This is a genomic window from Synechococcus sp. BS56D (assembly GCF_004332405.1).
In the GTDB taxonomy this organism is placed as follows: domain Bacteria; phylum Cyanobacteriota; class Cyanobacteriia; order PCC-6307; family Cyanobiaceae; genus Synechococcus_C.
The window spans coordinates 335,997-432,756 of record NZ_PHQU01000002.1; the positions used below are offsets into that span (position 1 = coordinate 335,997).

General features: G+C 63.1%; 92 protein-coding genes and 2 tRNA genes (1 of these 94 running past the window's edge). 48 read left to right on the plus strand and 46 right to left on the minus strand.

The features are described 5' to 3' along the window. The 5 genes from nusB to CWE17_RS04340 all read left to right on the plus strand — a co-directional run. Nucleotides 1-576: the 3' portion of a transcription antitermination factor NusB gene (nusB, locus tag CWE17_RS04320; RefSeq protein ID WP_131455115.1), read on the plus strand. It extends 78 nt beyond the left edge of the window; 576 of the gene's 654 nt are visible here — the last part of the coding sequence; its start codon lies beyond the left edge, outside the window; its stop codon occupies nucleotides 574-576. A gap of 26 nt (nucleotides 577-602) precedes the next feature. Then, nucleotides 603-2,126 (plus strand): signal recognition particle-docking protein FtsY, encoded by a 1,524-nt coding sequence (gene ftsY / locus CWE17_RS04325; protein ID WP_131455116.1) that lies wholly within the window; start codon nucleotides 603-605, stop codon nucleotides 2,124-2,126. A 36-nt stretch (nucleotides 2,127-2,162) separates the two neighbouring features. Next, nucleotides 2,163-3,572, plus strand: coding sequence for a PP2C family protein-serine/threonine phosphatase (locus tag CWE17_RS04330; protein ID WP_131455242.1), 1,410 nt, complete (start codon nucleotides 2,163-2,165; stop codon nucleotides 3,570-3,572). Nucleotides 3,573-3,604: 32 nt separating this feature from the next. Beyond that, entirely contained in the window at nucleotides 3,605-5,011 is a 1,407-nt protein-coding gene (gene argH / locus CWE17_RS04335) for an argininosuccinate lyase (RefSeq protein ID WP_131455117.1), read from the plus strand. A gap of 110 nt (nucleotides 5,012-5,121) precedes the next feature. After that, nucleotides 5,122-5,694, plus strand: a complete 573-nt coding sequence (locus CWE17_RS04340) for an RNA-binding protein (RefSeq protein ID WP_131455118.1) — start codon at nucleotides 5,122-5,124, stop codon at nucleotides 5,692-5,694. A 36-nt stretch (nucleotides 5,695-5,730) separates the two neighbouring features. Here CWE17_RS04340 and dusA read toward each other — a convergent pair whose 3' ends face one another. After that, nucleotides 5,731-6,738: a tRNA dihydrouridine(20/20a) synthase DusA gene (gene dusA, locus CWE17_RS04345; RefSeq protein ID WP_131455119.1), complete on the minus strand. Its 1,008-nt coding sequence runs from the start codon at nucleotides 6,736-6,738 to the stop codon at nucleotides 5,731-5,733. A 62-nt stretch (nucleotides 6,739-6,800) separates the two neighbouring features. Here dusA and msrB point away from each other — a divergent pair, with 62 nt between their 5' ends. Both msrB and CWE17_RS04355 read left to right on the plus strand, forming a co-directional pair. Then, the gene (gene msrB, locus CWE17_RS04350) at nucleotides 6,801-7,313 is read left to right on the plus strand and encodes a peptide-methionine (R)-S-oxide reductase MsrB (protein WP_131455120.1); all 513 of its coding nucleotides are present in this window, start codon (nucleotides 6,801-6,803) and stop codon (nucleotides 7,311-7,313) included. Then, on the plus strand, nucleotides 7,240-8,550 hold the full coding sequence (locus CWE17_RS04355; RefSeq protein ID WP_131455121.1) for an NAD(P)/FAD-dependent oxidoreductase: 1,311 nt from the start codon (nucleotides 7,240-7,242) through the stop codon (nucleotides 8,548-8,550). Before msrB ends, CWE17_RS04355 begins: the two co-directional genes overlap by 74 nt. Before the next feature lie 7 nt (nucleotides 8,551-8,557). Here CWE17_RS04355 and CWE17_RS04360 read toward each other — a convergent pair whose 3' ends face one another. The 3 genes from CWE17_RS04360 to CWE17_RS04370 are packed head-to-tail and all read right to left on the minus strand — an operon-like array spanning nucleotide 8,558 to nucleotide 12,659. Further along, nucleotides 8,558-9,808, minus strand: coding sequence for a type II secretion system F family protein (locus CWE17_RS04360; RefSeq protein WP_131455122.1), 1,251 nt, complete (start codon nucleotides 9,806-9,808; stop codon nucleotides 8,558-8,560). Nucleotides 9,809-9,823: 15 nt separating this feature from the next. After that, nucleotides 9,824-10,897: a type IV pilus twitching motility protein PilT gene (locus CWE17_RS04365; protein WP_131455123.1), complete on the minus strand. Its 1,074-nt coding sequence runs from the start codon at nucleotides 10,895-10,897 to the stop codon at nucleotides 9,824-9,826. 10 nt (nucleotides 10,898-10,907) lie between these two features. Next, complete coding sequence (locus CWE17_RS04370) at nucleotides 10,908-12,659, minus strand: GspE/PulE family protein (RefSeq protein WP_131455124.1); 1,752 nt, start codon at nucleotides 12,657-12,659, stop codon at nucleotides 10,908-10,910. 114 nt (nucleotides 12,660-12,773) lie between these two features. On the opposite strand from CWE17_RS04370, the gene grpE reads away from it, so the two are divergent. The 4 genes from grpE to rsgA are packed head-to-tail and all read left to right on the plus strand — an operon-like array spanning nucleotide 12,774 to nucleotide 15,849. Further along, nucleotides 12,774-13,535 carry a nucleotide exchange factor GrpE gene (gene grpE, locus CWE17_RS04375; RefSeq protein WP_131455243.1) on the plus strand — a complete coding sequence of 254 codons (762 nt, stop codon included), beginning with the start codon at nucleotides 12,774-12,776 and terminating at the stop codon, nucleotides 13,533-13,535. Between the two features lie 45 nt (nucleotides 13,536-13,580). After that, nucleotides 13,581-14,708: a molecular chaperone DnaJ gene (dnaJ, locus tag CWE17_RS04380; protein ID WP_131455125.1), complete on the plus strand. Its 1,128-nt coding sequence runs from the start codon at nucleotides 13,581-13,583 to the stop codon at nucleotides 14,706-14,708. Between the two features lie 3 nt (nucleotides 14,709-14,711). Beyond that, a complete protein-coding gene (locus CWE17_RS04385; protein ID WP_131455126.1) occupies nucleotides 14,712-14,954 on the plus strand; it encodes a sulfurtransferase TusA family protein in 243 nt (80 codons plus the stop codon). A gap of 19 nt (nucleotides 14,955-14,973) precedes the next feature. Continuing rightward, a complete protein-coding gene (gene rsgA / locus CWE17_RS04390; RefSeq protein WP_131455244.1) occupies nucleotides 14,974-15,849 on the plus strand; it encodes a ribosome small subunit-dependent GTPase A in 876 nt (291 codons plus the stop codon). Here rsgA and CWE17_RS04395 read toward each other — a convergent pair. Genes CWE17_RS04395 through murC form a run of 3 tightly spaced genes read right to left on the minus strand, consistent with a single transcriptional unit; the run spans nucleotide 15,824 to nucleotide 18,563 of the window. After that, nucleotides 15,824-16,165 carry a YbaB/EbfC family nucleoid-associated protein gene (locus tag CWE17_RS04395; RefSeq protein ID WP_131455127.1) on the minus strand — a complete coding sequence of 114 codons (342 nt, stop codon included), beginning with the start codon at nucleotides 16,163-16,165 and terminating at the stop codon, nucleotides 15,824-15,826. The genes rsgA and CWE17_RS04395 overlap by 26 nt on opposite strands. A gap of 32 nt (nucleotides 16,166-16,197) precedes the next feature. After that, nucleotides 16,198-17,112 (minus strand): UDP-N-acetylmuramate dehydrogenase, encoded by a 915-nt coding sequence (murB, locus tag CWE17_RS04400; RefSeq protein ID WP_240789246.1) that lies wholly within the window; start codon nucleotides 17,110-17,112, stop codon nucleotides 16,198-16,200. Beyond that, nucleotides 17,112-18,563 (minus strand): UDP-N-acetylmuramate--L-alanine ligase, encoded by a 1,452-nt coding sequence (murC, locus tag CWE17_RS04405; protein WP_131455129.1) that lies wholly within the window; start codon nucleotides 18,561-18,563, stop codon nucleotides 17,112-17,114. The genes murB and murC overlap by 1 nt, the downstream gene beginning before the upstream one ends. Nucleotides 18,564-18,766: 203 nt before the next feature. Between murC and gap the strand changes: the two genes are divergently transcribed. Continuing rightward, entirely contained in the window at nucleotides 18,767-19,789 is a 1,023-nt protein-coding gene (gene gap / locus CWE17_RS04410; protein ID WP_131455130.1) for a type I glyceraldehyde-3-phosphate dehydrogenase, read from the plus strand. A 98-nt stretch (nucleotides 19,790-19,887) separates the two neighbouring features. Here gap and thiL read toward each other — a convergent pair whose 3' ends face one another. Together thiL and CWE17_RS04420 are read right to left on the minus strand one after the other, a co-directional pair. Then, nucleotides 19,888-20,874, minus strand: a complete 987-nt coding sequence (gene thiL / locus CWE17_RS04415; protein ID WP_131455131.1) for a thiamine-phosphate kinase — start codon at nucleotides 20,872-20,874, stop codon at nucleotides 19,888-19,890. Nucleotides 20,875-20,900: 26 nt separating this feature from the next. Beyond that, nucleotides 20,901-21,974 carry a peptidylprolyl isomerase gene (locus CWE17_RS04420; protein WP_131455132.1) on the minus strand — a complete coding sequence of 358 codons (1,074 nt, stop codon included), beginning with the start codon at nucleotides 21,972-21,974 and terminating at the stop codon, nucleotides 20,901-20,903. A 64-nt stretch (nucleotides 21,975-22,038) separates the two neighbouring features. Between CWE17_RS04420 and efp the strand changes: the two genes are divergently transcribed. Continuing rightward, entirely contained in the window at nucleotides 22,039-22,602 is a 564-nt protein-coding gene (gene efp, locus CWE17_RS04425; protein WP_131455133.1) for an elongation factor P, read from the plus strand. Further along, nucleotides 22,599-23,087 (plus strand): acetyl-CoA carboxylase biotin carboxyl carrier protein, encoded by a 489-nt coding sequence (accB, locus tag CWE17_RS04430; protein WP_206338351.1) that lies wholly within the window; start codon nucleotides 22,599-22,601, stop codon nucleotides 23,085-23,087. The genes efp and accB overlap by 4 nt, the downstream gene beginning before the upstream one ends. On the opposite strand, the gene pdxA is transcribed toward accB, so the two are convergent. Beyond that, nucleotides 23,074-24,105, minus strand: coding sequence for a 4-hydroxythreonine-4-phosphate dehydrogenase PdxA (pdxA, locus tag CWE17_RS04435; protein ID WP_131455134.1), 1,032 nt, complete (start codon nucleotides 24,103-24,105; stop codon nucleotides 23,074-23,076). The two genes, accB and pdxA, sit on opposite strands and share 14 nt — an antisense overlap. 116 nt (nucleotides 24,106-24,221) lie before the next feature. Then, nucleotides 24,222-25,214, minus strand: coding sequence for an SDR family oxidoreductase (locus CWE17_RS04445; RefSeq protein ID WP_131455135.1), 993 nt, complete (start codon nucleotides 25,212-25,214; stop codon nucleotides 24,222-24,224). A 31-nt stretch (nucleotides 25,215-25,245) separates the two neighbouring features. On the opposite strand from CWE17_RS04445, the gene CWE17_RS12365 reads away from it, so the two are divergent. After that, complete coding sequence (locus tag CWE17_RS12365; protein WP_236629503.1) at nucleotides 25,246-25,455, plus strand: serine protease inhibitor; 210 nt, start codon at nucleotides 25,246-25,248, stop codon at nucleotides 25,453-25,455. A gap of 13 nt (nucleotides 25,456-25,468) precedes the next feature. Here the strand turns inward: CWE17_RS12365 and CWE17_RS04455 are convergent, their stop codons facing one another. Beyond that, nucleotides 25,469-25,903 carry an HNH endonuclease gene (locus tag CWE17_RS04455; protein ID WP_131455136.1) on the minus strand — a complete coding sequence of 145 codons (435 nt, stop codon included), beginning with the start codon at nucleotides 25,901-25,903 and terminating at the stop codon, nucleotides 25,469-25,471. Nucleotides 25,904-26,129: 226 nt separating this feature from the next. Here CWE17_RS04455 and CWE17_RS04460 point away from each other — a divergent pair, with 226 nt between their 5' ends. Next, entirely contained in the window at nucleotides 26,130-27,671 is a 1,542-nt protein-coding gene (locus CWE17_RS04460) for a DEAD/DEAH box helicase (protein WP_206338356.1), read from the plus strand. Here the strand turns inward: CWE17_RS04460 and CWE17_RS04465 are convergent. From CWE17_RS04465 to CWE17_RS04475, 3 genes are all read right to left on the minus strand, one after another. After that, a complete protein-coding gene (locus CWE17_RS04465; RefSeq protein ID WP_240789241.1) occupies nucleotides 27,626-28,039 on the minus strand; it encodes a hypothetical protein in 414 nt (137 codons plus the stop codon). The genes CWE17_RS04460 and CWE17_RS04465 overlap by 46 nt on opposite strands. After that, a complete protein-coding gene (locus CWE17_RS04470; protein ID WP_131455137.1) occupies nucleotides 28,017-28,436 on the minus strand; it encodes a DUF6554 family protein in 420 nt (139 codons plus the stop codon). Before CWE17_RS04470 ends, CWE17_RS04465 begins: the two co-directional genes overlap by 23 nt. A gap of 63 nt (nucleotides 28,437-28,499) precedes the next feature. After that, nucleotides 28,500-29,015 (minus strand): AbrB family transcriptional regulator, encoded by a 516-nt coding sequence (locus CWE17_RS04475; protein WP_131455138.1) that lies wholly within the window; start codon nucleotides 29,013-29,015, stop codon nucleotides 28,500-28,502. A gap of 83 nt (nucleotides 29,016-29,098) precedes the next feature. On the opposite strand from CWE17_RS04475, the gene CWE17_RS04480 reads away from it, so the two are divergent. The 3 genes from CWE17_RS04480 to CWE17_RS04490 all read left to right on the plus strand — a co-directional run bounded on the left by CWE17_RS04480 (nucleotide 29,099) and on the right by CWE17_RS04490 (nucleotide 30,120). Continuing rightward, complete coding sequence (locus CWE17_RS04480) at nucleotides 29,099-29,413, plus strand: chemotaxis protein (protein ID WP_131455139.1); 315 nt, start codon at nucleotides 29,099-29,101, stop codon at nucleotides 29,411-29,413. A gap of 107 nt (nucleotides 29,414-29,520) precedes the next feature. Then, nucleotides 29,521-29,748 (plus strand): hypothetical protein, encoded by a 228-nt coding sequence (locus CWE17_RS04485; RefSeq protein WP_236629505.1) that lies wholly within the window; start codon nucleotides 29,521-29,523, stop codon nucleotides 29,746-29,748. A gap of 171 nt (nucleotides 29,749-29,919) precedes the next feature. Then, complete coding sequence (locus CWE17_RS04490; RefSeq protein WP_131455140.1) at nucleotides 29,920-30,120, plus strand: hypothetical protein; 201 nt, start codon at nucleotides 29,920-29,922, stop codon at nucleotides 30,118-30,120. Nucleotides 30,121-30,144: 24 nt separating this feature from the next. On the opposite strand, the gene CWE17_RS04495 is transcribed toward CWE17_RS04490, so the two are convergent. Continuing rightward, nucleotides 30,145-30,216, minus strand: a tRNA-Gly gene (locus CWE17_RS04495). Nucleotides 30,217-30,260: 44 nt separating this feature from the next. Continuing rightward, nucleotides 30,261-31,412, minus strand: coding sequence for an alanine--glyoxylate aminotransferase family protein (locus CWE17_RS04500; RefSeq protein WP_131455250.1), 1,152 nt, complete (start codon nucleotides 31,410-31,412; stop codon nucleotides 30,261-30,263). 86 nt (nucleotides 31,413-31,498) lie between these two features. Here CWE17_RS04500 and cbiD point away from each other — a divergent pair, with 86 nt between their 5' ends. The 5 genes from cbiD (at nucleotide 31,499) to mrdA (ending at nucleotide 37,200) form a co-directional block, all read left to right on the plus strand. Next, on the plus strand, nucleotides 31,499-32,650 hold the full coding sequence (gene cbiD, locus CWE17_RS04505; protein WP_131455141.1) for a cobalt-precorrin-5B (C(1))-methyltransferase CbiD: 1,152 nt from the start codon (nucleotides 31,499-31,501) through the stop codon (nucleotides 32,648-32,650). Nucleotides 32,651-32,705: 55 nt separating this feature from the next. Continuing rightward, nucleotides 32,706-34,292 (plus strand): glutamine-hydrolyzing GMP synthase, encoded by a 1,587-nt coding sequence (gene guaA / locus CWE17_RS04510; protein ID WP_131455142.1) that lies wholly within the window; start codon nucleotides 32,706-32,708, stop codon nucleotides 34,290-34,292. A 61-nt stretch (nucleotides 34,293-34,353) separates the two neighbouring features. After that, nucleotides 34,354-34,965: a hypothetical protein gene (locus CWE17_RS04515; RefSeq protein WP_131455143.1), complete on the plus strand. Its 612-nt coding sequence runs from the start codon at nucleotides 34,354-34,356 to the stop codon at nucleotides 34,963-34,965. Nucleotides 34,966-34,979: 14 nt separating this feature from the next. Next, nucleotides 34,980-35,339: a hypothetical protein gene (locus tag CWE17_RS04520; RefSeq protein WP_131455144.1), complete on the plus strand. Its 360-nt coding sequence runs from the start codon at nucleotides 34,980-34,982 to the stop codon at nucleotides 35,337-35,339. 22 nt (nucleotides 35,340-35,361) lie between these two features. Then, nucleotides 35,362-37,200 (plus strand): penicillin-binding protein 2, encoded by a 1,839-nt coding sequence (gene mrdA / locus CWE17_RS04525; protein WP_164498740.1) that lies wholly within the window; start codon nucleotides 35,362-35,364, stop codon nucleotides 37,198-37,200. A 16-nt stretch (nucleotides 37,201-37,216) separates the two neighbouring features. Here the strand turns inward: mrdA and CWE17_RS04530 are convergent, their stop codons facing one another. The 4 genes from CWE17_RS04530 to CWE17_RS04545 form a co-directional block, all read right to left on the minus strand. Further along, nucleotides 37,217-38,362, minus strand: a complete 1,146-nt coding sequence (locus tag CWE17_RS04530; RefSeq protein WP_131455145.1) for a glycosyltransferase family 1 protein — start codon at nucleotides 38,360-38,362, stop codon at nucleotides 37,217-37,219. Nucleotides 38,363-38,390: 28 nt separating this feature from the next. Continuing rightward, nucleotides 38,391-39,587 carry an NAD-dependent epimerase/dehydratase family protein gene (locus CWE17_RS04535; protein ID WP_131455146.1) on the minus strand — a complete coding sequence of 399 codons (1,197 nt, stop codon included), beginning with the start codon at nucleotides 39,585-39,587 and terminating at the stop codon, nucleotides 38,391-38,393. A gap of 58 nt (nucleotides 39,588-39,645) precedes the next feature. Then, nucleotides 39,646-39,813, minus strand: a complete 168-nt coding sequence (gene psb34, locus CWE17_RS04540; protein WP_131455147.1) for a photosystem II assembly protein Psb34 — start codon at nucleotides 39,811-39,813, stop codon at nucleotides 39,646-39,648. Between the two features lie 90 nt (nucleotides 39,814-39,903). Next, nucleotides 39,904-40,731, minus strand: a complete 828-nt coding sequence (locus tag CWE17_RS04545) for a thiazole synthase (RefSeq protein ID WP_131455148.1) — start codon at nucleotides 40,729-40,731, stop codon at nucleotides 39,904-39,906. Between the two features lie 92 nt (nucleotides 40,732-40,823). On the opposite strand from CWE17_RS04545, the gene CWE17_RS04550 reads away from it, so the two are divergent. Next, a complete protein-coding gene (locus CWE17_RS04550) occupies nucleotides 40,824-41,345 on the plus strand; it encodes a hypothetical protein (RefSeq protein WP_131455149.1) in 522 nt (173 codons plus the stop codon). Here CWE17_RS04550 and CWE17_RS04555 read toward each other — a convergent pair. Genes CWE17_RS04555 through rpmI form a run of 3 tightly spaced genes read right to left on the minus strand, consistent with a single transcriptional unit; the run spans nucleotide 41,313 to nucleotide 42,502 of the window. Beyond that, nucleotides 41,313-41,885, minus strand: coding sequence for a tetratricopeptide repeat protein (locus CWE17_RS04555; RefSeq protein ID WP_131455150.1), 573 nt, complete (start codon nucleotides 41,883-41,885; stop codon nucleotides 41,313-41,315). The genes CWE17_RS04550 and CWE17_RS04555 overlap by 33 nt on opposite strands. 29 nt (nucleotides 41,886-41,914) lie before the next feature. Continuing rightward, nucleotides 41,915-42,262, minus strand: a complete 348-nt coding sequence (gene rplT, locus CWE17_RS04560; RefSeq protein WP_131455151.1) for a 50S ribosomal protein L20 — start codon at nucleotides 42,260-42,262, stop codon at nucleotides 41,915-41,917. A 42-nt stretch (nucleotides 42,263-42,304) separates the two neighbouring features. After that, nucleotides 42,305-42,502, minus strand: a complete 198-nt coding sequence (rpmI, locus tag CWE17_RS04565) for a 50S ribosomal protein L35 (RefSeq protein WP_131455152.1) — start codon at nucleotides 42,500-42,502, stop codon at nucleotides 42,305-42,307. Nucleotides 42,503-42,559: 57 nt separating this feature from the next. Here rpmI and CWE17_RS04570 point away from each other — a divergent pair, with 57 nt between their 5' ends. Next, complete coding sequence (locus CWE17_RS04570; protein ID WP_131455153.1) at nucleotides 42,560-44,143, plus strand: SpoIID/LytB domain-containing protein; 1,584 nt, start codon at nucleotides 42,560-42,562, stop codon at nucleotides 44,141-44,143. Between the two features lie 24 nt (nucleotides 44,144-44,167). Further along, nucleotides 44,168-45,493, plus strand: coding sequence for a glycosyltransferase family 2 protein (locus CWE17_RS04575; protein WP_131455154.1), 1,326 nt, complete (start codon nucleotides 44,168-44,170; stop codon nucleotides 45,491-45,493). Between the two features lie 3 nt (nucleotides 45,494-45,496). Here the strand turns inward: CWE17_RS04575 and CWE17_RS04580 are convergent, their stop codons facing one another. The 5 genes from CWE17_RS04580 to tig form a co-directional block, all read right to left on the minus strand. Further along, on the minus strand, nucleotides 45,497-47,395 hold the full coding sequence (locus CWE17_RS04580; RefSeq protein WP_131455155.1) for a DNA polymerase III subunit gamma/tau: 1,899 nt from the start codon (nucleotides 47,393-47,395) through the stop codon (nucleotides 45,497-45,499). Nucleotides 47,396-47,418: 23 nt separating this feature from the next. After that, on the minus strand, nucleotides 47,419-48,114 hold the full coding sequence (locus tag CWE17_RS04585) for a lecithin retinol acyltransferase family protein (RefSeq protein WP_131455156.1): 696 nt from the start codon (nucleotides 48,112-48,114) through the stop codon (nucleotides 47,419-47,421). 20 nt (nucleotides 48,115-48,134) lie between these two features. Next, entirely contained in the window at nucleotides 48,135-49,490 is a 1,356-nt protein-coding gene (gene clpX / locus CWE17_RS04590) for an ATP-dependent protease ATP-binding subunit ClpX (RefSeq protein WP_131455157.1), read from the minus strand. Between the two features lie 87 nt (nucleotides 49,491-49,577). After that, nucleotides 49,578-50,267 (minus strand): ATP-dependent Clp endopeptidase proteolytic subunit ClpP, encoded by a 690-nt coding sequence (gene clpP, locus CWE17_RS04595; protein ID WP_131455158.1) that lies wholly within the window; start codon nucleotides 50,265-50,267, stop codon nucleotides 49,578-49,580. Between the two features lie 46 nt (nucleotides 50,268-50,313). Next, nucleotides 50,314-51,777, minus strand: a complete 1,464-nt coding sequence (gene tig / locus CWE17_RS04600) for a trigger factor (RefSeq protein ID WP_131455159.1) — start codon at nucleotides 51,775-51,777, stop codon at nucleotides 50,314-50,316. Nucleotides 51,778-52,000: 223 nt separating this feature from the next. Between tig and CWE17_RS04605 the strand changes: the two genes are divergently transcribed. Genes CWE17_RS04605 through CWE17_RS04615 form a run of 3 tightly spaced genes read left to right on the plus strand, consistent with a single transcriptional unit; the run spans nucleotide 52,001 to nucleotide 56,015 of the window. Then, nucleotides 52,001-52,984, plus strand: coding sequence for an aspartate-semialdehyde dehydrogenase (locus CWE17_RS04605; protein ID WP_131455252.1), 984 nt, complete (start codon nucleotides 52,001-52,003; stop codon nucleotides 52,982-52,984). After that, a complete protein-coding gene (gene dapA, locus CWE17_RS04610) occupies nucleotides 52,981-53,889 on the plus strand; it encodes a 4-hydroxy-tetrahydrodipicolinate synthase (protein ID WP_131455160.1) in 909 nt (302 codons plus the stop codon). Before CWE17_RS04605 ends, dapA begins: the two co-directional genes overlap by 4 nt. A gap of 53 nt (nucleotides 53,890-53,942) precedes the next feature. After that, nucleotides 53,943-56,015, plus strand: coding sequence for a ribonuclease J (locus CWE17_RS04615; protein WP_131455161.1), 2,073 nt, complete (start codon nucleotides 53,943-53,945; stop codon nucleotides 56,013-56,015). A 2-nt stretch (nucleotides 56,016-56,017) separates the two neighbouring features. On the opposite strand, the gene CWE17_RS04620 is transcribed toward CWE17_RS04615, so the two are convergent. Together CWE17_RS04620 and tilS are read right to left on the minus strand one after the other, a co-directional pair. Beyond that, on the minus strand, nucleotides 56,018-56,650 hold the full coding sequence (locus tag CWE17_RS04620; protein ID WP_131455162.1) for a hypothetical protein: 633 nt from the start codon (nucleotides 56,648-56,650) through the stop codon (nucleotides 56,018-56,020). Nucleotides 56,651-56,656: 6 nt separating this feature from the next. After that, nucleotides 56,657-57,661 (minus strand): tRNA lysidine(34) synthetase TilS, encoded by a 1,005-nt coding sequence (tilS, locus tag CWE17_RS04625; RefSeq protein ID WP_131455163.1) that lies wholly within the window; start codon nucleotides 57,659-57,661, stop codon nucleotides 56,657-56,659. 50 nt (nucleotides 57,662-57,711) lie between these two features. On the opposite strand from tilS, the gene CWE17_RS04630 reads away from it, so the two are divergent. Both CWE17_RS04630 and CWE17_RS04635 read left to right on the plus strand, forming a co-directional pair. Further along, nucleotides 57,712-58,485 carry a DUF561 domain-containing protein gene (locus CWE17_RS04630; protein ID WP_131455164.1) on the plus strand — a complete coding sequence of 258 codons (774 nt, stop codon included), beginning with the start codon at nucleotides 57,712-57,714 and terminating at the stop codon, nucleotides 58,483-58,485. A gap of 62 nt (nucleotides 58,486-58,547) precedes the next feature. After that, nucleotides 58,548-58,967, plus strand: a complete 420-nt coding sequence (locus CWE17_RS04635) for a phage holin family protein (RefSeq protein WP_131455165.1) — start codon at nucleotides 58,548-58,550, stop codon at nucleotides 58,965-58,967. Nucleotides 58,968-58,983: 16 nt separating this feature from the next. Here the strand turns inward: CWE17_RS04635 and mutS are convergent, their stop codons facing one another. Then, nucleotides 58,984-61,722 carry a DNA mismatch repair protein MutS gene (gene mutS / locus CWE17_RS04640; RefSeq protein WP_131455166.1) on the minus strand — a complete coding sequence of 913 codons (2,739 nt, stop codon included), beginning with the start codon at nucleotides 61,720-61,722 and terminating at the stop codon, nucleotides 58,984-58,986. 120 nt (nucleotides 61,723-61,842) lie between these two features. Here mutS and uvrB point away from each other — a divergent pair, with 120 nt between their 5' ends. Next, nucleotides 61,843-63,879: an excinuclease ABC subunit UvrB gene (gene uvrB / locus CWE17_RS04645; protein WP_131455253.1), complete on the plus strand. Its 2,037-nt coding sequence runs from the start codon at nucleotides 61,843-61,845 to the stop codon at nucleotides 63,877-63,879. A gap of 15 nt (nucleotides 63,880-63,894) precedes the next feature. On the opposite strand, the gene CWE17_RS04650 is transcribed toward uvrB, so the two are convergent. Together CWE17_RS04650 and holA are read right to left on the minus strand one after the other, a co-directional pair. Beyond that, complete coding sequence (locus tag CWE17_RS04650; RefSeq protein ID WP_131455167.1) at nucleotides 63,895-65,697, minus strand: aspartate kinase; 1,803 nt, start codon at nucleotides 65,695-65,697, stop codon at nucleotides 63,895-63,897. Nucleotides 65,698-65,770: 73 nt separating this feature from the next. After that, the gene (holA, locus tag CWE17_RS04655) at nucleotides 65,771-66,751 is read right to left on the minus strand and encodes a DNA polymerase III subunit delta (RefSeq protein WP_131455168.1); all 981 of its coding nucleotides are present in this window, start codon (nucleotides 66,749-66,751) and stop codon (nucleotides 65,771-65,773) included. Between the two features lie 32 nt (nucleotides 66,752-66,783). On the opposite strand from holA, the gene CWE17_RS04660 reads away from it, so the two are divergent. The 4 genes from CWE17_RS04660 (at nucleotide 66,784) to CWE17_RS04675 (ending at nucleotide 68,474) form a co-directional block, all read left to right on the plus strand. Continuing rightward, nucleotides 66,784-67,449, plus strand: coding sequence for a precorrin-8X methylmutase (locus CWE17_RS04660; RefSeq protein WP_131455169.1), 666 nt, complete (start codon nucleotides 66,784-66,786; stop codon nucleotides 67,447-67,449). Nucleotides 67,450-67,570: 121 nt separating this feature from the next. Next, nucleotides 67,571-67,759 carry a photosystem II reaction center protein PsbZ gene (psbZ, locus tag CWE17_RS04665; protein ID WP_131455170.1) on the plus strand — a complete coding sequence of 63 codons (189 nt, stop codon included), beginning with the start codon at nucleotides 67,571-67,573 and terminating at the stop codon, nucleotides 67,757-67,759. A gap of 85 nt (nucleotides 67,760-67,844) precedes the next feature. Further along, nucleotides 67,845-68,327 carry a 6,7-dimethyl-8-ribityllumazine synthase gene (gene ribH / locus CWE17_RS04670; RefSeq protein ID WP_131455171.1) on the plus strand — a complete coding sequence of 161 codons (483 nt, stop codon included), beginning with the start codon at nucleotides 67,845-67,847 and terminating at the stop codon, nucleotides 68,325-68,327. A 75-nt stretch (nucleotides 68,328-68,402) separates the two neighbouring features. Next, nucleotides 68,403-68,474: transfer RNA gene (locus CWE17_RS04675), tRNA-Gly, on the plus strand. Between the two features lie 9 nt (nucleotides 68,475-68,483). Here CWE17_RS04675 and CWE17_RS04680 read toward each other — a convergent pair. Continuing rightward, nucleotides 68,484-68,939: a GNAT family N-acetyltransferase gene (locus CWE17_RS04680; RefSeq protein WP_131455172.1), complete on the minus strand. Its 456-nt coding sequence runs from the start codon at nucleotides 68,937-68,939 to the stop codon at nucleotides 68,484-68,486. Nucleotides 68,940-69,029: 90 nt separating this feature from the next. Here CWE17_RS04680 and secA point away from each other — a divergent pair, with 90 nt between their 5' ends. Next, a complete protein-coding gene (gene secA / locus CWE17_RS04685; protein ID WP_131455173.1) occupies nucleotides 69,030-71,891 on the plus strand; it encodes a preprotein translocase subunit SecA in 2,862 nt (953 codons plus the stop codon). Here the strand turns inward: secA and epsC are convergent, their stop codons facing one another. Beyond that, entirely contained in the window at nucleotides 71,892-72,632 is a 741-nt protein-coding gene (epsC, locus tag CWE17_RS04690) for a serine O-acetyltransferase EpsC (protein ID WP_131455174.1), read from the minus strand. It lies immediately after the preceding gene. A gap of 3 nt (nucleotides 72,633-72,635) precedes the next feature. Continuing rightward, entirely contained in the window at nucleotides 72,636-73,625 is a 990-nt protein-coding gene (locus tag CWE17_RS04695) for a GntR family transcriptional regulator (RefSeq protein ID WP_131455175.1), read from the minus strand. A gap of 79 nt (nucleotides 73,626-73,704) precedes the next feature. Here CWE17_RS04695 and CWE17_RS04700 point away from each other — a divergent pair, with 79 nt between their 5' ends. Then, on the plus strand, nucleotides 73,705-74,496 hold the full coding sequence (locus CWE17_RS04700) for a dienelactone hydrolase family protein (RefSeq protein ID WP_131455176.1): 792 nt from the start codon (nucleotides 73,705-73,707) through the stop codon (nucleotides 74,494-74,496). Between the two features lie 23 nt (nucleotides 74,497-74,519). Here CWE17_RS04700 and infC read toward each other — a convergent pair whose 3' ends face one another. Together infC and miaA are read right to left on the minus strand one after the other, a co-directional pair. Next, complete coding sequence (gene infC / locus CWE17_RS04705; RefSeq protein ID WP_131455177.1) at nucleotides 74,520-75,182, minus strand: translation initiation factor IF-3; 663 nt, start codon at nucleotides 75,180-75,182, stop codon at nucleotides 74,520-74,522. Between the two features lie 66 nt (nucleotides 75,183-75,248). Beyond that, nucleotides 75,249-76,166 carry a tRNA (adenosine(37)-N6)-dimethylallyltransferase MiaA gene (miaA, locus tag CWE17_RS04710; protein WP_131455254.1) on the minus strand — a complete coding sequence of 306 codons (918 nt, stop codon included), beginning with the start codon at nucleotides 76,164-76,166 and terminating at the stop codon, nucleotides 75,249-75,251. A gap of 146 nt (nucleotides 76,167-76,312) precedes the next feature. Between miaA and gyrB the strand changes: the two genes are divergently transcribed. Genes gyrB through CWE17_RS04730 form a run of 4 tightly spaced genes read left to right on the plus strand, consistent with a single transcriptional unit; the run spans nucleotide 76,313 to nucleotide 79,425 of the window. Then, complete coding sequence (gyrB, locus tag CWE17_RS04715) at nucleotides 76,313-78,280, plus strand: DNA topoisomerase (ATP-hydrolyzing) subunit B (protein ID WP_131455178.1); 1,968 nt, start codon at nucleotides 76,313-76,315, stop codon at nucleotides 78,278-78,280. Next, on the plus strand, nucleotides 78,280-78,615 hold the full coding sequence (locus tag CWE17_RS04720) for an SH3 domain-containing protein (protein WP_131455179.1): 336 nt from the start codon (nucleotides 78,280-78,282) through the stop codon (nucleotides 78,613-78,615). Before gyrB ends, CWE17_RS04720 begins: the two co-directional genes overlap by 1 nt. Further along, nucleotides 78,608-79,021, plus strand: coding sequence for a CrcB family protein (locus tag CWE17_RS04725; protein ID WP_131455180.1), 414 nt, complete (start codon nucleotides 78,608-78,610; stop codon nucleotides 79,019-79,021). The genes CWE17_RS04720 and CWE17_RS04725 overlap by 8 nt, the downstream gene beginning before the upstream one ends. Further along, on the plus strand, nucleotides 79,021-79,425 hold the full coding sequence (locus tag CWE17_RS04730) for a CrcB family protein (protein ID WP_131455181.1): 405 nt from the start codon (nucleotides 79,021-79,023) through the stop codon (nucleotides 79,423-79,425). Before CWE17_RS04725 ends, CWE17_RS04730 begins: the two co-directional genes overlap by 1 nt. A 10-nt stretch (nucleotides 79,426-79,435) precedes the next feature. Here the strand turns inward: CWE17_RS04730 and CWE17_RS04735 are convergent, their stop codons facing one another. Continuing rightward, on the minus strand, nucleotides 79,436-79,915 hold the full coding sequence (locus CWE17_RS04735) for a glutathione peroxidase (protein WP_131455182.1): 480 nt from the start codon (nucleotides 79,913-79,915) through the stop codon (nucleotides 79,436-79,438). Nucleotides 79,916-79,968: 53 nt separating this feature from the next. Here CWE17_RS04735 and mgtE point away from each other — a divergent pair, with 53 nt between their 5' ends. After that, nucleotides 79,969-81,366 carry a magnesium transporter gene (mgtE, locus tag CWE17_RS04740; protein ID WP_161971413.1) on the plus strand — a complete coding sequence of 466 codons (1,398 nt, stop codon included), beginning with the start codon at nucleotides 79,969-79,971 and terminating at the stop codon, nucleotides 81,364-81,366. A 124-nt stretch (nucleotides 81,367-81,490) separates the two neighbouring features. After that, complete coding sequence (locus CWE17_RS04745; protein ID WP_131455184.1) at nucleotides 81,491-82,492, plus strand: RpoD/SigA family RNA polymerase sigma factor; 1,002 nt, start codon at nucleotides 81,491-81,493, stop codon at nucleotides 82,490-82,492. Nucleotides 82,493-82,503: 11 nt separating this feature from the next. Here CWE17_RS04745 and CWE17_RS04750 read toward each other — a convergent pair whose 3' ends face one another. The 5 genes from CWE17_RS04750 to CWE17_RS04770 form a co-directional block, all read right to left on the minus strand. Continuing rightward, on the minus strand, nucleotides 82,504-83,481 hold the full coding sequence (locus CWE17_RS04750; RefSeq protein WP_131455185.1) for an alpha/beta fold hydrolase: 978 nt from the start codon (nucleotides 83,479-83,481) through the stop codon (nucleotides 82,504-82,506). Further along, complete coding sequence (locus tag CWE17_RS04755) at nucleotides 83,471-86,761, minus strand: efflux RND transporter permease subunit (RefSeq protein WP_131455186.1); 3,291 nt, start codon at nucleotides 86,759-86,761, stop codon at nucleotides 83,471-83,473. The genes CWE17_RS04750 and CWE17_RS04755 overlap by 11 nt, the downstream gene beginning before the upstream one ends. A gap of 5 nt (nucleotides 86,762-86,766) precedes the next feature. Further along, nucleotides 86,767-87,912, minus strand: a complete 1,146-nt coding sequence (locus tag CWE17_RS04760) for an efflux RND transporter periplasmic adaptor subunit (RefSeq protein ID WP_131455187.1) — start codon at nucleotides 87,910-87,912, stop codon at nucleotides 86,767-86,769. 63 nt (nucleotides 87,913-87,975) lie between these two features. Beyond that, nucleotides 87,976-89,277: an adenosylmethionine--8-amino-7-oxononanoate transaminase gene (gene bioA, locus CWE17_RS04765; RefSeq protein ID WP_131455188.1), complete on the minus strand. Its 1,302-nt coding sequence runs from the start codon at nucleotides 89,275-89,277 to the stop codon at nucleotides 87,976-87,978. A 10-nt stretch (nucleotides 89,278-89,287) separates the two neighbouring features. Continuing rightward, the gene (locus tag CWE17_RS04770) at nucleotides 89,288-90,427 is read right to left on the minus strand and encodes a glycosyltransferase family 1 protein (protein WP_240789242.1); all 1,140 of its coding nucleotides are present in this window, start codon (nucleotides 90,425-90,427) and stop codon (nucleotides 89,288-89,290) included. 102 nt (nucleotides 90,428-90,529) lie between these two features. Here CWE17_RS04770 and CWE17_RS04775 point away from each other — a divergent pair, with 102 nt between their 5' ends. Continuing rightward, entirely contained in the window at nucleotides 90,530-90,718 is a 189-nt protein-coding gene (locus tag CWE17_RS04775) for a hypothetical protein (protein ID WP_240789243.1), read from the plus strand. 34 nt (nucleotides 90,719-90,752) lie between these two features. Then, the gene (locus tag CWE17_RS04780) at nucleotides 90,753-92,612 is read left to right on the plus strand and encodes a recombinase family protein (RefSeq protein WP_006853923.1); all 1,860 of its coding nucleotides are present in this window, start codon (nucleotides 90,753-90,755) and stop codon (nucleotides 92,610-92,612) included. 155 nt (nucleotides 92,613-92,767) lie between these two features. Here CWE17_RS04780 and CWE17_RS04785 read toward each other — a convergent pair whose 3' ends face one another. Then, the gene (locus tag CWE17_RS04785) at nucleotides 92,768-95,479 is read right to left on the minus strand and encodes a DUF3854 domain-containing protein (RefSeq protein WP_006853922.1); all 2,712 of its coding nucleotides are present in this window, start codon (nucleotides 95,477-95,479) and stop codon (nucleotides 92,768-92,770) included. A gap of 539 nt (nucleotides 95,480-96,018) precedes the next feature. Between CWE17_RS04785 and CWE17_RS04790 the strand changes: the two genes are divergently transcribed. Continuing rightward, nucleotides 96,019-96,504, plus strand: a complete 486-nt coding sequence (locus CWE17_RS04790; RefSeq protein WP_006853920.1) for a hypothetical protein — start codon at nucleotides 96,019-96,021, stop codon at nucleotides 96,502-96,504. Nucleotides 96,505-96,760: the final 256 nt, after the last annotated feature.

The following is a 96,760-nucleotide window of genomic DNA, read 5'->3' on the forward strand; positions in this document are numbered from 1 at the left end:
CAGGAGTCGGCTAAGGCTGACTTCTCTGTGGAGAGCCTGCTCCAGAAAGCGCTTGACACGCTTCTTCAGCATTGGCGCGAGACCCTTGATGGCTGTGCTGCCGATCTGGAGAAGGCCCAGCAGCATTTGCTGGACAGCGAACTGAAGGATGGCGATCGCAGTGACAATGCCGTGGTGCGCGACCAGCTCAAGGCGTCCCTGGCGTCAGCTGAGCAGGTGCTGAACGGTTTGTCTGGATCTTTAGAGCTGCCACGACTGCTGGCCCTCGCCGATCAGGATCGTGTGCGGGAGGACGCCAGGCAGCGGATCGCGTTGGTGCTGGAGCAGCGCACCAGCATTGATGCCCGTTTGGATGGAGTGATGGAGGGCTGGAGGCTGACCCGTCTGCCTCGCATTGACCGGGATATTTTGCGTTTGGCTGTTGTGGATCTCACCGCTCTGAAGACCCCCGCAGCGGTTGCTTGTAATGAGGCTGTCGAGTTGGCCAATCGTTACAGCGATGATCAGGGGCGGCGCATGATCAATGGAGTGCTTCGCCGTCTCCAGGCGGCGGCATCCACCTCTTCCCTGTTCTGACCTCCGGTCACCCCAGCCCCGCATCGATGGTTTACGACTGGTTCAATCGCACCTCCGTTCCGCCCGGACAGGAGCCCGCCGATGGAGAGGTGACCGCTGCTGAACCCGCAGAGGCGGCTGAACCTGCGGCTGATCCATCACAGGCCAATGGGGCAGTTGCCGATGAGGATCCCCTGGAGTGGGCCCGGCAGGCCTACGCACGCCTGAAGGCGCAAAAGGCCCAGGAAGCATTGGCTGTTCAGGCAGAACAGGTTGCTCCTGCTAAGGAGTCCATCGCGTCCTCTGAGTCAGCGCCTCTCTCTGACTCTCAAGAGCGCGAATCCACACCCGAAGCGTCATCCGCGGTATCGCCTGATCCGGCTCCGACAGCGGGTTTGTCCCTGCTGGAGCAGGCAGCGGCCCAGCGTCAGGAACGCCGCGAAGATCTCGAACGCCGGAGCCTTCCAGTCGATCCCGTGGAGCCGGCCCAACCGGCTCAGTCCTTTGATATCAGCGGATCTCCTGCTCTGGTCAGCGATGGTGATGATCCACAGCTCGGAGCATTCGATGACACCTTCACCTGGTCTGCCGAGGTGCTCGCAGCCCAGGGGCGCCGCGCTGAGCAGGTATCGCTTGAAGAGATTGATTGGCTCGGTCGCCTGCGGCGCGGCCTTGAAAAGACCCGCCAGGGTTTTGTTACGAGCCTGCTGGAGAATCTGGGCGACGACCCCCTCACTCCAGAGGTGGTGGATGAACTGGAGGCTCTGCTGCTGCGGGCAGATGCCGGCGTGCAGGCCACCGATCAGGTGATGGAGGCCTTGCGCCGACGCCTGAATGAAGACGTGGTGGATCCTCGCGAAGGGATCCGGTTCTTGAAAGAGCAGCTGCGCAATCTGCTGGAGAAGCCCATTCAGGACAGCGGTGTCGAGCTTCTCGCTCCGGAGCGGGGTCGTCTCAATATTTGGCTGATGGTGGGAGTGAACGGTGTGGGCAAGACCACCACCCTCGGCAAACTCGCCAATCTCGCCGTCCGCAGTGGCTACAGCGCTCTTGTGGCCGCGGCCGACACCTTTCGTGCGGCGGCGGTGCAGCAGGTGGCGGTCTGGGCTGATCGCAGTGATGTGCCGGTGGTCTCTAATCCCTCGGCCAATGCCGATCCCGCGGCGGTGGTGTTCGATGCGATCGGTGCCGCCCGTTCCCGCAACGCCGATCTGCTCTTGGTGGATACGGCTGGTCGTCTGCAGACCAAGCACAACCTCATGGAGGAACTGCAGAAGATCCGTCGGATCGTTGATCGGCTTGCTCCGGAGGCCAAGGTCGAGTCTCTACTGGTGCTCGATGCGAGCCAGGGGCAGAACGGTCTGAAACAGGCGATGGCCTTTGCCAAGGCTGCTGATCTCACGGGTGTGGTGATCACCAAGCTTGATGGCACCGCCCGCGGTGGGGTCGCTCTGGCGGTCGCATCGGAGGCAGGTTTGCCGATCCGTTTCATCGGAGCAGGGGAGGGGATCCGAGATCTACGGCCTTTCAACAGCTTTGAGTTTGTCGAGGCATTGCTGGCCGGCCGCTGAACCCTTGCTACCTTGCGGGTCCTGCCATGGTTGGCCGTGAGCAGTAAGCCACCACGGCGCCACTCCACTCCGCGTCAACGCAGTGCCCCCCAGGCATTGACGGCTACAGCATCGTTTCGGCAGCTTCTCGACAGCCTTTCCAACGAACAGCGCACCAACCAGGACCTGTTGGTGTCTCTCGGTTTCGCTCTGCGCAGCTTCACCAACCTTGATCGTTTCCTGGAGCTGGTGCCCGTGGTGGCATCGCGGCTCGTTGGAGTGGAAGGAGCCCTCTTGGTGCCGTTTCAGGCGGATGGGCGCCTCTGGCGTGAGCAGCTCCAGGTTTTGCCGTCCGATCGATCGGAGGAGCTGCTGCGACAGGTCGCTGCCTACGAGCCTGGGCTGGTTGTGGGTTTCGCCTCAGAGGAGAGTCAGCTTCAGGGTCTCGATCATCTGGTTCAGCGTCAGCTCGGTCGAGCGGAGCTGTTTGCCACCAGCCTCGTGGCCCGTGGTCGTCCTCGGGGTCGTCTTTATGTGTTCAGCCATGGGCCGTCCATGGCCTGGAGCGAGGTGCATCGCCGCCACGTGCAACTGGTGGCCGATCTGGCCGCGGTGGCGATTGAAAACGACCTGATGCTGCAGCAGGCCCGTCGCCATGAACGGGTGGATCGCCAGCTCAGCATTGGTGCGGAGATCCAGGCGCAGCTGCTGCCCGATCGCTGCCCGGTGATTGAAGGGGTGGAGTTGTCGGCCCGTTGCCGCCCGGCGTTTCAGGTGGGCGGTGACTACTACGACTTCATCCCGACGCGACCGGAATTGATCGGGCGGCGACGTGAACGGGGTCGTTGGGCTCTCGTGATGGGGGATGTGATGGGCAAGGGGGTGCCGGCCGGTTTGCTGATGACCATGCTCCGGGGGATGCTCCGCGCCGAGGTGTTGAGCGGACTGCCTCCGGATCGCATCCTCCATGACCTCAATCAGCTGGCCCAGGAAGATCTGGCCCAGTCGCACCGGTTCGTCACCCTTTTTTATTCCGATTTCGATCCACGCACCCGCCGGCTTCGTTTTGCGAATGCGGCCCATAACCCGCCGCTGATTTGGCGTGCCCAACAGCGGACGATCAGTCGCCTCGATGCACCGGGTCTGTTGATCGGTCTTCAGCCGGAGGCCGACTACGGCTGCGGCGATGTGGTGCTCGAACCCGGTGACGTGATTCTGTATTACACCGATGGGGTCACGGAGGCCCCTGGCATCACGGGTGATCGCTTTGATGAAGCTCGCCTGATGCGAACCCTTGAGGCGGCCTGTCGTTCTGGGATGGGCTCCCAGGGCATCCTCGATCAGCTGTTTACCCGTCTGGATCGTTTTATCGGTGCGGATCGGCAGTTGGAGGATGACGCCTCGATGGTGGTGCTCAAGGTGCGTGAGGAGGTGATGCTTCCGTCTGTTCCCCGTTCTGCCCTCTGACAAGCTGAAGGCTGGTGGCGTGAACGGCAGGTATGGCAGCGGGAGTGACGGGCGGCGGCTCGGGCACCTGGAGTGATCGGTTTGAAGAGGGCTTGCACCCGGCGATCGAGCGCTTCAACGCCTCCATCGGGTTTGACATCACCCTGTTGCAGGAGGACCTGGATGGCTCGATCGCCCATGCACGCATGCTTGCTGAATGCGGAGTGATCAGCGATGAAGAGGCTGGTCAGCTCTGCGCCGGTTTGGAGCAGATTCGCAGCGAAGCGGCATCCGGCAACTTCCAGCCTGGCCTGGCCGATGAGGATGTGCATTTTGCGGTTGAGCGGCGTCTGATTGCCTTGCTGGGTCCGGTCGGTAAGAAGCTTCACACCGGCCGCAGCCGCAATGATCAGGTGGGAACGGATCTGCGTCTCTGGTTGCGCAGGAGGATCGACGCGCTGGAGCAGGCGGTTGTGCGTTGTCAGCGTGCCCTGCTCACGCAGGCCGATCGCCATCGTCAGACCTTGATTCCGGGCTACACCCATCTGCAGCGGGCCCAACCGCTTTGTCTGGCCCACCATCTGCTGGCCTACGTGGAAATGCTCGAGCGCGATCGTGAGCGACTCAGGGATGTGCGCGTTCGGGTGAACATCTCTCCGTTGGGGGCTGCGGCATTGGCTGGTACACCTGTGCCAATCAATCGACGCAGCACGGCAACGGCCCTGGGTTTTGAGCGGGTCTATGCCAACAGTCTTGATGCGGTGAGCGATCGGGATTTCGCGGTGGAGTTCTCCGCCGCGGCTGCTTTGGTGATGGCCCACCTCAGCCGCTTGGCGGAGGAGGTGATCTTCTGGGCGAGTGAGGAATGCGGTTTCGTGCGTCTGACCGACCGCTGCGCTACCGGTAGCAGCCTGATGCCTCAGAAGAAGAATCCAGATGTGCCGGAACTGGTGCGTGGAAAGTGTGGCCGGGTTTTCGGCCATTTGCAGGGCCTATTGACGATGATCAAGGGGTTGCCGCTTGCTTACAACAAGGATTTTCAGGAAGACAAGGAAGCCCTGTTTGATGTTGTTCGCACGACCTCTGATTGTCTCGAGGCCATGGCGATTCTTCTCGAGGAGGGGGTGGAGTTCCGACCGGAGCGTCTCGAGCAGGCTGTCGCCTCTGATTTTTCCAATGCCACCGATGTGGCTGATTATCTGGTGACCCGTGGTGTGCCCTTCCGTGAGGCTTATCAGTTGGTGGGTGCGGTGGTGAAGCGTTGCCTTCAGGACGGTGTGCTTTTGCGTGATCTCAGTCTTGAGCAGTGGCAGCAGTTTCATCCGGTGATTGAGGCGGATCTGCTGGAGGCGCTTGTGCCTCGCCGCGTGGTGGCGGCCCGTCTCAGTGAGGGGGGAACGGCTTTTGTTCGCGTTGAGGAGCAGCTGGCTCTCTGGTCTGAACGTTTGTCAACGAAGTGACTCACTGGGTCTACGCTAAACAAGCCAGAGGCCATTGATCCCTTTTCGGACCATGAACCGATGGCAGGTCAGGTCCCATCGGTCCCTCTTATCAACGGTCCATTAGGAAAGTGAGCATTTTCGTCGGCAATTTGCCCTTCCGCGCTGAGCAGGAAGACATCATTGAATTGTTCGCCGCCCATGGCGAAGTCACCAACTGTGCCCTTCCTCTGGAGCGCGACACCGGCCGCAAGCGTGGTTTCGCCTTCGTCGAAATGGCGGATGAGGCAGCAGAAGCTGCTGCGATTGAAGCCCTTCAGGGTGTTGAACTGATGGGCCGCCCCCTGCGCATCAACAAAGCCGAACCCCGCGGCAGTGCTCCCCGTCGAGGCGGTGGTGGCGGCTATGGCGGTGGTGGCTATGGCGGCGGCGGTGGTGGTGGCTACGGCGGTGGCGGTGGCGGCGGCGGTTATGGGGGCGGCGGTGGTCGCTCTGATGACGGCGGTGGCGGTGGTTATGGCGGTGGTTCCGGCGCCCGTGGCTGGGAAGATCGCAGCTACGGCGGTGGTGGCGGTTATGGGGGCGGCGGTGGAGCTCCCCAGGGCGGTGATTACGACGATGGCCGCAGTCGTCGTCGCCGTGGCGGTGGAGCTACTGCTCCCCAAGGCGACGATTACGGCGATTACGGCGGCGCAGAGGGCTGATCCCTTTCGCTGTTCCAGGCGATCAGCAGCACAGGTTCAGAGCCCGGCATCCTCAAGCTGCCGGGCGGCTGACTCGAGAACGGTCAGATCGGCTCCTTTGCGTTGGGCGTTCTGACCAAGATCCCTGCGCCAGTGGCGTGCTCCAGGCACTCCTTCCACCAGTTGCACGAGATGACGGCCCATGTCCCAGAGTCGTCCCCCCCGTTGGAGATGTCGTTCCGCATGGGGCATCAGTCCTCTCACCACCCCTGAGGCACTAACCGGTGGTCGTGCTGAATCGCCGTAGATCAGTTGGTCCACCTCGGCCCAGCGCAGGGGATGGGCGTAAGCCGCACGACCCACCATGGCTCCATCGCAGTGGCGCAGGGCATTGAGGCAGTCGCTTGGGGTGTCCAGCCCGCCATTCAGCTCGATGGTGAGCTCGGGTCGGCGCTCCTTCAGGGCAATCACTCTGTCGTGCTGCAGAGGCGGAATTGTGCGGTTCTGTTTGGGATCCAGTCCCTCCAGCCAGGCCTTGCGGGCATGCACGCTGAATCGTGATGCGCCAGCGGCGGCCACTGCATCCACGAAGGCGGTCAGTAGAGCATCGCTGTCGAGCGCATCGATACCGACCCGATGCTTGACAGTCACCGGCAGATCCGAGGCGGCTTTCATTGCTGCGACGCATCGGGCCACCGTCTCTGGTTCGGCCATCAGGCAGGCACCGAAATTCCCTGCTTGCACTCTGGGGCTCGGGCAGCCCACGTTGAGGTTGATCTCGTCATAGCCCCAGTCGGCGGCCATTCGGGTTGCTTCCGCCAGCAGCAGGGGATCGTCTCCACCCACTTGCAAGGCAAGGGGGTGCTCTTCTGGATCAAATCCCAGCAGTCGCTCCCGCCGATCGCTGTGGTGCAACGCTTGGGCCACCACCATCTCGCTGTAGAGCAAGGCTCTCCTGCTGATCTGCCGCATCAGCAGGCGGAAGTGACGATCGGTGCAGTCGAGCATTGGCGCCACACTGAAGCGCCAGGGCGGTTCCCGGTCGGAGCTGGTGGGGGAATCCATCCCCCCATGCTGCCTCGCGCCAGGCCTCGCTTAGAACATCAGCATTGCTTTTGCTCTCTGCCATGACCCTTTCCATTCGGCAGCGGCTACTGAGCCGTCGCTCTCTGCTCGGCCGCGTCATGGTGGTTGCGTTCGGTTGGATGGCAGCTCCCAGGCCTGTCCTGGCGGCGTCAAAGGCAGCAGACCCCGCCTGGACTCTCTCGGATGCTGAATGGAAGCGTCGGCTCACACCAGAGGCCTATCAAGTGTTGCGACGAGAAGGGACCGAGCGCCCCTTCACCAGTCCCCTGAATGGTGAGAAGCGCAAGGGCACTTATCACTGCGCTGGCTGTGACCTGCCTCTGTTTTCCTCTGCCGCCAAGTTCGACAGCGGCACGGGTTGGCCCAGCTTCTGGGAGCCGTTGGCCGGTGCGGTTGCCACGAAAGTAGATTTCAAATTGATCATTCCGCGCACCGAGTACCACTGCCGACGCTGCGGGGGCCATCAGGGTCATGTGTTCGATGACGGTCCAAGGCCTACCGGCAAGCGCTACTGCAACAACGGCGTCGCCCTCCGGTTCCAGCGCTCTGCATGATCTGATCGTGATCGGGGGTGGTGCCGCCGGCTTCATGGCAGCGATCACGGCTGCCGAGCAGGGGCTCAGGGATGTACTGGTCCTCGAGGCCACCCCTGATCCCCTCAGCAAGGTGCGCATCAGCGGCGGCGGTCGTTGCAATGTCACCCATGCCTGCTGGGATCCGATCGAACTGGTGGGCCATTACCCCCGCGGCAGTCGCCCCTTGCGCGGTCCCTTCAGTCGTTTCGCCTGCGGGGATGCTGTGGGCTGGTTTGCCGATCGAGGTCTGGAGCTTGTCGAGGAGCCGGATGGTCGGATGTTTCCTGTCGCCAACCGATCAGAGGCGGTGATCCACTGTTTGCGCCGTGCAGCTCGGAGTGCCGGTGTTGAGCTTCAGCTGCGTGCTCCGGTGCGCAGCCTGCGACAGCAGGACGACGGGTTTCTGCTCGAGGGCCATGGCCGCCAAGGCGAGACAGCTCCGTTTTGGACGGCCCGTCGGGTGCTCGTGGCCACCGGTGGTCATCCCAGTGGACGGCGACTGGCTGCTGCTCTCGGGCACCAGATCGTCGATCCCCTTCCCTCGCTGTTCACCCTGGCACTTCAGGCCCCTGGGCTTACAGCCTGTTCTGGGGTGGCGCTCGATGGCGTGGAACTGGAGCTCAGCCTGTCCGGCGGTCGCTGGCGACAGCTGGGCAGGGTGTTGATCACCCACTGGGGGCTCAGCGGTCCGGCGACTCTCCGACTGACGGCCTTCGCTGCTCGTGGTTTGCATGCGGAGCGGTATCGAGGCGAGCTGACCGTCCGCTGGTTGGCCGGGTTGGCCAATGCTGAGGTCTCCGCAACCCTGCAGACCCTGCGCCATCAGGAATCACGCCGCAGCCTCGCCGCAGCCCGACCCTATCCCCAGCGGCTGCCACGGCGGCTCTGGCTCACCCTGCTCGCTCAGGTGGGAGCTGATCCTCAGCGTCGCTGGGCGGACTGCCCAGCTGCCTGGGAGCGAGCCCTGGTGCAGGCGTTGACCGGCAGTCGCTATCCGATCCGGGGTCGAGGTCCTTTTGGAGAGGAGTTTGTGACGGCCGGTGGTGTCGCGCTTGGCGAGGTCAATCTGGCAACGATGGAGAGCCGACTGGTGAACGGTCTTCACTTCGCAGGGGAGCTGCTGGATGTGGATGGGGTCACCGGCGGCTTCAACTTCCAGCACTGCTGGAGCAGCGGTTGGCTGGCGGGTCAGGCGATCGCTGCCTCCCTCCTCTGAGCACTGTTCACTGGATCTGGTCGAACACCGTGAACATCGGCAAATACATGGCCAGCAGGATTGAGCCGACGATGCCACCAACCACGACGATCATGGCCGGTTCCAGCATCGAGGTGAGCGCTTTGACCGCCGCCGACACCTCGTCTTCGTAGAAGTCCGCCACTTTGCTGAGCATCTGGTCCATCTCGCCGGTTTCTTCACCGATCGCGAGCATGCTGAGGGCCATCTCCGGCAGCACCTTCTGGCGGTTCAGGGCTGTGCTCAGAAGCACCCCCTCCTGGACGAGCGTTCTTGAAGCCAGGATCGCGTCCGAGATGATCGAATTACCGGCCGTCTCGCTGGAGATTTCCAGGGACATGAGGATCGGCACGCCGGCGCGGGTGAGGGAACTGAAGATCCGGCAGAACTGAGCGGTGGCCGTTTTCATGATCAGGTCGCCGAACAGGGGTAGGCGCAGCATCAGCCGATCCACCACACGACGGCCTTTGTGGGTGTTGTAATAGCGAGCGAATAGCCAGACCCCCACCAGCAGCCCCCCCGCGAAGATCAAGGAGGCGGAGGATCGCAGCAGTTTGCTGAGGTCCACCATCAGCTGGGTGAACAGGGGCAGTTCCGCCCCCAGGTCTTCGAAGATTCCGGCAAAGGTGGGAATCAGAAAGATCGTCATGCCCAGGAACACGAGGATGGCGATCACCAGCACCGCAACCGGATAGCCCAGCGCGCCTTTGATCTGGTTCTGCAGGCGGGCGTTGTCTTCGAGCAGTTTGGCCAGGCGTTTCAGGGATTCATCGAGCACCCCCCCCGCCTCGCCCGCCTCCACCATGGCCACGGTGAGCTGATCAAAGACTTTCGGCCATTGCCGCATGGCTGCACCCATCGCCGTTCCCTGGTTCACCTCCAGTTGAACGGCGACGAGAGCCTTCTTGAACATCGGCAGTTTTTGCTGGCTGGCCATCAGATCGAGGCTGCGCACGATCGGTACGCCGGCATCCACCAGCGCGGCCAGCTTGCTGGCCCAGACGGCCTTCTCCTTCACGCCCGGAGGTTTCTGGAACGCCTCCCCCAGGTCGAGGGAGCGCAGTCCGGCCTTGGCTTGGCTGCCTGCGGCTGTCTGATCCTTGGTTTTGGCGCGTAGATCCGTGGCCTTGATGCCGCGTCTCCTGAGCTGGCGTCTGGCGTCGGCGGGATCACTGGCACGGATCGTCACCGATCGCGCCTGTCCTGAGGCGGAGGTGTAGCTGGCGGTGAAGGTGGCCATCGATCAGCGCCTGGGTCAGCCGTTCAGCAACCGTTCCAGTTCGGACGGTTTGCTCGCTTTGGTTCTCGCCTCATCCAGGCTGATCTCGCCGCGGTTGACCAAATCCGCTAAGGCCTTCTCCAGGGTCTGCATCCCCTGCTCTCCCCCGGTCTGGATCTGCGAGTAGAGCTGAGCGGTCTTGCCCTCGCGGATCAGATTCGCGACGGCTGGAGTGTTGATCAGGATTTCCTGCGCCATCACCCTGCCGAACTGGCCTGGTTGAGGATTCTCTTTCCGGCAGAGGGTCTGGGAGAACACCGCCACCAGGCTTCCAGACAGCTGCACGCGGATCTGGGTCTGCTGTCCGGGTGGGAATACATCCACCATGCGGTCGACGGTTTGAGCGGCTGAGCTGGTGTGCAAGGTGCCAAACACCAGGTGACCTGTTTCCGCCGCGGTGATCGCCAGCTGGATTGTTTCGAGATCGCGCATCTCCCCCACAAGGATCACGTCCGGGTCCTCCCGTAGGGCTGCTCGCAGGGCATTGGCGAAGCTTCGGGTGTCTTCGTTGAGCTGCCGTTGGTGCACCAGGCTGCGATCACTTCGATACACGAACTCGATCGGATCTTCGATCGTGAGGATGTGCTCTGCTCGGGTGTGATTGATGTGGTCGAGGAGGGCCGCGAGCGTCGTGGTCTTGCCGGAGCCCGTCGGGCCGGTCACCAGCACCAGCCCTCGCGGTCGCTTGCTCGTTTCCACCACCACCGAAGGCAGCTGCAGGGCCTCAATGCTGGGGATGCTGCTGCCGAGGGCCCGCAGGCAGGCGGCGTAACTGCCTTTCTGGCGATAGACGTTCACGCGGAATCGCGCCACCCCCTTCAGGCCGTAGGCGCAGTCCAACTCCCACGTCTGTTCGAGGGTCTTGCGCTGACTGTTGTTCAGCATCGAGAAGATCAGCCGGTTGCAGGTCTCCTCCGTCAGGGGGGTCTCCGTGAGGGGGCGGAGCTGCCCGCTGAAGCGTCCGTAGGGAGGTTGCCCGCTGGCGAGGTGCAGGTCGCTTCCGCTGCCCTGCACCAGCTGTTCCATCAGGTCTTCAATCATCAGGTCCATGGCAGGCAGCTCATTGACGCGGGCGCAGGCAGTACGGACATTCCAGCCAGGCTTCCTGCAGTCCGCCACCACAACCGGCGCAGGTCAGGGTGCTCAGGGCCCGGGCGCGGCGTTCCGATTCGAGTCCGGCATCGGTGAGGATCATGCGTCCCACCTCCTCCAGGGTGGTGAGTCCTTGGCGCACCAGCTCCAGGCTGTAACCCAGCAGCGTTTTCATGCCGCTCTCCAGGGCGAGGCGCCGGATCACGTCCGTGGTTGCTCCCTTCGCCACGGCGGTGGCCAGGGTTTCATTCATGCGCAACACCTCATACACACCAACCCGGCCGCGGTAGCCACTGCCCTGGCAATGACCACAGGCGTTGCCGCTTCCGTCGTGGTGACGGGCGCGCACGAAGCGCACATCCGTTTCTCTGTGGGTGATCAGTCCGAAGCGCCCCAGTTCGTCGGTATCGGGCTGGTAAGGCTCGCAGCAGTGGCTGCAGACCCGGCGCAACAGGCGTTGGGACACGATGCCGATCAGGGAAGCGCTGACCATGAACGGTTCGACGCCCATTTCGCTGAGACGGGCGATCGCACTCGGGGCGTCATTGCAGTGCAGGGTGGTCAGCACGAGGTGTCCGGTGAGGGCGGCTTCGATGGCTGTTTTGGCGGTTTCCAGATCGCGCGTCTCCCCCACCAGCAGCACATCCGGGTCCTGACGCATAAAGGCGCGCAGGGCGGTGCTGAAGTCGAATCCCTTGTCACGGTTGACCTGGCACTGGGTGATCCCAGGCAAGGTGTATTCAATGGGATCCTCCACCGTGGAGATGTTGATCCCAGGGTCGTTCCGTTCCGCCAGTAGCGAATAGAGCGTCGTGGATTTACCCGATCCAGTTGGGCCAGTGACCAGGATCATCCCGAAGGGTTTGGAGCCGAGGCTGCGCACCAGTTGCAGGGCGTCAGCATCGGTGATCAGCTTGTCCAGCCCCAGCTGGGTGGCGCCGCTGTCGAGCAGCCGCAGGACGATCTTTTCCCCGAAGCAGCTCGGAAGGCTGTTGACCCGGAAATCAACGGTGCGCTTCTGGAAGCGTCGCCGAATGCGCCCATCCTGGGCCTGTCGGCGTTCGGCGATATCTAAATCGGCCATGATTTTGAATCTTGAGGTCACTGCCGGCACAAGGCGACTCGGCAACGGTTCGCTGTAGCTCTGAAGCACGCCGTCCTGACGGAAGCGCACCTGAAGTCCGGCTTGCTGGGGTTCCACATGGATGTCACTGGCTTCCAGTTGCAGGGCCTGCAGCAGGATTCGGTTCACCAGATTCACGACCGGTGAGGCGTTGGTGTCTTGCAGGGTCTGCTCGAGGTCCTCGTGCAGGGCCGCCAGCCTCGCGGTTTCCTCGGGGTCTTCTTCCAAGACCCCCTCGGGATTGAAATTTTCAAGCAGGGATGGGCTGGCGACTGGGTTGGACGCCGGTTCTGCGCTGAAGGCTGTTTCTTGGGTGGCTGTTTCTCGGGAGAGCGCGCCCGTGGTCACTGTCTCGGGGGTGTTGGCTTCAACAGTGCTCTGCGGTTCTTGGAGTGCCAGCCCTTGGAGCTCCAGCCCTTGGAGCAGCCTTGCCAGCTTTGGCTGGTTGAGGTCTAGTCCCTTGCGTTCGATCGCGTCCCGCAGGCGGGAGGCGCTGAGGGGTGTGGGCTGTTCCGGCAGCGGGATCTGCAGGAGCAACTCCAGTTCCAACCGTTGCCGAGTCGGTTCGGAATCGGAGGTTGATGCCTGCTCGTTCATGCTCGACTCCGCAGACGATGCACGGTGATGGGTCGGAGGTGCGGGCTTCCGCCGCTTGTGGGAGGCACGCCTCACCCTTCAACATGTCTAGACGTGAATTCGGTCCCGGTCAGCATGAGTGGCGATCTCTCCTCCTCTGCGCATGAGTCCACCGCTGGTGGCGGTTCTGAGGTTCCGTCGTCATCTGTGAGTCCTGAGTCCGCCGCGCAGCAGCCCTCAGATTCCTCGACCGATGGCTCCGCTGGTTCGATGGACAGCCCAACAGCCAGTGAAACGGTCGATGTGTCGACCGAGTCTGCTGCTGACAACAGTGCCCGGCTCGAGCAGCTGGAGCGCGAGCACAGCAGCCTTCGGGAAGAACATGAGACCCTGCGCAGTCAATACATGCGCATCGCTGCCGATTTCGACAACTTCCGCAAGCGCCAGAGCCGGGATCAGGACGACCTCAAGCTGCAGCTCACCTGCAGCACCCTCAGCGAGATCCTGCCGGTGGTCGACAATTTTGAGCGGGCCCGCCAGCAGCTCAACCCTGAAAGCGAGGAGGCGCAGTCGCTGCATCGCAGTTATCAGGGCCTCTACAAGCAGTTGGTGGATGTGCTCAAACAGCTGGGAGTGGCCCCGATGCGAGTCGTGGGTCAGGACTTTGATCCGACCTTGCATGAGGCAGTGCTGCGGGAACCCAGCGACGAGCACCATGAGGATGTGGTGATCGAGGAGCTTCAGCGCGGTTATCACCTCAATGGCAGGGTGCTTCGCCACGCCATGGTCAAGGTCTCCATGGGGCCTGGTCCCCAGGGTGGGGCTGCAGCTCGTCCCGATGCCGATGCCGACAGCAGCTCCGCGGAGACTGGAGACTCCAGTGATGCGTCCGCTTGATCGCCTGGAGCTGGCCCTTAGGGTGATGAACGGGATGACGAGCTGATGGCCGATTACTACGAGCTGCTCGGGGTCGGAAGGGATGCCGATGCCGACAATCTGAAGCGGGCCTATCGGCGATTGGCTCGCCAATACCACCCGGATGTCAACAAGGATCCTGGTGCTGAGGATCGTTTCAAGGAGATCGGCCGCGCCTATGAGGTCCTCAGCGACCCTCAGACCCGTGCCCGTTACGACCAGTTCGGTGAGGCCGGTCTCGGTGGTGCTGCCGGCATGCCCGACATGGGCGACATGGGTGGCTTCGCCGATCTGTTCGAAACCTTCTTCAGCGGCTTCGGTGGAGCGGCAGGTGGGCGGCAGCAGCGGCGCCGCGGGCCCCAGCAGGGCGATGACCTCCGCTACGACCTCACGATCGATTTCGAGCAGGCGGTGTTCGGTCAGGAGCAGGAGATCCGTATCCCCCACCTGGAAACCTGCACCACCTGCAACGGCAGTGGCGCCAAAACCGGCAGTGGACCCACCACCTGCACCACCTGCGGTGGTGTTGGTCAGGTGCGACGTGCAACCCGAACTCCCTTCGGCAGCTTCACGCAGGTGGCGGAGTGTCCCAGTTGTGATGGCAGTGGTCAGGTGATCGCTGATCCCTGCTCCGCCTGCGGTGGCCAGGGGGTGCAGCAGGTTCGAAAGAAGTTGCGGATCAACATCCCTGCTGGTGTCGACACAGGCACCCGACTGCGGGTTGCCGGAGAGGGCAATGCCGGCCAGCGCGGCGGTCCCTCAGGGGATCTCTATGTCTTCCTCACCGTTCGTCCCCATCCCAGCTTGCGACGGGATGGCCTCACCGTGCTTTCCGAAGTGAAGGTGAGCTATCTCCAGGCCATTCTTGGCGACACGATCGAGGTGGAGACCGTCGATGGTCCTTCCAGCCTCGAGATTCCTGCCGGCACCCAGCCCAATGCCGTGCTCACCCTCGAGAACAAAGGCATCCCCAAGCTCGGCAACCCCGTGGCCCGAGGTCACCAGCGCATCACGGTCACCGTTCAGTTGCCCACCCGCCTCAATGCGGAAGAGAGGACCCTGCTGGAGGATCTGGCTGGCCACCATTCCGCCCGGGGTGAACAGCATCACCACCACAAGAGCGGATTGTTTGCCCGCCTGTTCGGACAACGCTGAACGGTGCCCTTTCCCGAGGCCGATTCGTCACTTGATCTTCGGGGCACCCCCTGCCCGGTGAATTTCATCAGGGCACGACTGGCCCTGGAGGGCCTGGAACCAGGGGCAGTGTTGGAGCTGGTGTTGGATCGGGGCGAACCTGAAGCCATGGTGTTGCCCGGTCTGGAGCGGGAGGGTCATGCCGTGTCGGTGCAGGAGACCACGGACGACTGGCTGAGACTTCACGTGACCTGCGCTGGTGGTTGATTCCGACCGCCGGTACGGGATGGTGGTGGCCCTTCAGGCCAACTATTTGGAGGTGGAGCTGGATGATCCGGAGGCGGGCCTTCGCCTGCTCTGCACCCGTCGCACGCGACTCGCCCATCGCGGTGCCGCGGTGCATGTCGGTGATCGGGTCTGGGTGGAGGCCATCGATCGGGAGCACAACCGCGCCGTGGTGGCGGAGGTGGACCCGCGCAGCAGCTGGTTGACGCGTCCACCCGTGGCCAATGTCACCGCGGTGGTGGTGGCTCTGGCCGTGGAGCAGCCTGCCTTTGATCCTGATCAGGCCAGTCGCTTTCTGCTGACGGCGGAGCAGACCGGTCTGCAGGTACATGTGCTGCTCAGCAAGTGCGATTTGATCCCGGCAGAGCAGCAGCAGGCGTTGGTTGAGCGTTTGCGTGGCTGGGGCTATGACCCCCTGGCGGTGTCCAGCCGTACGGGCATGGGACTGGAAACGCTTCGTTCCAGGCTGGCGCAGGGGTCGCTCTCAGTGCTCTGTGGTCCATCTGGAGTGGGTAAGAGCTCCCTGCTCAACGGTTTGATCCCCGGGTTGGAGCTCAGGGTTGCGGCAGTGTCCGGTCGTCTGCAGCGCGGCCGCCACACCACCCGTCATGTGGAGCTACATACCCTCCCTTCAGGCGCGAGGGTGGCCGACACTCCTGGTTTCAACCGGCCTGAGCTGCCAGGTGATGTGCAGAACCTGGAAGTGCTTTTCCCAGAGCTGCGTCGGCGACTAGAGGATCAACCCTGCCGATTCCGTGATTGTTTGCACCGGGGAGAACCTGGCTGTGGGATCGATCAGGACTGGGATCGCTATCCCCTTTACCGGCGTGCCGTCGAGGAGATGCTTGCCCTCAGCCGCCCATCCCGGGGAGGTTGAGGTTGAGGCCGCCTGTGAGTTCCTCCATGCGTTCTTTCATGGTGCCGGTGGAGCGTTCATAGGCCGACTTGAGTGCTGCGAGCACGGCCGCTTCACAGGCTTCTGTGCCTTCTGACAGGAGAGCTGGATCCAAGCGCACCCGCAGGGGTTGCTGATTGCCAGACAGCCACACACTCGCCCGGCCATCGTCTGATGTGCCTTCCAGTTCCATGGCGTCGAGCTCCTCCTGGAGCTTCTGGGCGTCCTGCTGGATCTGCTGGGCCTTCCGGAACGCTTCCGTGAGCTGACCGAAATTGGGGAGTCCGAACCCTGCCATGACGCCTTTGGAGGAACCGGCAGGTTAGGCGGTCAGGGCGAGGGAGTTTCGCTGAAGCCGAGGCGCTTCACTTCGGTGTGCAGTCGGATTCCTCGGTCCCGTTCGACCTCGGTTTGCACTAGCTCGATCAGATTGCCGATGTCGGCAGCGGTAGCTCCTCCGAGATTCACGATGAAATTGGCGTGGATGTTGGAGACCTCGGCGGCACCAACCCGACGGCCCTTCAGGCCCAGTGACTCGATCAGTTGACCGGCCTTGAGTGGTTCGGGATTGCGGAACACGCTGCCGCAGCTCGGCCATTGATACGGCTGTGTGGTGGTGCGATGGGACAGGTTGTCGCTGGTGCGACGGCTGAGCTCGGCTGGATCATGACCGGGTTCCAGCAGGAATTGCGCGGCGATCACCAGGTGCTCGGCACTTTGCAGGCGACTGTGCCGATAGGAAAAGTCGAGGACTTCGCTGGTGAGGGTGATTGGCTCGCTGCTGGTGCCCTGGAGATCGAGAACGTCGACTGAGACCAGCCGTTCTGCGGTGCAGCCCCCTTGGGCTCCAGCGTTCATCACGGCGGCGCCTCCCACGGTGCCTGGAATGCCCACGGCCCATTCCAGGCCGTGGAGACCGGCCTTGGCAGCCCGGCGCGCCAGGGTGGGAATCGGCTCTCCGGCCCAGGCGCTGACCTCACCGCTGTCGCCACAGACCTGGCTGCCCTGCAACTTCCGCAGGCAAAGGGTGAGCCCCGGCAGCCCGCGATCGCTGATCAGCAGATTGGAGCCTGCGCCGATCACCCGGATCGGTAGGGATTCGATCTGAGCCCACTGCAGCAGCTCCTGCAGCTGGTGGATGTCTGCTGGTTCCGCCAGCCATTCGGCCGGACCACCCACGCGCCAGGTGGTGTAGTCGGCGAGAGCGACCTGCCGACGCAGCACGCCCGACTGCTCAAGCTGCATCAGGCCGCCAGTGGTGAGCGACATGAGGCTTTCGAGGAAGACGTGTCGTCGGCAAGACGGCTCCAGAGGCTGTTGACATCACCGGCGCCCATGGCGAGCACGAGATCCTCGGGCCGGCTGTGCTCCTGCACCAGCACGGTGAGCTCCTCCAGGCTGTCGGCCACTAGAACGGGACGCTCCGGTGCCAATCGATGCAGGGACGAGGCCAGTGCGTGGCTGTTCACGTCGGCGATCGGTGCTTCACCGGCGCTGTAGACAGGGGCGAGCAGAACGCAATCGGCCAGGGTCAGGGCCGCAGCGAACTCCTCGAGGAATTCCTGGGTACGGCTGAAACGGTGGGGCTGGAAGACCACCATCAACCGTTGGGGCGCCCGGGGCAGGGGACTGCGACCGCTGTTGAGCATCAGGCGCGCCATGCTCAGTGTGGCGCGGACCTCACTGGGGTGATGGGCGTAGTCGTCCACGATCTGGCGTCCTTGCCAGTCGCCGCGGAAATCAAAGCGCCGACCCGGGGCCTGCAGCTGTTCAAGTCCCTGCTTCAGCTGATCGAAGCTCACGCCCGCTAAGCGACAGGCAGCCAGCGCTGCGGTCACGTTGCTGAGGTTGTGCAGCCCAGGCAGGGGGAGGGTGATTTGCCCGATCTGCTCCCCAGCTTCGTAGAAGTCGGCGATGGTGCGGTCGCCGTCTAGTGCCACCGGTAGCGCTGCGAAATCGACTCCCTCGCTCCGTTGAACAGACCACCAGGCGGCCGCTTGAAAATGCTCGCGCAGAATCGGGTCGTCGTGGTTGGCCAGCAGACGACCGCAACCCTGGGCGAAACGCCCCATGGTGGCGATCAGGTCCTCAAGGTTCTTGTAGTGATCGGTATGGTCCAGTTCCAGATTGGTGATCACACCGAGTTCGGCCTCGAACTTCACCAGGGAGCCATCCGATTCATCTGCCTCCGCGACCAGGAAGCGGCCGGTGCCGGCATGGCCATTGCTGCCGAAGCAAGGAACAACGCCACCGATGACGGCGGTGGGGTCTTCACCAGCCGCCGCCAGCAGGGTGGTGATCACTGTGCTGGTGGTGGTTTTTCCATGGCTGCCTGCCACCGCGATCGACGGTTGATCGGCGATCAGAGCAGCGAGTACGTCGGAGCGATGCCAGATGCTGAGACCATGCGCGCGGGCGGCAGCGAATTCAGGATTGTTAGCCGGAATCGCGGTGCTGACCACGACCAGCGGGGCTAGCTCCGACGCCGCGATCAGCCCATCGATGGTGCTGGCCACCTGGGAATCCAGCACCTGGATGCCCTGATCGATCAGACGCTGAACGATCGGCGTGCGCTTGGGTTCCGAACCACTCACCCGAAAGCCGCGTTCCGCCAGGATCAGCGCCAGCGCGGACATGCCAATGCCGCCGATGCCGATGAAATGAACGGGCTGCTGCCGGCTGAGCGAACTGGCCAATGGGCTGGATCGTGAGCCCGAAAGATAAGGCAGTCCTTGGCCGAAAGCTTGTCTTCGACACGCATGTCAGCACTCCACCCCATGTCAGGTTCGGCGCCCACCTGGGGTCTTCAGGGATCGCGGCAGGGGCTTGGACAGGGGAATCCTATTGATTTCTGTATGATCGGCGGCCAAACCACCCACTGCGGTCCGCCGCTTTTGCCATGACCCTGCGCGTTGCGATCAATGGATTCGGCCGAATCGGTCGCAACTTCATGCGCTGCTGGATCAGCCGTGGGGCCAACACCGACATCGAGGTGGTGGGTCTGAATGACACCTCCGACCCCAAGACCAATTCCCACCTGCTCACCTACGACACCATGTTGGGTCGTATTCAGGGTGCAGAGATCGGTTACACCGACGACACCCTGATCGTGAATGGCAAGACGATCAAGTGCTACTCCGACCGCAATCCCCTCAACCTCCCCTGGAAGGAGTGGGACATCGATCTGGTCATCGAGTCCACAGGTGTGTTCAACACCGATGAGAAAGCCAGCATGCACCTGCAGGCCGGTGCCAAGAAGGTGATCCTCACCGCTCCTGGCAAGGGCCCTGGTGTGGGCACCTTCGTGGTGGGCGTGAACGCTGATCAATACCGCCACGAGGACTTCAACATCCTGTCCAATGCCAGCTGCACCACCAACTGCATGGCGCCGATCGTCAAGGTGATCGACCAGGAATTCGGCATCGTCAAAGGCTCGATGACCACGGTGCACAGCTACACCGGTGACCAGCGCATCCTCGATGCCAGCCACCGCGACCTGCGCCGCGCCCGTGCCGCTGCGATGAACATTGTTCCCACCACGACGGGAGCTGCTCAGGCTGTGGCTCTGGTCTACCCCGAAGTGAAGGGCAAGCTCGACGGTCTCGCTCTGCGCGTTCCCACCCCGAACGTGTCCCTGGTGGACATGGTCTTCAACGTGAGCAAGAACACCACCAGGGAGGAGGTGAACGCTTCACTGAAGGCTGCGTCCGAAGGTTCAGCCAAGGGCATCATCAAGTACTGCGAACTGCCCCTGGTCTCCACTGACCACGCAGGTACCGATGAGTCCACCATCGTGGATGCCGAGCTCACCAAGGTGATGGGCGGTGACCAGGTCAAGATCCTGTCCTGGTACGACAACGAGTGGGGCTACAGCCAGCGTGTGGTTGATCTCGCCGAAATCGTCGCCAAGAACTGGAAGTGAAGACACAAGCACTCTCCTGAGTGCTGTTCGTGACTGTTTCAACCCCTCCTGGATGGAGGGGTTTTTTGTTGCGGACTTACCTGGCCGCTGGCCTTTCCCTAAGCGCTGAAATGGGTGTATCCGGCTGCCGCAGAGACCACGCCGCTGCCGTCGCTCCAGCAGATTTGACCGTTGGCGTCACTGATCTCGCCGATCCTCTGGCTGCCTGGTTGTCGGGCCAGCCAGTCTCGTGCCCAGTCGGGGGGCAGGCTCAGCACAAGTTCAAAGTCTTCCCCGCCATTCAGGCACCAGCTCTGCCATGGCTCTGTCTGGGGCCAACCTTGGGCTAGGGGAAGAGCCCTGGGATCGAGCAGTGCTCCGCAGTGGCTGCTGCGGCAGAGATCTCTTACCGCTGTGAGCAGCCCATCGCTGCTGTCGGTGCCTCCTGCTCGCCACTCCAGACCATCGGGTTTGCAGCCCAGCAAGCTGTGCAGCGCATCGAAACGGGGTTGGGGGCGTTGATGCTGGCGAATCGCCTGCTTGCAGAGTGCGGGGTCGATGCCTTCGAGTGCCGGATCGAGGCTGTTTTGGAGCAGCGCCAGCCCCAGCCTGCTGAGGCCATGGGGACCACTCACCACCAACCAGTCACCTGGCCTGGCCTGATTGCGATGCAGACGGAGTCGACTGCACCGACCCAGGGCGGTGATCGCCAGCATGCGCTGTTGACCGCTGGTGCAGTCTCCGCCCAGCAACACCCCGCCGTGGCAGTGCAGGGCAGCCTGAAGACCTTGATAAACCCCCTCCACCCAGCGCCAGGGGGTGTCTGCAGGGGCGACCAGTCCGACCGTGATTCCTAAGACGTGATCAGCGCCGCTGGCGGCGAGGTCGGAGAGATTGACAGCGGCAGCCCGCCAGCCCACATCCTCTGCCTCCGTGGTGGCATCACTGAAATGAACGCCATCCACCAGCAGATCCGTGTTCACCAGCAGCTTGCTGCCATCGGATTCGATCAGGGCCGTGTCGTCCTCGAACTGACCAGGAGGGGCGTAAGCGGCCAGGCGACGGATCAGCTCCGCTTCCCCCAGGTCGCGCAGACGTTCAGCCACGGAATCGTTCAGCCAAGGGATCGTGCTCAGGCGTGGGGCTGCAGCCGATCAGCCCCATCGATCACTTTGATGCTGACCACGCTGTCGTCAACACCGAGTTCCTCGAGCACATCAAAGCCATCCACGACGTAGCCGAAGGCCGCATTGCGTCCATCCACCAGGTTGAGACCGGCGGGGGTGAGCTCGGCCTCGTAGAGGAACATGAAGAACTGGGACGATCCATCGTCCAGTGCCTGGTCGGAATGGGCCCAGCCCAGGGTGCCGAGGGTGGCGAAGGGGAGTGTCGGAGTGGCCTTGTAGAGCCCCACATCTTCGAAGGTCTGGTTGTAGAAGGTCTCCGCTTCACCGGGAACGCGGATCTCCAGGGGCACGTGGCGTTCTTTTTTGGTGCTCGGATCGACGTAGCCGATTTCGGGCCCCTTGGGATCACCGGTCTGAAGGATGTAGAAGTCTTCAGCGCGGATGAAGGGCAAGCCGTCGTAGAAGCCCTTGAGGCTCAGATCGATGAAGGCTCCTGCGGTGAGCGGAGCGTTGTAGCCATCCACCACCGCAGTGAGATCGCCTTGGCTGGTGCTGATGGTCACGGTGGCGCGACCCTGAAGGCGGGGCAGGGCGTCGAACTCCGCAGGGATTGCTGGGATCGTGTCGTCCGTCAGCAGTGCTTCGAGATCACCGACCAGGCTGAGGGTGGATCGACGTCTGTCGATGAAGGCGGACTTGTCTTGCCGCTCGACTTCGTCTTGGAGTTGGTGGATGCCTTCGGAGACAGCATCGAGCAGCTGATCGGCTGTTGCTTGGTCCGCCTCGGGCATGGCGGTGAGGATCGTGTTGCGTCGCGTCGCCAATAGCGCTTGGCTGCGGCTGAGGGAGCGGGCCAGGGCACTCCAGCGTTTCGCCCGCAGGTCATCGCTGGTGCCTTCGAGTCGGTGCTGGAGCTCGCGCAGGTCTGCCTGATCGAAGGGGAGTGCGTCACGGAGGATCGCTGCGGGATCCTTGACGGCATTGCCCTGGGGCAGGCCGGCATAGGCCGGTGCTGCCAGCCAGAGGCCAGTGGCGGTGATCAGGGCGATCAGCAGGGAGCAGAGTCGCTGATGTGCCATGGGGAACCCAGGTGCTGCCTGGACTTTGGCACAGCCGTATGATCCCCTGAACCGTTCCGCGGGAATGATCTCCAGCAACGACTTTCGCACCGGCACCACAATTGAGCTCGACGGTGCCGTCTGGCGCGTCGTCGAGTTCCTGCACGTGAAGCCCGGCAAGGGTTCTGCCTTCGTTCGCACCAAGCTCAAGGCTGTGCAGAGCGGCAGCGTGGTTGAAAAGACCTTCCGTGCCGGCGAAATGCTTCCGCAGGCCATGCTCGAGAAGGCCACTCTCCAGCACACCTACATGGAGGGTGACGATTACGTCTTCATGGACATGGGTTCCTACGAGGAGACCCGTCTCACCGCCCAACAGATTGGCGACAGCCGCAAATACCTCAAGGAAGGCATGGAGGTCAGCGTCGTGTCTTGGAATGGCAAGCCCCTTGAGGTGGAACTGCCCAATTCCGTTGTCCTTGAGATCACGCAGACCGACCCTGGCGTGAAGGGTGATACCGCCACTGGCGGCACGAAGCCCGCCATTCTCGAGACTGGAGCCCAGGTGATGGTTCCCCTGTTCCTCTCGATTGGCGAGAAGATCAAGGTCGACACCCGCAACGACTCTTATCTGGGCCGCGAGAACGGATGACCATGCAGCTTGATCACGACCAGCTCCATCGCCTCCTGGAGGCGCTCTCGGAGAGCGACATTCAGGAATTCCGACTGGAGGGGGATGACTTCCGCCTGGAAGTTCGTCGCAATCTCCCCACCATCGCTGTGGCTGCTGCAGCTCCCGCTCCAGCAACCGCCTCTGCGGCACCGATCGAGGTGCTACAGGAAAGCACTGCTGGCCCTGCCACCCCACCCCCTGTGGTGCCGGCATCCCGCTCTGACCTGGTGGACGTCACAGCGCCAATGGTTGGCACCTTCTATCGCGCTCCGGCTCCGGGTGAGGACCCCTTCGTTGAGGTGGGAACCCGGGTGAACTCCGGTCAAACCGTCTGCATCCTCGAGGCGATGAAGCTGATGAATGAGCTGGAGGTCGAGCTGGCCGGTGAGGTGATTGAGATCCTTGTCGACAACGGCACACCAGTGGAGTTCGGTCAGGTTTTGATGCGGGTCAAGCCCGGCTAGTCGAGCTGAGCTCCCAGGCCGCTTGCAGGGCGGCCACCATGCTGTCTGCCCGGGCGACTCCACGCCCGGCGATGTCGAAGCCCGTGCCGTGATCTGGTGAAGTGCGCAGAAAGGGCAAGCCCAGGGTGGTGTTCACGGCTTGGTCGAAAGCCAGCAGCTTCACGGGAATCAAACCCTGGTCGTGATACAGCGCCAGGATTCCATCCGGACTGTCTGTGTAGGCCCCCTGTTGCCAGGATCGGGCGGCACTGAGCCAGCAGGTGTCCGGTGGTAACGGTCCACTCAGGGACACTTCGGGATGGTCCTGGGACCACTCCTGAAGCAGAGGTGCCAGCCAGCGTTGCTCTTCATCCCCCAGCTGCCCCTCTTCGCCGGCATGGGGGTTGAGCCCTGCCACCAGCAGCCTTGGGCTGGGGTTGAAGCGCTGGCAGAACGCGGCGAGTGTATTGAGTTTGTGCAGGATGCGGGCTGGTGTGAGCTGTTCGGGAACGGCGGCAAGTGGGATGTGGGTGGTGGCCAGCAGGGTGTTGAGGCGCCAGCCAGTCAAGGGTGAGACCGCCGTGAACAGCATTGAGGCTTGATCGGTTCCGCATAGTTCCGCCAGCCGTTCGGTCTGGCCTGGATAGTGATGGCCTGCGGCATGCCAGGCATGTTTGGCGATTGGTGCGGTCACCAGGGCCCGCCCTTGCCCCTGGAGCACCGCTTTGGTGGCGGTGGTCAACCACTGAAAGCTGCTGTCTCCACTGATGGCGCTTGGGTCTCCAGCCTCGATCTTGTGGCTGAGGGGTTGGTCGAGCATCGGTAGCCCGTCTGGATCTGCCAGCGGGCCTGCAGCATTGGCCCGCAGCTGCTGATACGTGGCTTCTAGAGCGCGACGACAGCCCACAAGCAGGGGGTTCAGGTCGGATGGCAGAGCCGGTGAGGCGAGAGCTTTCAGGGTCACCTCCATGCCGATGCCCGCCGGATCACCCAGGGCGATCAGCAGCGTCTGATTAGCGTCGGAGGACTCGATCGTCATGGCGATGCTGCGCTGGTTGCTTCTAGGGCTTCTGCTGTATGGCCTGGGGACGGCCCTGCGTCAGGGCTGGCTGGAGGTGCAGTGGCATCGTCTGCTCCATGACGCCGGTCTCACATTCATTGATCCGGAGAAGCCGATCCAGTGGAATGAGCTGATTCTGGGCGCTCCGGAGTCGGAGGGGGCTGATCAGCGGAAGGCACCGCAGCCCTGAATCCTTCCACCTTGAGGCAGTCCAGCAGGCCGCTGCGAAAATCCGGGTGCAGCAGCGTGTAGCCAAGCTCCTGGCAGAGCAGATGATTGCTCACCCGGCGGTTCTCTGCCCAGAAGGAGCGGGCCATCGCGCTCATGGCGACGCTGGCTTCGCTGTAGGGCTTCGGTTCGGGGATGGCCACGCCCAGCAGGGAGGCTGCATGGCGTTGCACCGTGGCCGATGGGGCCGGTTCGTTGTCGCTGATGTTCACGATCTCAGGCCGCTGCCCCTGCGCCGCACGTTCGATCAGGTGCAGACAGGCGCCTGCAATGTCATCGACATGGATGCGGCAAAACACTTGGTTGGGTTTGTCGATCGGTTGTAGTTCACCGCGGCTAATTGTCCGAAGCGGCGAGCGGTCGGGGCCGTAGATCCCTGGCAGGCGAAGAATCTGCACGGGAAGACCAGATTCCAGCCAGGCCTGCTCACAGGCAAGTCGTCGCTGGCTGCGTTCCTGGGTGGGCTTGGCTGGATCCGATTCCTGCACCCAGCCTCCCTGGCGGTCTCCGTAAACGCCGGTGGTGGACAGATAGCCCACCCACTGCAGGGGGAGCTGTTGCAGTTGCTCCCCAAGACAGCGCAGCACCGGATCCTGTCCATTGCGTTCAGGAGGAATGGTGCTGAGCACGTGGGTTACATCGTTCAACTGCTCCGGATCGGGATGTTTGGCCAGTTGGCTGTCAAAGCGCAGCACCGACCCAAGGTCTGATTCATCGGGAAGGCGCCGCGTGGTGAGAACCCTGGCCCCTTGGCGTCGAGCGAGGGCGGCCAGATGGCTGCCACTGAATCCGGCTCCCAGCACGAGGAGGGTGGCGTCCGGCGGCAGAGGCGGGCAGTGGTTGACAAGATCGTCGAGCATCAGTACAAGTGTATTAGTTCACCGTTGGCTCATGACCGGCTCCTGCCTGACCCTGGTACCCACGTCATCCATCATCGCGCCGCGGCGCCGGGCGCTGCGCCTCTCCTTGTCCACCACTAGTGCCGCCTTGGTGGCTGCTGCCTGCATCTCAGGAGCGTTTCTGTTGGCGCCAGAGCAGCCTGAGCAGCAGGCCTCGATTTGCCAGCGCCACAACTCCGCTGTCGCCTGCCGCGTTTGGTGAGCGGAGCTCAGGTTCAGGCGGGTTGCAGCAGCCAATCGCCGTTCTGGGCGTCATCGCCGGGGGCGTCACCGTGCTCCAAGTCATCGCCAGCGTTGCTTTCCAGCTCCGGTTGGGCCCACTGAAGAAGTCTGAGGGCGAGGCGCAGATCGCCATCCATCCAGGCGCGGATCGCCATGGCCCGCCGGGGATCGTAGAAGCGTTGCCTCCGGTACCAGTCGAAAGCATCGGCATCCGACTTGTGTCCATTGCAGGACAGGCAGGCCGGCACGCAGTTTTCAGTCACACTCAAGCCGCCACGACTACGTGGCAGAACATGATCAATCGACTCTGATGGTTTGCCGCAATAAATGCAACTTTTGCCCGTGAACTTATGCAGGGATTGACGCCATCGTCGGACACGCAATTTGGGACATAGATCTTCAAGGAAAACCGCATCCCTGCTGTGCATCCGAGTGCCTCGGTTGTGCGCAGTGTGCCGTCTCTTCCCGGTGCGTCAATGTGTCGAAGACTGCATTTCAGAAGGTTCATCTCGCTCTGGGATCACAGCATTTCCTGCCTGCTTGTGCCTTGCCTGAGAAGCCTTAAGATGGTTTTTGCTGACTGATTCAGCCACGGCTTCAACAACGGCATCGCAGTGTTATCTCGGGCTCTCTCCTGCAGGTCTTGTGCAGGTGATGCATCCCTTTGATGCCGTCACCCAGGCTCAGATCCGACGGATCCGACCCCGGGGGGTGTGGCGCGGTGCCAAGCGAGGTTGGGAATTCCCCTTGGCCGCGGCCAAGGAGCTTCAGGCCCAGCTGGGCCCGCGGTTTCCGGTGCGCGACGATCTGGCCCGCTGGATGGCCTGGCATCAGCATCCGATGCCTCCTTTGCCTTCCCATCGCCAGTTGGTCGCATTGGCCGATCTGGATCAGGCGCTGCCTGACGGACGTCAGCCGCTGCCCCATCAGCGCAGTGGTGCCCGATGGTTGCTGGCTCGCAGAGGCGCGGTCCTCGCCGATGAGATGGGTCTTGGCAAGACCCTCACCGCCCTGTTGGCGGCTCGTGCCATGCAACGTGCCCTCCCGCTGGAGCTGGTGGTGGTGGCCCCGGTTGGACTCCATGACCACTGGCGGCGGGAGGCTGATGCCCTGGGGCTCAGCCCTACGTTGCTCAGTTGGGCTCGACTCCCTGACGACCTGCCCGAGGCGGGAACGCTGCTGGTGGTGGATGAGGCCCATTTCGGCCAGTCGATGCAGGCCCAGCGCACCCAGTCTCTGCTGCGCCTCGCCCGTCACCCCCGGTTGCGGGCGATCTGGCTGCTCACGGGCACGCCGATGAAGAATGGCCGGCCCGATCAGCTCTATCCATTACTGGCTGCGATTGATCATCCGATCGCCCGAGATCAACGCCAGTTTGAGGAGCGGTACTGCCAGGGTCATTGGCGCGAGCAGGCTGGTCAGCGGCGCTGGCAGGCCGGCGGCGCCAGTCAGTTGGAGGAGTTGCGACGGTTCACCCGCCCGCTGGTGCTCCATCGGCGCAAGCAGCGCCTTTTGGGGCTGCCGCCGAAGGAGCGGCGCTTTGAGCCTCTCCAGCTAGAGGATGCTGAGGCCCGCGGGATGGATCACCGTCTTGCTCAGGTGATTGAGGAGTACCGCCGAAGAGTGCGGGCTGGATCGGTGCGCTCCGATGCGGAATCCTTTGCTGTGCTGACGGCCCTGCGCCGAATTGCTGCGGAGTTCAAATTGCCAGCGGCGGCCAGCCTGGTGGAAACACTGCGTCGCCAGGGACAGGCGGTTGTGCTCTTCAGCAGCTTTGTGGAGCCCCTGCATCTTTTGCAGCAGCGCCTGGGGGGTGCCGTGCTGAGCGGGCGATTACGACCTGAGGATCGTCAGGGGGTGGTGGATCGCTTTCAGGCGGGTGAGACCGATTTGCTGCTCAGCACCTATGGCACCGGCGGTCTTGGTTTCACCTTGCATCGGGCCCGCAGGGTGGTGTTGCTGGAACGGCCCTGGACCCCTGGAGCTGTTGATCAGGCCGAGGACCGCTGCCATCGGCTTGGGATGGATGGGGGGTTGATCAGCTACTGGTTGCAGTTGGGGCTAGCCGATCAGCTGGTAGATGCGCTCGTGGCCAGTAAGGCGCGCCAGATTGAAATTTTGCTGGGCCCCAGAAGCCTGACCCTGGAGCGTCAGCCCTTGCCCGCGCTGCTGCTGCGCTGTTTGCAAGATGCCTGACGCACCTTCAGCTCATGGCTGATCATCGGATCGGCGGCTCTCCCCTGCTTGTTCACCAGCTGCATGGCTTGGTTGACATCGCTGCAAGCCTGGTCGAGGCGGCCGAGCAGCGTGTAGAGCAGAGAGCGATCCGTGAGCGGACCAGGGTCGCTTCGATGGAGGTCGACCACAGCATTGCAGCGGCGGAGCGCCCGTTCGAGTCGATTGAGATCAAGGTTTTCCAGGCAGGCCTGGGCGGGTAATTCAGGATCGCTGTCCTTGCGGGTCGCGGCTGAGCGGCTACTGCAGCCCAGGCCTGAGACCAACAGGCCGGCCAGAAGTAGGCCGACCACAAGGTGTCTGGGTTCAGTAGCTGTATCGCTGATCACCGTAGGTATTGGAGTAGGAACCGGAGCTGGAGGACTTGGCCTTGGGTTGATCTTGGGGAAGCTTGGCGGAGCGGTCGGATCCCCCGAACAGGTCACCGAGATAGCGACCGCAGTCGGGATAACTGCCGGGATCTTTGACCACAGCCTCGGTGATCATCACAGCAGCATGTTCAGGGGAGGTTTTGAAGACGCTATTGCCCTGACGCTTTATCAGTGCATAAGAAGCTTCCCAGCTGACGCTGTGGTCGTTCCCGTTGCTGCGCATGAAGCAGTAGATCTGGGCGCCTTTGTTGGGTTCAGGCTTATCAGCCGCTTTGACGCCGCTCGCCACCAGGTTGAGCCCGGCGAGTCCGGCCAGGGTAAGGACGGTTGCAAGACGGATCTGGATCCTGGCCATAACTGGACGTTGTAGACGAACTGCGCCAACGTATCGAGTCCGCGGTCGCTGTCCAGAGTCCATTCAGGACTCGCCCATGCCTAGAGGGACTAGCAGTTTCACCACAAGCGGAAGAACGAGAAGCACCGTGATCAGGCGCACGGCATGGAGCGCGGCCACGGCGGCTCCAACGCCAAAGTCGGCACCCACCAGACTCATGCCGCTGATGCCGCCGGGAGCGGCTCCCAGCAGAGCAACCACAGGATCGATCCCGAGGAGCCGGCTGGTCCAGAGCCCCACCACCAGGCCGGTCATCACCAGGGTGACGGTGATCAGGATTGCCGGGCGCCAAAGCTGCTGAAGCTGGTCCAGTGATTCCCTCGTGAGGCCAGTGCCGATCACGGTGCCGATGCCGATCTCGAGGGCGGTGCGGGTGCCAGGGGGCCACTCCGCCTGGGGCAGCCGACCGCTCATGCTTACCAATCCGGCACCAATGAGAGCGCCAGCGAGTGGTGCCGCCGGGATGCCGGTGCGCAGAGCCAGAAGACCGAGGCTTGTTCCTGCCAAGAGATAGACCAGAAGCGTTGCCGGAGCGGGCATGGGGGGATTCCGATCAGGGAAGACTTCCAGTCTGATCTGCGATGTGTTGTCATCGGCTCATTCCCTCCGGTCTTCCCCCGGTCATGACCCAATCCGTGTCCTTCCGAATCACCCGCACGGCTGAGGATGTCGCCCAGACCCTCAACGCGCTCTCTCAGCGTCTGGTGAAACTGGAGCAGCGGTTGGAGAGCGTGGATCTGCAACTGCGTCAGCAGCAGGATGCCCAGGCCATGCCGGTGGCGGAGATCGAGCGCCTCGATGGAGTCGATCAGATTCTTCAGGACTGCCGTGAACTGCTCCTTCAGTCGGAACCAGCTCAGCTCCATGGAGAGGAGGAGCACCAGCACGACGATCAGCATGGCGAGCATGAGCACCACGATGAGGCCATGGCTGCTTGATTAACGGCTGCTTGATTAAGGGGCTGCTTGATCAACGAGCTGCTTGAGGAACAGGTCGGTATCGCAGCGGGCTGGCCAGGGGTGTCAAAATAAAAAGAAAGCCAACCATGGCACTCTCTAACTCCAGCTCCTGTGCTCCAGCAGGTTCGGTTCGCTTGGGTCGCACGGCGTCCCTCAGCTGCAACCGTAAGGGTTTCATTGAGGGAGGACATCAGCTTGAAAAGCTGGAATTCGCCCTGGCCGTCGCGATGACCCGAGGTGACGAGGGTCGTTCAGCACTGCTTCGAGCCCAGATTGATGCTCTGGGTGGCAACGTTGAAGAGCCTGGCACCTAAAAGTGCAGCGTTGAGGCTGCTGCGATGCGGCGCATGGGCCTCAATCGTTTTCATGCCCTGAATTAATAGATCTGGATGGGTTGTTGCTCAGAACAGCGATAGGATTATGCATAGATCAAAGCAACAGAATTGACATCCACATTGATCAGATCGACATCGATCAGATCTGCGATGGCCCCGCCAGCGGCTCGCCCTGATCAGCGTCAGTCCCATTTGAATGAGGCTCAACGTCTGTTTGAGCAGGCGCGCCACGAAGCAGATGCTGGCAATATCAGCGCATCAGGAATTCTGATCCTGAAAGGCCTTGAACAGGAACGACGGGCTGGCGGCGTTGGCCCTCAGGTGATGCAACTCATCAAGCCCAGGCAGTAAGCCGAGAGAGCCTTGCATTCGACAAGCGGGTGACCGGACTCGAACCGGCGACGTTCAGCTTGGGAAGCTGACATTCTACCACTGAATTACACCCGCATAACGGCAGTTTAAGTCACTGCCGCCGATCGTTTTTGCCTGGATCAGGAGTGAAGGGCGGCAGCGGCAGCGGCCACGCCGGCGCCCACGCTCGTCTTATGGAGCCCCATGGTTTGCAACGTGGCCTCAATGGCGGCCACGGCTGTGAGTACATCGCGATCACAGACAAAGCCGAGATGGCCGATGCGGAACACCTGTCCCTTGAGGTGATCCTGACCGCCGGCGAGAAGGATGTCGAAGTGTTCTTTGACGCTCTTGCGCAGCACTTCGGCATCGATGCCCTCTGGAGCCACTGCGGTGATCGCCGGGCTGCCGTGTCCTTCAGCGGCATAAAGGGGCAGGCCGATCGCCTTCATGGCCGCCTGAGCAGCATCTCGATGGCGGGCATGACGCGCAAAGATCGCATCGAGGCCTTCCGCCTGCATCATTTCCAGGGCAGCCTCCAGAGCGAAGTAGAGGTTCACCGCCGGAGTGAACGGGTTGCTGTTTTTCGCTGCTGTTTTCCGGTAGGGCCCGAGATCCAGATAGAACTTCGGCAGGTCGGAGCGCTCGTAGGCCTGCCAAGCGCGCTCGCTCATGGCGACAAAGCTCAGACCTGGCGGCATCATGTACCCCTTCTGAGAGCCGGAGGCGACCACGTCGAGCCCCCAGGCATCCATGGGCACATTGCTGGCTCCCAGACTGGTGACGCAGTCGGCGATGGTCAGTGCTGTGCCATGGGCTTTGACATGACGGCTGATCGTCTCAAGGTCGTTGATCACCCCTGTGGAGGTTTCCGAGTGGGTGAGGATGACTGCACGGATACGCTTCTCGGTGTCGGCCTCCAAGGCGCTGCGGAAAGCTTCGGGATTCAGCGGTTGTCCCCACTCCGCTTTGATCACCTCCACGTCCAGGCCGTAGGCGCGCGCCACTTTCACCCAGCGCTCGCCGAATTTGCCGTTGTCACCGCAGAGAACCCGGTCACCGCGGCTCAGGGTGTTGATGATTCCCGCTTCCATCGCCGCCGTGCCGCTCCCGGTGATGACCAGCACGTCCCCTGTGGTCTGGTGCAGCCAGCGGAGCTGTTCGGTGGTGCGCTTGACCACGGCTTGGAATTCGCCGCTGCGGTGGCCGATGGGATGTCGCCCCAGTGCTTTGAGAACCGTTTCAGGCACCGGCGTGGGGCCCGGGATCATCAGGGTGAGCTTGTCCTGCACGGTCTCGGATCGGGAATCGGCCATTGTAAAAAACGATCTTCACAGGGCTTGTCACATTCCTCACTGGACGGCTGGTTGTGACTGCCATGGCTGAGACCTTTCCTCGGGATCAGTCGGGACTGACCCTGCCCGTCTGGGTGGCGGCGGCGGCCCGTGCTGCGGTGCAGATTCTGTGTGGTGAGCCTTTCCAGGCCCGGCAGACCCTTGAGGTTCCTGACCGTTCGGATCCCTTGGTTGTGGCCGTCCAGTCCGGCGCTCCTCTACGACCCGGCCATGACGCGTTGGCCATAAGTCGTTGTGATCCCGGTCCAGGGTTGGATCTGACCCGAGATCTCGAAATCTGGGTACGGGCTTCCTGGCGTGGACAGTCGCAAGGCGCTGACTGGTTGGAGCTGATTCCAGGGGAGGGTGTCGGGCGCCTCGAGGGTGATCAGCAGCTTTGCATTTCCGATTTCGCCCGTCGCCTGCTGCAGCTGAATCTCCGGCCGTTGCTCCCGGAGGGTCGTGGTCTGCGCCTGGATCTGATCCTGCCGGTCGGTCGCTCTCTAGCGGAGCGCACCAGCAATGCCGCTTTCGGGGTGGTGGATGGATTGGCTCTGATCGGGACCCAGGCCGAGGTGCAGGCCAGCGCCTCACCGGAGCAGCTCGCTCACACCCTGGACCAGCTCCGCGCCCTGACTCAGTCAGCGGGATTCAAGGGCGACCTGGTGCTTGTGATCGGTGAGAACGGCAGGGACCTGGCTCGTCGCAGCGGACTGGTGGATCAGGCTCCCGTGCTTAAGGCGGGCAATTGGATCGGTCCATTGCTAGTGGCGGCAGCGGAAGTCGGTGTGCAGAACCTGCTGTTGCTTGGCTACCACGGCAAATTGATCAAGCTGGCCGGTGGCATCTTTCACACCCATCACCATCTGGCGGATGGCCGGCTCGAGGTGCTCATGGCCCTCGCGATTGAGCAGGGCTGGCCCGCCGAGCGGGTGCGGCCTCTGATGGAGCTCGCTTCCGTGGAGGCGGCTCTGCAGGAGTTGGACGCTTGGAATCGGGAACGCACAAGGGCGCTCTGGCAAGCGATCGCGGGCGCTGTCGAAGCCCGCAGCCAGAGCTACCTCGCCCGTTACGGCTCCTGGCCTCTAGAGATCGGCGCGGTGCTCTTTGACCGCTCCCGCCGGCTTCGTTGGGCCGGCCCACGGGGCCTGGCTTTCTTGGAGTGCTGGGGTGTGGAGCTCGAAGACCCCCACTGACCCTTCATTACGCTGAAGGGCACGACGGTCGATCCGTTCCGACCAACCTGCCGAGATGTCCCAGATCCAGCCCGATGGTCAGCGCAAGCCGGCCATCGTCATCCTTGATTTCGGTTCCCAGTATTCCGAGCTGATCGCCCGGCGCGTGCGCGAAACCGAGGTGTTCTCGGTGGTGATCGGCTACAGCACCACGGCTGAGGAGCTACGCCAACTGGCGCCGCAGGGGATCATCCTGAGCGGTGGCCCCAGCTCGGTGTATGCCGACGGGGCACCTCTCTGCGATCCAGCGATCTGGGATCTGGGTATTCCGGTGCTCGGGGTCTGCTACGGCATGCAGCTGATGGTGCAGCAGCTGGGTGGTCGGGTGGTCGCGGCCACCGGCAAGGCCGAATACGGCAAGGCTCCTCTGGTGGTGGACGATCCCACAGATCTGCTCACCAATGTCGACAACGGTTCGACCATGTGGATGAGCCATGGGGATTCCGTGGAGGCATTGCCGCCGGGTTTCGTGCGTTTGGCCCACACAGCCAACACCCCAGAAGCTGCGGTGGCGAACCACAACCGCAGGCTCTACGGCGTGCAGTTTCACCCCGAGGTGGTGCATTCCACCTGCGGCATGGCTTTGATCCGCAATTTCGTCTATCACGTCTGCGGTTGTGAGCCTGACTGGACAACCGCTGCGTTCATCGATGAGGCCGTCGCCCTGGTGCGGGAGCAGGTGGGTGACAAGCGAGTGCTTTTGGCTCTTTCCGGTGGTGTCGATTCCTCCACGCTCGCCTTTTTGCTCAAGAAGGCGATCGGAGATCAGCTCACCTGCATGTTCATCGATCAGGGCTTCATGCGGAAGGGTGAGCCGGAGTTCCTGATGGACTTCTTCGATCGCAAGTTCAACATTCACGTCGAGTACATCAACGCCCGTAAGCGATTTCTCGACAAGCTTCATGGCATCACCGATCCAGAAGAGAAGCGCAAGATCATTGGCACGGAATTCATCCGGGTGTTTGAAGAGGAGAGCAGGCGGCTTGGACCCTTTGATTACCTCGCCCAGGGCACCCTCTATCCCGATGTGATCGAGAGCGCCGGCACCAACGTCGACCCCAAGACCGGGGAGCGGGTGGCGGTGAAGATCAAGAGCCATCACAACGTGGGCGGACTGCCCAAGGACCTTCAGTTCAAACTGGTGGAACCCCTCCGCAAGTTGTTCAAGGACGAGGTGCGCAAGGTCGGCCGCAGTCTCGGGCTGCCGGAGGAGATTGTCCGTCGCCATCCATTCCCGGGCCCTGGTCTTGCGATTCGCATCCTTGGGGAGGTCACCAACGAGAAGCTCGATTGCCTGCGGGATGCCGATCTGATCGTGCGTGAGGAGATCAAGGAGGCTGGGCTGTATCACGAGATCTGGCAGGCCTTCGCTGTGCTGCTGCCGGTCCGTTCTGTGGGGGTGATGGGTGATAAGCGCACCTATGCCTGGCCGATCGTGCTCCGATGTGTCTCCAGCGAGGACGGCATGACCGCCGACTGGTCGCGACTACCGGCCGAGTTGCTGGAACGGATCTCCAACCGAATCGTCAATGAAGTGAAAGGGGTGAACCGGGTGGTGCTCGACATCACCAGCAAGCCGCCCGGAACGATTGAGTGGGAATGAGTGGTGGGGGCTGGTGATCGGCCCTGGCTGCCGATACCCTTAGCCCCCGGCCTGAAATGGTGTGACCGCTGCCCAACAGCAGGACCTGCAACTGCAGCGCCGATTGCAGCAGGACAGCATTCAGCTGGCAGGTAAGACCATCTACATCAATCCTTTCCTGTACTGGCGGCGTTTCGACAGCAACACCGATCGCTGGTTGCGGGAGCCCGGTCAGCTCAGTGAGGAGCAGATTCGGCAGAACCGCAGTCGCTTCTACCCCGAGCTGGCCTGGGATCTTCTCGATGAGGAGTCGCTGCAGATCAAGGATGGTGCTGTGGAGATGTTCCTCAAGAGCCTGGAACTGATCAGCACCTTTCACCCTGAACTCACCTCCGGCCAGCTGCTGGAGGTCGAGCGCAAGATGGCGATCACCAAAAAGCGGTCCTTTGAGCGTTGGGTGGAGAAGTCCTATCGCCGTCGCTTCAAGCAGGAGGAGCGTGACCGTCGTCGTTTCGCCCGGGACCGCTTCCTGCGGGGCTGGCGGGAATGGTTGGTGCAGGAAACCACCCGACAGGCGATGGTGCCGATGCTGGCTGTGATCGTGCTTGCCGCGGTTGGTGGCTGGACCTTTGGGGCTTCTCAGTCAAGTTGCCCCACGCTGGTGCTTCCTGCAGAGCAGACTGGAGGACGCTGAACGCGCCCTGGCCCATGGCCGACCCACGCCCACTGGATGCTGTCCGGCTGACGTTGATGCAGGACGTGTTGCCGATGGGTTTGGCCCTGGTGGAACGGGTCCGCCGTGGGGGCGCTGCTGGCTTAGTGGAAACGTTCACCACATCGGCGGATCCTTTTCAGGATCTGCGCACCGAGGGAGAACCAGGAGCTCGTGATCTTCGTGATCGACTGGATCAGGTGAGCCCGGGGCTTGGTAATCCGGTGATGCAGGTGTCGGTGGAGGTGGATCCTGTGGCACCGGAACCGGCCGCTGATGATCGGGCTGAATTACAGCGGGTGTTGATTCGCATTGATGATCAGCTGGCGCAACTGCGCCAGCTGATGGCCTCCTGAGGGGGCGCGGACGGCAGATCTCATGGCACGATCCGGCCTCGGCAATCGCAACAGCTCGCGCAGCAGCCAAGCGCGGAGCAGCCAATCGCGCAACAGCGGCCTCAACCAGCAGCCCCTAGTGCTTCTGGGTGTGGTGCTGGTGTTCTGCGGAGCAATGCTGGCTCGCCTCACCTGGCTGCAGGTGTTCGAGGGGGCCCACTACAGGGAACTGGCGGATGAAAACCGAATCCGCCTGGTCCCCCGTTCGCCCATCCGCGGACGTCTGCTCGATCGCGAGGGACGGGTTCTGGCGTCTAGCAAGCTCACCTATTCGCTTTACCTGGAGCCCCGATTGGTGAGTGACCGCCAGTGGCCGGATCTGCGCGATCGCCTGGCGACATTGCTCAACCTTTCGGCTGCTGAGCTCGATCAGAGGCGTGCTCAGGGGGTAGATCGGGATGGCTACCGGATCACCCTGGGCACGGATCTGACTTCGGAGCAGGTGCTGCGTTTCCGCGAGCAGGCGCTTGGGTTGAAGGGGGCCCAGGTGGATGTGGACATCCTGCGCTCCTATCCCTACGGCACTCTGGCGGCCCATGCTCTCGGTTACACCCAGCCGATCACTGAGCAGGAATACAAACAGCTGGCCGACAAGGGCTACAAGATCCGTGATCGCATCGGACGCACCGGCGTCGAGGCCGCCTACGAACGTCAGCTACGGGGCAAGTGGGGTGGTCAGATGCTCGAGGTCAATGCGATGGGCGAGGTGCAGCGCAGCCTCGGCGATCGCCCGTCTGTGGCCGGCAAGGATCTCACGCTCACGCTGGATCTAGATCTTCAGAAGGTGGCGGAGCAGGCTTTGGCGGACAAACCAGGCGGAGCGATTGTGGCCATGGATCCCCGCACTGGAGCTGTGCTGGCTCTAGCCAGCAAACCCAATTTCGATCCCAATTTCTTTTCCAAGCTGGTCACCACCCAGAAGGAGTACGACGCCCTCTTCTCCAATCCGGCTAAACCGCTCCTGAGCAGGGCGATGAATCCGTATGACCCTGGCAGCACCTGGAAAGCGGTGACGGCCATGGCCGGGATGGAGTCCGGCAAGTTCCCCCCTGAAACGAAGTTGCAGACCGCTGCCTGCATCACCTACGGCGGCCACTGCTTTCCCGATCACAACGGAGCCGGGTTCGGCCTGATCGGTTACGCCGATGCCCTGCGCTTCTCGAGCAATACCTTCTTCTATCAGGTGGGTGTTGGGGCTGGTTCCAAGGCCCTGAAGAAGGCCGCCACCGCCCTTGGCTTTGGTGGCAAAAGTGGCATTGAGATCGGCTGGGAGGAGAGCGTTGGTCTTGTGGGTGATCAGGATTGGGCCGCGGCTGGCCGTGGCTGGGCGAAGCCAGGCACCACCCCCTGGATCCCGGAGGACATGGCCAGTGCGTCGATTGGGCAGTCGGTGGTGCAGATCACTCCTCTGCAGTTGGCGCGGGCCTATTCCGTGTTTGCCAATGGCGGTTGGCTGGTCACGCCTCATCTGGCTGATCAGGGTCTCGACTGGACCAGTCCCTCCCGTCGCACCAAGGTGGCGATGAAACCCGCCACCCTCGCCAAGATTCGCGAAGGCCTGCGCAAGGTGGTCTCTGATGGCACGGGTGCCGGTTTGAACGGGCCTGGAATTCCTCCCGCTGGTGGCAAGACGGGTACAGCGGAAGACAGCACCGGCGGTCCGGACCACGCCTGGTTCGCCACCTATGCGCCCTATCCGGAAGGCCAGATCGTGATTGTGGCCTTCGCCCAGAACACCCCGGGTGGTGGCTCCGTCCATGCCCTTCCGATGGCCAAGAAGGTCATGGAGGTCTGGAACCGCAAGCGTGGGGCTAGGCCCTGATCCGGAGGGGTGTTGATCAGGCGGCGCTGATCTGATCGGTTTTGAGCACGCCCCGGTAATAGGTGCGAAGTTGCTCGGTGGCACCGGCCCACCCCCAGCGCTCGGCTTCGCTGCGCGCGGAACGGCGCAGGGCTTGCCGTTCGAGATCGTTGCCGAGTAAGCGTTGGGTGGCGTTGATCAGGCTTGCGGCTCCACCGTCAGCGCCATCGGGCTCGTAGAGGCAGCCGTTGATGCCATCGCTGATGATGTCAGGGATGCCGCCACGGTTGGCGCCCACCACCGGGCAACCGGCGGCCATCGCTTCCAGCAGCACCAGTCCGAGGGTTTCGGTGCTGGAGGGGAACAGGAAGGCGTCGCCGCTGGCGTAGGCGCTGGCCAGCTCTTCATCTGCCAGGTAGCCCACGAAGGTGGTGGCGGTTCCCTCGAAATGGCGTTCAAGCTGCTGGCGGTGGGGGCCATCGCCCACCAGGGCCAGGCGTGCATCCGGCAGGGCTTCAAGCACGGGCTTGATGCGCTCGATTTGCTTTTCTGCGGAAAGGCGACCCACGTAGAGCAACAGGGCGCCACGGTCATCGTGTTCGCCGAGCAGGCGGCGACGCATGTCGGCCTGACGCAGCTCCGGACGGAACAGATCCGTGTCGACCCCGCGCTGCCAGAGGGCGGTGTGTTGGATGCCCTTCTCACTCAGCTCTTTCACCATGGCGGTGGACGTGCAGAGGTTGAGTTCTGCTTGGTTGTGGGCGGCTTTGAGCAGTTCCCAGAGCAGGGGCTCGAGCATGCCCATGCCGTAGTGCTCGAGGTATTTGGGTAAGTGGGTGTGGTAGCTCGCGATCAAAGGGATCGACTTGTTTTTTGCCAGCCAGATGCCTCCAAGCCCGAGCACAGCCGGATTCACCACGTGCACCAGATCCGGTTGGAAGGCGTCGATGGCTTCCGACACGGCAGGCCTGGGCAAGGCAAGCTTCAGCTCGGGGTACAGGGGCAGAGGCATGGCCGGCACTCCCATGACCCGAGCACCCATGTAGTGGCTGGGCGCTCCCTCCGGACAGAACACCAGGACTTCATCGCCGGCATCCACCAGGTGTTTCACCGTTTTGGTCAGACGGGTGACGATCCCATCCACCTTCGGCAGAAACGTTTCGGTGAAAAAGGCGATCTTCACGGGTTAAACGGGCGTGCAGGGGGAGCGTTCAGGCCTTGACCCCGATCGCTTCTGCCTGTTTGTTGGTCCAGGCTGACACGCAGGGGATGCGCTTGCGGTCGCAGCGGTCGGAGTAGCGGGTGGCGATCTCCACCACTTCCTTGAGCAGGCCGTCATCAAGGGTGGTGGGGTTCAGACCCAGCTCGATGAAGCAGCGGTTGTCAACGATCAGGTCGTTTTCCACGGCCTCGTTGCGAGGGTTAGGCAGGTGGTTGATCTCAGCGCCGGTCAGCGCGGCCACCTTCTTGGCCAGTTCACCCACTTGATGACTTTCGGTCATTTGGTTGAAGATCTTCACCCGTTCTCCCTTCGATGGAGGATTTTCGAGCGCCAGCTGCACACAGCGCACAGAGTCGCGGATGTGGATGAAGGCGCGGGTTTGGCCGCCGGTTCCGTGGACGGTGAGTGGGTAGCCGATGGCTGCCTGCATCAGGAAGCGGTTGAGCACCGTGCCGTAATCGCCGTCGTAATCGAAGCGGTTGGTCAGACGTGGATCGCGGTCCGTTGCATCGGTGTTGGTGCCCCACACGATCCCCTGGTGGAGATCGGTGATTCGTACCAGATCGTTTTTGTTGTAGTAAAGGAAGAGCAGCTGATCGAGCGTCTTGGTCATGTGATAGACGCTGCCCGGGCTGGCGGGATGGAGGATTTCTTCCTCGAAGCGGCTGCCATCGGGTTGGGGCACCTCAACCTTGAGATATCCCTCGGGGATCGTGGCGCCCCGATGGGAGCCATAGCCGTAGACGCCCATGGTGCCGAGGTGCACCACATGGATATCCAGACCGCTTTCCACGATGGCGGCCAGCAGGTTGTGGGTTCCATTGACATTGTTGTCAACGGTGTAGCGCTTGGTGGCGCTGCTCTTCATGGAATAAGGAGCGGCCCGTTGCTCAGCGAAGTGCACCACGGAGTCGGGCTTTTCTTCGATCAGCAGATCGAGCAGCCGCTGATACTCATGGGCGATGTCCATGTGCACGAAGCGCATGGGCCTGCCGCCGGTCTCCTGCCAGGCCTGAAGGCGTACGCCGATGCTGGTGATTGGTGTGAGCGACTCGACTTCGAGATCGATGTCGATCTTGCGGCGGCTGAGGTTGTCGATGATCACGACCTCATGGCCCTGATCCGCCAGGTTCACAGCACACGGCCAGCCACAGAAGCCGTCACCGCCGAGAACGAGAACTTTCACCCCAAACTCCTGCTGAAGCGTGCGAGCCGCTGATCTGAGGCAAGCTACTACAGGCTTTTCAGCTGATGGCCACGGAGACCGCCATCAGGGCCACCACAAGCACGGCGCCGGCCATGATCAGCAGGCGGGAGGCGTTGCTGCGGCTGGATGATTCAGCTATCACTTCCATTCGCGGTTCTTTTGCGAAGGCATTCAGGCGGCCGCCGTCTTCTTGGGTGACCTGCATGGCCAGGCATTGCATCTGAGCAGGAACCTATGGGCGCAGGCCTGTTCTGGTGCGCTTCTGCCACGCAGCTTCACGGCCAGTGATCGTTCGTTACCTGACCTGGCCGGTGGTGGGTGAGCTCGCTGAGGCGTCCTGGCGCTGAGGCAGGCGTCCGGCTATGCGGGCCCATCGGCCTGCCTGCACGGCAGCAGCCATCGCTTCGGCCATGGTGGCGGGATCCCCCGCCAGGGCAATGGCGCTGTTCACGAGCACGGCATCGGCACCCATCTCAAGGGCCTGGGCCGCTTCGCTGGGTACACCGATCCCTGCATCCACCACGACAGGCACGCCAGCGTTTTCGATGATCAGGGCAATGTTGGCCGCATTGCGCAGCCCTTGGCCTGAGCCGATCGGTGAGCCAAGGGGCATCACCGTCGCGCATCCCACCGCCTCGAGTCGTCGGGCCAGCAATGGATCGGCATTGATGTAGGGGAGCACGGTGAAGCCCTCCTTCACCAGCTGCTCTGCCGCCTCGAGGGTTCCGAAGGGATCGGGCAGGAGGTGGCGGCTGTCGGGGATCACCTCCAGCTTCACGAAGTTGTTGTCTTCCTGGCCGGCAAGCTTGGCCAGCTCCCGGCCGAGGCGGGCAACCCGGACCGCTTCCTCGGCTGTGGTGCAGCCGGCGGTGTTCGGCAGCATCCAGATTCGAGACCAGTCGATCGCCTCCATCAGGCCGGCATGGCCTTCGGCTACGGCCTGCACCCGACGCACCGCGACGGTGACCATGTCACAACTTGAGCGCTCGAGACTGGCCTGCATCGTGGCCAGATCCGGGTATTTGCCCGTCCCGGTGAACAGACGGCTCCTGAAGGTGCGGCCTCCAATTAAGAGCGGGTCGTCATTCAGCAGTGGCTTGACGGGCTGTGGAGTCGGATCCATGGGCTTGCGGCGGATTGGTGTGAGAACCGGATCAGGGAGCGTTCCCGTCGGATCGGATGGCTCTACCGTGCGCCCATCATCCATTTCTATGCATGCCGATTCCAGTCGCCGTGGATCTGCCGGTAGAGACTCCGGTGGTCTTTGAGAACCAGCTGCCCCTGGATGCCTCCCAGCTGGCTGTGCCAATGGTGCTTGAGGGGTCTGTCGAGAATTTCGATCCGATCGCCCGTGCAGCCTCCCTGGCAGCCGCGATGCCCCGCCAGTGGTGCGGCTCTTACCGCTCCTTTGAGGGCGGCGGAAAGCTGCCGGTGCAGGTGACGCTGGCCAGCGTGCAGCCCTTTGGTCAGATGGTCGCGGTGCGTGGCGACATGCGGATCGGTGAGGTGACCACGGCGGTGCAGGGCAACCTCAACGCCAAATCCGACCAGCTGGATCTGCTGCCCCTGTCTGATCAGCTCACCGCCGGCCTCGAGCCAGGCGGTGCCTTTCTGGGATTGCAGGGGGCAACCCTCGCCGGTTGGATGGCTCCGCGGATGACTAGCCCCGGTGGTCGCTTGAACCTTGCGGCCAGTTGCCCGGCTTCAGAATCCCTTCCCGTTCGCGGCCTCTGGTGAATTGCCGCTTTCAGGCTTACGGCTCAAGCGCTGTTCAATCCGCTTGAGCCGTTTTTTGGCTGTTCCATTGTTGGGTTCGAGGCTCAAGCAACGCCGATACAGCTCAGCAGCCTCTTCCGGTTGCAGGAGACGCTCTTGGGCGAAGGCCAGATTGTTGAGGGCGACGGGATAGTCGGCCTTGGCCTGCAGGGCGGATTTGTAGTGCTTCACAGCTGCCTGAAAGTCCTTCTGGGCTGCGAGCGAGAAGCCCAGGGCGTTCTCCACAAGGGCCCGAGCTTCATCCGGTTCTCCGGAGAGTCGTTTCAGGGCTTGCCTCAGATTGGCGGTGGCCTGGGGATAGAGGCGTTTGCGCAGCTGAACGGAGGCGAGCTCATAGAGCTGACCTGCATTACGCGATGACGCAGCTCCGTCCTGTTCAAGGCGGATGAGGGAAAGCTCATCACGGCGCACACGCAAGAGCTGGCGACCGACCACAACAGCCACGATCGCCAGCAGTGCAATCAGACCCAGCAGGTAGGTCTGCGGAACGAGGATGTCCATCACGAAGGGCTCCTCGGATCAGTTTGAGCTCAAGCCTTGGCGGCCGTCACCACAGTGGTGAAGGTGCCGGGATCGGCCACGGCGAGTTGGGCAAGCATCTTGCGATTGATGCGCACATCGGCCTTCTTGAGACCACCGATCAGACGGCTGTAGCTCAGACCGTTCAGGCGGGCCGCAGCGTTGATGCGGGCAATCCAGAGGCGGCGGAAATCGCGCTTGCGACGACGGCGATCACGGTAGGCATTGCAGAGAGCCTTCATGACCCGCTGATTGGCGGTACGGAACAGGGTTCCGTTGCTGCCGCGGAATCCACGGGCTAGGCGGAGGATCTTGTTGCGACGCTTGCGGGCGACGTTGCCTCTCTTGACGCGGGCCATTCGGGTAAGAAATCAGAATCGAACGTTGAGATGCCTTGGAATTCAGGCGTAGGGCATCATCAGGGCCACACGATCTTCATCGGTGCGGTCCACAACAGCCTTCGTGCCCAGGTGGCGCTTCAGCTTCGGGCTCTTGTGATCGAGCAGGTGGTTGCGGAAGGCCCGGCGACGCATGAATTTGCCAGTTGCCGTCGCCTTGAACCGCTTTGCGGCAGCTTTGCGGGTCTTGAGCTTGGGCATGTCTCTGGCTGCGCGTGGCACAAACGACAACAATACGCCCTCAACCTCCCCCCATCCATGCCACGCCCTTCTGCAGCTCTGAGGCAGGGATCGATCCTGCAGGCACTCCTGCTCATCGCAGCGGTTGCAGGTGGTTGCCGGGCCCAGGAGCTGCAGGCACCGCCCCCGAAGGAGTCCCCGGTCGAGCGGCCTACCCACCGCGTGGTGGCGCAGCCGCCCTCAGCACGGAAGGATCGGCTCTGGGTGGCCCTCGAGGACCATCTCGGTCGTGGTGCTGGCCAGGGGGCGCCGGTGCCCCTGTTGACCCTGCAAAGCGCGGGAGTAGCTCCGCTGGTGTTGCGGTCTCCAGGAATCAAGGAGCCGTTGCAAACCGCTGCCCGTCTCCGCTTCAGCTGGCGTTCGGGCCCCCGCCAAGCGCCATTGGAGCTCGCGCGTCAGGTGGCTGGACCCTTTGCCAGCTTTGAATCCGCCGAGCGGGTGGCCACCCGCTGGCGCGGTCAGGGAGTGCAGGCCTTGGTGGCCCATCCCAATGAATGGGAGGTTTGGGCCCCTGAAGCAGCGCTGCCGCTCCCGGATGTTCCTGTCCGTCGCGTGAGGGAAACGTTGACGATGTCCATTCAGCCTGTGCTGGAGGGGGCCAAAGGTGGCCGAACGCTTCAGGGACCTCTGCTAATTGAGGCCCCCGACGGTCTGCGCTGGAAGGGGGGCGTGATGCGCGGACCCTTCAGGCTCCAAGCGGATGCCTATGGCAGCTGGACATTGCTCGAGCAGGTGCCCTTGGAGCGTTATTTGGAAGGGGTGGTGCCCCATGAGATCGGTGCCGGCTCGCCAGCGGCGGCACTTGAGGCCCAGGCGGTGCTGGCCCGCACCTGGGCGCTTGCCAACAGCCATCGTTTCGCCATCGATGGCTATCACCTCTGCAGCGACACCCAGTGCCAGGTGTACAGCGATCCTCGGCAGGCCGGGGCATCGGTGCGTCAGGCCATTAAGGCCACGGCTGGTCAGGTGCTCCAGTGGCAGGGTTCGCCGATCAGTGCCGTGTATCACGCATCCAACGGTGGGGTGATGGCGGGAGTGAATGAGGCCTGGGCGATGCCATCTGTGCCTTATCTGCGCAGCCAGGCTGATGGTGGCAAGTCCTGGACCGGGTCCGTGCTCGTCCCCGTTCCGAATCAGGCAGCGGTCGAGGCCTTGCTGAAGAGGACAACTGGCGCCTATGGCTCCGGACATCCCCGCTTCCGCTGGACCCGCACTTACAGCGCGGCTCAACTGCAGGGTGCCTTGGCTGCTCAGGCGCCCCGCCTTGGGGTGGTGCAAGCGGTCAGCGTGCTGGAGCGGGGTCCGAGTGGTCGGGTTTTGGCCTTACAAGTGGTTGGAGATGGTCCTGGCTCACCCGTGGTGCTGCGACTGGATGGGATCCGCCGCAGCTTGCGACGTCTTCCCAGCACGTTGATGGTGGTGGAGCCTGCTGGTGCAGGGGTCTGGCGTTTCCGGGGCGGTGGTTTCGGCCACGGGGCCGGTCTCTCTCAGGCTGGAGCGATTGATCTGGCCCGTCAGGGCTGGTCGGTGGAGCGCATCCTGCAGCACTACTACCCCGGCACAACGCTTGTTCCTCTGTCGGCTCTCAGGAAGGCCCCTTAGAGTCCCGGCATTCCGGGATGCTTAATGGCCGTGGCCGCAGTGACTGGCGATCACCGACGCGGCAAGACGGCCCTGTTCCTAGCCGCCTGTGGCTGTGCTGGAGCTGCGCCCCATTGGTTGGATCCCGCCCGCAGTCTCCTGCCGGCGATCACCCTCGCCGTGGTGCTGGGTGGCTATGGCTTGCGAACCGTGCTGCGAGGACGCGGTGCGGCATCTGTTGACCCTGGCAGTGCAACCACGCCGCTGGATACCGGCACCTGGCCTGCGGTGGATGTGGTTGTGGGTGCCCGTGATGAGGAGGCTGTGATCGCTCGGCTGGTGGAACGGCTAGCGGCTCTGCGGTATCCCGCTGACAGGCTCAGCTTCTGGGTGGTGGATGACGGCAGTCAGGACCGCACTGGGGCGATTCTCGACGGGTTGCAGCAGCAGCATCCCCAACTGCGGGTCCTGCATCGTCCGCGCGGAGCCGGTGGCGGCAAGTCGGGTGCGTTAAACGCCGTGCTCAAGCAGCTTCGGGGCGACTGGTTGTTGGTGCTGGATGCCGATGCTCAACTCCAGGAGGACGTGCTCGAGCGCTTGTTGCCTTATGCGGTGGGTGGCGGCTGGTCGGCCGTGCAGTTGCGCAAGGCGGTGGTCAATGCGGGTCAGAGTCTGCTCACGCGCGTTCAGGCCATGGAAATGGCCCTCGATGCCTTGATTCAGCAGGGGCGTTTGCTGGGTGGCGGCGTGATGGAGCTGCGCGGGAACGGCCAGCTGCTTAGCCGTCGCAGCCTTGAGGCCTGCGGAGGTTTCAACGAAGACACAGTCACCGACGATCTCGACCTCAGCTTTCGCCTCCTGACCGAGGGATCTCGGATCGGCCTGCTCTGGGATCCACCTGTTCAGGAGGAGGCTGTTGAGTCGGTGCCGGCGCTCTGGAAGCAGCGGCAACGCTGGGCTGAAGGAGGTCTTCAGCGTTTCTTCGATTACTGGCCCCAGCTGTTGTCGAGTCGGTTGAGCCCGAGTCAGCGTCGTGATCTCGCCTGTTTCTTTCTGCTCCAGTACGCCCTGCCGGTGGTCTCGTTCGCCGATGCACTCACCAGTGCGGTGACTCGCACGATGCCGGCCTACTGGCCCCTGTCGATCGTTGCGTTCAGCGTGTCGGGTCTGGCCTATTGGCGTGGGTGCCGTCGGCACAGCGAAGGCCCGGAGCTGCCGAGCCCCGAGCCCCTGTCACTGCTGCTGGCGATTGCCTATCTAGGCCATTGGTTTGTGGTGATTCCTTGGGTGAGTGCCCGGATGGCCTTGTTCCCGAAGCGGTTGGTTTGGGCGAAGACCAGCCACCGGGGCGAGGCGACGGTCGAGGCCTAAACCTCAGCTCTGGCCGTCGAGATCCACGTCAACCACATCGCCATTGAAGAAATCGGCGAAGCGCTTCACTTTGTCGTCCATCGGTGAACTCAGGGGTCGCTGCTCCAGTGGTTGGTTGACGGGCATTTGGGCCACCGGAAGCTGTGGTTCGCCCGTGACGGTGGGTTTCGCATCGGGGGTGGTGGCAGTCGCTAGGGGGGCCGATGTCCGTGGGGTGGATGGGCCTGTGACGGGTTCGGCAGCCGAGGTCGGCTGACTGGTGTGGGGTTCCGGTGCGGCTGTGGGTTTGATTTCGCTGTTGACAGGCGCGGCAGGCGCTGTGATCTTCATGCGCTCACTCAGCGGGGTGACTGACGGACTGACCGGTGCGGCTGGGGTCAAGGTCCCGCTCTGGTTTTCCAGCACCAGCTGACGGTTGCCGCCCAGGGCGCGGCTGATCGCCTGCTCCAACAGGCTGGCGCGGCTCTGCACCATGCCCATCCAGTTGCCGGCCACCTGCACTACGGCGCGGTGGGCATCAATCCGTACCAGCTGGGCTTGCTGGGAGAGCAGCATGCGGGTGGAGGGCAGTTCCAGGCTCCCGAGGATCTGCTGCCAGAGCTCGCCAAGGTTGGTGGGGTCGGGTGGAGCAGCTGGCTCTGTGGCTGTCTCCGTCACGGGCTCAGCGACTGCCTCATCTGGCGTTGGGGCCTGTGTCTGGGTTGGAGGCAGGCTCACCGCCGCCTTCGCTGGGGCTGCAGGAGGAGCCACCGCTGGTGTGGCCGCAGGGGCTGAGTGAATACCTTGTGTTGGTTGGGCCTGAGACTCAGGTTCCGCCAGCAGACCGAGCAGCAGCACCTCCAGCCATAGACGCGGCTGCACACTGAGGCGGAGCTGTTGCTCACTGCCACGCAGGCGTGCTTGCCACTGGAGCAACCGCTGCCGGCCGATGCGTTGGGCCAGCGGCGGCAGTTGATCCCGGAACTGGGGTGAAACGCTGGTGAGTTCAGGCCTATCGGGAGCGGCGGCCATCAGCACTAGATCCCGCAAGATTCCCGCCAAGCCCTGCAGCACTGCTCCGGGATCGCGGCCGCGATCGAGCAGGCGCCTGCTGCTCTCCAGGAGAGGCAGTGGCTCACCAGCGGCCAGGGCTTCGCTGAGATGGATCAGTTCCTGTTCGGGTACGGCCCCCAGCAGTTCCCACACCGCATCGGCTTCGATCGGAGGTGGCAGCAGGCTGAGCTGATCCAGAAGGCTTTCGGCATCGCGCAGACCGCCCTGGGCCCTTTGCGCCACTACATGAAGGGCTTCCGGTTGAATCCCGATCGCTTCCTGTTCGGCAATCCAGCGCAGGTGGGCCTCGAGAGCCTCTAGGGGGATGCGCCGGAAATCAAAACGCTGGCAGCGGCTCAGGATCGTGGGCAGCACCCGCTGGGGATCGGTCGTCGCCAACACAAACACCACGCGCGGTGGTGGCTCCTCCAGGGTTTTCAGCAGGGCGTTGAAGGCGGCGGTGGAGAGCATGTGGCATTCGTCCACCACGTACACCTTCCAGCGGGCCTGCACCGGGGCAAAGCGGGAGCGCTCGATCAGGTCACGGATGTTGTCAACACCCGTATTCGAGGCAGCATCGATCTCGATCACATCGAGGGCGCTGCCGGCGGCGATCGTGGTGCACAGCTCACAGGTCCCGCAGGGCTCAGGTGTGGGTCCGTCGCTGCTCAGGCAGTTGAGCGAGCGGGCGAGGATCCTGGCGCTGGAGGTTTTACCTGTGCCCCGTGGGCCACTGAACAGATAGGCCGGAGCGATGCGATCGCTGCGTAGGGCGTGGCTGAGGGTGGCGGCAATCGCGTCCTGCCCCACCAGCTGATCAAACCGCTGAGGTCTGTACTTGTGATGCAGCGGCTGGTAGGCCTGACTCATGCGCTGCCGGCGGGACCCAGAGGTTACTCAGGTCTGCCCTGTTCCGATGTGGTCTCAGCGGCTTCCAGAAGCGCAACGATCTGTTGTTCCAGTTCCTCCACGGCGGCCAGTTCATCCGCCAGGGTCTGGCCGGCTTGGAGCAGGCGTCGGCTCTGGCGGTTGCCGCGATTCGAAGCGCCGCTATCGGGGCCGCCCCGGATCCAGCCCTCCGCTTGCTCCAGGGTTGTTTCCAGTTTTGCCAGCAGCCGTTGACGCAGTTGCTCGAGTTGGCTCAGGCCTCGGCGAGCCCGATCGCGGGAGGTCTGATCCACCAGGCCTTTGCCCAGCAGCAGGCGCAGGCCCGTGAGCAGGGCAGCGGGCATCAGTTGACCGAGGGCCAGGGCGCCCAAGCTGCCGGTGTGCAGCCAGTCCTCCACCTGGCCGCTGCGGTGGCGACCGGTCTTGCACCAGGTGGCGAAGTGTTCGCAATTGTTGAACAGCAGGTTGTAGTTCTGCTCGCCGATGCGGCTCATGGCGCGTCGGAGGGTGATGCCCGCTGGTGAGGCCTGTGGGTGGTCGACCACGCTGACCTCCTGGCCGCGGCTGAACTCTTGGAGAGAGCTGCGCAGGATTTCCCGACCCTCCAGGTAGTGGGCCACGCTGCCATCGCCCAGATCGATGCCGTGATGCAGAAACAGGCCGTGCTGCCGGGGAACCGTGAGATGGTCGGCGGCGGCCATGAAGGGTCAATCCACAGGGTTCAGGCTGATTCCTGCTGACGTTCGCTCCCCGGCAGTGGCAGTACCTTTCCGCCGGTGTGTTCCTCCACCATGGCGCGTGTCACGGTGAAGGACTTCACGTTTTTGCGTGAAGGCAAGTCGTACATCAGGTCGAGCATCAACTCTTCCACGATTCCGCGCAGGGCCCGGGCGCCGGTTTTGCGCCGGTGCGCTTCGCGAGCAATCGCCACGACCGCGTCGCTTTCGAAATCCAATTGCACATTGTCCATGCTCAACAGGGTGCGGAACTGCTTGACCAGCGCATCGCGGGGCTCGGTGAGGATCGATTCCAGCGCTTGTTCATCCAGGGGTTCCAGCACAGCGCTCACCGGCATGCGACCAATGAATTCCGGGATCAAGCCGTACTTCACGAGGTCGTCCGGCTCCAGATGGCGCAGCACCTGGGCTGCCTGCAGGTCGCGATTGGCCTTGTTGCGACCGCGCCCATCACTGCTGGGCACGAAGCCGATCGCATTGCGTCCGAGCCGCTTCTGCACCACGTCATCGAGGCCCACGAAGGCGCCGCCGCAGATGAAGAGGATCTGGCTGGTGTCGATCTGGATGCAGTCCTGATAAGGATGCTTGCGACCGCCCTGGGGAGGCACGTTGGCCACGGTGCCTTCCAACATCTTCAGGAGTGCTTGTTGCACCCCTTCGCCAGACACATCACGGGTGATCGATGGGTTCTCGCTCTTGCGGGCGATCTTGTCGATTTCATCGATGTAGATGATGCCGCGCTGGGCTTGTTCCACATCCATGTCGGCCTTCTGCAGAAGCCGCAGCAGGATGTTCTCGACGTCTTCCCCCACATAGCCGGCTTCGGTGAGGGTGGTGGCGTCGGCCACGGCGAAGGGCACATCCAGGAGTTCTGCCAGGGTCTGGGCCAGCAGGGTCTTGCCGCAGCCGGTGGGACCGATCAGCAGGATGTTGCTCTTGTGAAGTCGGGTGGCGGTCTGTTCGGTTTCGCCTTTGCCATCGCCTTGCCAGGCCAGGCGTTTGTAGTGGTTGTAAACCGCTACGGAAAGCACCTTCTTGGCCGATTCCTGACCGACCACCTGATGGTCGAGAAAGCTCTTGATCTCCTGTGGTTTGGGGATCGAGGCAAGGGTGGGGGCTGGCTTTGTGCTCTTGCGGGTGCCCTGGGCTGCCTTGCGGGAGGTTTCGGCTCCCTGGCGGGGGTTGCCCTGGGCATCGATCAGTTCTTCATCGAGGATCTCGTTGCAGAGATCGATGCATTCATCGCAGATGTACACGCCGGGACCGGCGATCAGCTTGCGTACTTGCTCCTGGGACTTGCCGCAGAAGGAGCACTTCAGATGGGCGTCGAATTTGGCCATCGGGCGCTGGTCGCTTCAAACGGGATAAGTCGGATCGACGGATGGTCGCGGTCCGGATTCCCAGGATCGCCGTGGAGCTGAGTGATGTCAGCCCTCCGTAACGATTCCTCCGTCCGCGAGACTGTCCACCACCCGGTCGATCAATCCGTATTCAACCGCCTCTGCTGGAGAAAGGAAGTAATCGCGGTCTGTATCTTCAGCGATTTTTTCGAGGGGTTGGCCCGTGTGCTCGGCCATCAGACCGTTGAGGGTGTCTTTCAGGAACAGGATCTCCTGGGCCTGGATCTCGATGTCGACAGCCTGGCCTTGGGCGCCACCGAGGGGCTGGTGGATCATGATCCGAGCATTCGGCAGGGCGAGACGCTTGCCCTTGCAGCCTCCGGAGAGCAGGAAGGCGCCCATGGAGGCGGCCAATCCGTAGCAGATGGTCACCACATCAGGGGCGACCTGCTGCATGGTGTCGTAGATCGCCAGGCCGGCCGTGACCGAACCACCAGGGGAATTGATGTAGATCTGAATGTCTTTTTCAGGATCCTCAGCTTCCAGGAACAAGAGCTGAGCCACTAGGGCATCCGCAACTTGGTCATCGATTCCGGTTCCCAGAAAGATGATCCGCTCCCGGAGAAGTCGCGAATAGATATCGAAAGCCCGTTCGCCTCGACCCGACTGTTCCACCACGGTGGGCAGCACACCAGGGGAGGCCGATGGCATGGCTGAGACGGGGCTGATGCCCCGCCATCGGTTCTGGATCGGATGGTGGTGACGGGCGTCGATCACGCGGCAGCTGGCGGGTTCCTGTATCGGCTCAATCTATGGGTGCTGATCAGCCGTCGGCGTCCCCATCGGCCTTGGCTTTGCTGGTTTTGGCTTTGGCGGTGCCGGTGGCCTTGGTGGAAGCCTTGCTTGTGCTGGTTTTCGCTTTCGCCGCTGGTTTTTTCTTCTCCTTGGTGGTTTCAGCCTCGGAGCTCTCAGGGGCCTTCTCGACCACGGTGTTGTTCTCTTCCAGCCAGCCGAGCAATTTGTCGCGCAGCAGGTCGTCGATCACGGCCTGGCGCAGTCGTGCCGGATCGATGTCGCGTTCACCGGAGAGCTGGCGCTTCACCTCCTTGAGCTTGGCTTCGATTTCAGTGTCCTCCACCTTGAGGTCTTCCGCTTCGGCCAGAGCACTGAGGGCGAGGCTGCGACGGAGGCGCTCTTCGGCTTCGGGTCTGGAGGAGTCCATCAAGGAGCGCACCAGCTCCGGGGTGAACAGGGATTTCACATCCATGCCCTGCTGGGCGAACTGGCCAGCGGTCTCCTCCACCAGGTTGCGCACTTCCTGCTGCACCAGGCTTTCGGGTAGCTCCACGTCCAGCTGTTCCACAAGGGCGGCCAGCAGGGCGTCGTGGCGGTTGCTCTTCTGGCGTCGCTCGGCGTCGTCCTTGAGGCGCTTCTCCAGTTCTTCTCGCAGCTCTGCCATCGTCTCCTTATCGCTGGCCTGCTTGGCGAAGGCGTCGTCGAGCTCGGGCAGTTCGCGGGTCTTGAGGTCCTTGAGGCTGATCACGAAGCTGGCCTTGCGACCGCGGGCATCCTCTTTGGGGTAATCCTCTGGGAACTGACAGTCGACGGTTTTCTCATCGCCGATGGCCATGCCGACGATCCCTTCCACGAAGCCCGGGATCATCCGCCCGTCCTCCAGTTCCACATCCATCGAGTCGGCGCTGCCACCCTCGATCTCACTGCCGTCATCGGCGTAGGTGCCTTTGAACCCCACAACGGCCACATCACCATTGGCGGCGGCCCGGTTGTCCACCGGCACCAGCGTGGCCATCTGCTTGCGGGACTGATCCAGCATGTCGTCCACCTGAGCAGGATCAAAGCTGACGGCTTCTGCTTCGGCCTTCAGCCCCTTGGTGGTTTTGAGTTTTGGCACTGGAGCCACGTCGGTTTCGAGCGTGAGCGTGAGGGCTTTGCCGGGGTCAAAAGCTTCCAGCAGGCTCTCAAATCCGCCGGTCAGATCGGGTTGCCCCAGGGCCTCGATCTGTTCTTGTTCGATGGCCTCCCGCCAGACTCCGTCGACGATGGCTTCCAGGGCGGTGGCTCGGATCCGCAGCGGGCCGATCTGTTGCAACAGCACCGCCCGGGGCACCTTGCCTTTACGGAAACCAGGCAGATTGATGCTGCGGCTGAGGCGGGTCACCGCTGCTTCGTAGCTCTCCTTGCAACGCTCCGCAGGAACTGCCACTTCCACCGCTAGGCGGCTGCCCGGACGGGCGGTGGTCTTGACCTTCAGGGACGCGGCGCTCATGCAGGAGTAGTTCGGGCAGCCCAATACTTTATGGAAGCGTCAGTCCGTGGATCGCCACGTATTGTGAGGGCAACGTTTATCGGATCCTCCAGCCTGGCGCTGCTGCTGGAATCCGATCGTGGCCAGGGGCCAGCGTCGTCATTGCAGTTCTAGAACCCACCGCTTGTCTCCCTCACCGTCGAACTTCAGGCCTTCGCTTCCCAATCGCCCTCTGACCGTCGCCGTGCTCGGTGCCAGTGGTGCAGTCGGACAGGAGCTCCTGCAGCTGCTCGATGAGCGTGCGTTTCCAGTTGGTGAGCTGCGCCTGCTTGCTTCAGCCCGCTCCGCTGGAACGACCCAGAGCTGGAAGGGGCAACAGCATTCGGTTCAGGAAGTGACGGCTGCCTCCTTTGAAGGGGTGGATCTGGTGCTCGCCTCTGCTGGTGGTTCGGTGTCGCGTCAATGGCGCCAGGCGATTACTCAGGCCGGTGCCCTGATGGTGGACAACTCCAGCGCCTTTCGCATGGAGGACGGTGTGCCGCTGGTGGTGCCTGAGGTGAATCCGAAGGCGGCCCTCCAGCATCAGGGCGTCATCGCCAATCCCAACTGCACCACGATCCTGCTCACCCTCGCGCTCGCTCCCCTGGCAGCGAAACGCCCCATGCGGCGTGTTGTGGTGAGTACCTATCAGTCGGCCAGCGGTGCCGGTGCCCGGGCCATGGAAGAACTGCAGACCCTCAGTCGTGTGGTGTTGGACGGAGGTGAAGCCAAGAGTGAGGTGCTGCCCCATTCCCTCGCCTTCAACCTGTTTCTCCACAACTCGCCGCTGCAAGCCAACAGCTACTGCGAAGAGGAGATGAAGATGGTCAATGAGACCCGCAAGATCATGGATCTCCCTGAGTTGCGTTTCACGGCCACCTGCGTTCGCGTGCCCGTGCTGCGTGCCCACTCAGAGGCGGTGAATGTGGAGTTTGAGCAGCCGTTCCCGGTGGAGGAGGCCCGTGCTCTCCTGGCGGCAGCGCCTGGGGTCGAGCTGATTGAGCAGCCCGAGTGCAACCGTTTCCCGATGCCCACGGATGTGACCGGCCGCGATCCCGTGGCGGTAGGTCGGATCCGTCAGGACATTAGTGATCCCAACGCCCTGGAGTTCTGGCTCTGCGGTGACCAGATCCGCAAGGGCGCAGCCCTCAACGCGATCCAGATTGCCGAACTGCTGATCAACGCATGAGCCTCTCCGCCGCCCTCTCCCCCACCCCCTTCGGCCGTCTGCTTACGGCGATGGTCACCCCTTTCGATGCCGACGGCCGGGTTGACCTGGCCTTGGCCGGTCGTCTCGCCCGCCATCTCGTCGACGAGGGATCTGATGGTCTTGTGGTGTGCGGCACCACGGGTGAATCCCCCACCTTGAGCTGGCAAGAGCAGGTGCAGCTGTTGGAGGCCGTGCGTCAGGCGGTGGGTTCTGGAGTGAAGGTGTTGGCGGGCACCGGCAGCAACAGCACCGCCGAGGCAGTGGAGGCCACCCGGGAGGCGGCGGCTGCCGGAGCCGATGGGGCCTTGGTGGTGGTGCCTTATTACAACAAGCCTCCTCAGGATGGGCTGGAGGCCCATTTCCGGGCCGTGGCCGAGGCTGCCCCCGAGTTGCCGTTGATGCTTTACAACATCCCCGGTCGCACCGGCTGTTCGATGGCGCCGTCCACGGTGGCTCGACTGATGGATTGCGCCAATGTCGTGAGTTTCAAGGCCGCCAGTGGCAGCACCGATGAGGTGAGCCAGTTGCGCCTGAGTTGCGGTGCCCGGCTTGCCGTCTACAGCGGGGATGACGCCTTGACGTTGCCGATGCTGGCCGTCGGTGCCGTCGGCGTGGTCAGCGTGGCGAGTCACCTGGTGGGCCGGCGCATGCGCGCCATGATCGAAGCCCAGCTCAGTGGCCGCAATGCCGAGGCCCTTGGCCTGCATGAACAGTTGCTCCCCTTGTTCCGGGCTCTGTTCGCCACCACGAATCCAATTCCGGTGAAAGCTGCCCTTGAGGCCAGTGGTTGGCCCGTTGGAGCCCCCCGTCTTCCCCTTGTTCCCCTTGAGGCCGCCATGCGCGATGACCTGATCCAAACCCTGTCTGCCCTGCGTCAGACCTGACGCCACGGCTGGCCGGCGATCACGCCTTTTGTTCTTCGATTCATCTGACATTCATGACTGCTTCGATCTCTACGTCCCGCAATGGCGCTACTGCCGCCCAGGAGCCCTGTCTGCGCGTGATTCCCCTCGGGGGACTGCACGAGATCGGCAAGAACACGTGCGTGTTCGAGTACGGCGATGACCTCATGTTGGTGGATGCCGGCCTGGCCTTTCCGAGCGATGGCATGCACGGCGTGAATGTGGTGCTGCCCGACACCAGTTTCCTGCGCCAGAACCAGAAACGGATCCGGGGCATGATCGTGACCCACGGCCATGAAGACCACATCGGTGGTATTGCCCACCACCTCAAGCACTTCAACATCCCGGTGATCTACGGGCCCCGGCTGGCCCTGTCGATGCTCACCGGAAAGATGGATGAGGCAGGGGTGAGCGATCGCACCACCCTGCAGACCGTCGGTCCCCGTGATGTGGTGCGGGTCGGTCAGCATTTCTCGGTGGAGTTCATCCGCAACACCCACTCGATGGCCGACAGCTTCTCGCTGGCGATCACGACTCCTGTGGGCACGATCATCTTCACGGGTGACTTCAAGTTCGATCACACCCCTGTGGATGGGGAGCATTTCGACCTGGCCCGTCTCGCTCATCACGGCGACAACGGCGTGCTGTGCCTGTTCAGCGATTCCACCAATGCCGAGGTGCCTGGCTTCTGCCCGCCGGAGCGTTCGGTCTTCCCCAACCTGGATCGTCACATGGCCCAGGCGGAAGGTCGGGTCATCGTCACCACCTTCGCCAGTTCGATTCACCGGGTGTCGATGATCCTGGAGCTGGCCCTCAAGAACGGCCGCAAGGTCGGTCTGCTTGGCCGATCCATGCTGAACGTGATTGCGAAGGCGCGGGAGCTCGGCTACATGCGCGCTCCGGATGATCTGTTTGTGCCGATCAAGCAGATCAATGATGTGCCTGATCGCGAAACCCTGCTGCTGATGACCGGAAGCCAGGGGGAACCGTTGGCTGCCCTGAGTCGGATTTCCCGTGGTGAGCACCCTCAGGTGAAGGTGAAGACCACCGACACGATCATCTTTTCGGCCAGCCCGATTCCCGGAAACACGATCTCCGTGGTCAACACGATCGACCGCCTGATGATGCTTGGGGCGAAGGTGGTCTACGGCAAGGGCGAGGGCATTCACGTGTCGGGCCATGGCTTCCAGGAAGACCAGAAGTTGATGCTGGCGCTCACCAGGCCCAAGTTCTTCGTGCCGGTGCACGGTGAGCACCGCATGCTCGTCTGCCACGCCAAGACCGGCCACTCCATGGGTGTGCCGGAAGACAACACCTTGATCATTGAGAACGGTGATGTGGTCGAGCTCACGGCTGAGTCGATCCGCAAGGGTGATCCGGTCAAGGCCGGTATTGAGCTGCTCGATCAGTCGCGCAACGGCATTGTTGATGCTCGTGTGCTGAAGGAGCGACAGCAGCTCGCCGAAGACGGCATTGTGACGATCCTGGCGGCGATCAGCACCGATGGGGCCATGGTCGCTCCCCCTCGAGTGAATCTGCGTGGTGTGGTGACTACGGCGGATGCCCGCAAGATGTCGCTGTGGACCGAACGGGAAATCAGCTGGGTTCTGGAGAACCGCTGGAAGCAGCTCACCCGCAACACCGGCGGCAAGGCCCCTGAAGTGGATTGGATGGGTGTGCAGCGCGAGGTTGAGGTGGGCCTTGGTCGGCGTATGCGCCGCGAGTTGCAGGTGGAGCCTTTGATTCTCTGCCTGGTGCAGCCCGCTCCCGGTGGCACACCGGTGTACAAGGGCCGCGCCGATGCCGAGCCTGATGATCGTCCGGCACCTCGGGGCCGCGGCGGTCGTGGCGGTGGTGGCCATCACGGCCATGGTCGTCGCGACCGCGACCGCGCTCCTGCCCCCGTCAAGGCAGTACCGGCTCCTGAGGCTGCTCGCCAGTCAGTTCCAGCGGCATCTGCTCCGGCACCCACTGTCGAGAAGGCTGTCGCTACCCAGGCTGTTGCCACCAAGGCTGCTGTTGCCACCAAGGCGGTGGCGACCAAGCCAGAGCCAGATCAGGACATGCCGGCTGGTCGTACCCGCCGCCGCCGTTCGGCGGCGGCCTGAGCTCAGCTGCTCAGGTTCACCCGCAGCAGGGCCCCCTCCAAGATCGAACAATCAATTAAAGGGGGCTCATCTGACTGTTTCGGCTCGCTCTTTGGAGGGGCTGGCTCAGGCTGAACAACCTCTTGCTCTGTTGGATCCAACCCTGGTTCAGGCGCCGCTGCTGGCTCGATGTTGATGCTTGTGCCGTCGAGCCAGGGGGTCGCCGAGGGGGCTGGAGCTTCCACTGCCGCTTGGTTCAGGCTTGGGCTGGTTTCAAGAAATGGATCGCGGACCAGATCGTTCCCATGGCTTTCGCTGGCCACGAGCGGCACGGTTGCCTCGCTGGTGAGCACCAGGCAGCGCTCGAGGCCTTGCTCAGCTAGCTCTCGAAGGGTTTCGGGTGGCTGGCAGCTCAGCACCCGCTGGTAGTGAGCCTCAGCCGCCGTTGGATCTTGGAAGCCATGGAACTCGATGTGGCCCAGCAGCAGTGCGAGCACAGCTCGCCAAGCCGTCAGGGCCTCGTCGGAACGACCCTCCGCTTCCGCTGTATTGAGATCGTCCAGAAGGGTGGTGCTTAGATCCTTCGCCTGGGGATAGTTCCCTTCTCCATAGGCCTGTTCGGCGCTCAGATAGCGCTGCTGAAAGTCGGCATCCAAGGCGGTTCAGGGGCGCTGTTCCAGTTGTAGGGCGTCTGCACGCCAGTGGATCCTCCAGCCAGCGCTCAGATCACGGCCAGCTGCGGGGCTGCCGGTCGCTGTCGCCTGGGCCAGATCCTCCAGTTGGGAGGCGGTGAGCGAAGGCACCCCCCTGACCCGCAGCCAGTGGGCCAGCAGGGTGCGGCGGGTTTCGAGCGGGAGGCTTCCGAAACGGCGGCGGTCGAGAGATCCCTCTGTCACGCTCAGGTTCTCGAGGGCTAAAGCGTTCAGGTTCGCTTGAGTGTCCTGCAGTTGGGACATCCGCTCCGCCAGCTCCGCCAGTCGACCGCTGCAGCCCGGATGCAATTGCTCCAGCACCGGCAGCACCTCGGCGCGAATGCGATTGCGGGCATAGGCCGGATCCCGGTTGCTGGGGTCGTCCCAGATCGGCAGGGCCAGCTCGCTGCAGATCCTGGCGGTGTCGGCGCGGCTGAAGTCCCTAAGGGGACGAATCAGCTGTAGATCGCTTCCTTTGAAAAGTCTTCGGCTGTGGCGTTGGCTGCCCAGCCCGGCCAGATCACTGCCGCGGGCCAGTTGCAGCAGCAGGGTTTCGGCTCGGTCACTGGCGGTGTGCGCGCTGATCACGATCCGGCAGGGGTTGTGGGGGTAGAGGCCGCTGAGCCGTTCGGCTTCGGCGGCGAGCGCGCCATAACGCCAAGCGCGTGCACCGGCTTCGCTGCGCTCAGGGCTCTCCAACGCGGCACGCCCCACAGCCAGATGCAGACCCTCAGCACAGCACCAGATCTGCAGTTCCTGCGCGATCCGGCTGGATCCCTCGTGCCAGCCGTGGTCGCCATGCCAGAGATGCAGCTGCCAGTGATGAAGTGGGTGCAGGCCCCGCAGGAGAGCCAGCAGGGCCATCGAGTCTTGGCCACCGGAGAGGGCCAGCAGCAGACGGCTGCCCCGGGGGAGCATCGCCGGCTGTGCCAGGAGCCGGCGATGCAGGCGGTCGTGCCAGGGAGTCCAGCCCATCGGGTGCGGCCTTCGTGCGGTGGGAGAATCAAGGCATTCGATTCCAAATCATGACCCGCCTCAGCTCCCTGCCTGCTGCCCTGCGTGCGCGCCTTGCGCAGCGTTCGGCCCTGAAGGTGATCGCCGGTCTGATCAACTTTGATGCCGATTCCGTTGCCCGGGTGGCTCGCGCTGCCGGCTTGGGTGGTGCTGATCTGATCGATGTGGCCTGCGATCCCGAGCTGGTGGCCCTGGCGATCCGCGAATCCGGTGGCGTGCCCGTGTGTGTGTCCTCGGTGGAGCCCGAGCTGTTTGCGGCAGCGGTGGCGGCCGGTGCGCAGATGGTAGAGATCGGCAACTTCGATGCCTTCTATCCCCAGGGCCGCATCTTTGGTGCGGTTGAGGTGCTGGAACTCACCCGCCAGACCAGGGCTCTGTTGCCGGAGGTGGTGCTGAGCGTGACCGTGCCCCACGTGCTGCCGATGGATCAGCAGGAGCAGCTCGCCGTGGATTTGGTGGAAGCCGGTGCCGACCTGATCCAGACCGAAGGTGGCACGAGCGCCAAGCCCTTCAGCGCCGGCAGCCTCGGCTTGATCGAGAAGGCTGCCCCCACGCTGGCGGCCGCCCACAGCATCAGCTCTGCTCTGCAACAGGCCGGTCTCGAGGCCCCTGTGCTCTGCGCTTCCGGTCTCTCGGCCGTGACTGTGCCGATGGCGATCGCCGCCGGTGCCGCGGGTGTGGGTGTGGGTTCGGCTGTGAACCGCCTCAACGATGAGCTGGCGATGGTGGCCGTGGTGCGTGGCTTACGTGAGGCGCTCGGCAACGCCATCACCACTCGGGTGTGATCACTCAACTGGTCAGCTTGATGGGGTGTCTCTAGCGTTCGGTCAGCCTTGCTCTGCCCGCGATGAACACCCTCGGCTGGTTGCTCCAGTGGCCGATCCGTGCGTTGGTGTTGCTGCTCGTGGCGGCGCTGCCCCTGGGGGTGGAAATGGCCAACTTCGGCACCGCCCTCTGGGCGGCGATCCTGATCGGCCTGCTCGGCACCCTGCTGATCGGGCCCCTCAAGTTGCTGTTGGGGCCCGCCTGGGCCATCACCTCCCTGGGAGGGTTGATTGCGCCGGTGTCGTTTCTGTTCAACTGGCTGATCACCGTGATTCTGTTTGGCCTAGCGGCCTGGTTGATCACCGGTTTTCGTCTCAACAACGGCCTGTTCAGCGCGATCCTTGGGGCGGTGGTGTACAGCCTGATCAGCGCCTTCGTGCTGCGGGCCCTGGGGCTGGTGGATGTGGAGGCCACCAGGGCGGCGTTGTTGAGCGGAACTTAAAAACCACAGCTCGCGTTTACGCCGCCAGTTGATCAAGCACCTGGCGGGCCCGTTGCACCACAGGTGTGGGCACCCCAGCGAGACGGGCGGCCTCGATGCCATAGCTGCGGCTGGCGCCACCGGACTGCACGCGATGCAGAAACACCAGGTCATCGCCGGTTTCTTCCACCAGCACCTGGAAGTTGGCCACATTCGCTCGCTCCGCCGCCAGGTTGTTGAGCTCGTGATAGTGGGTGGCGAACACCGTGCGCGCCTGCAGATCCCCGGCCAGGTGTTCGCTCACGGCCCAGGCGATCGAGAGGCCATCGAAGGTGGCGGTGCCCCTGCCGATTTCATCAAGCAGCACCAGGGAGCGATCGCTGGCGTGATGCAGGATGTTGGCGGTTTCGGCCATTTCCACCATGAACGTGGACTGGCCGGCGGCGAGATCGTCGACGGCACCCACGCGGGTGAAGATGCGATCGGCGATGCCGACCACGGCTGCCTGGGCCGGCACCCAGCTGCCGGTCTGGGCCAGCAGCTGGATCAGACCGATCTGTCGCAGGTAGCAGCTTTTGCCGCTGGCATTCGGTCCGGTAAGCACCACAAGATCGGTGCCATCGCCCAGGTGCACATCGTTGGCGGTGAAGTTGCGCTCCACCAGCAGCTGCTCCACCACGGGGTGCCGACCGGATGTGATCTGCAGCTCGCGGCCATCGCTGATCGTTGGCGCGCACCAGCGGCTCGTGGCCGCCACCTCCGCGAGGCCACACACCGCATCGAGGGCCGCCACGGCTCGGGCGGCCTGACGGATCGGAGCGGCCATGGCACCTACCTGCTCGCGTAGCTGGCAGAAGAGTTCGTACTCCCGCTGGCAGGCGCGGGCACGCAGCTGGAAGATCGTGCCTTCCCGCTGCTTGAGTTCGGGAGTGATGAAGCGCTCCTCATTGGCGAGGGTCTGACGCCGGATCCAGTGATCCGGAACGTCAGCGGCTTTGGCTTTGCTCACCGCCAGGAAATAGCCGAAGGTGCGGTGATACTGCAGGCGCAGATTGGCGTTGCCGCTGGATTGGCGCTCGAGCCGCTCCTGTTCCGCCAGCCAAGCGTCTTGATCATCGAGCTGGTTGCGCAGCCCATCGAGCAGGGGATCGACGCCGTCGTGGATCAGGCCGCCTTCGCTGAGCGACAGGGGTGGGGTGTCGATCAGGGCATGGCGTACCGCTTGAGCTAGCTCCGCCAAGGCCGGATCCGGGGTGCAGAGATTCCGCAGCCACTCGGGGTGCCGATCGTCGAGTCCACCGTGGAGCCGCGCGGCCAGCTGGGGCAGTCGCTCGAGCCCATCGGCAATCGCCACCAGATCACGGGCCCCTGCATGGCCGGCACCGGCCCGGCCCGCGAGTCGCTCCAGGTCGCCCATCGGTCGCAGCAAGCGGCGCAGGGCCTGGCGCAGGTTGCGCTGCTCCACCAGCAGTGTCACCACAGCCTGGCGTTGCTGGATGGCGATGAGGTCCATCAACGGCGCTTCGATCCAGCGGCGCAGGCAGCGCCCACCCATGGCCGTGTGGGTGCGATCGACGGCCCAGAGCAGGGAGCCCTGCAGCTGTCCATCCCGTTGGGTGGCGGTGAGCTCCAGGTTGCGTCGGGTCTGGGCGTCGAGCATCAGGGCTTCACCGCTATGCACGATGGCGGGCACCTCGAGGGGCACGCTCAGGTCGTCCTCAAGGGGCTGGGTGTCGCGCAGGTAGCGCAGCAGTCCGCCGACGGCTCGCAAGGCCAGGGGCAGATCCCCCAGGCCAAGGCCGTCCAGGCTGGCCAGGCGGTAGTGATTCAGAAGGGTCTGTTCCGCTTGCGGACGGCTGAAGGGCGTTGTGGCCATCGGCGTCAGCCGCAGGCGCTGGGGGCACCAGGAGGGGTTGGCGTCGTCGTCTGCTGATGGGGCCCAGAGCAGCTCAGCGGCCTCCAGTTGGCTCAGCCGTTGGTGCAGGCCAGCACTACCGGTTTGCTCCATCACCTGCACCTCACCGGTGCTCACATCGGCGTGGGCCAGACCCCAGCGGAACGGTTGCTTGCCCTTGGCTGGCTCCACAACCACGGCCGCTAGCCAGTTGTTGCGGCGGGCCTGGAGCATGCCCTCCTCCAGCACGGTGCCCGGGGTAAGCACACGGGTGATGTCACGTTTGAGTAGAGCGCCTTTGGCGGGGGTGGTTTCCAGCTGGTCGCAGAGGGCTACGGAGTAGCCGCGGCGGATCAGCTCGGAGCAGTAGCGCTCCGCGGCGTGATGGGGAATGCCGGCCATGGGCACGCGGCCGATCGCTTTACCGCCCTCCTTGCCGGTGAGGGTGAGTTCGAGCACCCTTGAGAGCTCAACCGCATCTTCGAAGAAGCACTCAAAGAAATCTCCGAGCCGGTAGAGCAGCACGCGCTCGGGGTGGGCGGCCTTGAGCTCCACGTAGTGGCGCAGCATCGGTGTGAGCTGCAGGGGGTCCACCTGGCTGTGGTGGGCCCAGGCCGGTTCGTCGCTGATTGCGTCTATTGCGTCGTTTTCAGGCTCGCTCGTGGCGCTGACTGCTTCAGGGTCGAGTTCGGCGCTTGGTTCGCGGCGCTGGCGCGGCCGTTGGCTGGCATCAGCGCTCAGGCTGGCATCGCTGAGGTCTGCGGTCGCTGAAGCGTCCTGGCTGGCGCCGGCTCGCTGCTGGGGTTGCTCGGCTGGCTCAGGCGCTCCGAACAGATTGCCTTGCAGGGCCTGTTCCGGAGGTTGGGCGGCGGACCGTGGCATGGAGGCGAGTCCGGCGTAAGCAACGACGGGATCGTACCGATCCCGCCCTGGCTGCTTCCAGGTTTTCACTGTTCTCCCATCCCCCGTAACCTGAACGACCGGCCGTTGGCACCCGACGTCATGCCCGCCTACGAGCTCTCGGCGCCCTATTCACCCAAGGGTGATCAACCGACGGCGATCAAGCAGTTGGTGCAAGGGGTCAACGGTGGTGAGCGCTTTCAGACCCTGCTCGGGGCCACGGGCACGGGTAAGACGTTCACGATGGCGAATGTGATCGCCCAGACCGGCCGGCCGGCGCTGGTGCTCGCCCACAACAAGACGCTGGCGGCCCAGCTGTGCAACGAGCTGAGGGAGTTCTTCCCCCACAACGCCGTCGAATACTTCATCTCCTATTACGACTACTACCAGCCGGAGGCCTACGTCCCGGTCAGCGACACCTACATCGCCAAGACGGCTTCGATCAATGAGGAGATCGACATGCTGCGTCACTCAGCAACCCGTTCGCTGTTCGAGCGTCGCGACGTGATCGTGGTGGCTTCAATCAGCTGTATTTACGGCCTGGGCATCCCGAGCGAATACCTGAAGGCGGCGGTGAAGTTTGAGGTGGGCGACACCTTGAACATCCGCAGCCAGCTGCGGGAACTGGTCAACAACCAATACAGCCGCAACGACACGGAGATCGCCCGCGGGCGCTTCCGGATCAAAGGGGATGTGCTCGAGATCGGCCCCGCCTACGAAGACCGGCTGGTGCGAATCGAGCTGTTCGGTGATGACGTGGAGGCGATCCGCTACGTGGATCCCATCACCGGCGAGATCCTCCAGAGCCTCGAGTCGATCAACATCTACCCGGCCAAGCACTTCGTTACCCCTAAGGACCGACTGGACACAGCGATCAAGGCGATCCGCACGGAGCTGCGTGACCGTTTGGATGTGCTGAACACGGAAGGCAAGTTGCTGGAAGCGCAGCGGCTCGAGCAGCGCACCACCTACGACTTGGAGATGCTCCAGCAGGTGGGCTACTGCAATGGGGTGGAGAACTATGCCCGCCACCTGGCCGGCCGTGAGGAGGGCACCCCGCCGGAGTGCCTGATCGATTACTTCCCTGAAGACTGGCTGTTGATCGTGGATGAGAGCCACGTGACCTGCTCGCAGCTGCAGGCGATGTACAACGGCGACCAGGCGCGTAAGAAGGTGCTGATCGAGCACGGCTTCCGCTTACCCAGCGCGGCGGACAACCGCCCGCTCAAGGGGGAGGAGTTCTGGACTAAAGCGCGTCAGACCGTGTTTGTGAGCGCCACACCGGGGGATTGGGAGCTGAAGGTGAGCGATGGGCAGGTGGCTCAGCAGGTGATCCGGCCCACGGGGGTGCTGGATCCGATCGTGGAGGTGCGGCCGACGACTGGCCAGGTGGATGACTTGCTCGGCGAGATCCGCAGCCGCGCGGCTAAGCAGCAGCGGGTGCTCGTGACCACCCTCACCAAGCGGATGGCGGAGGACCTCACTGATTATTTGGCCGAAAACGAGGTGCGGGTGCGCTATCTGCACTCGGAGATCCATTCGATCGAGCGGATCGAGATCATTCAGGATCTGCGCCTTGGTGAATACGACGTGTTGGTGGGGGTGAACCTGTTGCGGGAGGGCCTGGACCTGCCGGAGGTGTCGCTGGTGGCGATCCTCGATGCCGATAAGGAGGGTTTCCTGCGGGCAGAGCGCTCACTCATCCAGACGATTGGCCGCGCGGCCCGGCATGTGGAAGGGGTGGCGCTGCTCTATGCCGACAACATGACCGACTCGATGGCCAAGGCGATCGAGGAAACCGAGCGCCGCCGCAAGATTCAGCACGCCTATAACGAGAAGCACGGGATCGTGCCGACGGCGGCGGGCAAGAAGGCGAGCAATTCGATCCTCAGCTTCCTGGAGCTGTCCCGCAAACTCAAGACCGATGGTCCCGATGCGGACCTGGTGCAGGTGGCCGGCAAGGCGGTGAAGGCTCTGGAGGATGACACCGATGGCATGGCCCTCGATGCCCTGCCGGAGCTGATTGAGCAGCTCGAAGCGAAGATGAAGGAGGCAGCCAAGAAGCTCGACTTCGAAGAAGCCGCCAACCTGCGCGATCGCATCAAGCAGCTGCGTCAGAAGCTGGTGGGGAGCGGCTGAAACGCCGCCCAGTCGTTAAACCTCCAGCGGTGATTCGGTGCCCTGGGCTTGATGGCGCACGCTGCCGCCAAGGCCGAACCCGGCGTGCACGGCCTGCAGGGCGGCGATGCCATCGGCTTCCGCCACCACGCAGCTGGTGCGGATCTCACTGGTGGCGATCAGTTCGATGTTGAGGCCGGCATCCGCTAGGTAGCGGAACATGCGGCCGGCGGTCCCGGCGGTGGCGGGCATGCCGGCACCCACGGCGCTCACCCGGGCGATGGCTGGTCCGTCTTCCAGTAAGGCTCCAGGCCATTGGGCCAGCAGGGCACTGAGGGCCTGGTCGGCGGCGGTGCGGTCCTCGCGTTTGAGCGTGAAGCTGATGTCACGGCTGCCATCGCTGTGCTGCCGCTCCGATTGCACAATCGCATCGATGCTGATGCCGGCATCGGCGAGGGCCGAGCAGAGGGTTGCGGCCGTGCCGGGCCGGTCGGGAACGTGACGCACGCTGACCTGCGCCTGATCGCGGTCAAGGGCGACACCGCGCACCTCCGGCTCTCCGGCGCCGGTGGCGGGGGGGTTGATCAGTAGCTGCTGTTCGGCCAGTTCGAACGCTTCGCTCACAGCCCGCAGCGCTTTGCCGCCGAGGGAGGCATCGATCACGCAGCTCACCTTCACCTCGCTGGTGGCGATCAGGCGCAGGTTGATGCCTACCCGCGAGAGGGTGTCGAACAGTCCGGCGGCGATGCCGGGGCGACCCATGATCCCGGCGCCGCTGATGCTCAGCTTGCTCATGCCGCCCTCGGCCACCAGCTGGCCGCCCATGGCGTCCACCAGCTCGGTGCAGATGCGACGGGCCTTGTCCAGATCCGCTTCCGCCACGGTGAAGGTGATGTCGTTGCTGTTGCCTTCGTGGGTGGCCTGGATGATCAGGTCCACATTCACGCCGCCGGCCGAGAGGGCCTCGAATAGGCGGGCGGCCACTCCGGGTTGGTCGGGCACATGGGAGAGGGCGAGCACGGCCTGCTGCTCCAGCAGCTCGGCTCCATCCACGGGCCGGCCCAGTTCCAGGCCCTCGCGGCCGATCGGGCGGGCGCTGCGGCTGGTGAGGGTGGTGCCGGGCGCATCGCTCCAGCTGGAGCGCACCACCAGGGTGACGCCGTAGTTGCGGGCGATCTCCACGGCGCGGGGGTGAAGTACGGCGGCGCCGAGGCTGGCGAGCTCGAGCATCTCGTCGCAGCTCACCTGCTCCATCAGCTGGGCATCGGGCACTTTGCGCGGATCAGTCGTGAGGACTCCGGGCACATCGGTGTAGATCTCGCAGGCATCGGCGCCGAGTGCTGCGGCGAGAGCCACGGCGGAGGTGTCGGAGCCACCGCGGCCGAGGGTGGTGATCTCAGCGGCGCCGCCACTGCTCTGGCTGGTGCCCTGGAAACCGGCCACCACCACCACCTGGCCTTCGCCAAGACGACTGCGCAGGCGCTCGGTGCGCACCTCGAGGATGCGGGCGCGGCCATGGGCGGATTCGGTCACGATGCCCACCTGGGCGCCCGTCATCGAGATGGCAGGAATGCCGAGCTCATGGAGGGCCATCGAGAGCAGGGCAATCGACACCTGCTCACCGGTGGCCAGGAGCATGTCCATCTCCCGCTGGGGCGGGTTGCTGCTGATGGCGCGGGCCTTCGCGGTGAGTTCGTCGGTGGTGTGACCCATGGCCGACACCACGATCACCAGGTCATGGCCCTCTTCCTTACAGGCGGCGATGCGCCTGGCTACGGCCTGGATGCGCTCCACGCTGCCGACGGAGGTGCCGCCGAACTTCTGCACCAGCAGGGCCATCCATGCCGCTTCATACCGGAGGCGATTGTCTCACTGGGTCAACCGACAACTTTCTCTAACCCAACAGCTCTGTTCAACCCAACAGCCCATCGCGGAAGGCATCACTGGGCTGGGCACCGCGCTTGAGCGCTGCTTCCACATCCAGGAGCCGGCCCAACAGCTTCAGGCAGCGGGTGGGAGGCCGGCCTTTGAGTTGCTTGCGCATCACATAGATGCGCTTGGGGTTGCCGATGCCGGCGGCCTTGGCGATCACGTTGGCGTCCCGTTCGCCCTGTTGCTCCAGCAGGCTCACCCAGAGCCAGCCGCGGATCTGCCCGGTGAGGGTGGCCACGATGCGCAAGGCCGGTTCGCCGGCTTCGATTAGGCCATCGAGGCGGCTGATCGCATCACCCACGTTGCCCTCCAGCAGCGCATCCCCCACCTGCAGGGCATTGCTGGCCTGGCCCTCGATCAGGCTGCTCACCGCCGCGGCGGTGATTGCTTTGACGCCACTGCTCTCGGCATGGAGGGCGAGTTTCTGCAGCTCCATGCTCAACCGGGCACTGTCGCTGCCGATCGCATCGACCAGGGCGTCCACGGCAGCCGGTTCCAGCTGGAGGTCAAGTTCAGCGGCGGTGCGTTCCACCAGCTGCCGCTGGCCAGCTCCGTCCCACACCGCTGGCAGTTGGAAGCTCCGCTCGCTGGCGCCGCCCGCTTTCACCAGTTTCTGCAGGGCCTTGGTCGTGCGCAGCCGCCCGTCGGGTTTGGAGGGGTTGCAGAGCAGCAGATGGCAGTTCTCTGGAATGAGCTCCAGGCCAGCTTCGAAGCGATCGGCTAGTTCGCTCGGGCAGGCATTGCAAAAGGGAGAGCGCTGCAGCAGCACCAAGCGGCCACCGCTCCCGAAGGGAGGCGTGCGTGCTTCTTCCAAGGCCTGCTGGGCCTGGCCGGCTTCAGCGCCATCAAGGCGGCTCAGGTTGATGCTGCTCCAGCTCGGGTCCACCACCTGGTCGATCAGGCCATTCACTGCCCTCTCGAGGGCGGCGCTGTCATCACCCCAGAGCAGGTGGATCGGCATGGAGGCACCCGCAGGGTTGCTGTGGGTCGATGATGCCGGAAGTGAGCGCGACTGCCCTGGCCAGCGACCATCCGATCTTCACGGAAAGCATCCGCCGCATCCGAGCGCTGTTGGGGGAGACCGGTCTTGACCCGTTGCAACAGCAGGTGCTGGAACGCCTGGTGCACAGCAGCGGTGATCCGGATCTGGCGCCCCTGCTGCGGTTCAGCGTGCGGGCCTGTGAACGGGGGCTGGCGGCGCTTAAGGGCGGAGCTGTGATCCTCACGGACACGGCGATGGCAAGCGCGGCGGTGTCGCCGATGGCCTCGCGCACCCTGGCAAACCCGGTGCGTTGTCTGCTCGATTGGGCTCCAGAGCAGTCGCCACAGGGATCAACCCGTTCAGCGGCGGCGATGCGGAGCGCCTGGCCGGAGCTCACCCAGGCAGCTGCAGCCGCTGCTCAACCCATGCCCATCGTTTTAGTGGGCAGTGCACCCACGGCCTTGGAGCAGCTATTGGATCAAGTCGCGGCGGGTGCACCAACTCCGAGTTTGGTGATCGGCATGCCGGTGGGGTTTGTGGGGGTGGCCGAAAGCAAGCGGCGGTTGGCGGCCCATGATTTGGACCAGATCCGCCTCGAGGGCAGCCGTGGCGGCGCCGGACTAGTAGGGGCGGCGGTGAATGCGCTGCTCAGGGTGGCGAGCTCAGATCTGCCGTAGGGGAATCGGTTGCGCTGCGCCTTTGGCTCCACCACAAGCTGTAACGCTTCGTCCGGCCCCTTGCCCGCCTGCTGCCGGCCCCGTGTGAGAATCGCCTCACCGACCCGGCGTCGACCCTCCCATGCAGATCCTGAACACCCTCACCGTGCTGGCCCTGGTGGTGATGTCCTTCGCGCTGATCGTGGGCGTGCCGGTGCTTTACGCCTCTAGCGAAGACAGTGGCCGCTCCAACCGCCTGATCCTGCTGGGCAGCATCGTGTGGGTGGCGCTGGTGCTGGTGAACTGGGGAATGAGCTTCTTTGTGGTCTGATCTCTGCGATCAGCCTCAAAGCTCTTGGACATGACGACGCTTCTACCCCCTGGGTGGGAGCATGGGAGAAGCGCATTTCGGCTCTATGGCCACCTTCGAAGGACGATTTACGGATTCGCAGGATTTGCGCATTGCCGTGGTAGTTGCTCGATTCAACGACCTGGTCACTGGCAAGCTGCTTAGCGGTTGTCTCGACTGTCTGGCTCGCCATGGAGTCAATACGTCTGACGCCAGCACTCAGCTCGATGTGGCTTGGGTGCCTGGCTCGTTCGAGCTCCCAATCGTGGCCCAGCAACTGGCGCGCAGTGGCCGTTACCAGGTGCTGATCACCCTGGGTGCGGTGATCCGCGGCGACACGCCTCATTTCGATGTGGTGGTGTCTGAAGCGAGCAAGGGCATTGCGGCAGTGGCCCGTGACACTGGCGTGCCTGTGATTTTTGGTGTGCTCACCACCGACACCATGCAGCAGGCGCTCGAGCGTGCCGGCATCAAGAGCAATCTTGGTTGGAGCTATGGCTTGCAGGCCTTGGAGATGGGAAGTCTGATGCGGGCTCTGCCCTCCGGATGAGCACTGGATTGACCAACGGCCCCTCGGTGGTGCATGCTCTTCAAGTCGCGAGGGACACAGCCCCAGCGCCGACCTGCGGATGTAGCTCAGTGGTAGAGCATCTCCTTGCCAAGGAGAGGGTCGAGAGTTCGAATCTCTTCATCCGCTTGCTTTGAGTCATTGTCTTCGAACCAGCAATTGCTGTGGTTCGGCGGACGTAAATCCCAGTTGCAGGTAGAAGCCGGCGCTTTTTGTGGTCATCAGATAAACCCGCTCGGCTTGGCGGATTGCACGGGCACTCAGCAGCGCTTCCACCACCCGCCGTCCAAGGCCTCGTCCCTGCAAGTCGCCGGCCACGACCACATCCCAAAGCACAGCTCGGTGGATGCCGTCGCTTGTTGCGCGCCCAAAGCCCACTAGGCGTTTGCCGCGCCAGAGGCTCACCACCACATCACTTCCCGCCAACATCCGCTGCAGCTCCCGGAAGCTGCGGTCTTGGGCCCAGAAGGCGTGCTTCTGAAACAGGCGCCGCAGCTTCAGCAGGCCTCGCGTGGGTCGTAGATCCGGACCCATCCCGATCAGGCGCATCCCAGGCGCTCCGGGCGCATGTTCCACCAAGCGATAGCGGGTCATGGCTGTGAAAGCGAATGTTCATCATCAGCCACAGCGAGAACACCTCCCTTGGGCTCAGTAGGCTGGCCAGCACTGACTACGGCTGTTTCCATGCTCAAGCTCCTGCTGGGTGACCCCAATGCCCGCAAGCTGAAGCGCTATCAGCCGATCGTCTCCGACATCAGTCTTCTGGAGGAGGAGATCGCTCCCCTCAGCGACGACGACCTGCGTCGCCGCACCTCCGAGTTCCGCCAGCGGCTGGAGAATGCCGGCGCGCTCGAGAAGCAGCGCCCCCTGCTCGATGAGTTGCTGCCGGAAGCGTTTGCCGTGGTGCGTGAAGCCGGCAAGCGCGTGCTCGGCATGCGTCACTTTGATGTGCAGCTGATCGGCGGCATGGTGCTGCACGAGGGCCAGATCGCCGAGATGAAAACCGGCGAGGGCAAGACCCTTGTGGCCACCCTGCCCAGCTTCCTCAATGCGCTCACCGGTCGCGGTGTGCACGTAGTCACGGTGAACGACTATCTCGCCCGCCGCGATGCCGAGTGGATGGGCCAGGTGCATCGCTTCCTGGGCTTGAGCGTGGGTCTGATCCAGCAGGACATGAGCCCTGCGGAGCGGCGGCGCAACTACGGCTGCGACATCACCTACGCCACCAATTCGGAGCTGGGCTTCGATTATCTGCGCGACAACATGGCCACCGACATCAGCGAGGTGGTGCAGCGGGAATTCCAGTACTGCGTGATCGATGAGGTGGATTCGATCCTGATTGATGAGGCCCGCACCCCCTTGATCATTTCCGGTCAGGTGGAGCGACCCCAGGAGAAATATCAGAAGGCGGCCCAGGTGGCGGCCGCGCTGGAGCGAGCCGCGGAGATGGGTAAGGACGGCATTGACCCCGAGGGCGATTACGAGGTGGATGAAAAGCAGCGCAGCTGCACCCTCACCGATGAGGGCTTCGCTAAGGCTGAATCGTTACTGGGCGTCAGCGACCTTTATGACCCCCAGGACCCCTGGGCCCACTACATCACCAATGCCCTCAAGGCCAAGGAGCTGTTCATCCGCGATGTGAATTACATCGTGCGCGAGGGCGAGGCGGTAATCGTGGATGAATTCACCGGTCGGGTGATGCCCGGCCGCCGCTGGAGCGATGGTCAGCACCAGGCGATCGAAGCCAAGGAGAGCCTGGCGGTGCAGCCGGAAACCCAGACCCTCGCCTCGATCACCTATCAGAACTTCTTCCTGCTCTATCCGCGCCTGGCCGGCATGACCGGAACCGCCAAGACCGAGGAGGTGGAATTCGAGAAGACCTACAAGCTCGAAACCACGATCGTGCCCACCAACAGGCCTCGGGCGCGGCAGGACATGGCCGATCAGGTGTACAAGACCGAAACCGCCAAATGGCGGGCGGTGGCCAAGGAGACCGCCCAGATCCACCGCGAGGGCCGGCCCGTGCTCGTGGGCACTACCAGCGTTGAGAAGAGCGAGCTGCTCAGTGCCCTGCTGGCGGAGGAGGCGATCCCCCACAACTTGCTCAACGCCAAGCCTGAAAATGTGGAGCGGGAGGCAGAAATCGTCGCCCAGGCCGGTCGTTCCGGCGCAGTGACGATCGCCACCAACATGGCCGGACGCGGTACCGACATCATCCTCGGCGGCAACAGCGACTACATGGCTCGGCTCAAGCTGCGGGAGGTGCTGCTGCCTCGCTTGGTGCGTCCCGAGGAGGGCCACCGCCCGCCGGTGCCCTTGCAACGCAGCGCTGAAGCCTCAGGCTTCGGTGCCAAGGCTGCTCCCGCCAGCGGTCCCCACGGCCATGCACCCAGTGAGGCGCGAGCGATCGGCAGCCTGTATCCCTGCCAGCTCAGTGAAGACACTGACCAGGCCCTGGCGGATCTCGCTCGTGATCTGGTCAAGGTCTGGGGGGATCGCGTCCTCTCGGTGATTGAGCTCGAAGATCGGATTGCCACCGCTGCTGAGAAAGCCCCCACCGACGATCCCCAGATCGCTGCCCTGCGTGCTGCGATCGCCCGCGTGAAGGCGGAATACGACGTGGTGGTGAAGCAGGAAGATGCGCGGGTGCGCGAGGCCGGTGGCCTTCACGTCATCGGCACCGAACGCCATGAATCCCGCCGGGTGGACAACCAGCTGCGCGGCCGCGCCGGCCGTCAGGGCGACCCCGGCAGTACGCGCTTCTTCCTCTCTCTGGGCGACAACCTGTTGCGCATCTTCGGCGGTGATCGTGTGGCCGGCCTGATGAACGCCTTCCGCGTGGAGGAAGACATGCCGATTGAATCCGGCATGCTCACCCGCTCCTTGGAGGGGGCCCAGAAGAAGGTCGAGACCTACTACTACGACATCCGCAAGCAGGTGTTTGAGTACGACGAGGTGATGAACAATCAGCGCAAGGCGGTGTATTCCGAACGTCGTCGTGTGCTCGAGGGCCGTGAGCTCAAGAAGCAGGTGATCGGTTACGGCGAGCGAACCATGAACGAGATCGTGGAGGCCTATGTGAATCCAGACCTGCCCCCGGAGGAGTGGGATCTCGCCCAGTTGGTGAGCAAGGTGAAGGAGTTTGTTTATCTGCTCGAGGATCTGGAGCCCGAGCAGCTCCAAGGACTCTCGATGGAGGAGCTCAAGGCCTTCCTCCAGGAGCAGCTGCGTAACGCCTACGACCTCAAAGAGGCCCAGATTGAGCAGCAGCGCCCTGGGCTGATGCGGGAGGCGGAGCGCTTCTTCATCCTGCAGCAGATCGACACCCTCTGGCGTGAACACCTGCAGGCGATGGATGCCCTGCGGGAATCAGTGGGCCTGCGTGGCTACGGCCAGAAGGACCCGCTGATCGAATACAAGAACGAGGGCTATGACATGTTCCTGGAGATGATGACGGGCATGCGCCGCAACGTGATCTATTCGATGTTCATGTTCCAGCCGGCGCCTCCTGCCGGCCAGTCGGCGGAGCACACCGTCTCGGCCTGATCACTCCTCCCCCAGAAACTCCAGGATCTCGCGGTCCTTGAGGCTCTGGGATTCGCCGCGGCAGATCTCGCTCAGGGGTTTGCCGGCGGCCACCGCCTTGAGGCAGGCCTGGAGGTTGCCCACCTGGCTTTCGAGCTGGTCGATCCTCTCCATCAGGTTGCGGATCACATTGGCCTCGGCATCGGGAAGGGCCGAGTGGGCGAGGGGGTTGATGCGCACGCCGCTCTGGTGAATCACCCGGCCGGGGATGCCCACCACCGTGCAGTCGTTCTCCACATCGCGCACCACCACCGAACCGGCGCCGATGCGGGTGTTAGTGCCCACCTGGATCGCTCCCAGCACCTTGGCGCCGGCCCCCACCACCACGTTGCTGGCGAGGGTGGGGTGGCGCTTGCCGTGATCCTTGCCCGTGCCTCCCAGGGTGACCCCCTGGTAGAGCAGGCAGCGGTCACCTACTTCAGCGGTTTCGCCAATCACCACGCCCATACCGTGGTCGATGAACACACCCCGCCCGATCGTGGCGCCGGGATGGATCTCCACACCGGTGACGCTGCGGCCCAGCTGGCTGAGCAGCCTGGCGCCCAGCTTCAGGGGTAGGCGCGAGCGCCAGAGCCGATGGCTGAGTCGATGCAGGGTGATCGCCTGGAAGCCCGGATAGCAGAGCAGGATCTCCAGCGGTCCGCGGGCAGCCGGATCCCGCTCGCGGATGATCGCCAGGTCGGCGCGGATCTGATCAAACATGCCTTAGCCCGCCTGCAGGCCGATCTCCTTGCGCAGCAGCTCGATCGTATCGCCGCTGAGGTAGCTCTCGGCGCAGTGCACCTGGGGCATGCGCATCAGCTGGGAGCGGTTCTGGCGCAGGCTCTGCTCAACCAGCGGCAGGCTCGGACGGTCGCAGAGCACATGGCTGGCGGCCCGCAGCAGCGCCAGCAGGCGGCTTCCCACATCAGGGGTGGCGGTCATCAGCAGCAGCTCGTTGCCGCGCATGCTGTGCAGGATCACCTCGGCGGCGCGCAGGATGCCCGGACTGATACTCACCAGGCCCACGCAACTGCCCGGCCGCAGCTCCTTGAGCATGGCTAGCTCTTCGCGGAAGTCGTTGAGGTCCACTGCCACGGCACGCACCCCGTGGCGCTTGGCCAGGTCCTCCACCGGCTGCAGGAAGTAGCGGCTGGTCACCACCGTGCCGTTGCTGGCGCTTTCGAGCACGCTTTCGAGCTCCTCCATCGGCACCACCTCCACGGGCACATCGAGGTTGGGCTCGAGCTCCTCGGCGATCAGCATCGAGGCGCCGATGTCTTCCCTGGGGGTGCTCACGAGGACGCGGGCGCCGCAGCGCAGGCGCCAGTCGATCTCCCGGGTGAGCAGCTCACGCGTCTGCTGCAGGGTGCAGCCGGCGTTCAGCAGGCCGTCCACACACTTGCGCACTTCGCGATCGAGGTCGGTGATGCCCCGGTTGCGGATGTGCACGGGGGTGCGGATCTCGCGTGGTTTCTGCTGATCGCGCACGTAGATGCCGGAGCCGGCCATTGCCTCCACCACGCCATCGGTTTCCAGCTGGCGGTACACCTTGCTGATCGTGTTGCGATGCAGCCCCGTCTGCATAGCGAGCTGGCGGGTGCTGGGCAGGCGGTGGCCAGGGGGGTAGTGGCGCGCCGCGATCGCGAAGCAGATTTGGTTGTACAGCTGGGTCGACGCCGGGATGTCGCTTTCCTGCTGGATGTGGAATCGCACGCCGGTAGGCCGGATCGGAATGCGGCCACCATAAGGAGCGATCGGCTCGGTGACAATTGTTGCGGTGGTCTGTGTCCCTATGCCAATTTCGGGTTCTCCCTCTAATTCCACCGGTTGGTGTTGGGTCGAGGGCGGTCCGGTGCCCCTGCGCTGCTGGTGGTCTCCGGCCTCCCCATGCCCAGAGGATGGCCCTAGATGGAACGAAGGCGTTACGCCAACAGCACGGCCTCGTGCCGTAATTGTGTTGCCGGAGGTGTTCGGCGTCAATGGTTGGGTGCGCAGCGTTGCCGATCGGATTGCCGCCGCCGGTGTGCCCGCCCTCGCGATGCCGCTCTTTGCGCGCACGGCCCCAGAGCTTGAGCTGGGCTATGGGCCTGAGCAGCTGGTGGAGGGTCGCCGCCACAAGGACGCTGCCAGCACCGATCAGATCCTGGCCGATCTGAATGCGGCGATCGCCTGGCTGCAGAACACCCTGCAGGGCAACCTGGACATCACCGTTGTGGGCTTCTGCTTTGGGGGCCATGCCGCTCTGTTGGCCGCCAGCCTGCCCCAGGTGAGCCAGGCCTTTGATTTCTATGGTGCTGGCGTCGCGCAGGGTCGCCCGGGTGGTGGTGCCCCGAGCCTGGAGCTGCTGCCCCAGGTGCAGGGCCAACTCACCTGCCTCTGCGGCAGCGCCGATCCCCTGATCCCTGCTGAAGACCGGGCGGCGATCGCCTCAGCGTTTTTGGCGGCTGATCCCAGCGGAAAGCGGCTGCGCTACTGGGAGTTTGAAGGCGCTGACCACGGTTTTATGTGCGAAGCACGCGACAGTTTCAACCCCGCTGCTGCGGAGCAGGGCTGGCGGTTGCTGCTGGAAGCTCTGCGGGCCTGAAGCACGCCAGGTCTGCGGATTGATCAGGCCTGGGGCGGCTTGCTCGCGACCTTGGCGGCCGTGGGCCGCGGCGGGGACGGGATTGTGCGCACGGCCTTGGTGGCGGCTTGAGGCTCGTCGGCGTCCTTCTTGGCCAGCGGCGTCTTGCGCGGCGTCAGGAACATGATCATGTTCCGGCCTTCCCGCTTGGGCGCCTGCTGAATCTCCGCCTGCTCCTCCAGGTCATTCGCCATCCGGCGCAGCAGCGTTTCAGCCAGGGCGGTGTGCTGAATCTCGCGGCCCCGGAAGATCACGGTGCACTTCACCTTGTCGCCTGCCTTGAGGAAGCGGGTGGCCTGGCCAATGCGCACGTCGTAGTCGTGCTGGTCGATCTTGTAGCGCATCTTGACCTCCTTCACCTCGGTCTGATGCGACTTCTTCTTGGCCTCCTTGGCCTTCTTTTCCTGTTCGAACTTGTATTTGCCGTAATCCATGATCCGGCAGACCGGTGGGTCCGCCTTCTCGCTCACCAGCACGAGATCCAGCTCTCGTTCCTGAGCCACTTCGAGGGCCTTCTCGCGGTCAATCACCCCAAGCTGCGATCCGTCGGCGTCGACCACCCGCAACTGCGGGTAACTGATGCGGTCGTTGATGTTGGGCAGCTCCCGCACGGGAGCACGACGGTCAAAACGGGGACGTGGTGGCATTCAGGACGTTGAGAGGACAGACAAGGTCACGGTGCGATCAGCTCGACCGGGACAACACATCAACCTTCACCCTAGACCTCCCTGGATCAGCGTCATCGCTTCGCTCAGCGCATCCTCACCGCTCAGCCAGCAGGGTTGATGCTGACGGCGGAACCAGGTGCGCTGCCGTTTGGCGAATTGGCGGGTGCGCTGGCTGGTGATCGCGATCGCCTTCTCTCGGCTGAGCCGGCCCTCCAGCAGCTCCAGGGCCTCGCCGTAACCGATGGTTTGCAGCAGGGGTAGGTCGGCCCCGTAACGGTCCCGCAGCTTTGCGGTTTCCTCCACCAGGCCGCCGTCATAGAGCTGACGCGTGCGTTGATCGATCCGCTGGCGCAGGTCGCCTGGGTTCAGGCCCAGCTCCAGCACCCGCCAGGGGGGCGGCACGGCCCCCTGCTGGCTGCTCATCGATTGCCCACTGGCGTAGAGCACCTCGAGTGCCCGCTGGGTGCGGACCGCATCGGCCGGGGCGATTCGTGCCGCCGCCTCCGGGTCGGCCTGCCGCAACAGTGCATGGCACACCCCCTGGCCCAGGGCGCTCAGCTGAGCGCGCAGCTCCGGCTGTGGCGGCACCGCCGGTGGCCGTAGGCCGCCGGTGAGTGCTTTGAGATAGAGGCCACTGCCTCCTGCCAAGAGGGCCATTCCCCGCCGTTGCAGTTGTGCTTCAACGGCGGGCCCGGCGATCGCCTGGAATTCCTGCAGGGTGATCGGCTGGTCGGGAGGGCGTAGATCTAGCAGCTGGTGGGGCACCCGCCGCCGCTGCTCCGGTGTCGGCTTGGCAGTGCCGATGTCCATCTCCTGATAAAGCTGACGCGAATCCACGTTCAGCACTTCCAGTTCGAGGCGTTCGGCCAGCTCCAGGGCCAGGGCCGTCTTACCGCTGGCGGTCGGCCCCAAGAGCACCACCACCAGTGGGGTGTTGGCCCCCGGCTCGGCGGGTTCGCCCATGGCTGCTGGCGGAGGGAGGTCGGACATGGTCACGGCCAAGGGGGTTGCACCCCCTGGGGAAACGGCGTCTCAGAGGCCTCTGCAAGCGCCTCTGGCGCGCCGGTGGTAAATTCAGCCTGACAGGAGGCCCGGCAGACGACGAACGCATGAGCGAAGCCTCAAAGGTTCAGGCCGCCTACGGAGCCGAGCAGATCCAGGTCCTGGAAGGCCTGGAGCCCGTGCGCAAGCGTCCGGGCATGTACATCGGCACCACCGGGCCCCGTGGTCTTCACCACCTCGTGTACGAGGTGGTCGACAACTCGGTGGACGAGGCCCTTGCGGGCCATTGCGACGAGATCCAGGTCGTTCTCGCGGAAGACGGCTCCGCTTCGATCACCGATAACGGCCGCGGCATCCCGACCGATATTCATCCCCGCACTGGTAAGAGCGCCCTGGAAACGGTGCTCACCGTGCTCCACGCCGGCGGAAAGTTCGGCGCCGGCGGTTACAAGGTGTCCGGCGGCCTGCATGGCGTGGGTGTGTCGGTGGTGAACGCCCTCAGCGAATGGGTGCAGGTCACCGTGCGCCGTCAGGGCCAGGTGCACCGGCAGCGCTTTGAGCGCGGCGCCCCGATCGGCAGCCTTGCCTCCGAGTCCCAGCCCGCTGACGAGAACGGCCGCACCGGCACCAGTGTCTGCTTCAAGCCAGACATTCAGATCTTCACCGGCGGCATCGTTTTCGATTACGCCACCCTTGCTGCTCGCCTGCGCGAGCTGGCCTATCTCAACGGCGGCGTGCGCATCGTCTTCCGCGATGAGCGTGAAAGCGCCCGTAATGCCGACGGTGAGGCCCACGAAGAGATCTATTTCTACGAAGGCGGCATCAAGGAATACGTCGCCTACATGAACGCGGAAAAGGATCCGCTGCATCCCGAAATCATCTATGTGAATGCCGAGAAAGACGGCGTTCAGGTGGAAGCCGCCTTGCAGTGGTGCGTCGATGCGTACTCCGACAGCATCCTTGGCTTTGCCAACAACATCCGCACCGTGGATGGCGGCACCCACATCGAGGGTTTGAAAACGGTGCTCACCCGCACCCTCAATACTTTTGCTCGCAAGCGCGGCAAGCGCAAAGAAGCCGACTCCAACCTCGCGGGCGAGAACATTCGTGAGGGCCTCACCGCTGTGCTTTCGGTGAAGGTGCCTGAGCCGGAATTCGAAGGCCAGACCAAAACCAAGCTCGGCAACACCGAGGTTCGCGGCATTGTCGACAGCCTGGTGGGCGAGGCCCTCAGCCAATACCTGGAATTCAACCCCTCGGTGATCGACATGATCCTCGAGAAGGCGATCCAGGCCTTCAATGCCGCTGAGGCCGCCCGCCGTGCCCGCGAGCTGGTGCGCCGTAAGAGCGTGCTGGAGAGCTCAACGCTTCCCGGCAAGCTGGCTGACTGCAGCTCCCGCGATCCCTCCGAGTCGGAGATCTACATCGTGGAGGGTGATTCGGCTGGTGGCTCCGCCAAGCAGGGCCGCGATCGGCGTTTCCAGGCGATCCTGCCCCTGCGCGGCAAGATCCTCAATATTGAGAAGACTGACGACGCCCGCATCTACAAAAACACGGAGATTCAGGCTCTGATTACCGCCCTCGGCCTTGGCATCAAGGGTGAGGAATTCGACTCCAAGAATCTGCGGTATCACCGCGTCGTGATCATGACCGACGCCGACGTGGACGGTGCCCACATCCGCACGCTTCTGCTCACCTTCTTCTATCGCTATCAGAAGGAGCTGGTGGAGGGCGGTTACATCTACATCGCTTGTCCGCCCCTCTACAAGGTGGAGCGCGGTAAGAACCACACCTACTGCTACAACGAGCAGGATCTCCAAAAAACGCTGGCTGGCTTTGGCGAGAAAGCCAACTACAACATCCAGCGCTTCAAGGGTCTTGGTGAAATGATGCCCGCCCAGCTCTGGGAAACCACCATGGATCCCACCACCCGCATGATGAAGCGGGTGGAGATCGAAGATGCCCTCGAAGCTGATCGCATCTTCACGATCCTGATGGGCGACAAAGTGGCCCCCCGGCGCGAGTTCATCGAAACCCACAGCGCCGAACTCGACATGGCCAAGCTCGATATCTGATGCCCGCTGCTGCCGCTGCTTTGCGTTGGAGCTGGTTGCTGGGGGTGGCCTTGATCGCCCCTGCAGCTCTGCCGGCCGGCGGTGCCGAGCGTCGTCAGCCCGAGGTGCGTCGCCGCGATGCCGGTGGCCCTTTCCTTAGTGGCAGTGATGTCCTGCTCCAAGGCAGTCCGCTGGTGGAGGCACCGGCCCTGCGTCATCTCGAGATCGGCACGCCCCTGCAACTCCTACGCCGTTGGCGCTGCGCTGATGGCCACGAGTGGCTTCAGGTGCAGGTGGCCAGTGGCTCTGCCCTGCCCAGCGACCCCCAGCCCCGTCGCGGCTGGATCCATGGCTGAGCCGTTGTTGCTTCCTGGTCAAGCCCTCTTGGTGGGCCTCGGAGCGATTCCCGGTGCCTGGTTGCGGCTGCGCATCGTCAATCACTTTGAACCGATCGTGCCCCGCAAGCATTGGGGCACTTTCACGGTGAACCTGATCGCCGCCTTCGCCCTCGGTCTGGTGCTCGGTTTGCAGACCAGTGGTCGCTGTGCGAGCCCGGCAGGTGGCTCACCACTGATGCTGTTGATCGCCGTTGGCTTTTTTGGCAGCCTCAGCACCTTCTCCACCTTTGCGGTGGAGTTGCTCACCACCTTGCAGCGGCGCCATTGGGGTGAAGCCCTGTTGCTCACCCTCGGTTCGATCCTGGGTGGCCTGCTGGTGGCCGGCCTCGGATACGGGCTGGGTCTGTCGGAGGGGCTGGTCTGATGGCGGATCCCCAGGCACCCAAGGGCCAGCTCACCCTGCGCGCTGAACTGGAGGAGTTGCTGCTGGTGGCGGTCGGCGCCGTGCCCGGAGCCCTGATTCGCTGGCAGGTGGGCGTGCATCTGCACGACAAGGACGTGCTGGTGAACGTGCTGGGCGCCTTGATCCTGGGCTGGCTCGCTGGCCAACCGATTCAGGCGCGACGCCAGCTGCTGGTGGGCATCGGTTTCTGCGGTTCGCTCACCACCTTCAGTAGCTGGATGGTGAACAGCGTCGGCTTCCTTGCCGCCGGGGATTGGGCTTCGGCGCTTGGTCTGATTGGCCTCACCCTGGGGCTGGGGCTGGGTGCCGCAGCCCTGGGGTTCGCGCTCGGCCGGGCCCTGAAGGGCTCAGCGCCGAGCGATTGAGGGCTTTGCGTCAGGCGGCCAGGGCGGCTTCGATTGCAGTCTTGAGTTCGGCGTCTTCGGGGGCCACACCGCTCTTGAAGCGGGCGATCACCATGCCGTCTTTACCCACCAGGAACTTCTCGAAGTTCCAGGCCACATCACCGGCGGGAGCCGTCTGGTTGAGGGTGGTGTAGGGCTCGGTGGTGCTGCCCGTGGCATGCACCTTGTCGAAGAGTTCGAAGCTGGCGCCGTAGGTGGTGGAACAGAAGCTCTTGATCTCATCCAGCGTGCCGGGCTCCTGGGCGCCGAAGTCGTTACAGGGGAAGCCCAGCACCTGCAGACCTTTGGGCCCGTAGGCGTCCTGCAGGGCCTGGAGGCCGGCGTACTGCTTGGTGAATCCGCAGCGGCTGGCCACGTTCACGATCAGCAGCACCTGGCCGTTGTAGTCGCCGAGGCGCTTCTCGCTGCCGTCGGCACTGCGCACGGTCACGGCACTTACGTTCACGCTCATCGTCATCCAGTCGGGCGGGCGGCCATACACTAAGCACGCCCTGACGCATGCCGATGGACGAGGCAAACGGTGGGGGGGCAGCAGCCGACAACATCGCAGCTGTGGTAGCCCAGCAGCTCGAATCCATGCTCGCGAGCGGCAACTACGACGCCGTGAAGATGCTGCTGGAGCCGGTGCAGCCGGTGGATATCGCTGAGGCGATCGGCAGCCTTCCGCGCACCCTTCAGGCCCTTGCCTTTCGGCTGCTCAGTAAAGATGAGGCGATTGAGGTCTACGAGTACCTCGACCCTGCCGTGCAGCAGAGCCTGCTGGAGCGGCTCCGATCCGGCGAGGTGCTGGAGCTGGTGGAGGAGATGTCACCCGATGATCGGGTGCGTCTCTTTGATGAGCTGCCCGCCAAGGTGGTGCGTCGCCTGCTGGCGGAACTGAGCCCAGCCGAGCGCCGCGTGACCGCTCAGTTGCTTGGTTACGAACCCGAGACTGCCGGTCGTCTGATGACGACCGAGTTCATCGACCTCAAGGAATTCCACAGTGCTGCCCAGGCGCTCACGATCGTGCGCCGTCGTGCCCGCGACACCGAGACCATCTACAGCTTGTATGTCACCGACGGCGAGCGTCGCCTTACCGGCATCCTCTCCCTGAGAGATCTGGTGACGGCCGACCCCGAGGACCGCATCGGCGATGTGATGACCCGCGATGTGGTGAGCGTGCGCACCGACACCGATCAGGAGGAGGTGGCCCGGGCGATCCAGCGCTACGACTTCCTGGCGGTGCCAGTGGTCGACCGGGAGCAGCGCCTGGTGGGGATCGTCACCGTGGACGACGTCATCGACGTGATCGAACAGGAGGCCACTCGAGATATCTACGCCGCCGGTGCTGTGCAGGCCGGCGATGAAGACGATTACTTCCAGAGCAATCTCTTCACCGTCGCCCGCCGTCGGGTGGTCTGGTTGGCGGTGCTGGTGGTAGCCAATGGCTTCACCACCGAGGTGATCGCCATGAACGATGGGGTGCTCAAGCAGGTAGTGCTGCTGGCGGCCTTCATCCCGCTGTTGATCGGCACCGGTGGCAATGTGGGTGCCCAGAGCTCCACCGTGGTGATTCGTGGTCTGAGCACCCAGCGCATCCAGGCCCTCGGCCCGCTGAAGGCGATCGGCCGTGAAGCGATCGCCGGGGCGTTGCTGGGTCTGTTGATGCTGGTGGTGGTGGTGCCTTTCGCCTGGTGGCGGGGGGAGGGCCCGCTGGTGGGTGCGGCTGTGGGCATCAGCCTGATGGCGATCACCACCCTGGCGGCCACCGCCGGTGCCGCCTTGCCTCTGCTGTTTAACCGCATGGGCCTCGATCCCGCTTTGATGTCGGCCCCGTTCATCACCACGGCGACTGACGTTGCCGGGGTGTTCATCTATCTGCGCACGGCCGCCTGGTTGCTACAGCGGTTGCAGGTGGGCTGAGTCATAGCGCTCGGAGGCTTCAAAGCGCCTTAGGTATTTGCACTCAAAAGGGCGGGATTGGCCATTTCTGAGAGGGCTTCACACTTCTTCAGGAGTAGGCTTTACATAACGCAAAGGTGCTGTCATGGCCGTCTCCCCCGCCTCCAAGCCCACATCTGCGGCCGCATCGCGCCCCATGGGCGGCGACGTGGATCTGGTGCGTTCGTACCTGCGGGACATCGGTCGTGTGCCGCTGTTGAGCCATCAGCAGGAGATCACGCTGGGTCGTCAGGTGCAGGAGCTGATGGAGCTTGAGGCGCTGGAGTCTGAGCTGAGTGAACAGCGTGGTGGCGAGGTGGTTGCATCCGAGGAGTTAGCGAAGGCAGCTGGCCTGAGCGGTGTGCAGCTGAAGCGGAAACAGCAGGCGGGCCGTCGTGCGAAGGAGCGGATGGTGGCGGCCAATTTGCGTTTGGTGGTGAGCGTCGCGAAGAAATACACGAAGCGGAATATGGAGCTTCTGGATCTGATCCAGGAGGGAACGATCGGCTTGGTGCGTGGTGTGGAGAAGTTCGATCCAACGCGTGGCTACAAGTTCAGTACGTATGCGTACTGGTGGATCCGTCAGGGGATCACGCGTGCGATTGCGGAGAAGAGCCGGACGATCCGTCTTCCGATCCACATCACGGAGATGCTGAACAAGCTGAAGAAAGGTCAGCGTGAGTTGAGCCAGGAGCTGGGTCGAACGCCAACGGTGACGGAGCTGGCGGAGTTTGTGGAACTGCCGGAAGAGGAGGTGAAGGAGCTGATGTGCCGTGCACGTCAGCCAGTGAGCCTGGAGATGAAGGTGGGTGATGGCGATGACACGGAGCTGCTGGAGCTTCTGGCGGGGGATGGAGAGCTACCGAGCGAGCAGGTGGAGGGCGAATGTCTGAAGGGAGATCTGCGAGATCTGCTGGAGCAGCTGCCAGATCTGCAGCGTCGAGTGCTGCGGATGCGTTATGGGATGGACGGGGAGGAGCCGATGAGCCTCACCGGCATCGGCCGAGTGATCGGCATCAGCCGTGATCGGGTGCGAAACCTCGAGCGTGATGGCCTCGCCGGACTGCGTCGCCTCAGTGATCAGGTGGAGGCCTACGTCGCCTGTTAAGAGGTCGCTAGCTAAGGGGTCGCCGGCTGAGTGCCGTCTGCTCTCTCCGCAATCGCGATCAAGAGTGGATTGACCTGATCGGGTGCTTCGTCGTGGGGGCAGTGCCCCACCGCTTCGATCACCTGTAGGGAGCGGATGCAGGCAAAGCGTTTTTTCCACACCTTTGCCTCCGCCACCGGTTCCCAGGGATCGGCCTCGCCCCAGATCAGATGCACGGGCAGATCAAGGTTTTGCAGCAGATCGGGAGCCAGGTGGTCATCGAACAGATTGATAAAGCCGCGAAAGGCCTCCGCCGCGCCTGGGCGCTGACTGGGTTGGAGCAGAAGCTGTACCAGCGCTTCATCCACGTTGTGCCCGCTGGGGTAGGCCTGCTTCAGCACCTGGCGGATCACCGCTGGTCTGGCCGCATTGCGGAAGAGGGCTGTGCTCAGCCAGCGCTGGCTGACCAGGGTCTTGAGTAAGGGCCTGATCCAGGCCATCCAGGCGGGTTGCGTGGCGAGCTGTTTGTCATCCATCAGCCGCTGGGCGCAATCGATCAACACCAGGCCTCGGCAAGGACTCGCGTCCGGATCGGCCTGCAACAGCTGCGCGGCGCGCAGGGCCACCACTCCGCCGATGGAGTTGCCCACCAGCAGCACCGGACGCCCCACGATATCCCGGCAGAACGCCGCCACCTGCTCGCCCCAGAGGTCAAAGCTGTAGTGGATCGAAGCGGTGGGATCGGCTCCGACTTCGGGCCGCTCATGACCCAGGAGGGCTTTGGGTTGGCTGCTGGCGCCAAAGCCGATCAGATCAAGGGCATAGCTGGGCGTGACGCTCCCAAGAACAGGCAGCACATGGCGCCAGTGTTCCTTGCAGGCACCGAAGCCGTGGATGAGCACCACGGCAGGGGTGGATGCCTCCGTTGAAGGTGAGGTACTGCACCAGCCCACCTCGAGCTGGAGAGTCTCCTGCCGCTTCCACAGCCAGAGCTTGGCTTCAGCTTGCACCTGCGGGGGCCTTGGGGTCGCTGAGCTCAGGCTCGCGCTTGCCGAACAGCCGCTCTTCGAGACCCTTGATCACCACATAAAAGGGCGGCACCACTCCGAGCGAGAGGATTGTCGCCACCACCAGGCCACCGAAGATCACCGTGCCGAGCGACTGCTGGCTCTGGGCGCCAGCGCCATTGGCCACCACCAGGGGGAGGAAGCCTGCCAGAGCTGCGATGGCGGTCATCAGGATTGGTCGCAGGCGCGACTCGGCCGAAGCGATCACCGCTTCTGTTGCCGTCATGCCTTCCTCGAGGTGCTGTTCGGCCACCTCGACGATGAGGATGCCGTTCTTGGCGGCTAGGCCGATCAGGGTCACCAGACCCACCTGGGCATAGATGTTGAGGTCGATTGAGCGTGCTGCCAGGAAGGCCAGGGCGCCGAGCATCGCCAGGGGCACGGTCATCAGGATGATCACTGGCGTCACATAGCTCTCGTACTGAGCCGACAGCACCAGATACACGATCAGGATGCCCAGCCCGAACACGAGCACACTGGCGCTGCCAGCGGAGAGCTGCAGGGCGGCCAGACCGGTGAAGGCGTAGCCGATGTTGTTGAAATCAAGCTGCTTGAACAGGTTCTGGATTGCCGTCAGGGCCTGACCTGAGCTCTTGCCCAGCGCTTGGGCGCCCTGCACCAGCACCGTCCGGTAGAGGTTGTAGTGGCTGATGATTGGTGGGGCACTGTCGAGCTCCGCCTCCGCAAACTGCGACACCTGCACCATCTGGCCATCTCGGCTCTTCACGTAGTAGCTGAGGATGCTGTCGATATCGGCCCGCTGCGCAGCCTCTGACTGCACATACACGTTGCGCACCTGACCATTTTCGTAGGTGAGGCCCGTGTAGCTGCCACCGGAAAGGGTGGCGATTGTGTCCATCGCCTCCTGATAGTCGACGTTGAGGGCGCCCATCAGAGCCCGATCCACCTTGAGGCCGAAGGCTGGTGCGCTGGGGATGAACTGGCTGTAGAGCGAGGAGAATTCACCGCTGGCCTTACCGGCTTTGATCAGCTTCTGGGCCTGGTCGTTGAGCTGATTGAAGCTGTAATCACCGGTGAGGTCATTGAACTGGAAGTAGAAGCCCCCCTGGGCGGAGAAGCCCGGCACTGCAGGGGGCTGGCCGATGACGGCAATGCCGCTGCTGAGTTTCGAGAGTTTGGCGTTGAGGCGATCGGCGATTGCAAAGGAGCTGTTGCTCTGGCCAGAGCGCTCGCTTAGCGGTTTGAGACCGACCATGATCGTGCCCTGGTCAGGGCTCGAGCCGTTGAAGCCATAGCCGCTGATCACGGCGGCGTCGCTCACATCACTCTCTTGTTTGAGGATCGCGGCGATTTCCTTGCCCATCGACTGGGTCTGGCTCAGGGAGGCGCCGTTCTGCAATTGATAAATGCCAAGGATGTAGCCCTGGTCTTCATCGGGGATGAAGGCGGACGGCAGGGCCATGAAGGCGAGCACGGTAATCACGATGCCGCTGCCCAAGGCCACCATCACCCAGCGGCGGGCCCGGATCAGCGTCTGAATCAGGCGGGCATAGCCGTTCTGGAGTTTGGCGAAGTTGTTGTTGAACACCCGGAAGATCAGTGGCAGGTTCGCTCCCGCTAGGCCACCCACCACCACACCGAGGATGTAGGTCCATTGCCCGAAAGCAGCGGAGCTGAAGCGCCCGAAGGCCAGACCCACGATCACCCCGGCTACGGGCCAGGTCCAGCCTTTCGGTTCCGCCGTCTCGCCGCCGCGCAGGATCAGGCCGGAGAGCATCGGCGAGAAGGTCAACGCGTTGAAGGCGGAGATCGCGATTGAGAAAGCGATCGTCAGCGCGAACTGCTGGTAGATGATGCCGATGCTTCCCGGATAGAAGGCCACCGGAACGAACACAGCCATCAACACCAGGGCGGTGGCCACCAGTGCGCCGAACAATTCACCCATACAGGCGAGCGCTGCCTGGCGCGGCCGCATGCCCGCTTCGATGTTTTTCGACACCGCTTCGATCACCACAATCGCGTCGTCCACCACCAGGCCGGTGGCCAGCACCAGGCCGAGCAGGGTGAGCTGGTTGATCGAGAAGCCGAATACCTTGATGAAAGCGAAGGTGCCGATTAAGGAGATCGGAATCGCCAGGCTGGGCACCACGGTGGCGCGCCAGTTCTGCAGGAAGATGAACAGGATCAGCAGCACCAGCACGATCGCCAGGCCGAGGGCATCAATCACGCCATCCACCGAGGCTTCGATGAACTGACCGATGTTGTACACCTGCGTCACAGTCACACCGGGTGGCACCGTGGCTGCAAACGACTCCATTTCCTTCACCACCGCATCGGCCACATCCAAGGCGTTGCTTTCAGGCGTCTGGAAGACGGCCACCGTGATCGCGTCGTGGTTGTCGGTGTTGACCGCTGCCGTTGTGTAGTTATTGAAGCCGTATTGCACGCTGCCGACATCCTTGAGCAGCAGCAGGTTGCCGGTGGGCGAACGGCCGACGATCAGGTTGTTGAAGTCTTCGATCGACACCAGGTTGCCGTTGTTCTGCACCAGCAATGGGTAGGTGTAGGCCTGATTGCCGGAGGCTGGAGGTCCGCCCACCAGGCCGCCCACCGCCGTGGTGTTTTGCGCCTGTACGGCATCAATCACCTGGATGGCGGTGAGGTTGTTGGCGGCCAGTTTCCCAGGGTCGACGTTCAGCCAGTAGGCGGGATTGCTGCCGCCAAGGATGTTGACGTTGGCAACCCCGTCGATCCGCTCCAATGGGTAGTAGAGCTGCTCATAGATCAGGCCATTGAGGTAAGCCGAGTCGAACTGGCCGTCGCTGGAGGACACCTGATAGGCCAGCAGAATCGAGGGGGTGCTTTGTTGCACCGACACGCCAGTGGCCGAGACCTGAGAGGGCAACTGGGGCATCGCCAGAGACACGCGGTTCTGCACGTTCACCTGGTCGATATCGATATTCGTGGTCTCGTCGAAGTAGACCTGGATGATGCTCTGCCCCTCCATGTTGCTGGTGGAGGAGATGTAGGAGGCGCCGGGCACGCCATTGATCTGCTGCTCGAGCGGGTTGGTGACCGACTGTTCGGTGACCAGCGAGTTGGCGCCGCTGTAATTGGCCGTCACCTGGATCAGAGGCGGCGCAATGTTGGGCAGGTTGGCGATCGGCAGGGTGGGGATAGCGATCACCCCCATCAGCACGATCAGGATGCTGCAGACGGTGGTGAGAACCGGCCGCTTGATGAAGTTGTCGGAAAACGCCATGGCCTTCAGTTGCTCCCGGCGCCGTTGGCACTGTTGGAGACCTTCACCGGCAGGCCGTTGCTGAGCAGGGCCGTGTTGCTCACCACGACCGTTTCACCACGGTTCAGTCCGGAGCGCAGCGGGTAGAGGTTGTTCTGAAGCGTGCCAAGCACCACAGGTTTCTGCACCACGATCGGTGTGCTCGCCGGCAGCTTCTCCAGCTTCTGCTTGCTGGCTTCCGGCACGGAGCTGGAGGCCTTGATCTTGGGGAGGGCTTTGCTGAGGGGCACCACCACATACACGAAGGGTTGCTGCGCCTGCATGAACACCGCCTGCACCGGCACCGCCAGAGCCTGTCTCTGATCGATCACGATCTGGCTCTTCACGAACTGGCCGGTTTTGAGCTTGCCTGTGAGGTTCGGGAAGGTGGCCTTCACCATCAAGGTGTTGGGCGACTGCTGGCTGCCGGAAATGCCGAAATAGGGCGAGATGAAGGTCACACTCCCCTGGCCGCTGACCGGTGGGCTGGTCTGGGAGCTCACCTTCACTGTCTGACCGATCTTGATCTGATCCGCCTGGGTGGCGGGGATCTGCATCAGCGTCCAGAGGGTGGAGTTGTCCACGATGCCCGTGATCGCCTGGCCGGTTTGCACGTAATCGCCGAGCTTCACCGTGTCGAGATCCCCGACGATGCCGTCGATCGGTGAGCGCACGAATTTGTATCCGAGCGTGGCGGCACTGGCGAGGGCCTGATCGCGGGAGGCGATCGCTTGGGTGGCGTATCGGTCTCGGGTTTTGGCCGATGTCGCGCCCTGTTCGTAGAGGAATTCGTAGCGCTCGGCGTTGAGCTTGTCGGTGCGGGCCTGGGCGCGGGCGGCATTGAGGGCGGCGCTCTGCTGCACGTTGTCGAGCACCAGGATCGGCTGGCCGGCCTTCACCCTGTCGCCTTCGCTGGCGAGAATCTTCACCACCCGTCCTTCCGTCTCTGGCCGCAGCGCCACATTGGTGGTCGACTCCAGCATGCTGATCGCTTCCACGCTGGGATTGAAGGTGGCATCACCGATCCGAGCGGTCTGGACGCTGAGGAACTGCTGAGCGGGCTGTTTGGGTTTGCTGCAGGAGGCCAGTAGTGCGGTAAAGGCCAGCAGGGAGAGCGTCAGCGTTCGCCGCACTGTCGGAGTGGCAAGAGATGGCCAGAAACTACTGACGCTTGATGGAAGCGGCAGGTGTTGTGGTCAGTTTGTGACCGCGTCAATCGCAGCGTCGATCGCCCCGTAGCAGCAGGCCAATTGCGCATCGCTGATGCAGAGCGGCGGCAGCAGGTAGACGACGTTGCCCAGGGGACGCAGATACACCCCCCGCTCCAGGCAATGGCGTTGAAGTTGCCGGCCCACGGGGTTGAGGTAATCGGTGTCACCAACAGCCAAATCGAAGGCGGCCATGGTGCCTAGGCAACGCAGCCGCTGCACGGCCTTTCGCTCTTGCAGGTGCTCTAGATGCTTGCGGTGGCGGGCTTCGAAGCCGTTGAAGGCCTCTGGGTTGGCCTCGAGCAGATCCAGGCTGGCGAGGGCGGCGGCACAACCCAGGGGATTGGCCGTGAAGCTGTGGCCGTGGAAGAAGGTGTGAGTCGGTTCCGTGCTGATAAAGCCCTGATACAGGTGCTCGCTGGCCATCGTGCCCCCCATGGGCAGGAAGCCGCCAGTGAGCCCTTTGGAGAGGGCGATCAGATCCGGTTGGATCCCCGCCAGCTGGGAAGCGAACAGGGCGCCGGTGCGGCCGAAGCCGGTCATCACTTCATCGGCGATCAGCAGGGCGCCGCAGTCACGCACGCGGGCGGCGACGGCCCTGAGGAATTCAGGACGCACCAGACGCATGCCGGAGGCTCCCTGGATCAGGGGCTCGACGATCAGCGCTGCTGTTGGCGTCCCCAGGGCCTTGTCGAGGGCTGCGAGTGCGACTTGCTCCCGCGCCTCCACCGTGGCATCGCCCCAGTGGGTGTGGGGCCAGGGGATGCGGCAGACGTCGAAGAGCAGGCTGTCGTAGGGGTCGGTGAACACCGAGCGATCACCGAGGGCCATCGCTCCAAAGGTGTCGCCGTGATAAGCCCCTTCAAAAGCGATCAGCTGACGACGCTCGCTGCCCTGGTTGCGCCACCACTGCCAGGCGATCTTGAGCGCTACTTCTACGGCAGTGGAGCCGTTGTCGGAGAAGAAGAGCCGATCGAGACCGGTGTGGGTGGCGAGGCGGCTGGCGAGCTGTTCGGCGGGCGCGTGGCTGAAGTTGGCGAAGATCACCTGCTCTAGCTGCTCGGCCTGATGGGCGATGGCGGCGGCGATCGTCGGCTCGCCATGGCCGTGCAGGGTGACCCACCAGCTGCTGATCGCATCGATCAGCTCACGGCTGCTTGAGGTAGAGCCCTTTAGGGGAGTGCTGTCGTCGAGCGTCAGCAGGCAGCCCTTGGCGGAATGCACCCGAAGAGGCTCAGGGTGCAAGGCCACCTGGGTGGTGGGGTGCCAGAGATGGGGATGCCAGGCCATAAACGAGATCTCAGGCGCGGAGGTCGCTGATCAGCTGTTGAATCGCACCAACCTGCTGCTCCACAGATAACGAGTGGGCCAGGTCTCGGCCAGCGCCAGAGAGGTCGCGCCAGCTGGTGGGATCGCGTAGTAGCTGGTTGATGGCACCAGCCAGCACGGTTCCATCGTCGTTCACCGGAAAGAACAGGGATGACCCTTGATGAAATTCCCGATGCACGGGTATGTCGCTGATCAGGGTGGGCAGCCCTTCCGCCTTGGCCTCGAGAACTGGGTAATCAAAGCCCTCCTCCTTCGACGCAGAGATGAGGGCCAGGCTGCCCCGCAAGGTCTGGATCAGTGCTTCCGGCGGAAGCGATGGGATCAGCTCCACCCGCTCGGGTTGAGGCAGGGCCCTCAATCCCCTGCGCAAACCTTGGCTGTCGGGGCCATCTCTGCCGATGATTCGCACTCGGCCCCGCCAGTGGGGGAGCTGCCGTTGCACCCCCGCCAGCGCCCGCAGCAGTGCTGGCAGGTTCTTGTTGGCATCGTGTCGGGCCAGCACCACCAGGTCGGCGCTCTGGGGGGCTGGTAGCACCGGTCGTTGCACTCGGATGCCATTGGCAACCACTCGGATCCGCTCGGCTGGCAGGCCGAAGCTGATCAGTTGATCGGCCACATGCCGGCTGATCGCGATCACCCTGGCGGCGCAGCGCAGATGACGCGGCTGCCAAAAGCGGTACTTGAGCCAGGCCTTGCGGCTGTTGGGACAGGTGAGGGGTGTCAGGTCATGGCAGGTGATCAGCTGAGGGAGCTGTGGCCAGCAGAGCAGCGCATCAAAGAAGGGGGAATAGATCAGTTCGGGCAGTTCTCCATGGAACCCACTTCCCTGGAGCAGCGCCGGTAGATCGAGGCCGTGCTGGGTCATGCCATAGCGCTGGAGGAGGCGCATCAGACGACCGGGTGCCTGGGGGGGCGGCTCTGGGTGCCAGGCATCGCGGTCGATCAGGCAGCCCTGCCCGCTCCCATCAAGCTGCAGCCTCCAGCCCTCCAGCCCTGGAACGACCCTCTGGACATAGCTCCCGAAGCCGGAATGGCCGGGCAGCCACGAGAGCAGATTGATCAGCTGAGCCAATCCCTTCAGGGCTGAGTGGGGACACATCCAGCGTCCCATGGGGGTAAGGAAGCCTTGCGTTGCGCGATGGCAACGGCGGAGATTGCCAGCAGCTCAGACGGGCACAATCGATCTCCAACTCTTCGCTTCAGATCCGGCGCTGTGGAGCACCCCATCGCTGACCGGCAGCTCGCTGCAGCCCTCCTCCACTGGTGGCAGCAGCACGGTCGCCGCGCGCCGGAGACCAAACCCTGGATGGTCACGGCCGAAGGCACTTGGCCCTTGCCCGATCAGGCGCTCGATCCCTACGGCATCTGGATTGCCGAGGTGATGCGGTGCTCTGCGGCATAGGTGACTAGCTTGTCTGTGTCGGGCAAGCCTCTCCATGGCGCTGGCTTATTCCTATCGCCGCGTTTCCAGTGGTGGCCAGGCACAAGGCGATAAGTCAGGTCTGCAGCGCCAGGAGGAGGCTCTAAAGGATTGGATGCGCAGGCATCCCGACTTTCGTCTTGCTGAGGAACTTCTCGATCCAGGCGTCAGCGCTTACACCGGCCGGAACCGCACCCAAGGGGCGCTGGGGCGGTTTCTAGAGGCAGCTCGCTCCGGTTCTATCCCGAAGGGGTCCGTGCTGGTCGTTGAGGATCACAGGCGCTTCTCCAGGCAAGAGCCTCTGGATGCACTGGAGTCTCTGATCCGGGATGTCTGGGGGCAGGGGCTTGGGTTTGCGGTCTGCAGCTATCAGGGTGGCTCTCCTTTGTTCAGAGAGACGACTGGGGCCCAAGACCTCGCCATGCTGTCGTTCCTCTTCGCACAGGCTCATGCCGAGAGCGACGAGAAGTCGAAATGGTCTCGTGGTGGGTGGCGCAAGATTTACGAGGCGCAGGATCGTGGTGAGAGGCCGCGGCATCGCAATCCCTACTGGATTGACCGGGATGAGTCGTTGCCTGACAACCCATTTCGCTTAAACGGCTACGCCAAGTCGATCGAGGCCATGTTCAAGATGTGCCTGGCGGGGATGGGCCAGACGCAGATTGCCGATGAGCTGAATACGGAGGGCTATGCAGCCCCTCCTGCATCTAAGGACGGTCGTTGGAACCGTGGTCAAGTGAGTCAACGGTTAAGGGACCCCGCTGTCACCGGCTTGTTGCAGCGCAAAAACAGCCATGAGATACCGGGTTATTACCCCTCTGTTGTTGATCAGGAGACCTTCACAAGAGCCCAACGGGCGAAGGCAACGCGTGATCGGAAGCGTTCAACCACCAAGGCGCGGAAAGTTCACTTCCTGTTCAGTGGTTTGGTCCGTTGCGCGGGTTGTGGGTCTCTGTTGACTTACAGGGCGGCCGGTCGATACGCCAGACCCGGGCATCCCGGTTATGTCACCTGTTCTGACAGTGCTGGTGCGGTCGCAAAGCAGGGTGCGACGCGATGTCGTGAGCAGCTTGGTGCTTGGCGGAAGTCGCCGACCATCAATCTTCCTTTGGATGAGGCCGAGGCGATGCTGATGGCGACCTTGTCGTTGGCCGACTGGCAGAACCTCTTCCCCATCCAGATGGGGCCGGAAGTGGAGGATTTGAGCAGGCAGATCCGTACTGCAAACGATCAGCTTCAGGAGCTCAGTGGAAGGATTCAGCGCGGTGAACATCGTCTTGCTGAAGAGCTGACGAAGGAGCTGCCCAACGAGATTCAGGTCTCTGTTCTGACCGGTGCCATCTCTCAGGCGCGTGAGCAAGTTCTAGAGCTCGAGCGAGAGATTTCTGAGTTGAACTACAGGCTCAGCGAGTTACGCCCTCAGGACCCTGTGCTGAAGGCGCAGGACACAGTCGAGATCGTGTCCCAGTTTCTTCAGCATGGGCTTCAAGAGATTCCCAAACGGATGCAGTTCAACTCTTGGCTTCAGCAGCTCGGTATTTCTTGGGTCATGAGTGGAGACTCGATTCAGCTTCACTACAACCGGCTTGGTCCCAATGGGTTTCCGACGGATTCCTGGGGGACTGCGCTTGGAGAGCTGCATGCCCTGCGAGCGATGGGTTACGAGCGCGGCTTTGCCTTCTTGTTCGCTGGCAAGACTTGGTTCAATCAACTGGTGACAGGACGAGGAGGGGTGATCAAGGAGCCTGGCAAGTTTCCGCGGCCTGTCTTCCCCCCAGAGGTTGTGGCTGGTCTCCAAGAGATTGCTCGCTTCCGTGCATCAGAGCTTGGTTACGAAGTTGATCTTGGAGGCGATAGAAGCGAGGGACGACAATGAAAACAAGCGTGAGCTTCAGCAGTTCCCTGAAGGCGCTCTGTTCGAGTTATCAACAGTCTTCTTTGCTTCGAGCTGAGTGTGGCGACTCTATGGACTGGAAAGATGTTGGACGTTGCCCTGTTTTTGTAGTGGGGTGTGTAGATCTATAGACCCCACTACAAGAATGGGGACAGCTCCAACGCGATCACCTCAAAGCGGTAGGTACGGACGCCATCAACCTGGAGCCTCTGCCTCTGGGTGGTGAACCCCGCCACCTTGAGCAGCGCCTTGGCGAACGTTGCGGGGACGTCGTCGTCTGGTCCAGGAATGGTGACGCGGCCACCGAGGATGTCTCGCAGTTCCCGTGCCTCGTGCTTATTCAGGCTCTGCACCTCTGCTGCCATCGCGCGGAACTCAGCGCTATCGACAGTGAATGACCTTGCAGCGATCAGGTCATGCACCCTGACGCGCAGCATCCACACATAGGCATGGCTGGGGTCTACCGCTGCCAGGTCCACCCAAATGCCGTTCTTGGTCTCCCTACTGGCCTCTGAGTTGGCCTGGTCAATGGTCTTCTGACCAGTCATGACCTCATGGATCAGCTGGGTCCGGCGGCTCAGTTCAGCCTGCTTTTTCTGTTTATCCCGCTGAGCCTTCGGGATAACAACAGCGTTGTCGCTGATCAGCTCGTCAAACGGCCGGAGCGTGTAGCCCTGATCCTTGAGGCGGCATGCCAACACGTGCTCGTTATTGACGGCCTCATAGTTGACCCGAGCTTCGAGGGCGACTGAGTAGCGCACGGTTGCCGGGTCAACGCCTTTCAGGTGGTCTCGGTAGAGCTCCTGCATCTTCGGGTCGATCGCAGTGAACCTGGCACGGCTGACCTCTTCTTGTGATGTCCGCCCAGTTCCGATCTTTGCCATCGGTGCTGAGACAGGCGACAGCATGATCCGCCGATCTGCGCTTCGTGCCCTGGCGACGGCTTGCATGGCGTCTTGGGGGGCCATCGCGAATTGCTGCACACAAGCAGCGATGCCAACGGTTGAGGCCTCATACGAGATGCCAGAGACCACAGATGGGCTGTATCCGACCAAGGTGTACTGACCTGCGACCGCATTGGTGTTGGACATCAGTTCAGCGACCTCCAAGGATGAGGAGTTGTCGCTGTGGATCAGAAAGCTGCGAGAAAAAGGTGCGCTGAATTTCTTCAGTGACTCTGCTTCGCCCATCGAGAGCCAGACCTGCTGGCCTTGATCGATGGTCTGTCCGCACAGCTGCTGGAGCTTGTCGATGTTGTCAGCAGTAGCGGCGCCATAGAACAGGTCGGACTGCCGGCGAAACGTGGTGTTGATGACCTGAGGTTGAACACCAGACAGCGCCTGTAGCCATTCCAGCTCGATGTCGCCTATGCCCGCTTCAGCAGCGATGATGATGAGCTCTGGGTTTCGTATCAACCGTTCAACTGACCGGATCGCCTCACGCCTGCTGTCTCTCATCCCGTCAGTCCCGTCCAGGAGCAGATGCAGGGTTGCTTGGGTGAGCTCGTCAAGGAACAGCACAGCTGGCCTGGGGTTCTCCTCCAGGTCGTGGCTCCATCTCCACATGTCCAACTCGCCGCTGTCCTTCTTGATCGATTCGCAGCAGCAGAACAGACCGTCCCTGCGCTCTCCACGTTCACGCTCAAACGTGCCTCTGGATGAGCTGAGGTCCCTGACACCGAACTCAGCAGCGCCTTTGTGGACCAGCGAGGCACGGTGATACAGACCCAGCACGATGACCTTGTGGCCCAGGGCCTGCTCCATCAGGTCAATGGCACCGACTGAGGCCTTGGTCTTGCCAGTACCCGTGGGGCCCTCCAGGGCGATAATTCGCCCCTGCATCCGCGCCTTGACCAGGTCCTCCGGCTCGAACTCGCGATCGATCGTGGTCGTCCGCCAGTTGCCCTTCAGTCGGGAGTAATGGCCCTTTTGACCCTCGTTCAGGTTGAAGCTGTCGGTTTGATCGGCTGAGCGGTCAAACGTGCCGGCGACCAGTGCCTTGCCCTTCGCCGCGAAGTAGTCGTCCGTCTTGGCCTTGCCTGGATCTGTCCAGGTGAACCAGTTGGCATCAGCTCCAGCTCGATTCAGCTGCCCTGCTACTCGCTGCGCAGCGCGCTCAGAGTTGCTGCCGTTGTCAAACCTGACAATCATCCGACGGCCACCCTTCGCGAGCTTCTGCAGGGGCACACGGAGGCGATCTGATCGGGTCTTTTGCCCTGCTGAGTTGATGCCGTTAATGCCGACGGCGAGCTGACCATGGGAGGTCGCAGACAACGCCTTAAGGGCTGATTCCTCGACCCAGATGGGGACCGCCGGGTTACTGAAGATGAACTGCCATGCCATCTCCGGGGTGTACTCCTCCCGAGTGCAGATGAACCCGTGATGATCCAGCAGATGCAAGGCGTACTCCCACGTCAACGGCGGGAGGTAGACCTTCACCTGGGTGCCGGTGCAGTCGAAGCGAACTTCACCCTTCTCTCGGGTGCGGATGCTGGGGTGCTTGCGTTGGCCTGCAAAGTGCAGTCCGGTCAGAAGCACGCCTTTGTTGGTCATCCCGACGCTGTAGATGTTCCAGTTCTCGGGCGGAGTTTCTCGGAACCTGTAGTCCGTCTTGCGAGTGATGGAGCGCTCTTCCCAGGCGACCTCGTTAGGGCGCAGGTTGAGATTTTCTTTGACCTCCTTGATCTGCTCCTGTGCCTTGCGATTTAACGCCTCACGCCAGCCTTCATCAGCGCCAAGCGTGATCGCTCCGCGGATGTAATCGTCAAGATTAATCAGATGGTCGACAACTAACTCGGCTCTGAGTTGCTCAGTTGTGTGGGGCCTGAGGCCCTGAAAGTTCTTGCGCATTGGGTTTGTGTGTGAGGAAGGTCCGGACCGACCACCTCGCACACACAGGGCCAATGAACCCAAACGAGGTGGCTATCCGGCTCAGGGAGCTACTCCTGAGGTTGTTTAAGTTCGCCACAGAAGTGGCAAGAGAGCAGTTGTTGTTCTCGTTGCAAGTGTTCCGAAGCGGTGGCAACTACCTCGAAATGCCAACCCTTCAAGTTACCTGGGCTTGTTCAGGTTCGTTCGGAATGTCGATAACAACCGGAAGCCTGGAGTAGTTACCTCTCTCTCTTGGCTTCCTTTAGAACCGATCTTGATTCCTTTTACAAGGGCCAACCCAATAGATCCTCAGGATGGATGGAGAGAAGGCGTAGAGCCTTCATCGAGAAGCAGTGGGAGGCGACTGGAGGACGTCCACTTCGCTGGGAATGCTGCCCGCTAGATCACTCTGAGCAGCTACAAAATCACCACCAATCCGAACGGTTTGGCTCTTCCGGATGAAGCTCGATGACGCTGCTTGAAGCCCGTTGGAAGCCTGTTGGAAAGCGCACAAGTCGATGAACTCCTTCCCACAACTCCCTGGTGAGCCCGCAGATGCCTTCGAGCAGCTCCTGCTGCATCGAGACTTTGGCCCCAGTCGTCAGTTCAGTCAGACAGCGGATGTTGTGGGCTGCTCTGAATCAACCCTGCGCCGACGAGCAGAACAGTGGCGCTGGAACGAGCGTCTGGCTGACTACGACTCCGGGATGCTTCAGCAGGCATCAGAGGCACGAACGAAGGAGGACCTTGAGCGCTGCAAATACCAGCTTGAGACGTTCCGACAAGAGCAGCTCGCACGAGCTCGCACCGTTGGAGATCGAGCTGAAGAGCTACTGGCGATGGTCGAGCGCAGCGTCAGGCATCACCTGGAAGCTGGCACCGTTCTCCAAGGGCGTGAGCTTCCTTCCGTAATGGCCGCGGCCTGCAAGGCCTTGGAGGGTGCCATGAACATCGAGGCGACGGCTCTTGGGGTCGCAGGGCTGCTTGAAGATTTTTCGAACTAACGAAGACTTTTGACGGAAAGATGGAGTGAACACAGCATGAGAGCTTCTTGAAGCTGGTCCCCGTCAGCGCCATCTGGCTCCAGAAAACCTCCGGCGTTCAGCTCTAAGGTCTTCCATGCGATGGATTGATGAGGCTGGCCTCGATGCGGCCTTTTGTGCAGCATGTAGAAACCGTCCAAGCGCGCACCCGCTTCAACGACTTTGGAGGGGGCTTTCATCCTGGGTTCGGCCTTTCATCAGCCGAACAATCGCCAGA

Coding starts and splice junctions, on each gene's coding strand:
- ftsY (WP_131455116.1), top strand. CDS start 603: ATGGTTTACGACTGGTTCAATCGCACCTCCGTTCCGCCCGGACAGGAG.
- argH (WP_131455117.1), top strand. CDS start 3,605: ATGGCAGCGGGAGTGACGGGCGGCGGCTCGGGCACCTGGAGTGATCGG.
- dusA (WP_131455119.1), bottom strand. CDS start 6,738: ATGGATTCCCCCACCAGCTCCGACCGGGAACCGCCCTGGCGCTTCAGT.
- msrB (WP_131455120.1), top strand. CDS start 6,801: ATGACCCTTTCCATTCGGCAGCGGCTACTGAGCCGTCGCTCTCTGCTC.
- CWE17_RS04355 (WP_131455121.1), top strand. CDS start 7,240: ATGACGGTCCAAGGCCTACCGGCAAGCGCTACTGCAACAACGGCGTCG.
- CWE17_RS04360 (WP_131455122.1), bottom strand. CDS start 9,808: ATGGCCACCTTCACCGCCAGCTACACCTCCGCCTCAGGACAGGCGCGA.
- CWE17_RS04365 (WP_131455123.1), bottom strand. CDS start 10,897: ATGGACCTGATGATTGAAGACCTGATGGAACAGCTGGTGCAGGGCAGC.
- CWE17_RS04370 (WP_131455124.1), bottom strand. CDS start 12,659: ATGAACGAGCAGGCATCAACCTCCGATTCCGAACCGACTCGGCAACGG.
- grpE (WP_131455243.1), top strand. CDS start 12,774: ATGAGTGGCGATCTCTCCTCCTCTGCGCATGAGTCCACCGCTGGTGGC.
- dnaJ (WP_131455125.1), top strand. CDS start 13,581: ATGGCCGATTACTACGAGCTGCTCGGGGTCGGAAGGGATGCCGATGCC.
- rsgA (WP_131455244.1), top strand. CDS start 14,974: ATGGTGGTGGCCCTTCAGGCCAACTATTTGGAGGTGGAGCTGGATGAT.
- CWE17_RS04395 (WP_131455127.1), bottom strand. CDS start 16,165: ATGGCAGGGTTCGGACTCCCCAATTTCGGTCAGCTCACGGAAGCGTTC.
- murB (WP_240789246.1), bottom strand. CDS start 17,112: ATGCAGCTTGAGCAGTCGGGCGTGCTGCGTCGGCAGGTCGCTCTCGCC.
- gap (WP_131455130.1), top strand. CDS start 18,767: ATGACCCTGCGCGTTGCGATCAATGGATTCGGCCGAATCGGTCGCAAC.
- CWE17_RS04420 (WP_131455132.1), bottom strand. CDS start 21,974: ATGGCACATCAGCGACTCTGCTCCCTGCTGATCGCCCTGATCACCGCC.
- efp (WP_131455133.1), top strand. CDS start 22,039: ATGATCTCCAGCAACGACTTTCGCACCGGCACCACAATTGAGCTCGAC.
- accB (WP_206338351.1), top strand. CDS start 22,599: ATGACCATGCAGCTTGATCACGACCAGCTCCATCGCCTCCTGGAGGCG.
- pdxA (WP_131455134.1), bottom strand. CDS start 24,105: ATGACGATCGAGTCCTCCGACGCTAATCAGACGCTGCTGATCGCCCTG.
- CWE17_RS04445 (WP_131455135.1), bottom strand. CDS start 25,214: ATGCTCGACGATCTTGTCAACCACTGCCCGCCTCTGCCGCCGGACGCC.
- CWE17_RS12365 (WP_236629503.1), top strand. CDS start 25,246: ATGACCGGCTCCTGCCTGACCCTGGTACCCACGTCATCCATCATCGCG.
- CWE17_RS04455 (WP_131455136.1), bottom strand. CDS start 25,903: ATGCACAGCAGGGATGCGGTTTTCCTTGAAGATCTATGTCCCAAATTG.
- CWE17_RS04460 (WP_206338356.1), top strand. CDS start 26,130: ATGCATCCCTTTGATGCCGTCACCCAGGCTCAGATCCGACGGATCCGA.
- CWE17_RS04470 (WP_131455137.1), bottom strand. CDS start 28,436: ATGGCCAGGATCCAGATCCGTCTTGCAACCGTCCTTACCCTGGCCGGA.
- CWE17_RS04475 (WP_131455138.1), bottom strand. CDS start 29,015: ATGCCCGCTCCGGCAACGCTTCTGGTCTATCTCTTGGCAGGAACAAGC.
- CWE17_RS04480 (WP_131455139.1), top strand. CDS start 29,099: ATGACCCAATCCGTGTCCTTCCGAATCACCCGCACGGCTGAGGATGTC.
- CWE17_RS04485 (WP_236629505.1), top strand. CDS start 29,521: ATGGCACTCTCTAACTCCAGCTCCTGTGCTCCAGCAGGTTCGGTTCGC.
- CWE17_RS04490 (WP_131455140.1), top strand. CDS start 29,920: ATGGCCCCGCCAGCGGCTCGCCCTGATCAGCGTCAGTCCCATTTGAAT.
- cbiD (WP_131455141.1), top strand. CDS start 31,499: ATGGCTGAGACCTTTCCTCGGGATCAGTCGGGACTGACCCTGCCCGTC.
- guaA (WP_131455142.1), top strand. CDS start 32,706: ATGTCCCAGATCCAGCCCGATGGTCAGCGCAAGCCGGCCATCGTCATC.
- CWE17_RS04520 (WP_131455144.1), top strand. CDS start 34,980: ATGGCCGACCCACGCCCACTGGATGCTGTCCGGCTGACGTTGATGCAG.
- mrdA (WP_164498740.1), top strand. CDS start 35,362: ATGGCACGATCCGGCCTCGGCAATCGCAACAGCTCGCGCAGCAGCCAA.
- psb34 (WP_131455147.1), bottom strand. CDS start 39,813: ATGCAGGTCACCCAAGAAGACGGCGGCCGCCTGAATGCCTTCGCAAAA.
- CWE17_RS04545 (WP_131455148.1), bottom strand. CDS start 40,731: ATGGATCCGACTCCACAGCCCGTCAAGCCACTGCTGAATGACGACCCG.
- CWE17_RS04550 (WP_131455149.1), top strand. CDS start 40,824: ATGCCGATTCCAGTCGCCGTGGATCTGCCGGTAGAGACTCCGGTGGTC.
- CWE17_RS04555 (WP_131455150.1), bottom strand. CDS start 41,885: ATGGACATCCTCGTTCCGCAGACCTACCTGCTGGGTCTGATTGCACTG.
- rplT (WP_131455151.1), bottom strand. CDS start 42,262: ATGGCCCGCGTCAAGAGAGGCAACGTCGCCCGCAAGCGTCGCAACAAG.
- rpmI (WP_131455152.1), bottom strand. CDS start 42,502: ATGCCCAAGCTCAAGACCCGCAAAGCTGCCGCAAAGCGGTTCAAGGCG.
- CWE17_RS04570 (WP_131455153.1), top strand. CDS start 42,560: ATGCCACGCCCTTCTGCAGCTCTGAGGCAGGGATCGATCCTGCAGGCA.
- CWE17_RS04575 (WP_131455154.1), top strand. CDS start 44,168: ATGGCCGTGGCCGCAGTGACTGGCGATCACCGACGCGGCAAGACGGCC.
- CWE17_RS04580 (WP_131455155.1), bottom strand. CDS start 47,395: ATGAGTCAGGCCTACCAGCCGCTGCATCACAAGTACAGACCTCAGCGG.
- CWE17_RS04585 (WP_131455156.1), bottom strand. CDS start 48,114: ATGGCCGCCGCCGACCATCTCACGGTTCCCCGGCAGCACGGCCTGTTT.
- clpX (WP_131455157.1), bottom strand. CDS start 49,490: ATGGCCAAATTCGACGCCCATCTGAAGTGCTCCTTCTGCGGCAAGTCC.
- tig (WP_131455159.1), bottom strand. CDS start 51,777: ATGAGCGCCGCGTCCCTGAAGGTCAAGACCACCGCCCGTCCGGGCAGC.
- dapA (WP_131455160.1), top strand. CDS start 52,981: ATGAGCCTCTCCGCCGCCCTCTCCCCCACCCCCTTCGGCCGTCTGCTT.
- CWE17_RS04615 (WP_131455161.1), top strand. CDS start 53,943: ATGACTGCTTCGATCTCTACGTCCCGCAATGGCGCTACTGCCGCCCAG.
- tilS (WP_131455163.1), bottom strand. CDS start 57,661: ATGGGCTGGACTCCCTGGCACGACCGCCTGCATCGCCGGCTCCTGGCA.
- CWE17_RS04630 (WP_131455164.1), top strand. CDS start 57,712: ATGACCCGCCTCAGCTCCCTGCCTGCTGCCCTGCGTGCGCGCCTTGCG.
- CWE17_RS04635 (WP_131455165.1), top strand. CDS start 58,548: ATGAACACCCTCGGCTGGTTGCTCCAGTGGCCGATCCGTGCGTTGGTG.
- mutS (WP_131455166.1), bottom strand. CDS start 61,722: ATGCCACGGTCCGCCGCCCAACCTCCGGAACAGGCCCTGCAAGGCAAT.
- uvrB (WP_131455253.1), top strand. CDS start 61,843: ATGCCCGCCTACGAGCTCTCGGCGCCCTATTCACCCAAGGGTGATCAA.
- CWE17_RS04650 (WP_131455167.1), bottom strand. CDS start 65,697: ATGGCCCTGCTGGTGCAGAAGTTCGGCGGCACCTCCGTCGGCAGCGTG.
- holA (WP_131455168.1), bottom strand. CDS start 66,751: ATGCCGATCCACCTGCTCTGGGGTGATGACAGCGCCGCCCTCGAGAGG.
- CWE17_RS04660 (WP_131455169.1), top strand. CDS start 66,784: ATGCCGGAAGTGAGCGCGACTGCCCTGGCCAGCGACCATCCGATCTTC.
- psbZ (WP_131455170.1), top strand. CDS start 67,571: ATGCAGATCCTGAACACCCTCACCGTGCTGGCCCTGGTGGTGATGTCC.
- ribH (WP_131455171.1), top strand. CDS start 67,845: ATGGCCACCTTCGAAGGACGATTTACGGATTCGCAGGATTTGCGCATT.
- CWE17_RS04680 (WP_131455172.1), bottom strand. CDS start 68,939: ATGACCCGCTATCGCTTGGTGGAACATGCGCCCGGAGCGCCTGGGATG.
- secA (WP_131455173.1), top strand. CDS start 69,030: ATGCTCAAGCTCCTGCTGGGTGACCCCAATGCCCGCAAGCTGAAGCGC.
- epsC (WP_131455174.1), bottom strand. CDS start 72,632: ATGTTTGATCAGATCCGCGCCGACCTGGCGATCATCCGCGAGCGGGAT.
- CWE17_RS04700 (WP_131455176.1), top strand. CDS start 73,705: ATGCCAATTTCGGGTTCTCCCTCTAATTCCACCGGTTGGTGTTGGGTC.
- infC (WP_131455177.1), bottom strand. CDS start 75,182: ATGCCACCACGTCCCCGTTTTGACCGTCGTGCTCCCGTGCGGGAGCTG.
- miaA (WP_131455254.1), bottom strand. CDS start 76,166: ATGGGCGAACCCGCCGAGCCGGGGGCCAACACCCCACTGGTGGTGGTG.
- gyrB (WP_131455178.1), top strand. CDS start 76,313: ATGAGCGAAGCCTCAAAGGTTCAGGCCGCCTACGGAGCCGAGCAGATC.
- CWE17_RS04720 (WP_131455179.1), top strand. CDS start 78,280: ATGCCCGCTGCTGCCGCTGCTTTGCGTTGGAGCTGGTTGCTGGGGGTG.
- CWE17_RS04725 (WP_131455180.1), top strand. CDS start 78,608: ATGGCTGAGCCGTTGTTGCTTCCTGGTCAAGCCCTCTTGGTGGGCCTC.
- CWE17_RS04730 (WP_131455181.1), top strand. CDS start 79,021: ATGGCGGATCCCCAGGCACCCAAGGGCCAGCTCACCCTGCGCGCTGAA.
- CWE17_RS04735 (WP_131455182.1), bottom strand. CDS start 79,915: ATGAGCGTGAACGTAAGTGCCGTGACCGTGCGCAGTGCCGACGGCAGC.
- mgtE (WP_161971413.1), top strand. CDS start 79,969: ATGGACGAGGCAAACGGTGGGGGGGCAGCAGCCGACAACATCGCAGCT.
- CWE17_RS04745 (WP_131455184.1), top strand. CDS start 81,491: ATGGCCGTCTCCCCCGCCTCCAAGCCCACATCTGCGGCCGCATCGCGC.
- CWE17_RS04755 (WP_131455186.1), bottom strand. CDS start 86,761: ATGGCGTTTTCCGACAACTTCATCAAGCGGCCGGTTCTCACCACCGTC.
- bioA (WP_131455188.1), bottom strand. CDS start 89,277: ATGGCCTGGCATCCCCATCTCTGGCACCCCACCACCCAGGTGGCCTTG.
- CWE17_RS04770 (WP_240789242.1), bottom strand. CDS start 90,427: ATGGGACGCTGGATGTGTCCCCACTCAGCCCTGAAGGGATTGGCTCAG.
- CWE17_RS04780 (WP_006853923.1), top strand. CDS start 90,753: ATGGCGCTGGCTTATTCCTATCGCCGCGTTTCCAGTGGTGGCCAGGCA.
- CWE17_RS04785 (WP_006853922.1), bottom strand. CDS start 95,479: ATGCGCAAGAACTTTCAGGGCCTCAGGCCCCACACAACTGAGCAACTC.
- CWE17_RS04790 (WP_006853920.1), top strand. CDS start 96,019: ATGAACTCCTTCCCACAACTCCCTGGTGAGCCCGCAGATGCCTTCGAG.